Source organism: Xanthomonas rydalmerensis (assembly GCF_033170385.1).
Lineage (GTDB): Bacteria > Pseudomonadota > Gammaproteobacteria > Xanthomonadales > Xanthomonadaceae > Xanthomonas_A > Xanthomonas_A rydalmerensis.
Window position 1 is genome coordinate 3,451,876 of sequence record NZ_CP126170.1, and the last position, 113,421, is coordinate 3,565,296.

General features: G+C 70.1%; 103 protein-coding genes and 1 pseudogene (2 of these 104 cut by a window edge). 58 read left to right on the forward strand and 46 right to left on the reverse strand.

Features of this window, described 5'->3' with window-relative positions; all coding sequences use genetic code 11:
• The 3 genes from QN245_RS14430 to QN245_RS14440 form a co-directional block, all read right to left on the reverse strand.
• Positions 1-180, reverse strand: the 5' end (the start) of a protein-coding gene (locus QN245_RS14430) for an LPS-assembly lipoprotein LptE (protein WP_160968286.1). Its footprint begins 420 nt before the window's first position; the window shows 180 of its 600 coding nt (coding positions 1-180); it begins with the start codon at positions 178-180; its stop codon lies off the left edge, out of view.
• 124 nt (positions 181-304) lie between these two features.
• Positions 305-2,947 carry a leucine--tRNA ligase gene (gene leuS, locus QN245_RS14435; RefSeq protein ID WP_317843493.1) on the reverse strand — a complete coding sequence of 881 codons (2,643 nt, stop codon included), beginning with the start codon at positions 2,945-2,947 and terminating at the stop codon, positions 305-307.
• 222 nt (positions 2,948-3,169) lie between these two features.
• Positions 3,170-3,793, reverse strand: coding sequence for a DUF998 domain-containing protein (locus tag QN245_RS14440; protein ID WP_317843494.1), 624 nt, complete (start codon positions 3,791-3,793; stop codon positions 3,170-3,172).
• Between the two features lie 154 nt (positions 3,794-3,947).
• Here QN245_RS14440 and trxA point away from each other — a divergent pair, with 154 nt between their 5' ends.
• From trxA to QN245_RS14475, 7 genes are all read left to right on the forward strand, one after another.
• Positions 3,948-4,808: a thioredoxin gene (trxA, locus tag QN245_RS14445; RefSeq protein ID WP_317843495.1), complete on the forward strand. Its 861-nt coding sequence runs from the start codon at positions 3,948-3,950 to the stop codon at positions 4,806-4,808.
• A 155-nt stretch (positions 4,809-4,963) separates the two neighbouring features.
• Complete coding sequence (locus tag QN245_RS14450) at positions 4,964-6,640, forward strand: FecR family protein (protein WP_317843496.1); 1,677 nt, start codon at positions 4,964-4,966, stop codon at positions 6,638-6,640.
• Positions 6,637-8,307, forward strand: coding sequence for a CHASE2 domain-containing protein (locus tag QN245_RS14455; RefSeq protein WP_317843497.1), 1,671 nt, complete (start codon positions 6,637-6,639; stop codon positions 8,305-8,307). Before QN245_RS14450 ends, QN245_RS14455 begins: the two co-directional genes overlap by 4 nt.
• Positions 8,304-8,753: a DUF4442 domain-containing protein gene (locus QN245_RS14460; protein WP_184643777.1), complete on the forward strand. Its 450-nt coding sequence runs from the start codon at positions 8,304-8,306 to the stop codon at positions 8,751-8,753. The genes QN245_RS14455 and QN245_RS14460 overlap by 4 nt, the downstream gene beginning before the upstream one ends.
• A gap of 210 nt (positions 8,754-8,963) precedes the next feature.
• Positions 8,964-9,641: a DUF502 domain-containing protein gene (locus QN245_RS14465; protein ID WP_317843498.1), complete on the forward strand. Its 678-nt coding sequence runs from the start codon at positions 8,964-8,966 to the stop codon at positions 9,639-9,641.
• Between the two features lie 5 nt (positions 9,642-9,646).
• Positions 9,647-10,420, forward strand: a complete 774-nt coding sequence (locus tag QN245_RS14470; protein WP_160968274.1) for a queuosine precursor transporter — start codon at positions 9,647-9,649, stop codon at positions 10,418-10,420.
• A gap of 200 nt (positions 10,421-10,620) precedes the next feature.
• Positions 10,621-12,495, forward strand: coding sequence for a DUF885 domain-containing protein (locus QN245_RS14475; protein WP_160968272.1), 1,875 nt, complete (start codon positions 10,621-10,623; stop codon positions 12,493-12,495).
• Between the two features lie 536 nt (positions 12,496-13,031).
• Here the strand turns inward: QN245_RS14475 and mmuM are convergent.
• Positions 13,032-13,970: a homocysteine S-methyltransferase gene (gene mmuM, locus QN245_RS14480; protein WP_160968270.1), complete on the reverse strand. Its 939-nt coding sequence runs from the start codon at positions 13,968-13,970 to the stop codon at positions 13,032-13,034.
• 115 nt (positions 13,971-14,085) lie between these two features.
• Between mmuM and QN245_RS14485 the strand changes: the two genes are divergently transcribed.
• The 18 genes from QN245_RS14485 to QN245_RS14570 all read left to right on the forward strand — a co-directional run bounded on the left by QN245_RS14485 (position 14,086) and on the right by QN245_RS14570 (position 29,563).
• Positions 14,086-14,451, forward strand: coding sequence for a bleomycin resistance protein (locus QN245_RS14485; RefSeq protein WP_184449213.1), 366 nt, complete (start codon positions 14,086-14,088; stop codon positions 14,449-14,451).
• The gene (gloA2, locus tag QN245_RS14490) at positions 14,448-14,843 is read left to right on the forward strand and encodes an SMU1112c/YaeR family gloxylase I-like metalloprotein (RefSeq protein WP_160968266.1); all 396 of its coding nucleotides are present in this window, start codon (positions 14,448-14,450) and stop codon (positions 14,841-14,843) included. The genes QN245_RS14485 and gloA2 overlap by 4 nt, the downstream gene beginning before the upstream one ends.
• A 127-nt stretch (positions 14,844-14,970) precedes the next feature.
• A complete protein-coding gene (locus QN245_RS14495) occupies positions 14,971-15,423 on the forward strand; it encodes a DUF2147 domain-containing protein (RefSeq protein ID WP_017910211.1) in 453 nt (150 codons plus the stop codon).
• A gap of 221 nt (positions 15,424-15,644) precedes the next feature.
• The gene (gene metG, locus QN245_RS14500) at positions 15,645-17,693 is read left to right on the forward strand and encodes a methionine--tRNA ligase (protein ID WP_317843499.1); all 2,049 of its coding nucleotides are present in this window, start codon (positions 15,645-15,647) and stop codon (positions 17,691-17,693) included.
• A gap of 96 nt (positions 17,694-17,789) precedes the next feature.
• Entirely contained in the window at positions 17,790-18,392 is a 603-nt protein-coding gene (locus tag QN245_RS14505; RefSeq protein ID WP_317843500.1) for an HAD family hydrolase, read from the forward strand.
• A 4-nt stretch (positions 18,393-18,396) separates the two neighbouring features.
• Positions 18,397-18,993, forward strand: coding sequence for an HlyD family secretion protein (locus tag QN245_RS14510; RefSeq protein WP_317843501.1), 597 nt, complete (start codon positions 18,397-18,399; stop codon positions 18,991-18,993).
• 105 nt (positions 18,994-19,098) lie between these two features.
• Positions 19,099-19,509, forward strand: a complete 411-nt coding sequence (gene rnfB / locus QN245_RS14515) for an Rnf electron transport complex subunit RnfB (protein ID WP_160968258.1) — start codon at positions 19,099-19,101, stop codon at positions 19,507-19,509.
• 91 nt (positions 19,510-19,600) lie between these two features.
• Positions 19,601-20,389, forward strand: coding sequence for a hypothetical protein (locus QN245_RS14520; RefSeq protein WP_160968256.1), 789 nt, complete (start codon positions 19,601-19,603; stop codon positions 20,387-20,389).
• 88 nt (positions 20,390-20,477) lie between these two features.
• On the forward strand, positions 20,478-20,849 hold the full coding sequence (locus QN245_RS14525) for a DUF4345 domain-containing protein (protein ID WP_160968254.1): 372 nt from the start codon (positions 20,478-20,480) through the stop codon (positions 20,847-20,849).
• Between the two features lie 58 nt (positions 20,850-20,907).
• Positions 20,908-21,465, forward strand: coding sequence for a sigma-70 family RNA polymerase sigma factor (locus tag QN245_RS14530; RefSeq protein ID WP_317843502.1), 558 nt, complete (start codon positions 20,908-20,910; stop codon positions 21,463-21,465).
• Positions 21,462-22,250, forward strand: coding sequence for an anti-sigma factor (locus QN245_RS14535; protein WP_317843503.1), 789 nt, complete (start codon positions 21,462-21,464; stop codon positions 22,248-22,250). The genes QN245_RS14530 and QN245_RS14535 overlap by 4 nt, the downstream gene beginning before the upstream one ends.
• A gap of 490 nt (positions 22,251-22,740) precedes the next feature.
• A complete protein-coding gene (locus tag QN245_RS14540; protein WP_425612870.1) occupies positions 22,741-23,718 on the forward strand; it encodes an acyl-CoA desaturase in 978 nt (325 codons plus the stop codon).
• On the forward strand, positions 23,715-24,968 hold the full coding sequence (locus tag QN245_RS14545; RefSeq protein ID WP_317843504.1) for an NAD(P)/FAD-dependent oxidoreductase: 1,254 nt from the start codon (positions 23,715-23,717) through the stop codon (positions 24,966-24,968). Before QN245_RS14540 ends, QN245_RS14545 begins: the two co-directional genes overlap by 4 nt.
• On the forward strand, positions 24,965-25,834 hold the full coding sequence (locus QN245_RS14550; protein WP_184449200.1) for a DUF1365 domain-containing protein: 870 nt from the start codon (positions 24,965-24,967) through the stop codon (positions 25,832-25,834). Before QN245_RS14545 ends, QN245_RS14550 begins: the two co-directional genes overlap by 4 nt.
• Positions 25,831-27,144 carry a class I SAM-dependent methyltransferase gene (locus QN245_RS14555; protein ID WP_425612871.1) on the forward strand — a complete coding sequence of 438 codons (1,314 nt, stop codon included), beginning with the start codon at positions 25,831-25,833 and terminating at the stop codon, positions 27,142-27,144. The genes QN245_RS14550 and QN245_RS14555 overlap by 4 nt, the downstream gene beginning before the upstream one ends.
• The gene (locus QN245_RS14560) at positions 27,141-27,686 is read left to right on the forward strand and encodes a DUF2878 domain-containing protein (RefSeq protein WP_317843505.1); all 546 of its coding nucleotides are present in this window, start codon (positions 27,141-27,143) and stop codon (positions 27,684-27,686) included. The genes QN245_RS14555 and QN245_RS14560 overlap by 4 nt, the downstream gene beginning before the upstream one ends.
• The gene (locus QN245_RS14565; protein WP_317843506.1) at positions 27,683-28,465 is read left to right on the forward strand and encodes a DUF1295 domain-containing protein; all 783 of its coding nucleotides are present in this window, start codon (positions 27,683-27,685) and stop codon (positions 28,463-28,465) included. Before QN245_RS14560 ends, QN245_RS14565 begins: the two co-directional genes overlap by 4 nt.
• Positions 28,466-28,486: 21 nt before the next feature.
• Entirely contained in the window at positions 28,487-29,563 is a 1,077-nt protein-coding gene (locus QN245_RS14570) for an SAM-dependent methyltransferase (RefSeq protein ID WP_167087518.1), read from the forward strand.
• Between the two features lie 209 nt (positions 29,564-29,772).
• On the opposite strand, the gene QN245_RS14575 is transcribed toward QN245_RS14570, so the two are convergent.
• Positions 29,773-30,117 (reverse strand): RidA family protein, encoded by a 345-nt coding sequence (locus QN245_RS14575; protein ID WP_010342343.1) that lies wholly within the window; start codon positions 30,115-30,117, stop codon positions 29,773-29,775.
• Positions 30,114-30,806, reverse strand: coding sequence for a DUF998 domain-containing protein (locus tag QN245_RS14580; RefSeq protein WP_317843507.1), 693 nt, complete (start codon positions 30,804-30,806; stop codon positions 30,114-30,116). The genes QN245_RS14575 and QN245_RS14580 overlap by 4 nt, the downstream gene beginning before the upstream one ends.
• Before the next feature lie 494 nt (positions 30,807-31,300).
• Here QN245_RS14580 and mprF point away from each other — a divergent pair, with 494 nt between their 5' ends.
• Positions 31,301-33,865, forward strand: coding sequence for a bifunctional lysylphosphatidylglycerol flippase/synthetase MprF (gene mprF, locus QN245_RS14585; RefSeq protein ID WP_317843508.1), 2,565 nt, complete (start codon positions 31,301-31,303; stop codon positions 33,863-33,865).
• Positions 33,866-34,206: 341 nt separating this feature from the next.
• On the opposite strand, the gene QN245_RS14590 is transcribed toward mprF, so the two are convergent.
• The 5 genes from QN245_RS14590 to QN245_RS14610 form a co-directional block, all read right to left on the reverse strand.
• Complete coding sequence (locus QN245_RS14590) at positions 34,207-35,607, reverse strand: virulence factor family protein (RefSeq protein WP_425612960.1); 1,401 nt, start codon at positions 35,605-35,607, stop codon at positions 34,207-34,209.
• Positions 35,608-35,753: 146 nt separating this feature from the next.
• Positions 35,754-35,939, reverse strand: a complete 186-nt coding sequence (locus QN245_RS14595) for an oxidoreductase-like domain-containing protein (RefSeq protein WP_017908246.1) — start codon at positions 35,937-35,939, stop codon at positions 35,754-35,756.
• A gap of 78 nt (positions 35,940-36,017) precedes the next feature.
• Complete coding sequence (locus QN245_RS14600) at positions 36,018-36,617, reverse strand: HD domain-containing protein (protein ID WP_317843509.1); 600 nt, start codon at positions 36,615-36,617, stop codon at positions 36,018-36,020.
• Complete coding sequence (locus QN245_RS14605) at positions 36,614-37,285, reverse strand: 2'-5' RNA ligase family protein (RefSeq protein WP_317843510.1); 672 nt, start codon at positions 37,283-37,285, stop codon at positions 36,614-36,616. The genes QN245_RS14600 and QN245_RS14605 overlap by 4 nt, the downstream gene beginning before the upstream one ends.
• A 92-nt stretch (positions 37,286-37,377) precedes the next feature.
• Positions 37,378-37,833, reverse strand: coding sequence for a PA2169 family four-helix-bundle protein (locus QN245_RS14610; protein ID WP_167087508.1), 456 nt, complete (start codon positions 37,831-37,833; stop codon positions 37,378-37,380).
• A 448-nt stretch (positions 37,834-38,281) separates the two neighbouring features.
• Between QN245_RS14610 and QN245_RS14615 the strand changes: the two genes are divergently transcribed.
• Positions 38,282-39,457: a tetratricopeptide repeat protein gene (locus QN245_RS14615; RefSeq protein WP_317843511.1), complete on the forward strand. Its 1,176-nt coding sequence runs from the start codon at positions 38,282-38,284 to the stop codon at positions 39,455-39,457.
• Positions 39,458-39,463: 6 nt separating this feature from the next.
• Here QN245_RS14615 and QN245_RS14620 read toward each other — a convergent pair whose 3' ends face one another.
• Complete coding sequence (locus QN245_RS14620) at positions 39,464-40,666, reverse strand: MFS transporter (RefSeq protein WP_317843512.1); 1,203 nt, start codon at positions 40,664-40,666, stop codon at positions 39,464-39,466.
• A gap of 267 nt (positions 40,667-40,933) precedes the next feature.
• On the opposite strand from QN245_RS14620, the gene QN245_RS14625 reads away from it, so the two are divergent.
• Positions 40,934-42,022, forward strand: coding sequence for an alkene reductase (locus tag QN245_RS14625; RefSeq protein ID WP_184643815.1), 1,089 nt, complete (start codon positions 40,934-40,936; stop codon positions 42,020-42,022).
• 131 nt (positions 42,023-42,153) lie between these two features.
• On the opposite strand, the gene QN245_RS14630 is transcribed toward QN245_RS14625, so the two are convergent.
• Complete coding sequence (locus tag QN245_RS14630; protein ID WP_167087500.1) at positions 42,154-43,032, reverse strand: LysR family transcriptional regulator; 879 nt, start codon at positions 43,030-43,032, stop codon at positions 42,154-42,156.
• A 119-nt stretch (positions 43,033-43,151) separates the two neighbouring features.
• Here QN245_RS14630 and QN245_RS14635 point away from each other — a divergent pair, with 119 nt between their 5' ends.
• Both QN245_RS14635 and QN245_RS14640 read left to right on the forward strand, forming a co-directional pair.
• Positions 43,152-44,342: a serine hydrolase domain-containing protein gene (locus QN245_RS14635; protein ID WP_425612872.1), complete on the forward strand. Its 1,191-nt coding sequence runs from the start codon at positions 43,152-43,154 to the stop codon at positions 44,340-44,342.
• Positions 44,339-45,514: an MFS transporter gene (locus QN245_RS14640; protein ID WP_317843513.1), complete on the forward strand. Its 1,176-nt coding sequence runs from the start codon at positions 44,339-44,341 to the stop codon at positions 45,512-45,514. The genes QN245_RS14635 and QN245_RS14640 overlap by 4 nt, the downstream gene beginning before the upstream one ends.
• Before the next feature lie 67 nt (positions 45,515-45,581).
• On the opposite strand, the gene QN245_RS14645 is transcribed toward QN245_RS14640, so the two are convergent.
• Complete coding sequence (locus tag QN245_RS14645) at positions 45,582-45,923, reverse strand: zinc ribbon domain-containing protein YjdM (protein WP_048490980.1); 342 nt, start codon at positions 45,921-45,923, stop codon at positions 45,582-45,584.
• 90 nt (positions 45,924-46,013) lie between these two features.
• On the opposite strand from QN245_RS14645, the gene QN245_RS14650 reads away from it, so the two are divergent.
• The 8 genes from QN245_RS14650 to QN245_RS14685 all read left to right on the forward strand — a co-directional run bounded on the left by QN245_RS14650 (position 46,014) and on the right by QN245_RS14685 (position 52,000).
• Positions 46,014-46,970: a cation diffusion facilitator family transporter gene (locus QN245_RS14650; RefSeq protein WP_317843514.1), complete on the forward strand. Its 957-nt coding sequence runs from the start codon at positions 46,014-46,016 to the stop codon at positions 46,968-46,970.
• A 124-nt stretch (positions 46,971-47,094) separates the two neighbouring features.
• The gene (locus tag QN245_RS14655) at positions 47,095-47,565 is read left to right on the forward strand and encodes an FKBP-type peptidyl-prolyl cis-trans isomerase (RefSeq protein ID WP_167087492.1); all 471 of its coding nucleotides are present in this window, start codon (positions 47,095-47,097) and stop codon (positions 47,563-47,565) included.
• Between the two features lie 121 nt (positions 47,566-47,686).
• Positions 47,687-49,045: an Hsp70 family protein gene (locus tag QN245_RS14660; RefSeq protein ID WP_317843515.1), complete on the forward strand. Its 1,359-nt coding sequence runs from the start codon at positions 47,687-47,689 to the stop codon at positions 49,043-49,045.
• Between the two features lie 327 nt (positions 49,046-49,372).
• The gene (locus QN245_RS14665; protein ID WP_167087488.1) at positions 49,373-49,699 is read left to right on the forward strand and encodes a YkgJ family cysteine cluster protein; all 327 of its coding nucleotides are present in this window, start codon (positions 49,373-49,375) and stop codon (positions 49,697-49,699) included.
• A 16-nt stretch (positions 49,700-49,715) separates the two neighbouring features.
• Positions 49,716-49,916 carry a hypothetical protein gene (locus tag QN245_RS14670; protein ID WP_184449164.1) on the forward strand — a complete coding sequence of 67 codons (201 nt, stop codon included), beginning with the start codon at positions 49,716-49,718 and terminating at the stop codon, positions 49,914-49,916.
• A 252-nt stretch (positions 49,917-50,168) separates the two neighbouring features.
• Entirely contained in the window at positions 50,169-50,963 is a 795-nt protein-coding gene (locus tag QN245_RS14675; protein WP_184449162.1) for an EAL domain-containing protein, read from the forward strand.
• 93 nt (positions 50,964-51,056) lie between these two features.
• On the forward strand, positions 51,057-51,635 hold the full coding sequence (locus QN245_RS14680) for a mechanosensitive ion channel family protein (RefSeq protein WP_317843516.1): 579 nt from the start codon (positions 51,057-51,059) through the stop codon (positions 51,633-51,635).
• 101 nt (positions 51,636-51,736) lie between these two features.
• Positions 51,737-52,000, forward strand: a complete 264-nt coding sequence (locus QN245_RS14685; protein WP_184449160.1) for a DUF2789 domain-containing protein — start codon at positions 51,737-51,739, stop codon at positions 51,998-52,000.
• A gap of 3 nt (positions 52,001-52,003) precedes the next feature.
• Here QN245_RS14685 and QN245_RS14690 read toward each other — a convergent pair whose 3' ends face one another.
• Both QN245_RS14690 and QN245_RS14695 read right to left on the reverse strand, forming a co-directional pair.
• Complete coding sequence (locus QN245_RS14690) at positions 52,004-52,270, reverse strand: DksA/TraR family C4-type zinc finger protein (protein ID WP_048490972.1); 267 nt, start codon at positions 52,268-52,270, stop codon at positions 52,004-52,006.
• Positions 52,271-52,382: 112 nt separating this feature from the next.
• Complete coding sequence (locus QN245_RS14695; protein WP_317843517.1) at positions 52,383-52,916, reverse strand: DUF2058 domain-containing protein; 534 nt, start codon at positions 52,914-52,916, stop codon at positions 52,383-52,385.
• Between the two features lie 116 nt (positions 52,917-53,032).
• Here QN245_RS14695 and QN245_RS14700 point away from each other — a divergent pair, with 116 nt between their 5' ends.
• Both QN245_RS14700 and QN245_RS14705 read left to right on the forward strand, forming a co-directional pair.
• A complete protein-coding gene (locus QN245_RS14700) occupies positions 53,033-53,539 on the forward strand; it encodes a YgjP-like metallopeptidase domain-containing protein (RefSeq protein WP_184449158.1) in 507 nt (168 codons plus the stop codon).
• 70 nt (positions 53,540-53,609) lie between these two features.
• On the forward strand, positions 53,610-54,320 hold the full coding sequence (locus tag QN245_RS14705; RefSeq protein ID WP_317843518.1) for an rRNA pseudouridine synthase: 711 nt from the start codon (positions 53,610-53,612) through the stop codon (positions 54,318-54,320).
• Between the two features lie 102 nt (positions 54,321-54,422).
• Here the strand turns inward: QN245_RS14705 and QN245_RS14710 are convergent, their stop codons facing one another.
• Positions 54,423-55,229 carry an SGNH/GDSL hydrolase family protein gene (locus QN245_RS14710; protein ID WP_317843519.1) on the reverse strand — a complete coding sequence of 269 codons (807 nt, stop codon included), beginning with the start codon at positions 55,227-55,229 and terminating at the stop codon, positions 54,423-54,425.
• A gap of 505 nt (positions 55,230-55,734) precedes the next feature.
• Between QN245_RS14710 and QN245_RS14715 the strand changes: the two genes are divergently transcribed.
• Positions 55,735-57,336 carry an outer membrane protein assembly factor BamB family protein gene (locus QN245_RS14715; RefSeq protein WP_260302832.1) on the forward strand — a complete coding sequence of 534 codons (1,602 nt, stop codon included), beginning with the start codon at positions 55,735-55,737 and terminating at the stop codon, positions 57,334-57,336.
• 241 nt (positions 57,337-57,577) lie between these two features.
• On the opposite strand, the gene QN245_RS14720 is transcribed toward QN245_RS14715, so the two are convergent.
• The gene (locus QN245_RS14720; RefSeq protein ID WP_317843520.1) at positions 57,578-60,490 is read right to left on the reverse strand and encodes a TonB-dependent receptor domain-containing protein; all 2,913 of its coding nucleotides are present in this window, start codon (positions 60,488-60,490) and stop codon (positions 57,578-57,580) included.
• A 722-nt stretch (positions 60,491-61,212) separates the two neighbouring features.
• Here QN245_RS14720 and QN245_RS14725 point away from each other — a divergent pair.
• Together QN245_RS14725 and QN245_RS14730 are read left to right on the forward strand one after the other, a co-directional pair.
• Complete coding sequence (locus QN245_RS14725) at positions 61,213-62,613, forward strand: trypsin-like serine peptidase (protein ID WP_184449150.1); 1,401 nt, start codon at positions 61,213-61,215, stop codon at positions 62,611-62,613.
• A gap of 135 nt (positions 62,614-62,748) precedes the next feature.
• A complete protein-coding gene (locus QN245_RS14730; RefSeq protein WP_167087466.1) occupies positions 62,749-62,919 on the forward strand; it encodes a hypothetical protein in 171 nt (56 codons plus the stop codon).
• Between the two features lie 106 nt (positions 62,920-63,025).
• Here QN245_RS14730 and QN245_RS14735 read toward each other — a convergent pair whose 3' ends face one another.
• The 3 genes from QN245_RS14735 to QN245_RS14745 all read right to left on the reverse strand — a co-directional run bounded on the left by QN245_RS14735 (position 63,026) and on the right by QN245_RS14745 (position 65,016).
• Complete coding sequence (locus QN245_RS14735; protein WP_160948036.1) at positions 63,026-63,199, reverse strand: DUF1328 family protein; 174 nt, start codon at positions 63,197-63,199, stop codon at positions 63,026-63,028.
• 163 nt (positions 63,200-63,362) lie between these two features.
• Entirely contained in the window at positions 63,363-63,938 is a 576-nt protein-coding gene (locus tag QN245_RS14740) for a glycoside hydrolase family 108 protein (RefSeq protein WP_184449149.1), read from the reverse strand.
• 106 nt (positions 63,939-64,044) lie between these two features.
• A complete protein-coding gene (locus tag QN245_RS14745) occupies positions 64,045-65,016 on the reverse strand; it encodes a lipase family protein (protein ID WP_167087462.1) in 972 nt (323 codons plus the stop codon).
• A gap of 328 nt (positions 65,017-65,344) precedes the next feature.
• Here QN245_RS14745 and QN245_RS14750 point away from each other — a divergent pair, with 328 nt between their 5' ends.
• Entirely contained in the window at positions 65,345-65,833 is a 489-nt protein-coding gene (locus tag QN245_RS14750; protein ID WP_167087460.1) for a pyridoxamine 5'-phosphate oxidase family protein, read from the forward strand.
• Between the two features lie 55 nt (positions 65,834-65,888).
• Here QN245_RS14750 and QN245_RS14755 read toward each other — a convergent pair whose 3' ends face one another.
• The 3 genes from QN245_RS14755 to QN245_RS14765 all read right to left on the reverse strand — a co-directional run bounded on the left by QN245_RS14755 (position 65,889) and on the right by QN245_RS14765 (position 72,077).
• Positions 65,889-67,184: a M50 family metallopeptidase gene (locus QN245_RS14755; protein ID WP_317843521.1), complete on the reverse strand. Its 1,296-nt coding sequence runs from the start codon at positions 67,182-67,184 to the stop codon at positions 65,889-65,891.
• A gap of 9 nt (positions 67,185-67,193) precedes the next feature.
• Positions 67,194-68,222, reverse strand: a complete 1,029-nt coding sequence (locus tag QN245_RS14760) for an HDOD domain-containing protein (protein ID WP_317843522.1) — start codon at positions 68,220-68,222, stop codon at positions 67,194-67,196.
• A gap of 261 nt (positions 68,223-68,483) precedes the next feature.
• The gene (locus QN245_RS14765; protein WP_317843523.1) at positions 68,484-72,077 is read right to left on the reverse strand and encodes a methylmalonyl-CoA mutase family protein; all 3,594 of its coding nucleotides are present in this window, start codon (positions 72,075-72,077) and stop codon (positions 68,484-68,486) included.
• A gap of 207 nt (positions 72,078-72,284) precedes the next feature.
• Between QN245_RS14765 and QN245_RS14770 the strand changes: the two genes are divergently transcribed.
• A complete protein-coding gene (locus QN245_RS14770) occupies positions 72,285-72,602 on the forward strand; it encodes a hypothetical protein (RefSeq protein ID WP_317843524.1) in 318 nt (105 codons plus the stop codon).
• A gap of 545 nt (positions 72,603-73,147) precedes the next feature.
• Positions 73,148-74,248: a Glu/Leu/Phe/Val dehydrogenase gene (locus QN245_RS14775; protein WP_167087452.1), complete on the forward strand. Its 1,101-nt coding sequence runs from the start codon at positions 73,148-73,150 to the stop codon at positions 74,246-74,248.
• Between the two features lie 119 nt (positions 74,249-74,367).
• On the opposite strand, the gene QN245_RS14780 is transcribed toward QN245_RS14775, so the two are convergent.
• Positions 74,368-77,190, reverse strand: a complete 2,823-nt coding sequence (locus QN245_RS14780; RefSeq protein WP_317843525.1) for a S8 family serine peptidase — start codon at positions 77,188-77,190, stop codon at positions 74,368-74,370.
• A 201-nt stretch (positions 77,191-77,391) separates the two neighbouring features.
• Here QN245_RS14780 and QN245_RS14785 point away from each other — a divergent pair, with 201 nt between their 5' ends.
• The 6 genes from QN245_RS14785 (at position 77,392) to QN245_RS14810 (ending at position 82,832) form a co-directional block, all read left to right on the forward strand.
• Entirely contained in the window at positions 77,392-78,567 is a 1,176-nt protein-coding gene (locus tag QN245_RS14785; protein ID WP_317843526.1) for a thiolase family protein, read from the forward strand.
• Positions 78,568-78,689: 122 nt separating this feature from the next.
• A complete protein-coding gene (locus QN245_RS14790) occupies positions 78,690-79,031 on the forward strand; it encodes a hypothetical protein (RefSeq protein ID WP_167087446.1) in 342 nt (113 codons plus the stop codon).
• A gap of 598 nt (positions 79,032-79,629) precedes the next feature.
• Positions 79,630-79,983 carry a hypothetical protein gene (locus QN245_RS14795; RefSeq protein WP_317843527.1) on the forward strand — a complete coding sequence of 118 codons (354 nt, stop codon included), beginning with the start codon at positions 79,630-79,632 and terminating at the stop codon, positions 79,981-79,983.
• Positions 79,984-80,112: 129 nt separating this feature from the next.
• Entirely contained in the window at positions 80,113-81,822 is a 1,710-nt protein-coding gene (locus tag QN245_RS14800) for a diguanylate cyclase (protein ID WP_317843528.1), read from the forward strand.
• Between the two features lie 105 nt (positions 81,823-81,927).
• Positions 81,928-82,473 (forward strand): bactofilin family protein, encoded by a 546-nt coding sequence (locus QN245_RS14805; protein WP_152246412.1) that lies wholly within the window; start codon positions 81,928-81,930, stop codon positions 82,471-82,473.
• The gene (locus QN245_RS14810; RefSeq protein ID WP_317843529.1) at positions 82,470-82,832 is read left to right on the forward strand and encodes a hypothetical protein; all 363 of its coding nucleotides are present in this window, start codon (positions 82,470-82,472) and stop codon (positions 82,830-82,832) included. The genes QN245_RS14805 and QN245_RS14810 overlap by 4 nt, the downstream gene beginning before the upstream one ends.
• Positions 82,833-83,498: 666 nt before the next feature.
• Here QN245_RS14810 and QN245_RS14815 read toward each other — a convergent pair.
• Positions 83,499-85,154, reverse strand: a complete 1,656-nt coding sequence (locus QN245_RS14815) for an acyl-CoA dehydrogenase family protein (protein WP_425612961.1) — start codon at positions 85,152-85,154, stop codon at positions 83,499-83,501.
• Between the two features lie 96 nt (positions 85,155-85,250).
• Between QN245_RS14815 and QN245_RS14820 the strand changes: the two genes are divergently transcribed.
• Genes QN245_RS14820 through pdeM form a run of 4 tightly spaced genes read left to right on the forward strand, consistent with a single transcriptional unit; the run spans position 85,251 to position 91,027 of the window.
• Positions 85,251-86,255: a ligase-associated DNA damage response exonuclease gene (locus QN245_RS14820; protein WP_167087440.1), complete on the forward strand. Its 1,005-nt coding sequence runs from the start codon at positions 85,251-85,253 to the stop codon at positions 86,253-86,255.
• Entirely contained in the window at positions 86,252-87,844 is a 1,593-nt protein-coding gene (locus QN245_RS14825; RefSeq protein WP_317843531.1) for an ATP-dependent DNA ligase, read from the forward strand. Before QN245_RS14820 ends, QN245_RS14825 begins: the two co-directional genes overlap by 4 nt.
• Positions 87,841-90,387, forward strand: coding sequence for a ligase-associated DNA damage response DEXH box helicase (locus QN245_RS14830; RefSeq protein ID WP_317843532.1), 2,547 nt, complete (start codon positions 87,841-87,843; stop codon positions 90,385-90,387). Before QN245_RS14825 ends, QN245_RS14830 begins: the two co-directional genes overlap by 4 nt.
• On the forward strand, positions 90,377-91,027 hold the full coding sequence (gene pdeM, locus QN245_RS14835) for a ligase-associated DNA damage response endonuclease PdeM (RefSeq protein WP_317843533.1): 651 nt from the start codon (positions 90,377-90,379) through the stop codon (positions 91,025-91,027). The genes QN245_RS14830 and pdeM overlap by 11 nt, the downstream gene beginning before the upstream one ends.
• 337 nt (positions 91,028-91,364) lie before the next feature.
• Here the strand turns inward: pdeM and QN245_RS14840 are convergent.
• The 9 genes and pseudogenes from QN245_RS14840 to rlmD form a co-directional block, all read right to left on the reverse strand.
• Positions 91,365-91,478 (reverse strand): annotated as a pseudogene (locus QN245_RS14840) (RNA polymerase factor sigma-54); the annotation flags it as partial.
• Positions 91,479-91,488: 10 nt separating this feature from the next.
• On the reverse strand, positions 91,489-92,739 hold the full coding sequence (locus QN245_RS14845; RefSeq protein WP_317843534.1) for an FAD-dependent oxidoreductase: 1,251 nt from the start codon (positions 92,737-92,739) through the stop codon (positions 91,489-91,491).
• 95 nt (positions 92,740-92,834) lie between these two features.
• Complete coding sequence (cspE, locus tag QN245_RS14850) at positions 92,835-93,041, reverse strand: transcription antiterminator/RNA stability regulator CspE (protein WP_003488188.1); 207 nt, start codon at positions 93,039-93,041, stop codon at positions 92,835-92,837.
• 88 nt (positions 93,042-93,129) lie between these two features.
• Entirely contained in the window at positions 93,130-93,876 is a 747-nt protein-coding gene (locus QN245_RS14855) for an S-methyl-5'-thioinosine phosphorylase (protein ID WP_010342285.1), read from the reverse strand.
• Between the two features lie 87 nt (positions 93,877-93,963).
• Positions 93,964-94,518: a hypoxanthine-guanine phosphoribosyltransferase gene (locus QN245_RS14860; RefSeq protein ID WP_317843535.1), complete on the reverse strand. Its 555-nt coding sequence runs from the start codon at positions 94,516-94,518 to the stop codon at positions 93,964-93,966.
• Positions 94,518-95,525 carry a beta-N-acetylhexosaminidase gene (nagZ, locus tag QN245_RS14865; protein ID WP_317843536.1) on the reverse strand — a complete coding sequence of 336 codons (1,008 nt, stop codon included), beginning with the start codon at positions 95,523-95,525 and terminating at the stop codon, positions 94,518-94,520. The genes QN245_RS14860 and nagZ overlap by 1 nt, the downstream gene beginning before the upstream one ends.
• Positions 95,526-95,905: 380 nt before the next feature.
• Complete coding sequence (locus QN245_RS14870) at positions 95,906-96,580, reverse strand: DsbA family oxidoreductase (RefSeq protein WP_317843537.1); 675 nt, start codon at positions 96,578-96,580, stop codon at positions 95,906-95,908.
• Positions 96,581-96,715: 135 nt separating this feature from the next.
• Positions 96,716-97,249, reverse strand: coding sequence for a CYTH domain-containing protein (locus QN245_RS14875; RefSeq protein ID WP_317843538.1), 534 nt, complete (start codon positions 97,247-97,249; stop codon positions 96,716-96,718).
• A gap of 66 nt (positions 97,250-97,315) precedes the next feature.
• Complete coding sequence (gene rlmD / locus QN245_RS14880; RefSeq protein WP_317843539.1) at positions 97,316-98,662, reverse strand: 23S rRNA (uracil(1939)-C(5))-methyltransferase RlmD; 1,347 nt, start codon at positions 98,660-98,662, stop codon at positions 97,316-97,318.
• Positions 98,663-98,812: 150 nt separating this feature from the next.
• Here rlmD and QN245_RS14885 point away from each other — a divergent pair, with 150 nt between their 5' ends.
• On the forward strand, positions 98,813-99,523 hold the full coding sequence (locus QN245_RS14885) for an Hpt domain-containing response regulator (RefSeq protein WP_317843540.1): 711 nt from the start codon (positions 98,813-98,815) through the stop codon (positions 99,521-99,523).
• A gap of 296 nt (positions 99,524-99,819) precedes the next feature.
• On the opposite strand, the gene recO is transcribed toward QN245_RS14885, so the two are convergent.
• The 9 genes from recO to rpoE form a co-directional block, all read right to left on the reverse strand.
• Positions 99,820-100,680 (reverse strand): DNA repair protein RecO, encoded by an 861-nt coding sequence (recO, locus tag QN245_RS14890; protein ID WP_317845376.1) that lies wholly within the window; start codon positions 100,678-100,680, stop codon positions 99,820-99,822.
• 347 nt (positions 100,681-101,027) lie between these two features.
• On the reverse strand, positions 101,028-101,933 hold the full coding sequence (era, locus tag QN245_RS14895) for a GTPase Era (RefSeq protein WP_184449110.1): 906 nt from the start codon (positions 101,931-101,933) through the stop codon (positions 101,028-101,030).
• Complete coding sequence (gene rnc, locus QN245_RS14900) at positions 101,930-102,610, reverse strand: ribonuclease III (RefSeq protein WP_167087414.1); 681 nt, start codon at positions 102,608-102,610, stop codon at positions 101,930-101,932. Before rnc ends, era begins: the two co-directional genes overlap by 4 nt.
• Positions 102,600-102,977: a DUF4845 domain-containing protein gene (locus QN245_RS14905; RefSeq protein ID WP_167087412.1), complete on the reverse strand. Its 378-nt coding sequence runs from the start codon at positions 102,975-102,977 to the stop codon at positions 102,600-102,602. Before QN245_RS14905 ends, rnc begins: the two co-directional genes overlap by 11 nt.
• A 20-nt stretch (positions 102,978-102,997) precedes the next feature.
• Complete coding sequence (gene lepB / locus QN245_RS14910; RefSeq protein WP_167087410.1) at positions 102,998-103,798, reverse strand: signal peptidase I; 801 nt, start codon at positions 103,796-103,798, stop codon at positions 102,998-103,000.
• Between the two features lie 112 nt (positions 103,799-103,910).
• Positions 103,911-105,701 carry a translation elongation factor 4 gene (gene lepA / locus QN245_RS14915; RefSeq protein ID WP_184449366.1) on the reverse strand — a complete coding sequence of 597 codons (1,791 nt, stop codon included), beginning with the start codon at positions 105,699-105,701 and terminating at the stop codon, positions 103,911-103,913.
• A 172-nt stretch (positions 105,702-105,873) separates the two neighbouring features.
• A complete protein-coding gene (locus QN245_RS14920) occupies positions 105,874-107,409 on the reverse strand; it encodes a DegQ family serine endoprotease (RefSeq protein ID WP_184449108.1) in 1,536 nt (511 codons plus the stop codon).
• Positions 107,410-107,508: 99 nt separating this feature from the next.
• Complete coding sequence (locus tag QN245_RS14925) at positions 107,509-108,468, reverse strand: sigma-E factor negative regulatory protein (RefSeq protein WP_317843541.1); 960 nt, start codon at positions 108,466-108,468, stop codon at positions 107,509-107,511.
• Positions 108,465-109,085, reverse strand: a complete 621-nt coding sequence (rpoE, locus tag QN245_RS14930; protein ID WP_167087404.1) for an RNA polymerase sigma factor RpoE — start codon at positions 109,083-109,085, stop codon at positions 108,465-108,467. Before rpoE ends, QN245_RS14925 begins: the two co-directional genes overlap by 4 nt.
• Before the next feature lie 238 nt (positions 109,086-109,323).
• Between rpoE and QN245_RS14935 the strand changes: the two genes are divergently transcribed.
• Positions 109,324-111,387 (forward strand): 3-hydroxyacyl-CoA dehydrogenase NAD-binding domain-containing protein, encoded by a 2,064-nt coding sequence (locus QN245_RS14935; protein WP_317843542.1) that lies wholly within the window; start codon positions 109,324-109,326, stop codon positions 111,385-111,387.
• A gap of 279 nt (positions 111,388-111,666) precedes the next feature.
• Here QN245_RS14935 and QN245_RS14940 read toward each other — a convergent pair whose 3' ends face one another.
• Positions 111,667-112,680: a cation diffusion facilitator family transporter gene (locus tag QN245_RS14940; protein WP_317843543.1), complete on the reverse strand. Its 1,014-nt coding sequence runs from the start codon at positions 112,678-112,680 to the stop codon at positions 111,667-111,669.
• Positions 112,681-112,861: 181 nt separating this feature from the next.
• On the reverse strand, positions 112,862-113,421 hold the 3' portion of the coding sequence (locus tag QN245_RS14945; RefSeq protein WP_317843544.1) for a DUF4142 domain-containing protein. The gene runs 79 nt beyond the window's last position; 560 of the gene's 639 nt are visible here — the last part of the coding sequence; its start codon lies off the right edge, out of view — the gene reads right to left on this strand; the stop codon is at positions 112,862-112,864.

Genomic DNA, 113,421 nt, shown 5'->3' on the forward strand with positions numbered 1-113,421 from the left:
GATCTCGGCGCCGGCCGCGCGCAGGCCGCGCTCGAGCAGCTTGGCCAGCTCGCTGTACGGTGCCGAGGACACCACCTTCACCGACGGCGTGTCGGCCGGCAGGGTCAGCTTGTTGCGCAGGTGGAAACCGCAGGCGGTCAGGGACGCCGCGAGGACGAAAGCGAGCAGGAGTCGGGTCATGGACACAGTCTGGAGGAGCCGGCTGGGCGCGGCAACAGGCGGCTAGCCTGCCGCACGCTGCGTGAACGCGGGTTGAGACCTGCCGCACCGCGCGGCCGCGGCGCGACCGGAGCGGCGCGCCGGCTCACGCCGCCACCAGGTTCACGATCTTGCCGGGCACGATGATGATCTTGCGGATGCTCAGCCCTTCCAGGAACTTGGCCGCATTCGGCTCGGCCTGGGCCAGCGCCTCGATCTGCTCGCGGGGGGTGTCGGCACCGACCTCGATGGTGCCGCGCAGCTTGCCATTGACCTGCACCGCCAGGGTCACCGCATCGCGCACCAGCGCGGCCGGGTCCGGCTGCGGGAACGGCACGTCCTCCAGCAGCGTCGGCGCATGGCCCAGCGCCTGCCACAGCGCGTGGCTGGCGTGCGGGGTGATCGGGTTGAGCAGCAGCACCGCCGCTTCCAGCGCTTCCTGGCGCACCGCGCGGCCCTGCGCGCTGGTGTCGTCGAACTTGGCCAGCGCATTGGTCAGCTCCATCACCGCGGCGATCGCGGTGTTGAAGCTGTGGCGGCGGCCGTAGTCGTCGGCGACCTTGCCGATGGTCTCGTGGGTCTTGCGCCGCAGCGCCTTGTGCTCGGCGTCCAGCGCGGCCGGGTCCAGCGCCGGGGCGGCGCCGTCGGCGACGTGCTTGTGCACCTGCGCCCACAACCGGCGCAGGAACCGCGCCATGCCGTCCACGCCGGCCTCGTTCCACTCCAGCGACTGCTCCGGCGGCGCGGCGAACATCGAGAACAGGCGCACCGTGTCGGCGCCGTACTTGCCGACCATCGCCTGCGGATCGACGCCGTTGTTCTTGGACTTGGACATCTTCTCGGTGCCGCCGATCAGCACCGGCTGACCGTCGCCCCTGTGCACCGCGCCGATCACCCGCGCCTTATCGTCGCGCTGCACGTCCACGTCGGCCGGGTTGATCCAGTCCTTGGAGCCGTCCGGGTTCTGCCGGTAGAAGGTCTCGGCGATCACCATGCCCTGGGTCAGCAGGTTGGTGGCCGGCTCGTCGCTGTCCACCAGGCGCGCGTCGCGCAGCAGTTTGTGGAAGAAGCGGAAGTACATCAGGTGCAGGATCGCGTGCTCGATGCCGCCGATGTACTGGTCCACCGGCAGCCAATAATTGCCGCGCTTGTCGACCATGTCCTTGGCGCCGGGCGATGTATAGCGCGCGTAGTACCAGCTCGACTCCATGAAGGTGTCGAAGGTGTCGGTCTCGCGCTCGGCCGCCGCGCCGCACTGCGGGCAGGTGGTCTTGCGCCATTCCGGGTCGGTCTTCAGCGGCGAGCCGGTGCCGCTCAGGGCCACGTTCTCCGGCAGCAGCACCGGCAACTGGTCTTCCGGCACCGGCACCGCGCCACAGCTTTGGCAGTAGATCACCGGGATCGGGCAGCCCCAGTAGCGCTGGCGGCTGACGCCCCAGTCGCGCAGGCGATAGTTGACCCGGCGCTGGCCCTGGCCCTTGCGCTCGAAGCGCTCGGCCAGCGCCTCGAACGCGCCCTGGAAGTCCAGCCCGTCGAACTCGGCGGAATTGACCAGCTCCAGCTCGCGGGTCTTGTCGCCGTACCAGTCCTGCCAGCGGGTCGGGTCGTAGCTGCGCTCGTCGTCGTTCTTCGGCGCCTTCAGCGCGATCACCTGGCGGATCGGCAGGGCGTACTTGCTGGCGAATTCGAAATCGCGCTGGTCGTGGCCGGGCACCGCCATCACCGCGCCGGTGCCGTAGCCCATCAGCACGAAGTTGGCGACCCACACCGGCACTTGCTCGCCGCTGATCGGGTGCACCGCGGTCAGGCCGGTCGCCATGCCGCGCTTTTCCTGGGTTTCCAGTTCGGCCTCGGAGACGCCGCCCTGCTTCAACTCGGCCAGCAGTGCGGCCAGCTCGGGATTGGACTTGGCCGCATGCAGCGCCAGCGGATGCTCGCTGGCGATGGACACGAAGGTCACGCCCATCAGCGTGTCCGGGCGCGTGGTGAACACGCGCAGCGGATCCAGCGCGCTGCCGTCGGCGTCGCGCACGTCGAACTGGATCTCCAGGCCCTCGGATCGGCCGATCCAGTTGCGCTGCATGGTCTTGACCGACTCCGGCCAGCCCGGCAGCTGATCCAGGCCGTCCAGCAGTTCCTGCGCGTAGTCGGTGATGCGCAGGAACCACTGCGGGATCTCGCGCTTTTCCACCAGCGCGCCGGAGCGCCAGCCGCGGCCGTCGATGACCTGCTCGTTGGCCAGCACGGTCTGGTCGATCGGGTCCCAGTTCACCACCGCGTTGCGGCGGTAGGCCAGGCCCTTGCGCATCAGCCGGGTGAACATGCGCTGCTCGTGCACGTAGTACTCGGGCCGGCAGGTGGCGAACTCGCGCGACCAGTCGATGGCGTAGCCCAGCGACTTGAGCTGGCTGCGCATGTGGTCGATGTTGGCGTAGGTCCACTTCGCCGGCGCGGTCTTGTTCTTGATCGCGGCGTTCTCGGCCGGCAGGCCGAACGCGTCCCAGCCCATCGGCTGCAGCACGTTCTTGCCGATCATGCGCTGGTAGCGGCTGATCACGTCGCCGATGGTGTAGTTGCGCACGTGGCCCATGTGCAGCGCCCCGGACGGGTACGGCAGCATCGACAGGCAGTAGAACTTGGGCTTGTCGGAGGTCTCGTCGACCTCGAAGGCGCGGGTGGCGTCCCAGAACTGCTGGGCGGACGATTCGACCTGCTGCGGGTCGTAGGCGGTGGGCTCGACGGCGGACATGGAAACGGGCAAGGGCCAGGCGGCAACAAAGCGGGCAAGGGTACCGCAGCGCAGCAGGCGGCTCCAATCGTGGCGACGGACGGCAGCGGCGCGCAGCCCCGTGGCGCCCCCGGGCAGGCGCGGGAACCGCGGCTGCAGCGCCATCGGCGCCATGGACGGACGCAGCGGATCTCAGCTGCGCCGCAGCCCGCCGCGCCGGCCGACTGCGCAAGCCCGGCAGGGTCAACCGCGCTGCGGCACCGCCTGCGGCCCCGGCCAGCAGGCCAGCAACGCCAGCCAGCCCCACCACAGCAGGAACACCAGCCGCTGCGCCAGCGCCGGCGACAGCAACCGGTCCAGCGCGAACGCGCCCAGCGCCACCAGCAGCGCCATCGCCAACGCCAACGCGGCCCAGCCGCGCGCGGCGGGATCGCGGCGCGCGCCCAGCCCCAGCAGGGCCGCGGCCGCCACCAGCGCCACCACCCACAGCAACCAGGCGCTGGCATGCAACTGGGTCGCGCGCGCCTCCAGGTCGGTCGGGTCCAGCGGCAGCAGGCCCATGCCGGCGAAGGCCAGGCCGGCCAACAGCAGCAGTTGCCCACCGACCCGCAGCGACCAGGGCGCGTGGCGGCCGGCGCGGCGCAACAGCCGCAGCGCCAGCGCCATCGCCAGGCACCCCGGCAGCACGAACGCCAGCAGATTGAACGCCCAGGCATGCGGGATGCCGCGCGCGCCGAGCAGGGCCAGCGGATGCGACCACGGCAGATAGCCCGGCAGGACCGCGCCGAAACCCAGCATCGCCGCCACCGCGGCCAACGCCAGCAGCGGTCCGACCCAGCGCACCACCCGTTCGCTCACTTCGCCCATCCGCTGCCCTCCTTTCGCGCCGCCATGGCGCCTCCAGCCGGGCATTGTCGCCGCTGCGGCCACGGCCGGCACGCGTGGCGCGGCGCCGCCACCCTTGCATCGGCGGCGCGGTGCCTCCATACAGAGCGTCCTCTCGCCTGCGATGACGCCGCCCATGTCCGATACGCCCCACGTTTTCGACGCCAAGACCGAGACCTTCGAAGCCGAGGTGCTGCAGCGCTCGCTGCAGACCCCGGTGCTGGTGGACTTCTGGGCGCCCTGGTGCGGCCCGTGCAAGACCCTGAGCCCGATCCTGGAAAAGCTGGCGGCCGAGTACAACGGCGGCTTCGTGCTGGCCAAGGTCGACGTGGACCAGGAGCAGCAGATCGCCGCGGCGTTCCAGATCCGCTCGGTGCCGACGGTGTTCCTGGTCCAGGGTGGGCAACTGGTCGACGGCTTCCCCGGCGCCCTGCCCGAGGGCCAGTTGCGCGAGTTCCTGACCCAGCACGGGATCACCCCGCTGGCGGCGCAGGAACCGGCCGAGGACGTGCCGGCGGCGCCGCTGGATCCGCACGCCGAGGTGCAGCGCCTGCGCGAGGCGGTGGCGGCCGAGCCGGACAAGGACGAGCTGAAACTGGATCTGGCCTTGGCCCTGGTCAAGATCGGCGCCGCCGCCGAGGCCGAGTCCCTGATCGACGCGCTGCCGGCCAACCTGGCCACCGACGAGCGCGCGGTGCGCGCCCGGGCGCGACTGGGCTTCGTCGGCGCGCTGCAGGCCGCGCCGCCGCTGGAAACGCTGCAGACCACGCTGGCGCAGGATCCGGCCGACCTGAAGGCACGCTACCTGCTGGGCGTGCGCCACCTGGTCGGCGGCGACGACGCGGCCGCGCTGGAGCAGTTCCTGGAGATGCTGCGCCAGGACCGCACGTTCGAGGATGGCCTGCCGAAGAAGGCGTTGATCGACGCGTTCCGGGTGATCGAGGACGAGGACCTGGTGGGGCAATACCGCCGCAAGATGTCCGCCCTGTTGTTCTGAGATTACAATCTCAGGTCCAGCGGCTGACCACGGCGTCTCCAGCCACTGCGACGGACGGACGCGCCCCGGCCTGACCCCAGGATGCCGCGATCAGGGACGAACGCTGCCTGCCGCCCCGCAGGAGCGCCGGCCTGATCTTTTGCCGGATGTATGCCGTGAACCAGTTCGATCGCCGTATGGCCTTGCCCACCCGCACATCGTGGGCAGGCGCGCGCAGGCTGGGCGGCCTGCTGTGCTGGGTCGGCCTGCTGCTCGCCCCCACCGCGCTGGCGCAGGACTGGCACTACCGGGTGCGCCCCGGCGACACGCTCTGGGATCTCGGCAGGCTGTACCTGCGTCCGGGCATGGACTGGGCGCGGTTGGGCCAGCACAACCAGGTCGCCGATCCGCAGCGGCTGGTACCGGGATCGCGCCTGCGTTTTCCGATCGCCTGGTTGCGCGTGCAACCGGCGCCGGCGCGGCTGGTCGCCCTGCGTGGACAGATCAGCGTGCAGACCGCCGACCAGGCGACGCTCTCGGCGCAGCAAGGCATGCCGCTGCCGATCGGCAGCGCCCTGCAGACCGGCGCCGATGCCAGCGCGACCGTGCAGTTCGCCGACGGCTCGCGCATGCAGGTGCGCGAGAACAGCCTGGTGCGCTTCGACCAGCTCGTCCGCTACGGCGCCACCGGCATGGTCGATACCCGGGTGCGGCTGGAGAAGGGCCGCACCAGCAACGACGTCATCCCCGCCACCGGCCCCGCCTCGCGCTACATCATCCAGACCCCGAGCAGCACCAGCAGCGTGCGCGGCACCCGCTTCCGGGTCGGCGCCGGCAGCGGCAGCGCGTTCGCCAGCACCGAGGTGCTGCAGGGCGCGGTGCGCGTCGGCGGCCACGGCGGCCAGCGCCTGCTGCAGCCAGGCGAGGCGGCGCGGGTCGCCACCGGATCGGCGCCGCAGCAGGAAGCGCTGCTGCCGGCGCCGATCCTGGACCTGGCGCACAGCCATCTGAAACGCCCGCCCTATCTGCTGGCCTGGGCGCCGCTGGCCGGCGCCAGCCGCTACCGCCTCGAGGCGGTGGACGCGCAGCAACGCGAGGTGCTGCGCTTCGCCCAGGAAACAGAGGCCACCGCACTGGCGCTGGACGCGCTGCCGGCCGGCGACCTGCGGCTGCTGCTGCGCGGCATCACCGCCACCGGCGTGGAAGGCGAGGACGCCGAGCAGCCGCTGCAGGTCTCGGCCACGCCGCTGCCGCCGCTGACCGTGCAACCGCTGCACGAGCAACAGCTACGTATCGCGCGGCCGCGCTTTGCCTGGACCCGCAACCCGGAGGCAAGCAGCAGCGTGCTGCAACTGGCGCGCGATGCGCGGTTCCAGGACCTGCTGCTGGAGCAGGAGACCGACGCGACCCATCTGCGCGCGCCGCAGCCACTGCCGCCCGGCACCTACTTCTGGCGCCTCGCCTCGCGCGATGCGCAAGGCCGGCAAGGCCCGTTCGGGCAGGCGCTGACGCTGCATCTGAGCGATACGCCGGTCGATCCCGGCCTGGCGCCGGCGCAGGCCGAGCGCGGCACGCTGACCCTGCGCTGGCAGCCGGATCCGGACGCGCGCCATTACCGGGTGCAGTTGGCGCGCGATCCCGCGTTCCGCCGCGGCCTGCTCGAACGCACCGTGACGCAGCCACAGGTCGCGCTGCCGCGGCCGCGCCGCGGCACCTGGTACGTGCGCATCCAGACCCTGGACGCGGAGGGCGAGGCCGCGCCGTTCTCGACGCCGCAGACGCTGGACCTGCCCTGCCGCTACTGCAAGCTCGGCACGGCCGGCGGCGCGCTGCTGCTATGGCTGGCGTTGTGAACGCCGGGCCGCTGCGGGGCGTGCTGGTGGCGCTCGCCGCAGCCGCACTGGCCGCGGCACTGAGCCTGGGCGACTTCACCGGACGACTGGACAACGCGTTGTACGACGCGGCGATCGCGCAGGCGCCGCGTCCGGCCGATCCGCGCCTGCTGCTGATCGCGATCGACGACCGCAGCCTGCAGATGCTGGGCCAGTGGCCATGGCGGCGCGACCTGCACGCGCGCCTGCTCGACCGGCTCAGCGCAGCGGGCACCGAGCGGGTGGCGCTGGACCTGCTGTTCAGCGAACCCGACCAGCAACACCCGGACGACGATGCGCGCCTGGCCGCGGCACTGCGGCGCAACGGCCGCACCGTGCTGCCGGTGATCGGCAGCGCCAGCGACGCGGACATGCCGCAAGAGCTGCTGCCGATCCCCGCCATCGCCACCGCCGCGGCGGCGCTGGCGCACACCGACATCGCGATCGATGCCGACGGCGTCGCGCGCGGCGTCTACCTGCGCGCCGGGCTCGGCGGTGCGCACTGGCCGGCATTGGCCGCGGCCCTCACCGGCCGCGCGCTGCCGCCGGCGCCGGCCACCACCGACGCACCCTATGCCTGGCATCGCGCCGACTACGTCGGCCTGCGTTTCGCCGCGCCGTCGGCACCGTTCGCGCAGGTGTCCTATGTCGACGTCGTACAGGGCCGGATTCCGCTGCAGTCGCTGGGCGGACGCCTGGCGATCGTCGGCGTCACCGCCACCGGCCTGGGCCAGCGGGTGATGACGCCGATGTCCGATGCGCGCTGGATGAGCGCGCCCGAATACCAGGCCAACGTCGCGGCGATGCTGTTGCGCGGCGACCCGATCCTGCCGTCGTCGCGCACTGCCCAGGTGGCCGGGTCCGCGCTGCTGGTGCTGCTGGCCTGCCTGGGCACGCACTGCGCGGGCGGGCACCGATGGCGCTGGCTGGCACCCCTGGCGAGCATGGCGGTGGTCGCCGGCGGCAGCCTGCTGTGGCTGCTGCTCAGCAGCCGCTGGTTCGCGCCAGGAGCGGCCCTGCTCGCCCTGGCCGTCGTCGCGGCCGGCCAGTTGTGCCTGCACGCGGCGCACTGGCGCCGTCAGGCCCATCGCGATGCCCTGACAGGGCTGGTCAACCGCCACGGCTTCGAACATGCCTTCGCCCAGGCGCTGGACGAGGCGCGGCGCAGCGGGCGGCCGCTGACGCTGATCATCGTCGATGTGGATCATTTCAAGCGCTACAACGACACCCTGGGCCATCGCACCGGCGACCGCGCGCTGAAGCTGGTGGCCGCCGCGGTGGCGCGGCATGCGCGGCATCCGCGCGAGGTCGCCGTGCGCTTCGGCGGCGACGAGTTCGCCATGATCCTGCCCGCCACCGATGCCGCCGATGCCGGCCGCATCGCCGCGGCGCTGGTCGAGGAGATCCGCGGGCTGTCGCTGCGCGCGCCCAACGGCAGCCTCGCCATCACCGCCAGCCTCGGCGTGCACAGCGCCTGCGTCGCCGCGGACACCCGCGAGCGCGACTTCTTCGAGCTGGCCGACACCGCGCTGTACCGCGCCAAGCGCGCCGGACGCGACGGTTATGCGCTGAGCGACGACCCGGCGGAGCACCATACGCATGCGTCTGGTAACCTGCCGCCCACCGTTCCGCCCACCGCCGCACCATGAAGCCATCGCTGTTCCGCCTCGGCCTGAACCTGTGGCCGCCGTTCCTGTGCGCTGGCATCCATGTGACCGCGCTGAGCGCGGACTATCGCCACGCGCGGGTCGAACTGCGCATGCGCCCGTGGAACCGCAACTACGTGGGCACCCATTTCGGCGGCAGCCTGTTCGCCATGACCGATCCGTTCTGGATGCTGCTGACCATGCAGAACCTGGGCCGCGACTACTACGTCTGGGACAAGGCCGGCAGCATCGAGTTCGTGCGCCCGGGCCGCGGCACGGTCAGCGCGCAGTTCGACCTGGACCAGGCGCTGCTGGACGACCTGCGCGCCGCCACCGCCGGCGGCGACAAGCATCTGCGCTGGTTCGAGACAGACGTCGTCGACGCGCAGGGCGAGGTGGTGGCGCGGGTGCGCAAGCAGCTGTACGTCAAGCGCAAGCCGCCGCGCTAGCGCGCCTGCCGCCCGCGGGTTCGCCAAGGCCGGCGCCGCATCTGCGCAGGCGGACACATAGCGCATGCGACACCGACCGCGCCGTCAGTGTGCGCGGCGCCGCGACGCGGGCCGCATGGGCGGGCCCCGGCCCAATCGCAGCTGCACGGCCGCGCCGCGAGACCATGCGGCGCCGCACCAACGGCCATCACGCGCCGCTACACTACGCGGATGTCGCCCGATCTCTCCGCTCCCGCTCCGCGCCCGTCCCTGCAACGGCTGTTCTTCACCGGCCTGCTGACCCTGTTGCCGATCTGGCTGACCTGGGTCGTGGTCAAGTTCGTGTTCGTGCTGCTCTCGGGCATCAGCAGCCCCTGGGTGGTGCCGCTGTCGGTCCGCATCGCCGCCTCGTTCCCGCGCGAACTGGGCTGGGCCACCGCACAATGGGTGCAGAACACCATCGCCCTGATCGCCACCCTGGCGGTGATCCTGCTGGTCGGCATCCTCAGCCGGCGCATGATCGGCCAGCGCCTGCTGCGCTGGTTCGAGGCGGTGATGCGCCGCATCCCGCTGGCCAGCGTGGTCTACGACAGCGTGCGCAAACTGGTGGACATCCTGCAGACCCAGCCCGGCAGCACCCAGCGCGTGGTGCTGATCGACTTCCCGCACCGGGACATGAAGTCGGTGGGCCTGGTGACGCGGGTGATCAAGGAACAGGGCACCGGCCGCGAACTGGCCGCGGTGTACGTGCCGACCACGCCCAACCCGACCTCCGGCTATCTGGAGATTGTGCCGGTGGAACTGCTCACGCCCACCGACTGGAGCGTGGACCAGGCCATGAGCTTCATCATCTCCGGCGGTGCGGTGGCGCCGGAGAGCGTGCCCTTCACCCGGACCATGGACCGCTGACGCCCATGCGCCGCGGCACGCTCGACGATCGCGCCGTCCGCCTGTTCATCGCCCTGGCGGCGTTCTTCTGCGTCAATGCCGCGCTGGCCGAGTTCATCGGGGTCAAGATCTTCGCCTTCGAAGACACCCTGGGCATCGCGCCGCTGAACTGGAACCTGTTCGGGCAGACCGGCTCGATGAACTTCACCGCCGGCACCCTGCTGTGGCCGCTGGTGTTCATCCTCACCGACACCATCAACGAGTTCTTCGGCCGCCGCGGCGTGCGCTTCATCTCCTGGCTGGCGGTGGCGCTGATCGGCTATGGCTTTCTGTTCGCGTTCGCTGCGATCGCGCTGGCCCCGGCCGGTTTCTGGGTCACCGCCGCGCAGAACCAGGGCGTGCCCGACTACCAGGCCGCATTCGCCGCGGTGTTCGGCCAGGGCATGTGGACCATCGCCGGCTCGCTGGTCGCGTTCATGGCCGGCCAGTTGATCGACGTGGCGGTGTTCCACCGCATCCGCAGCGTGACCGGCGAAAAACACGTGTGGCTGCGCGCCACCGGCTCCACCGCGGTCTCGCAGCTGATCGACAGCTTCGTGGTGATCTACATCGCCTTCGTGCTCGGCCCGCAGCACTGGTCGATGCAGCTGTTCCTGGCGGTGAGCACGCTGAACTACATCTGCAAGATGCTGCTGGCCGTACTGCTGATCCCGCTGCTGTACCTGATGCGCCGGCTGATCACCGACTACCTGACCCCCGAGCGCGCCGAGCAATTGCGCGAGGAAGCCGCCGCCGACTGAACGCCGGCACATGCGCGAGCGCGCAGCACGGCGTTGCGCGTCGGCGTCGTGCAATGCCGCAGAGGCCGGCGCTGCCTGGCCCTCCCCTCCACGGCGCAGGCTGGCGGCAGGGGCAGCAGGAGCCCGCCGAGACCGGCCACGGGTGGCCTCCGCGGTGCGGATCGGGCAAGCTCCCCGCTCGCTTGTCGTTGGAGCCCGCAATGCCGCCCCGCTTTTCCCGCCTGCTGTCCCTCGCCATCGCTACCGCCCTGAGCCTGTCGCTGGCGGCCCCGGCGGACGCGGCCAAGAAGAAGACCACCAAGCAGACCACCGCGCAGACCCGCGCCAAGGCGAGCAAGGCCCGCAAGGCGCGGCCGGCACCGGCACCGGTGGTGCTGACCAAGGCGCAGCAGTTGAACCGGCTGTACGACGATTACTGGGAAGCCTCGCTCAAGCTCAATCCGCTGCAGGCCACCTTCCAGGGCGACAGCCGCTACAACGACCAGTTGCCGAACTTCCTCTCGGCCGCGTTCCGCCAGCAATCGCACGACTTCACCGTGGAGTGGCTGGGCAAGGCCGAGGCGATCGGCAAGGACGGCCTCAGCGGCCAGGACCTGCTCAGCTACGAGATCTTCGTCGGCGACGCGCGCAACGCGCTGGAGGCGGAGAAGTACCCGAGCTGGATGCAGCCGGTGAACCAGTTCTACAACGTCGGCAGCATCATGGTGATGCTCGGCTCGGGCACCGGCGCGCAGCCGTTCCGCACGGTCAAGGACTACGACAACTGGTCGCGGCGCGCGCTCGGCATCCCGGCACTGTTCGACCAGGCCATCGCCAACATGCGCGAAGGCATGAAGGCCGGCGTGGTGCAGCCGCGCGCGCTGATGGAGAAGGTGCTGCCGCAGCTGGATGCGATCATCAAGCCGACCGCCGAGGAGAGCCTGTTCTGGGGTCCGGTGCGCAACCTGCCGGCGGACATCCCCGAGGCCGAGAAGCAGCGCATCACCGCCGAGTACAAGCGCCTGATCGAATACCGGATCATGCCCGCCTACCGCTCCCTGCGCGGCTTCATCGCCACCGAGTACCTGCCGGCCACGCGCACCACCGCCGGTGTCGGCGCCCTGCCCGGCGGCGATGCCTGGTACGCCTGGAACGTGCGCCAAAGCACCACCACCGACCTGACCCCCGCGCAGATCCACCAGATCGGCCTGGACGAGGTGGCGCGCATCCAGGGCCAGATCCAGGCGGTGATGAAGCAGGTGCGCTTCCGCGGCTCGATGCAGAAGTTCTTCAAGTTCATGCAGACCGACAAGCGCTTCGCCTTCAAGAGCGAAGACGAGCTGCTGACCTATTATCGCGGCCTGGAAGGCCGGGTCGACGCGGCGGTGCCGCGCATGTTCTCGCTCAAGCCCAAGGCCGCGTTCGAGATCCGCCCGGTCGAACCGTACCGCGCGCAGTCGGCCGCCAGCGGCTCGTACATGCGCTCCAGCGAGGACGGCCGCCCCGGCATCTTCTACGTCAACACCTACGACCTGCCCAGCCGCAAGACCTGGGATGCGGAAGACCTGTACCTGCACGAGGCCATTCCCGGCCACCACTTCCAGCTCGGCCTGCAGCAGGAGCTGACCAACCTGCCCAAGTTCCGCCGCTTCGGCGGCGAGACCGCCTTCATCGAAGGCTGGGGCCTGTATGCCGAATCGCTGGGCAAGGACCTGGGCCTGTACCAGGATCCGTACAACTATTTCGGCTACCTGCAGAACGAGCTGTGGCGCGCGATCCGCCTGGTGGTGGACACCGGCGTACACAGCAAGGGCTGGACCCGCGAGCAGGTGATCGATTACATGCTGCAGAACTCGGCCACCAGCCGCACCGATGCCGAAGCCGAGGCCGAGCGCTACATGGCCATCCCCGGCCAGGCGCTGTCCTACAAGATCGGCGAGATGAAGATCATGCAGCTGCGCGACTACGCCCGCGCGCAACTCGGCGCCAAGTTCGACATCCGCGAATTCCATGCCGAAGTGCTGAAGGACGGCTCGGTGCCGCTGAACGTCCTGCAGGAAAAGATCGAGCGCTGGGTGGCGAGCAAGAAGGGGTGAGCGGGAGGCCGCTCCTCCCGCGGAACATGCGACCTGAAACGTCGCGGGATTTTTGTAGGAGCGGCTTCAGCCGCGACCGGGCACGCGGTCATGCCTGGTCGCGGTTGACCCACACAACACGCCAATTTCATCACACCGGCGACGGTGCATACCCCATTGTGGGAGGGGCTTCAGCCCCGGCGACGTTGAGTACCACGCGTCGGGACTGAAGTCCCTTCCACAGTGCAATCCCCGGCATGCCGAGCCGCTGAAATCGCACCGCGACAGCGGCAGGAACTGCAACGACGTTCGTTTAGTGCTATCGCCCTCCCGTTGCTCCCATCCCACTCGGTGCGGACAGCACGCCAGTTCCATCAGGGCATTGGGCGCGCATGAACCCACTTGTGGGAGGGACTTCAGTCCCGACGCCTTTCACTGCAACGCGTCAGTACTGAAGTCCCTCCTACAAAAGCCGGAGGCGACTGACCAGCCCCGACATCCGCTGAACCACCAGCGAAGACGTCGTGCGGTCAAGTACGAGATAACCGGCCTCATCGCTACACCGATGCCAAACCCCGCGCCAGCTGCGCGATGTCCTGCGGCGTAGTGCGACAACAACCACCGATCAGGCGAGCGCCAGCCACACGCCAGTCGGAGAGGTGGTCGGCCAGGGTGCCGGCATCGGCACTGTCGGCCTGCCAGCATTTACGCTCGGCGTCGTAGTGTTCGCCCGCGTTCGGATACACCACCAGCGGCAACCGCGCCAGCGTCCCCAGCTGGCGCAACGCTGCGGTGGCGAGCGATGGCGCGACGCAATTGACGCCGAGCGCGACCACCTGCGGGTGCCCGTCGAGCAACGCCACCGCCTCGCGCAAGGGCGTGCCATCGCTGAGATGCGCAGCATCGCGCAAGGTGCCGGCGAACCAGGCGACAATCTGTGGAAATTCTTCCAGCACCTGCAGCAACGCTGCCATTTCCGCCAGCGACGGTTGCGTTTCGCAGGCCAGCAGATCCACGCCGGCCGCAACCAGGGCGGCGATGCGCGGGCGGTGGAACTCACGCATCCGCGCCGGCGCCAGCACGTAGTCGCCGCGATACTCCGCGCCGTTGGCCAGGAAGGCGCCGTACGGACCGACCGAGCCGGCGATCAGCAAGGTGCCCGCCTGCGGATGCCGCGCGAGATGCGCCTGCCGCGCCTGCTGTGCCAGTTCCACGCTGCGCGCGATCAGGCGCTGCGATTGCGCGAGGTCGATCCCGCGCGCGGCGAAGCCCTGCGGCGTGGCCTGGTAGCTGGCGGTGATCGCGCACTGCGCGCCGGCGGCGAAATAGTCCTGATGCACCTGGCGGATCAGGTCCGGCTGTTCCAATAGGATCTTCGCCGACCACAGCGGATCGCGCAGATCGCAGCCGCGCCGTTCCAGTTCGGTGGCCAACGCGCCATCGAGCACCAGGCACCGGTCCTCGGCCAGCAGCGCGGCGAGCGGGTTGTGCGGCATGGCGCGGCCTCGCAGCGACGGAATGCGCAGTGTCGCAGACGACAGCGATGCGGTCGCGACGCTGCGCTATCCTCCGCAGATGGATCGCTCGATTTCGCTCGCACCGGCTCAAGCCATGACCTTCACTGCACTGACCCCGATGTTGCGCTGCGCCGACCTGGCTACGGCGCTGGCGTTCTATACCGATACGCTGGCGTTTCGCCTCGACGGTGGCGCGGTGGCGACGGGCTGGGTGTCGCTGCGGCACGGCCCGCTGGCACTGATGCTGGCCGCGCAACACACCGAGGCCGACACCACCGCTGCCAGCACTGCCTCCTCGCTGTACTTCCGCACCGACGAGGTCGATGCCTGGTGGCAGCGGCTGCAGCCACATGGGCGCATCGTCTATCCGCTGCAAGACTTCGCCTACGGCATGCGCGAGTTCGCGCTCCGCGATCCGGACGGCCATCTGCTGCAGTTCGGCCAGGCGCTGTGCCGATGAGCCTGACCCTGGACGGCCTGCACCACGTGGCGATCATCGCCTCCGACTACGCGCGCTCCAAGGACTTCTATAGCCGCATCCTGGGCCTGCCGGTGATCGCCGAGGTCTACCGCGACGCGCGCGACTCCTGGAAGCTGGACCTGGCCCTGCCCGATGGCAGCCAACTCGAACTGTTCTCCTTCCCTGCGCCACCACCGCGACCCAGCCGTCCGGAGGCCTGCGGGCTGCGCCACCTGGCGCTGCGCGTGCGCGACCTGGATGCGGCCGTCGCGCACCTGCACACACACGGCGTGGAGGTCGAACCGATCCGCATGGACGCGTACACCGGCCGCCGCTTCACCTTCTTCGCCGACCCCGACGACCTGCCACTGGAACTGTACGAGCGCGGCTGAACGCCTGCCGCCGGCCACGCTGAACCGCATGCCGCAGTGCGGATTCCCAGCACCATACGCTTGGGTATACAGTCGGATCAGGCTGGCTATCGCGCCGGCCGCACCGAACATCCCTCGGGAGGGGAACATGCGCACGACCTTCAAGACCCTGATGCTGGCCCTGCCGCTGAGCGCGGCGGCATTCATGGCGCACGCCGCCGACACCTCGCCGGTCGGCCGCTGGCAGACCATCGACGACGAAACCGGCAAGCCCAAGTCGATCGTGCAGATCGAACAGGCCGCCAACGGCACGCTGAGCGGCAAGGTGGTCGAGATCCTGCAGTCCAACCACGGCCCGAACCCGATGTGCGACAAGTGCGACGGCGAGCGCAAGGGCAAGCCGATCAAGGGCATGACCATCCTGTGGGGCCTCAAGCCCGACGGCACGGCGGTGTGGGACGGCGGCTCGGTGCTGGACCCGGCCAAGGGCAAGACCTACAAGGCCAAGGTCACCCTCACCGACGGCGGCAAGAAGCTGCAGATGCGCGGCTACATCGGCATCGAAGCGCTGGGCCGGACGCAGACCTGGATCAGGGAGTGACAGAAGCCGGGATTCGGAAGTCGGGATTGGGGATTCGCAGAAGGGGTGCCGCTGCCTGATTTCCGTTCTGCAAGCACTCTATTGAAGGCGCCTGCACAGGCGCCTTTTTACTGGGCGCGCGGATTTGCAGGCGCCGACCAAGCGCTTGACCAATCCCGACTCCCCAATCCCCAATCCCGGCTCCATGCAATAATCCCCGGCCCCCAGCATCGCCGGCCGCCATGACCACCGCTCTCGTCACCACCGCCCTGCCCTATGCCAACGGACCGCTGCATCTGGGGCATCTGGTCGGCTACATCCAGGCCGATATCTGGGTGCGCGCGCGGCGGCTGCGCGGCGACCGTACCTGGTTCGTGTGCGCCGACGACACGCACGGCACGCCGATCATGCTGGCCGCGGAGAAGGCCGGGGTCACCCCGGAAAGCTTCATCGCCGCCATCCAGGCCAGCCACGAGCGCGACTTCGCCGCGTTCGGCGTGGCCTTCGACCACTACGACTCGACCAACTCGGCCGCCAACCGCGCCCTGACCGAGGCGTTCTACGCCAAGCTCGAGGCCGGCGGCCACATCGCGCGGCGCTCGGTGGCGCAGTTCTACGACCCGGCCAAGGGCATGTTCCTGCCCGACCGCTACATCAAGGGCATCTGCCCGAACTGCGGCAGCGCCGACCAGTACGGCGACAACTGCGAGGTCTGCGGCGCCACCTATTCCCCGACCGAACTGAAGGAACCGAAGTCGGTGATCTCGGGCGCCACGCCGGAGCTGCGCGATTCGGAGCACTTCTTCTTCGAGGTCGGCCGCTTCGACGGCTTCCTGCGGCAGTGGCTGGCCGGCGACGTCGCCCTGCCCGGGGTCAAGGCCAAGTTGATGGAATGGCTGGACAGCGAAGGCGGCCTGCGCGCCTGGGACATCTCCCGCGATGCGCCGTACTTCGGCTTCCAGATTCCCGGCCAGCCGGGCAAGTATTTCTACGTGTGGCTGGACGCGCCGATCGGCTATCTGAGCAGCTTCCAGACCCTGTGCGCGAGCCTGGGCGAAGCGTTCGAGCCGCACCTGGCCGCCGGCACCGCCACCGAGCTGCACCACTTCATCGGCAAGGACATCGTCAACTTCCACGGCCTGTTCTGGCCGGCGGTGCTGCACGGCACCGGCCACCGCGCGCCGACCCGGCTGCACGTCAACGGCTACCTGACCGTCGACGGCGCCAAGATGTCCAAGTCGCGCGGCACCTTCGTCATGGCCCGCACCTACCTGGACGTGGGCCTGGAGCCGGAAGCGCTGCGCTATTACTTCGCGGCCAAGTCCTCCGGCGGCGTCGACGATCTCGACCTGAACCTGGGCGACTTCGTGGCGCGGGTCAATGCGGACCTGGTCGGCAAGTTCGTCAACCTGGCCAGCCGCTGCGCCGGCTTCATCGACAAGCGCTTCGCCGGCAAGCTCGCCGACGCGCTGCCGGACCCGGCGCAGTACACGCGCTTCGTCGCCGCGCTGGCGCCGATCCGCGACGCCTACGAGCGCAACGACCCGGCCAGCGCGATCCGCCAGACCATGGCCCTGGCCGACGAGGCCAACAAGTACATCGACGAACACAAACCCTGGGTGCTGGCCAAGCAGGACGGCGCCGGGGCGCACCTGCAGGCGGTGTGCACGCAGGGGCTGAACCTGTTCCGGGTACTGGCCGCCGCGCTCAAGCCAGTGCTGCCGCGCACCTGCGCCGAAGCCGAAGCGTTCCTGTCGGCCCCGCTCGGCGCCTGGGACGACCTGCAGGCGCCGCTGCTGGCGCATGTGATCCAGCCCTACACCCCCTTGTTCACCCGTATCGACCCGAAACTGCTCGACGCCATGACCGACGCCTCCAAGGACACCCTCGCCCCCGCCCCGGCCGCCAAACAGGAAGCGAAGGCCGCCACCAATCCCGAATCCCCACTCCCGAATCCCGGCGTCATCGGCATCGACGACTTCGCCAAGCTCGACCTGCGCATCGGCAAGGTGCTGGTCTGCGAATTCGTCGAAGGCTCGGACAAGCTGCTGCGCTTCGAACTGGATGCCGGCGAACTGGGCAAGCGCCAGATCTTCTCCGGCATCCGTGGCAGCTACGGCGAGCCGGACAAGCTGGTCGGCCGCAACGTGGTGTTCATCGCCAACCTGGCCCCGCGCAAGATGCGCTTCGGCCTCAGCGAGGGCATGATCCTGTCGGCGGGCTTCGACGGCGGCGCCCTGGCCCTGCTCGACGCCGACAGCGGCGCGCAACCGGGCATGCCGGTGCGTTGACGGCCAGGATTCGGGAGTCGGGATTGGGGATTGGTTGAGCGCACACCCTCGGCCCAGTCGAGCCCATGAACTGCTGTTGCGAATCCCTAATCCCAAATGCCGAATCCCAGCGCCCTCGCGCTCTTCGACTTCGACCACACGGTCACCACCGCCGATACCTATTCGGGGTTCCTGCGCCGTGTGGCCACGCCGGCGCAGCAGGCGCGGGCGCGCTGGACGGTCGGGCCGTGGCTGGCCGGCTATCGGCTGGGCCTGGTGTCGGCGGCGGCGTTGCGCACGCGGGTCACCCGGCTGGTGTTCGCCGGACGCGACGCGGACGACATCGCCCGCGAGGCCGAGCACTACGCGCGGGAGGCGCTGCCGTCGCTGTTGCGGCCGGAGATGATGCAGCGGATCGCCTGGCACCAGGACCAGGGGCACGCCGTGGCGCTGGTCTCGGGTTCGCTGGATCTGTATCTGCAGCCCTGGTGCAAGCAGCATGGGCTGCACCTGATCTGCAATCGCCTGGAAGTGCAGGACGGGCGCCTGACCGGCCGCTATCGCCACGGCGACTGCGGGCCGCGCAAGGCCGCGCTGATCCGCGTGCAATACGACCTGAGCACCTATCGGCGCATCTACGCGTATGGCGACAGCCGCGAGGATCGGCCCATGCTGGCACTGGCGCACGAGCGCTGGTACCGCGGGCGCCGGATCGCCTGAGCCGATGACGCTGCGCCAGACACCGCCGCCCCTGCCGCCCGCGACGCAGCGCGTGGCCGCCTCCGCGGCACGCAGCGACGCCGAGGCGACGCCACCGCGCGACCGCAGCGCGGTCGTCGCCTTGTCGATCGTGGCGCTGGCGATCCCGCTCGGCATCGCATTCGCCGTCAGCGTGTGGGGGTGGCGCATCCACCCCGCGGCGCGCAGCGACGACGCCTGGGTGGCGATGCCGGCGCCGCGCCCCGGTGGCGCCATGCCCGGCGCGCCGGCCGCCGTCTCCACGCGTGCGCCCACGAACGACCCGACCGTAGTGATCGCCCGGTTCCGCGAGGACGTGCTGCCGGCGATCCGGGTCGGCCAGGCCGCGCAGGTGCGCCTGGCCGACGCTGCCGACATCGCCTGGATTGGCCACGTGCAGGCGATCGGTGCCGGCGCGGACGCGGACACCGCGATCGACACGGCCGCGCAGGCCGGCAACCATGTCCAGCGCGTGCGGCGGCAGCCGGTGCGAATCGTGCTGGACCGTGCGCAGGCCGCGCCCGCCACGTTGGAACCGGGCACCGCGGTCCAGGTCGTGATCAACACCAGCAGCGCGCGCTAGGGTCGGGCCGCGACGAGGCCGCGCTACACTGTGCCGGCCAGCCACGCCGGCGTTTCCGCTTCTTCGCCCCTGCTCCACGCCGTGCGCTGCCGCGCCGCCTCCGTCATGACGCCCGCCCACGACACCCTGCTCGAACGCCTCGATCGCCTGCTGCCGCAGACCCAATGCGGCCAGTGCGGGTTCGACGGCTGCCGTCCCTACGCCGAGGCGATGGCAGCCGGCACGGCGCAGGTGGACCGCTGCCCGCCCGGCGGCGATGCCGGCGCGCGCGCCCTGGCGCGGGTGCTCGGGGTCCCCGCCCTGCCCTATGACCGCAGCCGCGGCACGCACGCGCCGCCGCAGGTGGCGTGGGTGGTCGAGGCCGACTGCATCGGCTGCACCAAGTGCATCCAGGCTTGCCCGGTCGACGCCATCGTTGGCGGCGCCAAGCACATGCACACGGTACTGGCGCCCTTGTGCACCGGTTGCGCGCTGTGCCTGCCGGCCTGCCCGGTGGACTGCATCGTCCTGCGCTGAGACTGCCGCTGCAGCGCGGCCGCCACGGCGGGCGCATCCGGATCGGCACCGGCCGCGTATGTCCTGGTGTCATCCCACCGGAGCGCCGTGCATGCCGACGTCGACCGCCGCCTTCCCGTTCACCCGACCGTCCCTGCCGCTGGCCCTGGCTCTGGGCAGCGCCGCCCTGGTCGCCGCCACGCCGGCGCGGGCGATGCTGCACTACGAGGGCATCGCCTATGCCGCAGACGGCAAACAGGTGCTGTACCGCGAAAGCCACTGGGTGCGCGAGGATGGCGCGCGCCTGGTGCTGTACCAGTGCGCGGACGGCGCCGCGTTCGCGCGCAAGCGCGTGGACGACGGCAGCGCCGCGCCGGACTTCGAACTGGTCGATGCGCGCAGCGGCTACCGCGAGGGCGTGCGCCGCAGCGGCAGCGGGCGCGAGATGTTCAGCCAGGCCAAGGGCCAGGCCGAACGCCGCGCGCCGCTGCCGAAGAGCGCCCAGGCGCAGGTGATCGACGCCGGCTTCGACGCCTACCTGCGCCAGCGCTGGGACAGCCTGGGCAGCGGCGCGCCGCAGCGCATCGCCTTCGTGCTGCCCAGCGAACTGCGCACGCTCGACTTCCGCATCACCCCCGGCCCGGCCGATGCCGAGGTGCAGCGCTACACGCTGAGCCTGGCCGCCTGGTACGGCACGCTGCTGCCCGACCTCAGCGTCGCCTACACGCGCAAGGACCGGCGCCTGCTGGAGTTCCGCGGCGTCGGCAACATCCGCGACGCACGCGGCCGCTACCCGAGCGTGCGCATCGAGTTTCCCGAACGCCTGCGCGGCCAGGCCGACGCCGGCGCGTGGGAGCAGGCGCTGCAGCAACCCCTGGTCGCGCAATGCAGCGCGCGCTGAGCCGCGCCACCAGCGCATTCACGCCGGCCCCTGCCGCACCCGCTACAACCATGCCTGCGCATCGCCCGCGCATCGACGAGGACACCTCATGGCCAAGGCCTACCTGTGGTTCAACGCTGCGCTGTACGCGCTGCTGGCAGTCTGGTGCACGCTGCTGCCGGCGCAAACCGCCGCGGCGGTGGGCTATGTCGGCCTGGACCGCTCCGGCCAGTCCGAATACCTGGTCATCTACGGCGGCCTGCAACTGGGCATGGCCTTCCTGTTCGGCTACTTCGCCCGCACCGGGCAACTGCGCACCGGCTTGCTCCTGGCGCTGGCCTTCTACGTCCCCATCGTGCTCTACCGCAGTGCCAGCCTGTTGCGGCTGTGGCCGGTGGGCCCGACCACGACCGGGCTGGCCGCGTTCGAGATCGTCCTGCTGCTCGCCGCAGTCGTCCTGTGGCGACGCCAGCGCGCCTGAGCGACGCCCGCGGCGAAAGCCTGTAGCATCGCGCCGACCTTCGCCACCGTCTCCAGGCATGACCGAGTCGCCCGATCACGACGAAGCAGGACAATTGCTGGTCGCCACCGCCACCGGCGACAGCGCTGCGTTCGAACGCCTGTACCGCACCACCTCCTCGCGCCTGTTCGGCGTGTGCCTGCGCATCGTGCCGCAGCGCGGCGAAGCCGAGGACGTGTTGCAGGAGGTGTTCTCCGCGGTCTGGCGCAAGGCCGCGCAATTCGATCCGCAGCGCGCACGCGGCCTCACCTGGCTCACCATGATCGCCCGCAACAAGGCCATCGATTATCTGCGCGCACGCGCGCCTGCGCGGCAGTCGGTGGCGCTGGACGACGCCGGCGAGCTGCAGGACGAAGGCCGCGATCCGCTCGCCGACACCGAGTGGCGGGTGGCCGGCCGACGCCTGGACGTGTGCATGGGCGAACTGGAGCCGCCGCGCGGCGAGCTGATCCGCACCGCGTTCTTCGAAGGCATCACCTATGAGGAACTGGCCCAGCGCAGCGGCACGCCGCTGGGTACGGTCAAGAGCTGGATCCGCCGCAGCCTGGCCAAACTGAAAGCGTGCCTGGAACGATGAACGCCTCCGTGCCCGATCCGCAGGAAACCCCGCCGCCGCGCGACGTGCTGGCCGGCGAGTACGTGCTCGGCGTGCTCGACGCGCAGGAGCGCCGTGCCGCCGAGGCGCGCATCGACAGCGACCACGAGTTCGCCGCAGCGGTGCTGCAGTGGCAACAGCACCTGATGCCACTGGCCGACGAGATCGCCCCGGTGGAGGTACCCGAACGCGTGTGGGTGCGCATCCGCGCCTCGCTGGGCCTGGATGCGCTGGCGCCGCGCGCGCGCCCTGCCGCACCCGGGTTCTGGGACAGCGTGCGGACCTGGCGCTGGCTCAGCGCCGGCGGCTTCGCCACCGCCACCGCCTGCCTGCTGGCGCTGCTGCTGGCGCGCGCGCCGGTGCCGCCGCCGGCTACGCAGCCGCCGCCGGTCGCCACCACCACGCCCAAGCCCAGCGGCATCGCGATGACCTCCACGCTGATGCAGGACGACGGCAAGCCCGGCTATGTGGCGCTGATGGACGCCGACAAGCGCAGCATCACCCTCACCCCGCTGGGCGGCAACCGCGACAACGCCCGCGTGCCTGAGCTGTGGCTGATCCCGGCCGACGGCAAGGCGCGCTCGATGGGCGTGTTCGACGAGGCCAAGGCGCGCGTGGCACGCATTCCCGATGCGTTGATGCCCTTGCTCAGCGACGGCGCCGTGCTGGCAGTGACCATGGAACCGCCCGGCGGCGCGCCCGGCGGTGTGGCCACCGGCCCGGTCGTGGCCAAGGGCGGCATCAGCACCTTGCAACTGGCGCCGTAGACAATTCCCCTTCTCCCATCGGGGCATGGATTTCCCTTCTCCCCTCGGGACCATGGCCCCCTTTTCGGGGGAAGGTGCCCCGAAGGGGCGGATGAGGGTACGGGCGAAGCCTCGTGGACCTGATTCCGCGAGCGCTTCGCTCCGTACCCTCACCCCAACCCCTCTCCCGATGGGAGAGGGGCAATAACGCCTCGGCGCTCCAGGCGCCTTGCATCGCCGCGGAGAAGCCGTGCCACGCGTAGGCTGTGCCGTTCTCACCTGAAAGAACACGGCGCGCATTCACCCGCTCACCACTCGTCTGCCGTCAGCATCGACGCCGCCATCGCGCATCCGCACGACAGCCGAGATCTTCCGATTCGCGCAACGCCTGCGCTGCGCTGTCGTGGCCGCAATGCCTCGCAAGCAGCTGTGCAGGGGAAATGCGACGCGGGTGCATCCGTCTTCCGGTTTCGCTCGTATCGCTCCCCAAGTCCCCCAATGAGACGCGCTTGTGCCGAGTCCCGTTCCGGAACCCCGCCCTGCCTCAACCCCGCCTGCGCCGCCTGGCCGCATCCTGCGCACCTTGCGGCGCTGGTTCGACACCAGCGCCGAGATCGAGCTGGACCCGGCGCGCGCCGACCGCATCGACTGGCTGCGCGCCGCGCCCTACATCGGCCTGCACCTGGCGTGCCTGGGCGTGTTCTGGGTCGGCGTGTCGTGGTTCGCCGTCGGCATGGCCGTGGCGATGTACGCGGTGCGCATGTTCGCGCTCACCGGCTTCTACCACCGCTATTTCGCCCACCGCGCGTTCAAGACCTCGCGCCCGGTGCAGTTCCTGTTCGCCGCGATCGGCGCCACCTGCGTGCAACGCGGGCCGCTGTGGTGGGCGGCGCACCACCGCAACCATCATCGCCACACCGACACGCCGGCCGATCCGCATTCGCCGCGCCAGCACGGCTTCTGGTGGAGCCATAGCGGCTGGTTCCTGACCCCGCGCGGTTTCCGCACCGATTGGGAAGCGATCCCGGACCTGCGCCGCTTCCCCGAACTGCGCTTCCTCGACCGCTTCGACCTGCTGCTGCCGGTGCTGCTGGCGCTGGCGCTGTTCCTGCTCGGCGGGTGGCTGCAGCAGCACGTGCCGCAGCTCGGCACCGATGGCCCGCAGTTGTTGGTGTGGGGCTTCTTCGTCTCCACCGTGGCGCTGTTCCATGCCACCTTCACCATCAACTCGCTGGCGCACCGCTTCGGCAGCCGCCGCTTCGACACCCGCGACGACAGCCGCAACAACCTGTGGCTGGCGCTGCTGACCTTCGGCGAAGGCTGGCACAACAACCATCATTTCTTCCCCGGTGCCGCACGCCAGGGTTTCCGCTGGTGGGAACTGGACCTGACCTGGTATGGGCTGAAGGCGCTGTCGTGGACCCGCGTGATCCGCGAGCTCAAGCCGGTGCCGGCCGGGCTGGTGCGCGCACAGGCGCGGACTCGATGAGCCGGATCGCGGTGGTGGGCTCGGGGATCGCCGGCCTCGGCGCGGCGTGGCTGCTGTCGCAGCGTCACGAGGTGACGCTGTACGAAGCGGCCGATTATCTCGGCGGCCATACCCATACCCATGCGATCGAACTGGACGGCGTGGAGTACGCGGTGGACAGCGGCTTCATCGTGTTCAATCCACAGCACTACCCGCTGCTGAGCGCGCTGTTCGCGCGGCTCGGGGTGGCGTCGCAGCCGACCACGATGAGTTTCTCGGTGCACGAGGAACGCACCGGACTGGAGTACAACGCCGGCACGCTCGATGGGCTGTTTAGCCAGCGCCGCAACCTGCTGTCGCCGCGCTTCTGGCGCATGCTGCGCGACCTCCGGCGGTTCTACCGGGAGGCGCCGCAGGCGCTGCACGACGCCACCCTGGCGCAACTGACCCTCGGCGAGTTCCTGCAGCGCCACGGCTACTCCGAGGTATTCCGCGACGCGCACCTGGTGCCGATGGCCTCGGCGCTATGGTCCTCGCCCTCGCGGCAGATCCTCGACTTCCCGATGCGCCAGCTGATCGGCTTCATGGCCAACCACCACATGCTGCAGGTCAGCGGCCGTCCGCAGTGGCAGGTGGTGCGTGGCGGCTCGAACAGCTATGTGCGTGCGCTGCGCAGCCGCTGGCGCGTGCGCGAGCGGCTGGGCACGCCGGTGCGCGCGCTGCAGCGGACCGCGCACGGCAGCGTCGCGATCGCCTGCGATGCCGACACCCAGCAATACGACCATGCGGTGCTGGCCTGCCACGCCGACGACGCGCTGCGCCTGCTCACCGATCCCAGCGAGGACGAAACCGAGATCCTCGGCGCGATCGGCTACCAGGACAACGAGACCGTGCTGCACACCGACGCGCGCGTGCTGCCGCGCGACCGCCGCGCCTGGGCCGCCTGGAACGCGCACGTGCCGGCCGATCCGGACGCGCCGTGCACGGTCAGCTACTGGATGAACGCCCTGCAGTCGCTGCAGGCGCCGCAGCCGTTCATCGTCAGCCTCAACCGCAGCGACGCGATCGATCCGGCCAAGGTGCTGCGGCGCATGCGCTACCGCCATCCGCTGCAGACCCAGGCGTCGGTGGCGGCGCAGGCACGCAAGGGCGAGATCCAGGGCCAGCGCAACACCTGGTTCGCCGGTGCCGGCTGGGGCTTCGGCTTCCACGAGGACGGCCTGCGCAGCGCGGTCGACGTGGCCGCGGCACTGGGGGTACCCTGGTCATGACGCTGATGCGCCGCGCTGCCGTGCCCGCCCCGCCGGCTGGCGCCGTCTCGACAACGTCGGCGGCGGCGGGCACGACCTTGCATGGTCTGCACAGCGCGGTGTACACCGGCTGGGTGCGGCATCGCCGCTATGCGCCCAAGGCGCTGGCGTTCCGTTATCCGCTGTTCCTGCTGTACCTGGACCTGGACGAACTGGAGCAGGTGTTCGCGCGGCGCTGGCTGTGGTCGGTGAACCGGCGCAACGTGGCCGAGTTCCGCCGCAGCGACTATCTGGGCGACCCCGCGCAGCCGCTGGACGAGGCGGTGCGCGACCGCGTGCAGCAGCACACCGGCGAGCGCCCGCTGGGCCCGGTGCGCATGCTCACCCACCTGCGCTACTTCGGCCACTGCTTCAATCCGGTCACGTTCTACTACTGCCACGATGCGCAGCAGCGGCTGCACAGCATCGTCGCCGAGATCACCAACACGCCATGGCGGCAACGCCACGCCTACGTGCTGCCGATGGCAGAAGCGCGTAGTCACGGCGCCACGCACGCCTGGCGCTTCGCCAAGCGCTTCCACGTCTCGCCGTTCATGGCGATGGCGCACACCTACGCCTGGCGCTTCAGCGAGCCCGGCGCGCAACTGCGCGTGCACATGGACGTGCTCGATCCCACGCCGGCGACGACGCGGCGGCGCTTCGACGCCACCCTGGTGCTCGAGCGCCGCGCCCTCGACGGCGCCAGCCTGGCGCAGGCGCTGCTGCGCTATCCGGCGATGACCCTGCAGGTCATGGCCAAGATCCACTGGCAGGCGCTGCGGCTGTGGCTGCGTGGCAACCCGGTGCACGACCATCCCGACCATTCCCTTCCGCGAGAACGCCGATGAACGCTCCGCATGCGCCCTCTTCCGCCGCCGCGCTGACCCCGGCCGCCGCCCCGATGCGCGGTCTCGATCGCCTGCTGCGGCAACGCCTGCTCGCCACGCTGGACGGCCTGCGCGAGGGCCAGTTGCGCATCGAGGAGGCCGGCACGCTGACCACGCTGGGCGATGCCAGCGCCGGCGCCGACGCGCTGCAGGCGCACCTGCGCATCCACGACCCGCGCTTCTACCGCCAGGCCGCGCTCAACGGCAGCGTCGGCGTCGGCGAGGCGTACATGGACGGGCTGTGGGACTGCGACGACCTGGTCGCGCTGGTGCGCCTGCTGGTACGCAACCGCGACCGCCTGGACGCGATGGAAACCGGTCTGGCCCGGCTCGGCGGCCTGGCGATGCGTGGCCTGCACGCGTTCGCGCGCAACACCCGCGCCGGCAGCCGCCGCAACATCGCCGCGCACTACGACCTGGGCAACCAGCTGTTCGAACTGTTCCTGGATCGCAACCTGATGTACTCCTCGGCGATCTTTCGCGAGGCCGACGCCGCCTTGGGCGAGGCTGCGCTGGAGCGCGCGGCCGAACGCAAGCTGCAGCGCATCTGCGCCAAGCTCGACCTGCAGCCGCACCACCACCTGGTCGAGATCGGCACCGGTTGGGGTGGCTTCGCGCTATATGCCGCCAAGCACCACGGCTGCCGCGTCACCACCACCACCATCTCGCGCGAGCAGTACGAACTGGCCCGACAGCGCATCGCCGTCGCCGGGCTGTCGGACCGGGTCGAGGTGCTGCTGCGCGACTACCGCGATCTCGACGGCCGCTACGACCGCCTGGTCTCGATCGAGATGATCGAGGCGATCGGCCACCAGTACCTGGACACCTACTTCGGCAAGGTCGGCAGCCTGCTCAAGGACGACGGCCAGGCGCTGATCCAGGCCATCACCATCGAGGATCATCGCTACGCGCAGGCGCTCAAGTCGGTGGACTTCATCAAGCGCCACATCTTCCCGGGCAGCTTCATTCCCTCGGTGGCGGCGATGACCGGCGCGATCGGCCGCGCCAGCGACCTGCGCCTGTTCAACCTGGAAGACATCGGCCCCAGCTACGCGTTGACCCTGCGCGCCTGGCGCGAGCGCTTCATGGCCAAGTTGCCGCAGGTGCGCGCGCTCGGCTACGACGAACGTTTCATCCGCATGTGGGAGTTCTACCTGGCGTACTGCGAAGGCGGCTTCCTGGAGCGTTCGATCGGCGACGTGCACCTGTGGCTGAGCAAGCCGCGCGCGCGGCCGGCGCAGTTCGCGCCGGCGCTGGCGGACGACGCATGAGCAACCTGATCAACTACCTCGCCCTGCAGGGGCTGTGGCTGGCCGCAGTGGTCGGCGCCGCGCACGGGCTGGCCTGGGCCGGCCCGGCGGCGCTGGCGCTGTTCGCGCTGTACCAGTTGTGGCCGCGCCGCCGTGCCCGCGGCGACGCCGCGCTGATCGCACTGGCGCTGCCGCTGGGCGCCGGTGTCGATGCCGCCATGCGCGCCGGCGACTGGGTGCGCTACGCCGCCGCGCCGCCATCGCCGTGGCCGCCGCTGTGGATCCTGGCGCTGTGGGCCGGCTTCGCGCTGACCTTCCAGCATTCGCTGGCCTGGGTGATGCGCCATCCCTGGCGCGCGGCGCTGTTCGGCGCCACTGCCGGCCCGTTGGGCTATGTGCTGGCCGCACGCGGCTGGCAAGCGGTGACGCTGGTGCAGCCATTGCCGCAGGCGCTGCTGGCGCTGGCCCTGGGCTGGGCCGCGGCACTGACCCTGCTGAGCCTGGCCACGCGGCGCCTGAGCGCCGCCGCGCCGGTGCTGTCGGCAACCGGAGCGGCGCGATGAACGCCTGGCCGTTGTTGCATGTGGGCGTGTTCACCGTGCTGGTCATGCTCGCCGGCTGGGCCTGGCAGCGGCAGACCCGCAACGCCGGCGTGGTCGACGTGCTGTGGTCGGCGTGCATGGCGCTGACCGCGGTGTACTGCGCCTGGCGCGTCGACGGCGCGCTGCTGCCGCGCGTGCTGACCGCGGTGCTGGGTGGACTATGGGGCGCGCGCCTGGCCTGGCACCTGGGCGTGCGCGTGTTCGGCGATGCCCACGAGGATGGCCGCTATCGCGCCCTGCGCGAGCACTGGCACGGCGACCAGCGCAAGTTCCTGGCGTTCTTCCTCGGCCAGGCGCTGGTGGTGCTGGCATTCGCGGTGCCGCTGTCGGTGGCCGCGCACAATCCGCAGCCGCAGTGGAGCGTGTGGACCACCCTGGCGGTGGCGACCTGGCTGATCGCGGTGGGCGGGGAAAGCCTGGCCGACCGGCAACTGGCCGCGTTCCGCGCCGACCCGGCGAACAAGGGCAAGACCTGTCGCCAAGGCCTGTGGCGCTATTCGCGGCATCCGAACTACTTCTTCGAATTCGTGCACTGGTTCGCCTATGTGTTCCTTGCGGTGGGCAGCGGCGCGCTGTGGGTCGGCGTTGCCGCGCTGGGGCCGGCGCTGATGTTCGCCTTCCTGTACCGGGTCACCGGGATTCCCTACACCGAACAGCAGGCCCTGCGCTCGCGCGGCCGCGACTACGCCGACTACCAGCGCAGCACCAGCGCCTTCTTCCCCATGCCGCCGCGGCACTGAGCCGCGCCAGGAGATCCGCCGATGTCCAGCACCTTCGCCACCTCTTCCCCGCCCGCCGCGCCAGCCGAGCCGCTGGCCACGCGCCTGGCCGAATCCGGCCTGCTGCCCGACGCCGTGCTGCGCGCGGCGATGCGCCGGCTGTGCACGCAGCGCCTGCGCGACGAGCGCGACGGCGGCGCCGACGCGGCCTGGGAACGCCAGCGCCTGCTGATCGAATCGCTGCGCGAGAGCGCCATCGCGATCGAGACCGACGCGGCCAACCGCCAGCACTACGAAGTGCCGCCGCGTTTCTTCGAGCTATGCCTGGGCAAGCGCCTGAAGTACAGCAGTTGCTACTGGGATGCGAGCACGCCGGACCTGGACGCGGCGGAAGAGCGCATGCTGCAGCTGTACGCCGAACGCGCGCAGCTGCGCGATCGCCAGCGCATCCTCGAACTGGGCTGCGGCTGGGGCTCGCTGACCTTGTGGATGGCCGAGCATTTCCCCGGCGCGCGCATCACCGCGGTGTCCAACTCGCGGCCGCAGCGCGAACACATCGAAGCGCAGTGCCGCGCACGCGGGCTGAGCAACGTCAAGGTCATCACCCACGATGCCAACACACTGACCCTGCCCACCGAGAGCTACGACCGCGTGGTCTCGATCGAGATGTTCGAGCACATGCGCAACTACCGCGAACTGCTCAAGCGGGTCAGCCACTGGCTGGTGCCGGGCGGACGGCTGTTCGTGCACATCTTCTGCCATCGCGACCTGGCCTACCCGTTCGAGGTGCAGGGCGAGGACAACTGGATGGGCCGGCACTTCTTCACCGGCGGCTTGATGCCGGCGGCCGACACCCTGCTGCAGTTCCAGGACGACCTGGCGATCGAACGCCGCTGGCTCCTGTCCGGCCAGCACTACGAGAAGACCGCCAACGCCTGGCTGCACAACCAGGACCGCCATCGCGATGCGCTGATGCCGGTGCTGCAGGCCACCTACGGCGCCGACGCCAAGATCTGGTGGCAACGCTGGCGCATGTTCTGGATGGCCTGCGCGGAACTGTTCGGCTACGAACAGGGCCAGCAGTGGGGCGTGGCGCATTACCGGTTTGTGAGGCGCTGAGGCGCCGGGATTGGGGAGTGGGGATTGGGGATTGGCAAGGCGGCTTGCTGCCGCCTGATCGTCTACGCGTAGGAGCGGCTTCAGCCGCGAGGGGCGTTACCGGTGATGCCTGTCGCGGCTGAAGCCGCTCCTACCAAGATCAAGGGATACGCGAGCGACGTCGTGGCGGCAAGACGAATCCCCAATCCCCAATCACCACTCCCGGCCGCTCAAGCGGCCGCCGTAATGACGATCTCGATCTTCCAGGCCGGGTCGGCCAGCTTGGCCTGCACGGTGGCGCGGGCCGGGGTGTTGCCCGGGCTGACCCATTCTTCCCAGACCTTGTTCATTTCGGCGAACTCGGCCAGGTCGGTCATGTAGATCTCGGCGCGCAGGATCCGGCTCTTGTCGGTGGCGGCGAGCGCCAGCAGCCGGTCGATCGCCGCCAGCACCTCGCGGGTCTGGCCGGCGATGTCGGCGCTGGTGTCCTCGGCGATTTGCCCGGCCAGGTAGGCCACGCCGTTGTGCACGGTCATTTCCGACATCCGCGGGCCGGTATCGAAACGCTGGATCATGATGCGCTGTCCTGTAGTGGGAAGACCGCGCCATTGTCGCGCGATTGCGCCGCGGCTGCAGGCGCCGGCCGCCACAGGCGATACGCCACCGGCAGCAGCCAGGCCAGGATCAGCACGATCGCCAGCTTCTGGGTCAGCCCGCGCGGCGGCGCGCGCCACAGCACATGTACCCACAGCGCCACGAATCCCAGCACCGCCAGCAGCAACAACGGCCCGGCACGGCGCTGCCACGCCTGCTGCCGGCGCAGCCAGGCACTTTGCAACAGCATCGCCGTGGTCACGCACAGGAACGCGGTCTGCGCGGATAGCCCGTGCACCAGCGGCGCCAGCAGCGGCGCGCGCTGCGGCAGGTAGCTGTCACCGACTGCGACCCCGCATAACCCCAGCGCCGCACAGCCGAACAGCAGTACGGGCGCGCCGCTGCGCGCGCGTGGCGGCGCCTGCGCATACAAGCCGGCGGCCAACGCCATCACGCCGGCGGCCAGCAAAACGTAGACGGTGCGCAGCACCAAGCCGCCAGGGCCATGCAGGTACTGGCTGAGCGTGGCCTGCTGCCAATGCAGATCGGCGCGCACGACCTGCAACGCCATCGCCACGCCGAGGAACAGCAGCGCCAGCAGCAGCGCCGCGGCACCGGCCAGGCGCGTCCAGCGCGGCGGCGCGGGAAAGGGAGATGCGGACAACGGCATGACAGGCTCCGGAACCCAACACAGACCATCGCCGCAAGCGCCGGCCATGGCCCCTGCCGCGGCCCCGACGCCGTGGCGACGTACGATTCCACTATCATGCGCGTCGCCGGCGTGGCCGGTATAGCCTAGAGCGCGTGATGCACGGTGAGAGGAGCGGCATGGTGATGGAGGGATCGGCATGCGCTGCGACGCGCGGCCAGGGATGGCACCAAGCCAACCCGCGCAGGGCCGGCTTCGCTCCGCTGTCGGGACGTGGCACGTTGCGTGCATCGAGGGGTTGCGCGACAGGCTGGGGCAACCCGCCTTGCTCCGGCACCTCACACACCGCGTCGTAACCACCTGTCCATAGCCTTCTCCATGTTCCTTACACGCTCTCACCCAACCGGTATCGCGATGGCCTCTCTTCGTTCCGCTCTTCGTTCCGCCTGCAGTTCCGCTCCGACTCCGTCGCGCACCGCGCGCCGCGCGTCGTGGTGCCTGGCCGCCCGTCTGCAATGACCGACGCCACGCCCTCCGCTCCCGCGTCCACCCCCGGCTGGCGCCGTGCGCTGCCGGTGCTGGCCAGCCTGGCGATCCTGGCCCTGGCGCTGCATGCGCTGGCCACGGAGTTCAGTACCCACGGCTACAGTGCGATCCGTCACGCCTTCAACCAGCTGAGCCTCAGCCAGATCGTGCTGACCCTGTTGCTGGGCCTGAGCAGCTATGCCTGCCTGATCGGCTTCGATGCCGTCGGCCTGCGCCGCAGCGGGCGCAAGCTGCACCCGATGCGGATCAGCATCACCGCGTTCCTGGCGCATGCGGTCGGGCAGACCCTGGGCTTCGCCGCGCTGACCGGCGGCGCGGTGCGCCTGCGCGGCTACGGCCGGGTCGGGCTGAGCCTGGCCGAGATCGGCCAGGTGGTGCTGATGAGCACGCTCGGCTTCGTGTTCGGCGCCTGGCTGCTGCTGGCGCTGGCCCTGACCCTGGAGCCGGCCGCGGCGGCGCTGGCGCTGCCGGTCGGCGCCACCGCGGTGCGCGCGATCGGCATCGCGCTGTTGGTCGGCTTCGCCACGATGCTGCTGCTGGCCGGCCGCGACGGCCGCACCTTGCGTTGGCGCAACCATGAGCTGTGGCTGCCGGACCGACGCACCACCCTGGGCGTGACCGCGTTGAGCGTGGTCGAGTTGGGTCTGGCCAGCGCCGCGTTCTACGTGCTGTTGCCCAACGAATCGGGGATCGAATACATCGGTTTCGTCGGCCTGTACCTGGTCGCGGTGGTGGCGGGCCTGGTGTCGACCGTGCCGGCCGGCCTGGGTGTGTTCGAATGGAGCCTGCTCAAGCTGCTGCCCGGCGTGGCGCCGGCGGCGGTGCTGGCGGCGGCGCTCATCTACCGCATCACCTACTACGTGGTGCCGCTGCTGCTGTCGGTGCTGATGGCCTCGCTGTCCGGCCTGCGCCGGCCGCTGGTCGCCAGTGCCGGCGGGGTGCGCGTGGCCTGGCGCACGCTGCGCCCGTGGCTGCCACAGATCATCGCGTTGGCGGTGTTCGCGGTCGGCGCGGCGCTGGTCATCGACGGCACCCTGCCCACCCCCAAGCGCCGCCAGGACATGGCGCCGCTGTCGATCATGGAAACCTCGCACCTGCTGGCCAGCCTCGGCGGCGTGGTGCTGCTGCTGATCGGCCAGGGCCTGCAGCGGCGCAGCCACGCGGCCTGGGTGCTGGCGATCGGCATCTGCGTGCTGCTGCCGTTGCCGGCCTGGCTGCGCGGCGGTCATGTCTCGGTGGCGTTGTCCTCGCTGGTGGTGGCGGTCGGCCTGTGGGGCGCGCGCCGCGAGTTCTATCGCGAAGGCGCGCTGCTCGACGAGGCCTGGTCGTGGCCGTGGCTGCGCAACCTCGGCCTGGTACTGATCGCCACGATCTGGCTGCTGTTCTTCGTCTACAGCCACGTCGAATACCAGAACGAGCTGTGGTGGGAGTTCGCCACTTCGGCCAATGCGCCGCGCGCGCTGCGCGCGGTGCTGCTGGTCAGCGTGGCGGTGGTGGTGTTCGGGCTGGCGCGGTTGCTGCACAGCACCCGCTCGCCGTTGCCGCCGGCCGATGGCGCGCAGCTGGACGCGCTGGCGCCGGTGCTGGCCGAGGCCACCGACACCCAGGCCTGCCTGGTGCTGACCGGCGACAAGGCCCTGCTGCAGGCCGAGGATGGCCCCGGTTTCGTGATGATGCAGCGCTATGGCGGCTCGCTGGTGGCAATGGGCGATCCGGTCGGCGCGCCGGAAGTGGCCCGCGCGCTGATCTGGCGCTTCCGCGAGGAAGCCGACCGCATGGGCCTGCGCCCGGTGTTCTACCAGGTCGGCGAGCAGCACTGGCAGACCTACCTGGACCTGGGCCTGACCCTGGTCAAGCTCGGCGAGGAAGCGATGGTGTCGCTGGAGGGTTTCCACCTGGAGGGCCGCGACCGCGCCGACCTGCGCCAGGCCTGGAACCGCGGCAAGCGCAGCGGGCTGAGCTTCCGCATCGTCGAAACCGAGGCGGTGGACGCGCTGATGCCGGTGCTGGCCGAAGTCTCGCAGCAGTGGCTTGAGGACAAGGCCGGCGCCGAGAAGGGCTTCTCGCTGGGCAGCTTCGACCCGGCCTACCTGCGCCGCTTCCCGATCGCGGTGGTGGAGTTCGAGGGCAAGGTCGTGGCCTTCGCCAACCTGTGGCAGGCCCCGGCCGGCCACGAGCTGTCGGTGGACCTGATGCGGCACATCGCCGATGCGCCGAAGGGCACCATGGATTTCCTGTTCATCGAGCTGTTCCTGTGGGGCCGCGACCAGGGCTACAAGCGCTTCTCGCTGGGCATGGCGCCGCTGTCGGGCCTGGCCCAGCACCGCCTGGCCGGCCGCTGGAACCGCTTCGGCAACCTGATCGTGCGCCACGGCGAACGCTTCTACGGCTTCACCGGCCTGCGCCGCTTCAAGTCCAAGTTCGCCCCCACCTGGCGCACCCGCTACCTCGCCGCGCCCGGCGGCATGCACCTGCCTGCTGCTCTGTTGGATGTGACCCGGTTGATCTCGCTGGATCCGCGCAAGCCGGAGTGAGCCGGGATTGGGGAGTCGGGATTGGGGATTGGCGCGGCGCCCCCGTTTGCCGGGGCATTGCGAGGCTGCGCGCCGCACCCTCATCCGCCCCTGCGGGGCACATTCTCCCACAGGGAAAACGATTAGCCCCTCTCCCCCCGGGAGAGGGGTTGGGGTGAGGGTACGACCGCCATGGAGCGCCCGGCGGCGGCCAGCCACGCTCGCCGCCTTGCAGGACCGATGTTTCAGTGGTCCGCGTCGCGGCTGAAGCCGCTCCTACGACGACGCTAGCAGGCAAGTCCGCACCGGCGAACCAGCCCACCAATCCCCAACCCCCAATCCCGCCCCCCCAATCCCGGCTTCTACTGAATCCGCTGCAGGATCTGCTTGGCCAGCGTCGCGTAATCACCCTGGAAATGATGGTCGCCGGGCAGCTTGACCAGTTGCGGCCCGCCCTTGGGCAGGTCCGGGCACAGCGCGTCGTCATCGTCCTCGCCGTAGATGCACAGGGTCTGCGCCGGCGGCATCTTCGCCACTTCCGGGGCGATCGGCAGGCCGTCGTCGCCGGAACTGATCCAGTTGGACACGTGGAACTCGTAGTCGGCGGTCTTGCCGACCGACAGCAAGGCGGTGAGCTGCACCTGGTCGCGCATCGCTTCCGGCAATTGGTTGTAGGCCGCCGGCAGCACGTCGGCGCCCTGCGAGAAGCCGATCAGCACCACGCGCCCGCGCTGCCACAGGTGGCTGTAGTGGCGGTAGATGCGGTCCAGGTCGGTAGCGAAGCCCTGCGGCGTGCGCTCGCTCCAGAAGTAGCGCAGCGAATCCACGCCCACCACCGGGATGCCGGCCTTGGCCAGGGCGCCGGCGACCTGCTGGTCGAGCCCGGCCCAGCCGCCGTCGCCGGAGACGAAGATCGCGAACACGTTGCCGTTGTCGGCATCGCCCGCGCCCGCGGCGGCCGGCACGTCGACCACCGGCAGCCCGGCCAGGTCGGCCGGCGTCGGCGGCAGGCTGACGCCGGGCCGATCGCCCAGCGAACGCACCGCCGCGCGCAGCCCAGGCAACGCATCGCCGCTGGCGCTGCGGCGGAACTGCCGCGCCTGCGCCACCTTCTGCACGAACGCGTCGCTCTGCTGGGTGCAGCGGTCGCGGCGGCTCTTGGCGTCGAGCGCCGCCAGCCACGGCACCGGCAGCGCGGTCGGCTTCAACGCACGCGCCGGCGCGGTGATGCCGGCGCCGCAGATCTGGTCGTCCAGCACCTGCACCGGGCAGAAATCCTCGGTCAGCAGGCCCGCCAGCAGATGCTTGGGCGCCTGCGCGGCGACCGCGTAGGCCAGCGCGGCGCCATCGCCATCGCCGACCAGCAACGGCAGGTGGTAGGTCGGCACGTGGAAATAGGCCTGCACGTAGCGCGAGAAGTTCTCCACGTCGCCGGCGGAGAAGCCGCAGGTGCCGTCGATCTTGGCCAGTACCGCCTGCAGGTGCGCGCTGTCGATCACCGCGACCATCGCGCCATCGTCGCGCAGCGCCTCGATCTGGCGCGTGCGCTCGGCGTCGGCGTGCTTGCCGCCGGCGAACCACAGCACCACGCGCTGTGCGTTGCCCTTGGGCAACAGCACCGGCACCTGCTCGAAGCGGCCGTGGCTGAGCTTTTCCGGCGCCGCGGCCGGTGCGCCGGCACGCGGTGCGGCAGCGGCCGCAGCGCCAGGTGCTGCGCCGGCGACGCCGGCCGCGAGCAGTCCGCCCAATGCACATCCCCACATCCAACCGCCACGCTTCTGCATCATCCAGCCATCCTGAAAAGGCGCGTTAAAGATAATCCCGAACGGCGGCGACGCGAAGCGCGGCGCGCCCTGCGGTTCATGCCAGGTACGCCGGACCTGGGCCATCGCCCTGCATCGGCGGGCCGTCAGGCGTCCGCGTCGGCACCGGGATGACGCAGCCGCCAGGCCGCCAGTGCCTGCCGATAGCGCTCCAGTTCCTCGTGGTAGAGGTCGTAGACGCACAACGGGCAGCCGCTATCGCAGCAGTCGCTGGGACCGGGCGGCAGCGGCGCCTGCGGGCGGGGATCGGCGTTGGCGGCAGGGTCGGACATGAGGCTCCGTGGCAGCGGCCGGGGCGGACCGGCGCGGCAGTGTAGAAGAAGGCGGTGCTGGCCGCGGTCACTACTCCGTCAGCCGACGGCCTGGCGCAGGTTGGCGCGCGCGGCCGCGTCGTAGCGCGTGTGGAACCGCTCGCTGAGGAAGATGCGCGGCTGCGCCAGCACGGTACGCAGGAAGGCGCGGCGCTTGCGCCGGTACAACCAGCCCGGCACTACCCCGCGGTACTCCTCGGCAATGGCGCGGTCGTAGGCGGCAAAGGCCTCGGGCGTAGCGCCGAGGATCGCCATGTCGCAATCCAGGAACAGCGCCGCGTCCGCATCCACCGACGCCGTGGTCAATTGCCCATGACGCGCGGTGAGTTCGATCAGCGCAGCCACCCGCGCCACATCTACGCCGGCGTCCGGCAGCCACTGCGCGATCGCCGCCTCGGCCAGGCGCGCGGACTGCGCTTCGTTGTCGCCGCGGCCAGCGCGGTACACCGCATCGTGATAGAGCACGGCCAGGTAGACCTCGCGCGGCTGCTGCCAGCCGCTGTCGACAGCGACCTCGGCGTAATGCGCCAGCACTGCCTCGACGTGGCCGAAATGGTGATACGCCCGCGGCGGCTCGGCGTAGGCGGCCCGCAGTTGCGTCCATTGCGCATCGGGCAGCGCGAGCGGCGCCGCGTTCATGCGTTGCGCTGCGCAGGGTCGGCGCGCAAAGGCCAGTGGGCTTCGTGCAGATAGCGTCCCTGGCCCTGCACGCTGCGGATCAGACTCAGCGACCCCGCCTGCCAGGGCAACGCCGACACGCGCTGCGGCGCCAGCGTCTGGTCGACATAGGCCAGGGTCATGTGCGGCAGATAGGCGCCGTCGGCGCGCGGCGCCACACCGTGTCGAACCAACAGCTGTTGCAGCGCTTGGCGCAGGGCCAGCAGCGGCGCGGGCTCGCCGTCACCGCGCAGCACCAGCGGTCGGCTGCGCGCGCGGCTATCGAAGGTCGCCGCCTGATCGAACGCCATTGCGAATGGTGCGGCCGCAAGCGCCTGTCCCGCAGCGCAGGCCTGCTCTAGCAAGCGTGGCGGGATCCCGGCGTACTCGCCGAGATAGTGCAAGGTCACATGCAGCCGCTCCGGCGGCAGCGCGCGTCCCTGCAATCCGTGCTCGTGGCAAAGCTGCCGACCAAGGCGATGCACCGCCTGCGCCGTCTGCGCGTCCGGCAACAAGGCGAAGAACAGGCTTTCGCGCGCGGCGGGCGCGTCGAAACCGAGCGAGAACTGGGCGCCGGCAGGCGCGGCATCGGGATACATGGCGGAAGCGGCAAACGCCGCAATCGGGTCGGGCAGCGGTCGAGCGTGCATGGTAGCAAGCACGCCCTACCGCTGCAGACCATCGGCACGCCGACCCGGCCAGCGCCGCGATGGCGGCGCTCCGGGTCGGCGGCAGGCGGCGATTACGCCGCGTTCTTCATCGCGTGCTTGCGGGTGCGCATCACGTCGTGGCAGGCGCGCACTTCCGGCAGCAGGCGGGTGGCGGCGTCGCGCGCGGCGACCGGGGTATCGGCATCGGCAATGGTCTCGTTGAAGGCCTTCAGCAGGCGATCCTCGGACTCTTCCAGCTCGGCGACGTAGCCGTACTTGGTGTCGCCCAGCGCGGCACGGACCTTACCGTACATCTGCTGCATGCTGCCGACCATGGTGCCGTGGTCTTCCGGCTTGCCGCCGACCGACTGCACCACCGCACTCAGGCTGCTGACGATGTCCGCCTTGACGCCGGCGATGCGCAGGAACAGCGCGGAGAGCTCGGCGTCGCCCACCTTCTTCGCGGCTTCTTCGTAGAAGTCCTTGCCGTCGCGGGAAATGGCGATGAGGTCGTTGAGGCTGTGGGTGGTCTTGCTCTGAATGCTCATGGAGAACTCCTGTGGCGAGGCCAGCGATATCGCGCAACGGGCACACGGGGGTGAACCTGGATATCGCACGGCGCGTTCGAAAGGATTGCCGCGTTGCGTAGTGGTAGCGATGCTGGGCACAGGCGCATAAAGCGCACGTGAGCCATCGGCATTCGCTCGTCACGCCGCATTGCCGGTGGTGAACACGCGTTCATTGGCCGCACTGCGCAGTCAGGCATGTGCTGAAGTTTTCACCATCCTGTCTTCGCGCATTGCAGCGCTTGGTATGCCGCGACTTATCCACATGGTTGCCCCACGGTCGTCCACAGCGATTGTGGATGACGGCCGCCGCCGATCGCGTCGGCCCGCGACCGTTCGTCGGCGCCGCCGCAACGTCCTCCGCGCCCCGCCAGCAAGCGCCTATAGTGCAGGCAAGCCCTCGCCACTGCAGGGCACCGCGAGGTGCGTCATGTTCGCCTGGACCGCGTTCGCCCTGCTCGCCGCCGCTGCTGCGGCCACCACGTCGCCGCCCACGTTGCCAGTGCCGCCAGCGCACCCGGCAGCGGCGATGCAGGCAGACGCGACGCCGCCACCCCCTGCGACGTCCCCCGCGCCGACGCCGACGCCGACGCCGACGCCTGAGCAGATCATGCAGCTACCGCCCGCGCTGCACGCGCTGCTGCAGCAGCGCATCGACCCGCACGCCGACCCCGAGCACCGCCTGCAGCAACTGGTAGCGCTGGCCTTCGATGCCAAGGGCCTGAACCTGCAGTACGACCCCAAGGCCACCCACAGCGTCGCTGAGAGCTACGCCACTCGCCACGTCAACTGCCTGTCCTTCACCCTGCTGTTCGTGGCGATGGCGCGCGACGTCGGGCTGCAGGCGCAGGTCCAGGAAGTGCGCCGCGTGCTGACTTGGTACGAAGACGGCGATGCGCTGTACAACGTCGGCCACGTCAACGCCGGCGTGCGCGTGGACAGCGGGCGCGGCAGCATCGACCTGGACCGCAGCGTGCTGATGGACCGGCGCGGGCCGCAACCCATCTCCGACCGCCGCGCCCTCGCCCACTACTACAACAACCGCGGCGCCGAGCTGATGGTCGACGGCGACCTGGACGGCGCCCGCGCGCATCTGGCGATGGCGCTGCAGATGGACCCGCGCTTCGCCGGGGCCTGGAACAACCAGGGCGTGCTGGCGATGCGCGATGGCGACAGCGGCGCCGCCGCACGCGACTACGCCAAGGCGCTGGAGATCGATCCGGAGCATCTGCCGGCGCTGTCCAACGCCGTCGGCCTGGCCCGGCGCCTGGGCGACAGCGCGCGCGCGGCCGCACTGCAGCGGCAGATGGAACACGTGCGCCAGCGCGATCCGTTCCAGCAATATCTGCTCGGCACCGAGGCCGAGCGGCGCCAGGACTACACCGCGGCGATCGCCTACTACCGGCATGCGCTGCACCTGTACGACGGCGCCCACCTGCTGTACTTCGCCCTGGCCCGCGCCTACCTGCACAGCGGCGACACCCGCCGCGCCAGCGTGGCGCTGCGCGAGGCCATGGCGCACGCCGATCCGGCCACCCAACCGCGCTACCAGGGCAAGCTGGACGCGCTGCGGCGGCTGTCCTCGACCGCGCGGCCGCTGCGCTAACGCGCGCTAGCCTGCCGCGTGCGCGCAGGCGCCGCGCCGTGCCGCCTGGCGCGCCCACAGGTAGATCAACAGGCCGCCCACGGCCATCGCCGCGCCGACATAGCCGGTGGAGGTCCAGCCCAGGCCGGCACCGATCGCGATCCCACCCAGCCACGGCCCCAGCGCGTTGGCCAGGTTGAATGCCGCGTGGTTGGACGCCGCGGCCAGGGTCTGCGCGTCGCTGGCCACATCCATCAAGCGGGTCTGCAGCACCGGCGCCAGCGCGCCCATGCTGCCCACCGCGACCACCGCCGGCAGCACCGCCCACGGCGAGGTCGCCGCCAGCGGGAACACCAGCAGCACCGCCAGCGACCACAGCAGCACCAGCGGCACCGCGCGGAACTGCATGCGGTCGAACAGCCAGCCGCCGGCCAGATTGCCGAGCAATCCGCCCAGCCCGAAGGCGGCCATCGCCACCGGGATCCAGTGTTCGGACACGCCGGTGACCTCCATCAGGGTCGGCGCCAGATAGCTGAAGACGCAGAACATGCCGGCGAAGCCGATCGCGCCGATGCCCAGCGCCAGCCACACCTGCGTGCGGTTGAAGGCGCGCAGTTCGCGCAGCGGCGAGGGCCGCGCCTCCTGCGGATCGGCCGGCAGCAGACGCCACACCAGCACCACGGTCAACACCGCGATCGCCGCGACCAGGGCGTAGGCGTAGCGCCATTCCGCCACCTGGCCGAGCCAGGTCGCCAGCGGGTTGCCGACCAGCACCGCCAGGTTCAGGCCCAGCAGCACCCGGCTGACCGCCGCGCCACGCTGGTCGGGCGGGCCGATGGACGCGGCCACCAGGGTCGCCACACCGAAATAGGCGCCATGCGGCAGGCCGGCGACGAAGCGCGCCAGCAGCATGCTGTGATAGTCCGGCGCCAGCGCGCTGGCGAGATTGCCGAACGCATAGAAGCCCATCAGCGCCAGCAGCAGATGCCGGCGCGACCAGCGCGCGCCGAGGATCGCCAGCAGCGGCGCGCCCACCACCACCCCCAGCGCATAGGCGCTGATCAGATGCCCGACCTGTGGCGCATCGATGTCCAGGCCACGGCCGATGTACGGCATCAGGCCCATGGTGGAGAACTCGCTGGTGCCGATCGCGAAACCACCCATCGCCAGCGCGAACAGGATCAGCACGTAGCCGCGCCGCGACAGCGGCGCCGTAGCGGATGAGGTCATGCGCACATCCCACAAGAGGAAGGGCTGCCCATTGTTGTGCATTGCAGCAAATATTGCAGCCCCACGCGCGCAACGCCGCGTTGCGGTACGCCGGTCGCGGCGTCTCAGGCGGCGACACCCTCCTGAAGAAGATGCCGCGGCAGCAACGCACTGTCCCATCGCACCGCCGCGAAACCGCCGGGTGCGTCCCCATGTCTTGCACGCATGCTTCCGTGCAGCGCCGCGCTGCAGGGTTGCCCGCCCCACCCCACACCGAGAGATCCACCGATGACCGATACCGCTTCCCCGCTGTTCACGCCGCTGCGCCTGGGTGCGATCGCACTGGCCAACCGCATCGTGATGGCACCCCTGACCCGCAACCGCGCAGAAGGCGAAGGCCGCATCCCCTCGCCGCTGGCCGCCGAGTACTACGGCCAGCGCGCCAGCGCCGGCCTGCTCATCGCCGAGGCGACCCAGATCAGCCCGATGGGCCAGGGCTACAAGGACACCCCGGGGATCTACAGCGACGCGCAGGTCGCGGCCTGGAAGACAGTCACCGACGAAGTGCATCGACGCGGCGGCAAGATCGTGCTGCAGCTGTGGCACGTCGGCCGCATCTCGCACGTCAGCCTGCTGCCGGACGGCGCCGCGCCGGTGGCGCCCAGCGCGCTGCGCGCCGACGCCAAGACCTTCACCGCCGAGGGCTTCACCGATGTCTCCGCGCCGCGCGCGCTGCGCCTGGACGAAATCCCCGGGCTGATCGAGGACTTCCGCCGCGCCGCCCGCAACGCCATCGCCGCCGGCTTCGACGGCGTGGAAGTGCACGCCGCCAACGGCTACCTGATCGACCAGTTCCTGCGCGACGGCAGCAACCACCGCGACGACGCCTACGGCGGCAGCATCGAGAACCGCACCCGCCTGCTGTTCGAAGTGGTGCAGGCGGTGGCGCAGGAAATCGGCGCCGACCGCACCGGCGTGCGCCTGTCGCCGGTGACCCCGGCCAACGATGCCCGCGACAGCGACCCGCAGCCGCTGTTCGAGCGCGCGGTGGAACGCCTGGATCCGCTGGGCCTGGCCTTCGTGCACGTGATCGAAGGCGCCACCGGCGGCCCGCGCGACAACATCGCCTTCGACTACGCGGCGCTGCGCGCCAAGTTCCATGGCCCGTGGCTGGTCAACAACGGCTACGACAAGGCGCTGGCCGAAAAGACCGTGGCCTCCGGCCGCGCCGACGCGGTGGCGTTCGGCCGCCCGTTCATCGCCAACCCGGACCTGGTGGAACGGCTGCGCCGCGACGCGCCCTTGAACCAGGTGGACGCCGACACGCTCTACGGCGGCGGCGCCAAGGGCTACACCGACTACCCGACGCTGGACTGATTGCCCTGGGCTGGCGGCACCGCGCAGTGCCGCCAGCCTTGCGTCCAGGCAGCGCCGTCTTCTGCGGCGCGCGCTCAGGCGCGATGCGCATCGAGCACGGGCCGCGGCGCATCCGGCGCAGAGAGCTCGCCCTAGAACGTCAACCGCTCGCCGAGGAAATCGACGAACACGCGCAGCTTCGGCAGCATGTGCCGGCTCGACGGCCACAACAGATGGAAGGTGCCGGTGGAGTCGACATAGTCGTCGAGCAGCGTGCGCAGCGTGCCGGCCGCCAGTTCCGCGCGTACCGAGTGCTCCGGCAGGAAGGCGATGCCACAGCCGCGCAAGGCGAAGCTGAGCCGCGTCTCGATGTTGTTGCACACCATCGACACCGGCAACGGCAGGCCAGCCGCCGCCGCACCCAGCGGCCAGGCTTCCAGGCGCCCGCTGCTGCGGAAACGGTAGTGCAGACACTGATGGGCCAGCAGGTCCTGCGGCTGGAGCGGCGTGCCGCAGCGCTGCAGGTAATCGGGCGAGGCCACCAGGCAGCGGCGGAAACTGCCCAGGCGGCGCGAGGCCAGCCGCGAATCGTCCGGCTCGGCCACGCGCAACACGGCATCGAAACCTTCTTCGATCACGTCCACCAGGCGATCGTCGAAATCCAGGTCCAGCTGGACCTGCGGATAGGCGCGCATGAAGTCGCCCAGCACCGGCAACAGCACGTTGTTGTTCATCGGCAGACTGATCCGCAGCCGCCCCTTCGGCGTCGCCGCCAGGCTACCCAGCTCGCCGCGCGCCGCTTCGACCTCGGCCAGGATGCGCCGGCAGCGCGGCAGGAACAGCTGGCCTTCGGCGGTCAGGGTCAGGCTGCGGGTGCTGCGATGGAATAGGCGCACGCCCAGCGACTGTTCCAGCCGCGCCACGCTCTTGGCCATCGCCGAAGCGGACAGGCCCAGCACCCGCCCGGCCTCGGCGAAGCCGCCGCTCTCCATCACCTGCACGAAGCCACGCAGGCTCCCCAGACTGTCCATCGCAGCGCCACCGATTGCGGACATTTCCGTCCTCGCAGCGAGGAACTTTACCCGTCTTTTTCCGCAATCGGCAGGCGTCCACGCTGCACCTCCCTCCTCCATGCACAGCGCCGATGCCCATGCCCACCTCCATCCCCGATCCTGCACCGATGCGCTCGCCGCGCCAGGCTGCTCCGCTCGATGCCGCGATCGACCGCGCGTTGCACGAACGCCGGCTCGTCGGCGCAGTGGTGCTGGTCGCCCATCGCGGCGCCTGTATCTATCGCCGCGCCGCCGGCTGGGCCGACCGCGAAGCGCAACGGCCGATGCGCCAGGAGACGACGTTCCGCCTGGCCTCGGTCAGCAAACCGATCGTGGCGACCGCGGCGCTGGCGCTGGTCGCGCAGGGCCGCCTGGCGCTGGATGCGCCGATCGCCGGCTGGCTGCCGTGGTTCCGGCCGGCCCTGCCCGACGGACGCGTGCCGGACATCAGCCTGCGCCAGTTGCTCAGCCATAGCGCCGGGCTCGGCTACCGCTTCCTCGAACCCGAAGACGGTGCGCATGCGCGCGCCGGCGTCTCCGACGGCATGGACCGCAGCGGCCTGAGCCTGGAAGAAAACCTGCGCCGGCTGGCGCAGGTGCCACTGCAGTACCCGCCGGGCACCGGTTGGGGCTACTCGCTGGCGATCGACGTCGCCGGCGCGGTGCTGGAGGCCGCCAGCGGGCAGCCGCTGCCGCAGTTGGTCCACGATCTGGTCACCGCGCCGCTGGGGATGCAGGCCACCGCGTTCCATGCCGAGGATGCCGCCAACCTGGCAGTGCCCTACGTCGGCGACGTGCCGATGCCGCACCGGCTGGGCGAAGGCGAGGTGGTCGCGCCGTTCGCCGACGGCGCCGGCATCGTCTTCCATCCCTCGCGCGCGCTGGATCGCACCGCGTTTCCCTCCGCCGGCGCCGGCATGGTCGGCAGCGCCGGCGACGTGCTGCGCCTGCTGGAGACGCTGCGCGGCGGCGGCGCGCCGCTGTTGCCGGCCGATCTGGTCGCCGAGATGGGGCGCGCGCAGACCGGCGACTTCGGCCCACCGGACGGACCGGGCTGGAGCTACGGCCTGGGCTTTGCGGTGCTGCGCGACCCGGCGCCGACCGCGACGCCGGAGGCGCCCGGCACCTGGCGCTGGGGTGGCGCCTACGGGCACAGCTGGTTCGTCGATCCGGCGCATCAACTGAGCGTGGTGGCGCTGACCAACACGCTGTACGAAGGCATGTCCGGCGCGTTCGTGGTCGAACTGCGCGACGCGGTCTACGCCAGCCTGCGCGAACGGGCGGCATGAGCGGCCAGGGCCTGGAGTGCGGCGCGCCGTCGCGCCCGCCCGAGGCGCGACGCCTGCCCTGGAGCGGATTGCTGGCACTGGCCTGCGCCGGCTTCGTCACCATCCTCACCGAGACGCTGCCGGCCGGGCTGCTGCCGGCAATGGCGGACCGGCTGGGCGTCGGCGAGGCCTGGATCGGCCAGTTGGTCAGCGTGTACGCACTGGGCTCGCTGCTGGCGGCCATCCCGCTCACCGCCGCCACCCGGCGCCAGCGCCGGCGCCGGTTGCTGCTGCTCGCCATCGCCGGCTTCGCCGTCGCCAACACGGTCACCGCGGTGTCCAGCCGCTATGCGCCGATCCTGGTCGCGCGCCTGCTCGCCGGGGTCAGCGCCGGGTTGCTGTGGGCGCTGCTGGCCGGCTACGCGAGCCGGATGGTGGCGCCGGCCCAGCAGGGCCGCGCCATCGCGGTGGCGATGGTCGGCACGCCGTTGGCACTGGCGCTGGGCGTGCCGGCGGGTACATGGCTCGGGCAGCAGGTGGGCTGGCGCTGGAGTTTCGGCGCGATGTCCCTGCTGAGCCTCGGCCTGCTCGGCTGGGCCCGCGCCGCACTGCCGGATTTCGCCGGCCAGGCGGCGCATGCGGCGCTGCCGCTGCGCCGCGTGCTGCGCCTGCCCGGCATCGCCCGGGTGCTGGCGGTGATGCTGCTGTTCGTGCTCGCGCACAACCTGCTCTACACCTACGTCGCGCCGCTGCTGGCGCGGTCCGGCGCCGCGGTGGCGGTGGATCGCGCTCTGCTGCTGTTCGGCGTGGCCGCGCTGCTGGGCATCGTCGTGGTCGGGACGTGGATCGATCGCTGGCTGCGGCCCCTGTTGCTGGCCAGCATCGCCTTGTTCGCGCTGGCGGCGCTGACGCTGGCGCTGTGGCCGCGCTCGCCGACGCTGCTGGCGGTGGCCCTGGCGCTGTGGGGATTGGCGTTCGGCGGCTGCGCGACGCTGTTCCAGACCGCGATCGCCCGCCGTGCCGGCGACGCCGCCGATCTGGCGCAGTCGCTGGTGGTCACCGGCTGGAACCTGGCCATCGCCAGCGCCGGCCTGCTCGGCGGCGCACTGCTGCAACGGCATGGCGCCGCCGCGCTGCCCTGGACCGCGCTGGGGCTGCTGTTGCCGGCGTGGGCCTGCGCGCATCGCCACTAGAACGTCGACACCTGCGCAGCGTCGGCGCTCGCACGACCGCAGCGTGCCGCCGGCCCCGCGGCGCGGCTCAGGCCTTGCGCAGGAAGCAGGTCTTCAGCACCAGGCCCTTGATCTTGTCCGAGTTGCCTTCGATGTGTTCGGCATCGTCCTCGACCAGGCGGATGCCGCGGATCACCGTGCCCTGCTTCAGCGGGATCGACGAGCCCTTGACCTTCAGGTCCTTGATCACGACCACCGTATCGCCGGCCTGCAGCACGTTGCCGTTGCTGTCGCGTACCACCGTCGCCGCGTCGTTGGCGGCCTCGGCCGCGGCCGGCCACTCGTGGCCGCAGTCCGCGCACACCCAGTTGGCGCCGTCGACATAAGTGTTTTCCAGGGTGCATTGCGGGCAGGCGGGTGCGGCGGGCATGGGAGTCCTTGATACGGCGACGACGGCGAGCCGCCTATTGTAGCCGCCCGCCCCGTGCCGCCGTGCGGCCACGCCAGCCGCAGGAATCCTATGTCCGCTTCGTCCGGGTCCCGCCTCGCGATCTACGCCGCGCTCGCCGGCAATCTGGCCATCGCCATCGCCAAGTTCGTCGCCGCGGCGCTCTCCGGCAGTTCGGCGATGCTCAGCGAAGGCGTGCATTCGCTGGTGGACACGGTCAACGAGCTGTTGTTGCTGTACGGCCTGCGCCGCGCCGCGCGCCCGGCCGACGCCACCCATCCGTTCGGCCACGGGCGCGAGCTGTACTTCTGGAGCTTCATCGTCGCCCTGCTGGTGTTCGCGCTCGGCGCGGGGGTGTCGCTGTACGAGGGCATCGCCCATATCCGCCATCCGCAGCCGGCCAGCGACCACACCCTCAACTACATCGTGCTGGGGCTGTCGCTGTTGTTCGAAGGCGGCTCGTGGTGGATCTCGCTGCGCGAGTTCCGCGCGCGCAAGGGCCGCCTGAGCTACGTGCAGGCGTTCCGCGAGAGCAAGGATCCGAGCCTGTTCACCGTGCTGGTGGAAGACAGCGCGGCGTTGATCGGCCTGTTGATCGCACTCACTGGGCTGCTCGCTGCGCAATGGCTGGACATGCCGGAACTGGATGGCGTCGCCTCCATCGGCATCGCCGCGGTGCTGGCCTGCTCGGCGTTCGTGCTGGCGCGCGAGACCAAGGGCCTGCTGATCGGCGAGCCGGCGGCGCGCCCGCTCGGCGACGCGCTGCGGCGCATCGCCGCGGCCGATCCGGATGTGCGCGCGGTCAACGGCGTGCTCAGCATGCAGATGGGGCCGGACCAGGTGGTCGCCGCGCTCAGCGCCGAGTTCGAGGACCAGCGCAGCACCGCGCAGATCGAAGCGTGCATCGAGCGCATCGAGGCCGCCGCACGCGCCGAGCATCCGGAACTGCAGGCGCTGTTCGTCAAACCGCAGACCCCGGAGACCTGGCTGGCCCGGCGCACCGCGCTGCGCCAGCCGCAGGCGCCCTGAATGGCAGTACGCCGGCGCGACTTGCGGCCCTGCGCCGCTTTTCGTTAGGGTAGCCGGGTAGCACCCTCTCATCGCGCTGTGACTGTGCCGGCGTATCCCCCTTACTCACTGAACGAGGTTTCCCATGGAGATCGCCAACGGGCTTGTCGCCACCATCCACTACACCCTCACCGACGATGCCGGTGAAGTGATCGACCAGTCCTCGCCGGACAATCCGCTGAGCTACCTGCACGGCGCCGGCAACATCGTGCCGGGCCTGGAAAAGGCGCTGACCGGCAAGCGCACCGGCGAATCGGTCAAGGCCGACGTGATCCCGGCCGAAGGCTACGGCCCGCGCCACGAACAGCTGGTGCAGCAGGTGCCGCGCGGTTCGTTCCCGGATGCCGGGTCGCTGGCGCCGGGCATGCAGTTCCAGGCGCAGACCGACCAGGGTCCGCTGCTGGTCACGGTCACCGACGTCGGCGACGAGTTGGTGACCATCGACGGCAACCATCCGCTGGCCGGGCAGGTGCTGCATTTCGCAGTGGAAGTGGCCGGCGTGCGCGAGGCCACCGAGCAGGAAAAGAACCAGGGCCACGCCGGCGCCGCCCTGTAAGCGGCCCGGTTTCGCGTCCCCCACGAGGCCCGCCGATGCGGGCCTCGTGCGTATTGCGCCGCGCTTGCGTCGCGCTGCGGCTTGCCCCACAGTGCGCGGCCCTCCCGCCCCCGGCACCGTCATGCGCCTCGGTATCGACTTCGGCACCAGCAACTCCGCCGCCGCCGCGGTGATCGACGGCCGCGTGGTGCCGATCGACTTCGGCGCGCAGCAGCAGTTCCGCACCACGGTGTACTTCCCCGAGGTGATGCGCGACCCGGCCGAGTTCGATCTGACCCCGGCGCTGGAACGGCAGGTGGACGAGCTGATCGACTCCGGCCGCCGCGATGCGCTCGCCGCCGGGCGCGAACGCAGCCACGAGGCGCTGCGCCGCGACGCGATCCGGGTGGTGCGCCGGCAATGGATGGAAACGCAGATGCGCGAGCCGCGCAGTTCCGCGGCGCTGCTGCAGAACGCCGTGTACGGCGATGCCGCGCTGGATGCCTATTTCGTCGAGGGCGAAGGCAACCTGGTGCAGAGCCCCAAGTCGATGCTGGGCTACAACCTGCATCCGCGCGCACGCCAGACCATCACCGGCATCGCCGCGCACATTCTCGAACACATCCGCCTGACCGCCTCGCAGCAACTGGGCGTGCAGGTACGCCGCGCCCTGCTCGGGCGCCCGGTGCAGTTCCGCAGCTCGATCGGCGAGGCCGGCAACGCGCAGGCGCTGGAGATCCTGCACAGCGCCGCGATCACCGCCGGCTTCGACGACGTCGCCTTCCTGGAGGAACCGGCCGCCGCGGCGATGCATTACCACGCGGTCAGCCGCGAGCGCCACGCCGCGGTGGTGGTGGACATCGGCGGCGGCACCACCGACATCGCCCATGCCAGCGTCGGTGGCGACGCCGCGCCGCAGGTGCACCGCGCCTGGGGCATCCCGCGCGGCGGCACCGACATCGACCTGGCGCTGAGCCTGGCCGGCTTCATGCCGCAGTTCGGCCGCGGCATCACCCGCGTGCCCGCGCATCACTACGTCGAGGCGGCGATGGTGCAGGACACCACCCGCCAGCGCGATTTCCGCCAGCACCGCTACGACGCGGTGCCGGCGCCGTACGAGGCGCGTCTGCAAGCGCTGCAGGAACCCGGCAACACCGCGCGCCTGTACCGCGCGGTCGAGCGCAGCAAGATCCGCCTCAGCGACGCCGAGCGGCACGAAGAAACGCTGGACTACATCGAGGCCGGGCTGCAGGTGCAGGTGCAGGCCGAGGAACTGGTGCAGGCCGCACGCAGCTATTTGGAGGCCCTGCAGGAACTGCTGGCGCAGGTGCGCCAGGACATCGGCGGCGATCCGGCCGCAGTGTTCCTGACCGGCGGCATGTCGCGCGCCGGCTACCTGCAGCGTCTGGTCGCTGCCGCCTTCCCGCAAGCGCGCCTGGTCCATGGCGACCCCTCGTTCGGCGTGGTGCAGGGCCTGGCGCTGGCCGCCGCGCAGGACTAGCACGGCACAGGCAGCACAAGCGTCGGTGGCCTCCGCCGCCTGGCGGCGTCCTGCCGAGGCGCTGCCTTCGGCCTGCGTTGTTCATACTGTGAAGGCGCGACTCGCGTAGCATAGGTGCACGCTTCAGCGTCACGTCTCTATGCGCGTCTCGTCCGGCCGTTCCTGTCGCCCGACGCGCTCCCTTCTCGCCCCACCCTCCGTCCCGCTTCGGGCCGGACCCACCGGGAGCGCCATGTCCCCCGCCCCTGCCACGCTTCAGGCCGAGCGCCTGGCGTCGCCGCTCCATCCTCCGTACCGACCGACAGGTCGCGATCGCGGCGGCGACGCATGAGCGAGACCGCGAGGGAAGCCGCCGACTCCGGCATCGCCTGCGACCGCTGCGACGCGATCTGCTGCCGCCTGACCGTGCTGGTGATGCCGGACGACAACGTCCCCGAACATCTCACCGAGTACACCCGCGAGGGGCTGCACGTGATGGCGCGCGACGAGGACGGCTGGTGCGTGGCGGTGGACGGCGCGCGCATGTGCTGCTCGATCTATACGCAGCGCCCGGCGATCTGCCGCAAGTTCGCGATGGCCGGCCCGTACTGCCGCGAGATCCGCCGCACCCACCACGAGCAACTGACCCGTGGCATTCCACTGACGATGTACTGACTGCAGGAGTTCCAGCATGGCACGACCCACCAGCAACACCGCTTCGCCCAGCGCCAGGAACGCACGCGGCGCCAGCGCCAACGACAAGGCGCAAAAGGGCCTCAGCCGCGAGCGCATCGAGGCCGACCTGGCCGCCTTCCACCAGGCCGGCGGCCGCGTCGAGGTGCTCGGCACCACCCGCGTGCTGAAGAAGGTCGACGTCGCCGACGCGGGCTGACGCCCGCCCGCGCTTCCCGCGCGCCCATCGCAGTTCCTTGCGGCAGGCAATCAGCGAGGACGTGGACGCCCGTCCACGCCCGAGCGATGACGCGGCGCCAGGCATCCAACGACGGCGCCTTGGGTTCGGCTCGATCGCCGCACCGACCAAGCCCAATACGGCGTCCTCGGATGCCAGCGCAGGCCCGGAAGCACGCCGCCGTCTTCACGCCGAAAGCGCATACTGCGATCTCGTCCACGGTCTCGCTTCGGCATGCTCCTGCGCTCCCTTTCCGCCGAACTCGGCCAGCCCGCCTGCGGCAACTGTCGCGATGGCGAGCCACTGGATTTCGCCGTGCGCATGGCGTTCCAGCCCATCGTCGATGCCGCCAACCGCTCGATCTATGCCTACGAAGCGCTGGTGCGCGGCGAGGACGGCAGCGGCGCGGCGGCGGTACTGGCGCGGGTGCGCCCGCAGCAGATGTACCGTTTCGACCAGACCTGCCGGGTGCAGGCGATCGCCACCGCCGCACAGCTTGGCCTGCGCACGCGGCTGTCGATCAACTTCATTCCCAACGCGGTGTACGAGCCGGCGACCTGCATCCGCCTGACCCTGAAGGCGGCCGAGCACTTCGGCGTGCCCACCGGCGCCCTGATCTTCGAGTTGAGCGAGTCCGAACGCATCGCCGACCTGCCCAAGGTCGTGCGCATCCTGCGCGACTACGCGCAGCGCGGCTTCCTCACCGCGATCGACGACTTCGGCGCCGGCCACTCCGGCCTGAACCTGCTCGCCGATTTCCAGCCGCACCTGCTCAAGCTGGACATGGCGCTGATCCGCGGCATCGACGGCAGCGCCGCGCGTCGCCATATCGTCGGCGGCATCGTCGCGATGGCCGCACAACTGGGCTGCCGCATCCTCGCCGAGGGCGTGGAGACACCCGCCGAGTACCGCGCATTGCGCGCGCTGGGCATCGATCTCTACCAAGGCTATCTGTTCGCCAAGCCGGCGCTGGAGGCGCTGCCGGAGATCACCGCGGCGCAGTGGGACGCGCTGGAGCACGCCGGCTGAGCGATGCGCTGCCGCAGCGCACGGCAGCCGCACGACTTGCCCACAGCGGTCACGCTTGCGACCATCGCCTTTCCCCTGCGTTTCCGATGTGCAATGCCCTCGCTCCATACCCTGCTGCCGCCGTGGACGCACCGCTGGCTCGACGTGATCGTGCCCGGTGCGCAGATTGTGCTGATCGTGCTCGGCGCGTGGCTGCTGCGGACCTTGCTGCGGCGGCTGATCCGGCGCCTGGGCGAGCACCATGCGCTGCCGCCGGAACTGGTGCTGATGGCACGTCGCGGCAGCGGCTTCGTGATCTACGCGGCGGCGCTGCTGTTGATCCTGGACCGCTTCGGCGTGTCCGGCACCGTGCTGTGGACCGCCTTCACCGGATTCGCCGCGGTCGCGGCGGTGGCGTTCTTCGCCGCCTGGAGCGTGCTGTCCAACATCTTCTGCACGCTGCTGATCTTCACTACGCGCCCGTTCCGCCTGCACGACCACATCGAATTGCTGGAGAACGGCGAGAAGCCGGGCCTGAAGGGCCAGGTGATCGACATCAACCTGATCTACACCACGCTGCGCGAGGAGCACGACGGTGACCGCGACAGCGTGCTGCAGATCCCCAACAGCCTGTTCTTCCAGCGCAGCACGCGCCGCTGGCGCGGCCATCCGGTGCCACCCGGCCTGGGCTGAGCGCCGCGACGCCGACGCTGACGCCATGCACATGGCGCAGCCGCTATGGTCGACGCCAGCCGCCCTCGTGCGGCGCCCCTTTCTTCCCGACCAGGTACTGCATGGAACCCGTCATCCCCCCGTTCGCCGACCTTTTCGCCCAGCTCGGCCTGCCCAACAGCGAAAGCGAAATCCGCCAGTTCATCGCCCGGCACGCGCCGCTGCCCGATGACATGCGCCTGGAAGAAGCCCCGTTCTGGACGCCGGCGCAGGCGCAGCTGCTGCGCGAGGAACGTCTGGAAGACGCCGACTGGGCGATCGTGGTCGATCAGCTCAACATCGCGCTGCACGCGAAGCCCGTGCTGGATGCCGATCGCGCCGGCTAAGCCTCAACGCAGCTGACTGTCCTTGCTGCCGCGGCGGTTGTAGCCGCTGTGCTCGTGCTGCGCGCGGTCCTGCGCCTCCTGGCAGGCCACGCACAGGCGCACGCCCGGCACCGCCTTGCGCCGCGCTTCGGGGATCGGCGCGTCGCAGTCCTCGCAGTGGCTCAACCCCGGGCCCTGCGGCAATTGGCTGCGCGCCCGCTTGATCGCATCCTCGACGGTCGCATCGATCTGGTCCTGCACCGCGCCGTCGCCTGCCCACCCAGTGGCCATGGTCGTCTCCGCACTGTTGCCTTGCCTGGATGATGCGGCCGGCACCGGCGAATGCAATGCACGCCGGCTTCACCTTCCCGCGATGTTCATGGGCCCTGCGCGGCGCCGACCGTCACCAGATCAGATCGTCCGGCACCTGGAACTGGCTGTAGTAGGGATCGTCCTCGCCGCTGGCCGGCGTTGCCGCCAGCGCATCGAACACGATGGTCTCCGGGTCCCGGGCGACGATCCTTTCCACGACCGCGCGCGGCACCGGCACATAGCCGGCATCCAGCCGCGCGATCACCACACTGCCGGCGATCAGTTGCGCGCGCAAGGCCGCATCCACCCGCAGCCGCTGGATCTTGCCGGCATCGGTGAAGTGGTAGTCGATCTCGCCGTCGGCCTTGAGCTTGTGGCTCTCGACCAGTTGCCGCGCCTGTGCGCGCAGCTCCTGCGCACGGGCCTGGGCGTTGCGCTCGGCGGACAGCGCGCGGTCGCGCTCCACCCGCTCCTGCCGCAGCCGCTCGCTCTCGCGCTGCTCGGCGCTGGGCGGCGGCGGGGTCTTGCCCTGGCGCGCCTTGGCCTGCTCGCGCGCGACCTGCGCCACCTGGCTCTTCTTCACCAGGCCGGCCTTGAGCAGTTGCTCCTGCAGGGGATTGCGCATCGGAAGCGTCCACGGACTCGAAATCGGGAGGCGCATGATACCCGCAGCACCAGCGCCCGCCCGCGAAAGCCGTCACCGCGGATGCCCCGCGGCGCGCGGCACGCTAAGGTGGCGGGATGGACACCCTGCGCTATCTCGTCGGCTACCCGCCCCAGGTCCTGGACCAGGTGCGCGAGCTGATCGCGCGCGAACGCCTGGGCGACTGGCTGCGCAGCCGCTACCCCGAGGCCAACGCAGTACGCACCGACCGCCAGTTGTACGACTACACGCAAGCACTGAAGGACCGCTGCATGCGCAGCGCCGAGCCGCTGCACAAGGTGATCTACGACAACCGCCTGCAGGCGGTGAAGCACGCGCTGGGCACCCACACCACGGTGTCGCGCGTGCAGGGCGGCAAGCTCAAGGCCAGCCGCGAGATCCGCATCGCCGGCGTGTTCCGGGATGCGCCGGCGGCGTTCCTGCCGATGATCGTCGCCCACGAGCTGGCGCACCTGAAGGAAAGCGCGCACAACAAGGCGTTCTACCAGCTGTGCGCGCACATGACGCCGGAGTATCACCGCCTGGAGTTCGACCTGCGCCTGTACCTGACCCAGCTGGAATTGTCCGGCGGCAGCGACCGCTGAGCGGCGCCGCGCGTGGCAGCGCAGCGGCGGCAGCACGTACACTGCGCTGCCCTGATCGCCGAGCGTTTCGATGTCCGCCCCCACCCGCCTCGACAAATACGTGGCCGCCATGCTGCCGTGCTCGCGCAGTGAAGCGCAGCAATACATCGAGGGCGGCTGGGTCAGCGTGGACGGCGTGGTGGTCGAGGAGCCGCAAGCCGCGGTGACGACGCAGCAGGTGACCCTGGCCGCCGACGCGCAACTGGGGGCGGTCGAACCGGCCACGCTGCTGCTGCACAAGCCGGCCGGCCTGGATCTGGACGCGGCGCTGGCGCTGGTCAGGCCGGACACGCGCAGCGCCCTGGACACGAGCGAGGTGCGCGTGCTGAAACGCCACTTCCTGCGCCTGAACGCGCCGCTGCCGTTGGAGCCAGCGGCCAGCGGCCTGCTGGTGCTGAGCCAGGACGGCCGCGTGCTGCGCCGCCTGACCGAGGACGCGAGTTCGATCGAACAGGAATTCGTGGTGGAAGTGCGCGGCGAACTGCGGCCCTACGGCATGCTGCGGCTGGCGCACGGCCTGGTCTACCAGCAGCGCAGCCTGCCGCCGTGCAAGGTGAGCTGGCAGAACGAGGACCGCCTGCGCTTTGCGATCAAGCACGTGCAGCCCGGCCAGCTGCAGGCCATGTGCGCCGAGGTGGGACTGGAGGCGATCAGCCTGCGCCGCCTGCGCATCGGCCGCATCCCGCTGGGCAAACTGGCGCCGGGCGAGTGGCGTTACCTGCCGGGTGGCGAGCGCTTCTGAGAGGGTTGCGCCGCTGCGGCGATGATCGTTGTTGCCAGCGCGCCGTACCCTCACCCCAACCCCTCTCCTGGGGGGGAAGAGGGGCTATGCGCGCGCGGCGGCTCAGGGCTTTGCGAGCGCGCGCTGGATCGCCTGCTCGGCCAGCGGCGCCATCACTGCATAGCCAGCGTTGTTGGGATGCACGCCGTCGATGGCCACGGTCTTGTCCATGCCGCCGTCGCGGTTGCTCAGCTTGCTGTAGTAATCCAGGTACACGGCACCCTGCTGCTGCGCGTACTGCTGCATCCACGCATTGAGCGCACGCACCTTCTGCGCCGGCTGCAGGCCCGGGCGCCACGGATAGTCGGTCACCGGCAGCACCGAAGCCAGCACCACCTTGATGTGGTGGGCCTGCGCCAGTTCGGTCATCGAACGCAGGTTGTCCTCGATCATGTCCAGCGTGGACAGCCCGGTGTTGCCGGCCAGATCGTTGGTGCCGGCCAGGATCACCACCACCGCCGGCTTCAGGTCGATCACGTCCTGGCGGAAGCGCACCAGCATCTGCGCGGTGGTCTGCCCGGAAATGCCGCGATTGACGTAGGCGGACTTGCCGGGGAAGAAGGTGGTGCCTTCGCGGCGGCCCCAGGCGTCGGTGATGGAGTCGCCGTAGAACACCACGCGCGGCGCGTCCGCGGCCGGCGCCGGCAGCGCGGCGTTGTCGGCGCGGTAGCGCTGCAGTTGCGCCCAGTCCAGCAGCCGCTGCTGCATCGCCTTCACTTCGTCGGGCTTGAGCGTGTCCGGCGCCCGCGTGTACAGCGCATCGACCTTGCCCTCCAGCGCCCCGGTGGACGCGGGCGTTGCCGCCTGCACGGCGCCTGCGGCAGTGGCGCACAGCGCGATGGCAAGGGACAACAGCGAGGGGCATTTCATCGAGGCATTCCTTGTGCGGACAACGGTGATCGCACAGTGTAACCAACCGCTCGCATCGCCCATGCCGCATCGCCGCAGCGGCACGGCCACCCCGTCGGACGGCATCGCGATTCAGCCCGCGCTCACGCTGGAAATCCTGCGGTCGGGATCGACAACGCATATCGCCACGCGCCCTCTCCGCCTGCCTCGCCGCGCGGTGTCGATGCTCGGCAACACGCGGACGCGACCGCCATCGCACCCGGCACCGGCATGCGTCACGCGCGTGCCGGCACGATGACAGCGCGATGCCGCCGCCATCGTTTTTCGCTATCGCGGCAACCTTTTGCGAACGCCCTAACTTTTTCGTAAGTACATGACACGCAAGGATTTTCACTTCTAGGATGGCCGCGGACGTGACGGGGGGATCCTCACCCAAGCCCGAAGGACATCCATGAAAACGCGTGATGCACACCAGAACCTCTCCCGCCTGCGGCTGGCGTTGATTCCCGGCTTGATGTTCAGCGCAATGGCGATGGCGCAGTCCGCAGGCACCGCAGCGGCGACGACCGACACCAGCGCCGCCAGCGCACAATGGCGCAGCACCTTCTCCGGCGGCACGCCGTTCGCCACGCACAGCCTCTGGGACAGCGCTGGCGGCGGCTTCCTCAACACCCGCTTCGCGCCCGGCGAATGGCAGATCACCCCGTTCAACGCCGCGCGCCTGAAGACCGCGTGGACCTTCACCACGCAAGGCGACGTCTCGGCCACGCCGACCGTGCAGGGCACGGCGCTGTACGTGCCGGACTGGGGCGGCCAGCTGTATCGCATCGACACCGATCTGGGCAAGGCGGTGTGGCAGGTGAAGCTGGCCGACTACACCGGCATCGCCGGTTCGCTGTCGCGCAACAGCCCGGCGATCGCGCGCGACAGCATCCTGGTCGGCGACCAGGCCAGCGGCACCGTGCTGGCGATCGACAAGACCACCGGTAAGCTGCTGTGGAAAACCCTGGTCGAGTCCAACCCGCAGGCGCGCATCACCGCCTCGCCGGTGATCTACGGCGACCGCGTCTACGTCGGCGTGTCCTCCGGCGACTGGGGTGGCCTGACGCCGGGCTACAAATATTCCTTCCGCGGCAGCGTCGCCGCGCTGGACCTGAAGACCGGCAAGCTGCTGTGGAGCTTCCGCACCGCGCCGGAGGGCTACACCGGTGCGTCGGTGTGGGGCACGCTGGCGATCGATCCGCTGCGTCAGCGCGTCTACGCCACCACCGGCAACAACTACTCGGTGCCGGTCGACGTGGCTACCTGCGTCAAGAACGCCAACGGCGACAAGACCGCGCAACTGGCCTGCATGGCACCGGACAACTACGTCGATTCGGTGCTGGCGCTGGACATGCGCAGCGGCAAGCCGGTGTGGACGCGTCGCCTGCAGGGCGCCGATGCCTGGTCGCTGTCGTGCCTGGTCGCGCCGACCAATGGCCTGTGCCAGGACCCGCAGGGACCCGACTACGACTTCAGCGGCGGCGGCGCCAACCTGTTCACGGTGATCCGCAACGGCAAGCCGCAGGCGCTGGTCGGTGCCGGCCAGAAGAGCGGCGTGTACTGGGCGTTCGATGCCGACACCGGACAGACCGTATGGTCGACCCAGGTCGGCCCGGGCGGCACCGCCGGCGGCATCGAATGGGGCTCGTCGGTGGATCCGTTCGCCGCGCGCGTGTACGTGGCCATCAACAACAACGAGCACACGCCGTACACGCTGGCGCCGGGCAACACCGAGACCTGGAACGCCGGCTCGTGGGCCGCGCTGGATGCGACCAGCGGCAAGATCCTCTGGCAGGTCAAGGTGCCGGGCACCGACCCGGTGCAGACCGCATTCGGCGCCGGCGGCCGCGGCCCGCTCGCGTCGTCGCCGGGCCTGGTCTATGCCGGTTCGATGTCCGGCGCGATGACCGTGCTCGATGCCAAGACCGGCGCCACGCTGTGGAGCTTCGACGCCGGCGGCTCGGTGTCCAGCGCACCGGCGATCGTCGATGGTGCGGTGTACTGGGGCGCGGGCTACAGCCGCTTCAACTTCGGCACCGGCGTCAACAAGCTGTACAAGTTCGTACCGTCGAACCGGCGCCGCTGAGCGCAGCTCAAGACCACCTCTTCGGTCGTAATGCCTCTCCTGCGCAAGCGGGAGAGGCTGTTGCGCGGTGCTCGAGGGCATCGCATCGCGAAGCACCAGGCATCAGACGAGAACGACCTGGCGCCCGTACGCGTCGCACAGCACGCGCTGCGACGAGAGAGGGCACGACGCAACGCCAGGCCCATGAAAAATCCGGCGGGCTCCGCTTCCCGCGGCGCCCGCCGATCTATCGGCTGACCGCTCAGTTGAACGTGTAGTCCAGCGTCAGGAACATTTCCCGGCCGTTGTACTCGCTCGCGGTCTGCCCGGTGGGGACGAACTCGAAGCCGCCGGCGTAGTACGGAATCGCGCCGACCTTGTCGAAGATGTTCGACACCGCGAGCTTTGCGTGCAGATCCGGCGTGATCTGCAGGCCGACCGAGCCGTTCCAGGTGATCCACGCCGGCACGTGGCCCCGGTAGGTCGTGTCGGGCACGGTGACCTGGTTGCCGTCCTGGGTGACCTGGCAGACGCCGGTGGAGACGGACTCGCCGCCATTAGGCACCGTGACCATGCCGGGCTGGATGCCGTTGGGCAGCACGTCGCAGCCGGCGTAGTTAGGGGCGCGCATGCGGCCGTTGCGCACGCCGGAGATCGACACGTTCCAGCGGCCCTTGGTCCAGTCGGCGATCCAGGTCATGCGACTGGCCACGTTCTGGTAGCGGGTGTTCTGCAGCGGATCCGAGGCCAGCACGCGCTGCTTGTACGCCAGGTTGTTGGTGTAGTTGATGCCCGCGCGGAAGTCGCCGTAGCCGTCGGTGTGGAACTTGTAGTCCAGCGACGCGTCGACACCGGCCACGTACAGCGAGGCTTCGTTGATCGGGCCCGATTGCACCGAGACGATCTGGCCGTTGGCGTCGCGCTTCACCATCTGCGTGACCATCTGGCAGTACTCCGATCCGGCCACGTGCGCCGTGTACGGCGACAGGCCCGAGGTCCCGTTCGGCTTCACGCCGGTCAGGCAGCCCGCTTCGTCGGCCAGCACGGTGTCCTGGCCGAGGTACTGGATGGCGTTGTCCACGCCCATGTTCCAGTAATCGGCCGACACCGACAGCCCCTGCACGCCCGGCACCTGCCAGACGAAGCCGTAGGTCCAGGAGTGTCCGGTCTGCGGCAGCAACAGGCGGCTGCCGTTGGTGTAGAGCGTGTAGTACTGCGACCCGGGACGCTGCACGCTGTTGCACCAGGTGTTGTTGTTCTGACCGGCCTTGATCGCGTTTACGCACTGCAGCGGGTCGGCGTAGAAGCCCACCGGCGAGGTCGAACCGGTCAGGTAGATGGCCTGCATGTCCGGCGCCTTGAAGTTGGTGCCGTAGCTGCCGCGCAGCAGCAGACCGTCGTACGGGCGCCACTCCAGGCCCGAGCCCCAGGTGCGGGCGATGTCGGCGCGACTGGCGTCGTTGTACTTGTCCAGGCGACCGGAGAGCGTCCAGGTCACCGACTCCAGCACCGGCACGCGGAACTCCGTGCCCAGCGAGAAGCGCTGCCGGGTGCCGGCACCGGTGAGATAGGCACCGAACGGGTTCTGGAACGTGGATGGATCCGCCGCGCGCGGGTCCGGCGACAGCTTGAAGCCGTTGTGCGCGGCTTCGAGCACCGCGGCCCAGCCCACCGACCGATCGGCCCACGGCAACTTGAACAGGTCGCCGTTGACGCGCAGCTGCGCCTGGTCGAGCCAGGACGAAGCGGTGTTCACGCCGGTCACCGCGAACTGGTCGTACTGCTGCGGCGTGATCGGGTTCCAGAACTGCTGCCAGTTGAACGCGTAGATCGGCAGGCCGTCCGCGGTGGTGCCCTGCTGCTGGCCGAGGAAGAAGGTGTTGGTGGCCTGGGCGTTGTAGCCGGTGAATTCCTCGCGGACGATGTACTTCTGGGTGTTGAGGTTGAGGTCCCAGTTGAAACGGCCGTCGAACACGGTGCCGCGCAGGCCCGCCTGCAGGTTCCAGTTGAGTTCGCGATCGTAGGTGTTGGCGCTGACGCCGATCTCGTTCTGGGTCAACTGGCGGATGACCTGTTTGACCGTCTGTCCGGTGGTCTGGTCGTAGAACGGACCGGCGCTGAACACGTTGAGCTGCGTGTTGGAGATGCCCACGGTCTGGTACAGGGCGGCCGAGCCGTAGAACTGCAGGCCGTTCTGGAAGTCGTATTCGCCCGACAGATAACCGTTGTTGCTGCGGCTGCCCGGGGTCAGCACCCAGTTCTGGAACAGCGCCGGCTGCGCGCAGTAGAAGCCGTTGTCGGTGACGCCGGTGATCTGGGCGCCATTGGTGGTCACCGAGTGCGACTGCGCCAGGCGCGAATTGGTGAACTTGTCGCAGGTGCCGGAGGGCGGCGTGATGTAGTGGCCGTTGGCGTCGGTGGCCGACAGCGCGATCGCGCCGGCGGCATCGTACTGGTAGCCGAACATGCGCGAGGCCGGGCCCCATGCGCCGTAGCCCGCATCGGCCACGGAATCCTGGTAGGACCGATCCATGCCCCACAGCGCGCTGCGGTTGGAGTGCTCCAGGTTGTAGGTCACGTGCCAGTTGCTGCCGGCACTGCCACCGAAGTAGTTGATGTCGCCGTACTCGCGGCCGCCACGCGTCGCGCCGCCCGCGGTGACCTGCAGTTGGTTGCCCTCGTAGTTCTTCTTGAGGATCACGTTGACCACGCCGGCAACCGCGTCTGAGCCGTAGATCGACGACGCGCCGGAGGCCAGCACTTCGATGTGATCGATCATCCCGGTGGGGATGTTGTTGAAGTTCTGGAAGTTGCTCTGCTTGTTGAGCGGCTGCGGGTAATCGACCACGCGATGGCCATCGATCATCAGCAGGCTGAAACCGGGGCCGAGCCCGCGCAGGTTCACCGACCGCGCATTGACTGAACTGGAGCCCCACGAGGCCGGGTCGGACACCTGCTGGCCCACCTGCGGCAGCGAATCGAGGAATTCCCACAGCGTGGTGTAGCCCTGCTTCTTGATCTCTTCGCCGGTGATGGTGACCACCGGTGCGGGACCTTCGACCTCCACGCGCGGGATCATCGACCCGGTGACCGTCACCGCCTTGAGTTCGACCGGCTTGTCGGCCTTGCCGGGGCCGGTTGGCGGCGGCGGGCTGTCGGGCGCGGATTGCGCCATGAGAGAAGGCGCCCACAGCACGAGCGCAACGGAACTGGCGATGAGTCCACGCCGGAAAGCGGTTCTGTTCATTGGTCTCCCCCCTCAGGAGCGATCGATGTTCGAAGTGGTGCAAGCCCCCCGATTCCCCTGGCCTTGCGCGGGCCATCCGCAAGGCGGTGCATACAAGAACGAGAAGTTCATATATGTAACGCCAGCGTTATAGGCCGAATTTGAATCGATGCAAGCTGCGCTGCAGCACCCCAGGTTCGATTTAAGTAATTGAATCTACTGAAATTTGTCGGAAAGCCTGCAGAAAGGTAGCCACGCGTCGAAACCGTCTTGGGCAGGCACATCCGGGCCTGTTTCATACGGCTTGGCCGGACGTCTCAGCGGCGGGTGACCGGACCGAAACAACATCGCCGGGCAGCGGTGTCGACGCGTCGATCAGGCCGCCCACGCACCCTGCGTTGATGTCACGCCTAGCCGATGTGCAGCGCCGTGCGCCCGCTCTGCAGCGCCCATGAGCCATGCCGATGCAGCACGGCGACCCCGTAGTTCTCTCGCGCCATCACACGCAATGTGAGCAGCTGTCTACGAAACCGGCCGCCCGAGCGTGACGTCTGGCACGCAATCATCGTGGCGTCGCCCGTAGCCTCGGCAGGCACCCTGAACTCGGGTGCAATGAATGGCATCCGGTCCCCTGCCGGATGGTCTCGTCCCTCTTCGCAGAAGGAAGATCGATGAATCGCAAGCACGCGTTGTATGTGGCGTTGCTCGCCGGCATTGCCGGCATGTCCCCCGTCGCCATGGCTGCCACTCCCCCAGCAGCCGAGATGGACTCCGCCCCGGTCGAAGCACGCCCGGATGCCGCCGCGCTCGGTGGCGCGGAACTGCGCAGCCTTCCCCCGGGCAGTGCGCATGCACCGCGCCTGATCGAACTGGCCGCGCCCGACAGCAGCAAGGCCGCAGCGATGAAGCAGGCGCGCGGACAGCAGGTCAAGAACGGCCAGCCGCTGCAGATCGGCTTTTCCCGCGACGTCGCCAAGCCCGACATCAACCTGCGCCGGCTGAAGTGGCAGACCCTTCCCAACGGCGCGCAGGTCACCAGTTTCGAAATCGCCTCGACCAATGCGCAGGCGCTGCGCGCGGCGCTGCAACTCAGCGGCAGCGGCGCCCAGCCCGGCGATCCGCGCAAGGCGACGCTGCGCTTCGCTGGCGAGGACGGCCGCGTGTTCCAGCAGAGCGGCGCCGATTTCGCCGGCAGCCAGCCCGGCTGGTCGGCGGTGATCGCCGGCGCGCGCATGGTGGTGGAGATCGAACTGCCGGCGGGCCAGTATCCGCAGGGCTTCGCGCTGAAGATCCCGCAGCTGTCGCACCTGGACATCAGCCCGGTCGCCAGCGACACGATGATGCGGCCGATGATCGGCGAGAGCGATTCATGCGAGCGCGACATCGTCTGCCGCGCCAATCCGAGCTCGGGCTTCACCTCGGCGGCCAAGTCGGTGGCGCGCATGACCTTCACCAGTGGCGGCAGCACCTACCTGTGCACCGGCACTCTGCTCAACAACAGCAACTCGCCGAAGAAAGCGATGTTCTGGACCGCGGCGCACTGCATCAGCACCCAGACCGTGGCCAACACGCTGCAGACCTACTGGTTCTACGACGCCACCACCTGCGGCGGCTCCACGGTCAATTCCAACTACACCACGCTCGGCGGCGGTGCCTACCTGCGCTACGCCAACACCACCCGCGACACCTCGTTGCTTGAGCTCAAGAGCGCCCCGCCCAGCGGCGCCTTCTATGCGGGCTGGAGCAGTTCGGCGATCGGCTCGACCGGCACCGCGATCGAAGGCATCCACCACCCGGCCGGCGACGTCAAGAAGTACTCGCTGGGCAAGGTCACCGCCCTGTCCACCTCCACCGACGGCAAGTCGCCGCTGTACCGCGTGCAGTGGAGCACCGGCGTCACCGAGGGCGGCTCGTCCGGCTCCGGCCTGTTCACCGTCAGCAGCAACGGCACCTACCAGTTGCGCGGTGGCCTGTATGGCGGCACCTCGTACTGCAGCGCGCCCAGCGATCCCGACTACTACTCGCGCTTCGCCGACGTGTACTCGTCGATCCAGCAGTATCTGAGCCCGTAAGCCAAGGTCCGGGAGGGCCGTACTCCCGCACCTGCGCCTAGGACAGGCCGTCTCACACGGGCGGCCTGTCCGTTTCGCACGCCGATGGCGTACACCGGCTACACTCGACGCATTCCCCTCACCGGCAGATGCGCATTGGCCAAGCCCAACTACTCCTTCGAAAAACGTCAGCGCGAGCTGGCCAAGAAGAAACAGCAGGAAGAAAAGGAAGCACGCAAGCGCGAAGCGCGCGCCGCGGCGGCCAAGCCTGCCTCCGACGACGACACCGCTGCTCCGAACGCGACAGACACCGCCAGCGACGCCTAGGCCTAAAGCGGCGCAGCAGGCTCCTGCTGACCGCCGGAGCACCGACGTCTACCGGCACCCTGTCTCGCGACGCACCCGCCTCGACGCGACATGCCCGGTGCTGCGCTCAGCTGACCTTCTTGGCCAGCATGGTGCCCAGCACGAACAGCACCAGGGCGATGGCGATGCCGGCCCAGAACAGGAACTTGGCGACGCCCATCGCCGCGCCCGCCACGCCGCTGAAGCCGAGCGCGCCGGCGATGAGTCCGATGATGGCGATGATGATGGCCCACTTGATCATGATGCGGTCTTCCCGAAACGAGGACAGGTGCACGCCGTGACGGCGTGCGGTGACGCCGGCCCAGGGCCGACGCTCGTCCGGGAGACTAGCCAGCGCGACATGCGCAGGCGGTGAAACGCGGATACACGCGCCGTGCACGCATGGCACGGCGCGGGACCGACGCTCAGGCGGTGCCGGTCTGCGCCGGCGCCGCCCCATCCGCCGGCAGGTTCGCCGGGAACCATTCCGCGCGGCGCAGCCAGCCGGCGAGGAACTTGGCGTCGACCGGACGCTCTGCCACCACGCGCTGGTAGTAGTCGATGCGCTGCTGCCGATACTGCGCATACACCTGCGCCGTATCGGCGCTGGCCAGGGCCGCCAGGGTGGTCGGCCCCATCTCCCCATCGATCACCAAGTCCGTCGCGCCCAGTTGCTGCAGGATGCGCTGCAACAGCTTGATCGCCACGTCGCCGGCGTTGACGTAGAAATCGAACACGAGTTCGGCCAGGGGTTGCGAGGCGATCTGGTCGGCGCCGATCCTGTCCCAGTATTCGTGCTGGTAGATCGTCGCAGCCTGCTCGACGGTCAGCGCGCGCAACGCCTGCAGGGTCGGCGCCTCGCCGAGCAGTGTCTGCGCGCAGCGCTGGAACGTGGCCAGGGTGATGCCGTAATTGGTGGCACCGCCCGGATCGTCAGGATCGTCGACGAAGCCGCCTTCGAACCGCAGCAGCTGCGGGAGATACAGGTCGAACGAGGCCATGGCCAACTCCTTGCGATCGATGGGCATTCCCGGCAGCGTGGCACACCCGACGGCGCCATGCAGTGCGCTGAGGCACGCGGGGCGCGCCGCCAGGCGGCGCAGGCGCTCATGGCGTGGCTGCCTGTGGCGTCGGCGCGCCGTCCGGAAAGCCCAGCGCCTGCTCGGCCGCACGCGCGGTCAGCGCCATGTCCGCCCAGGCCGGATGCGGCGTGGTGGGCGGGATCTGGCTGCGCATCAGCCGCTGCGGATCGGTCTGGTCGGCAAAGGTGCCGCTCCAGGCCTGCGGCGTCTGCCACAGCGCATGCTGCAACACGACCTGCATGTTGGCGATGGAGTGCCGTGGCAACAGATGCGGGAACCAGGCGCCGTTGACGTCGTAGGCGGTCCGGAACGCCTGCCCCACCGGCGCATAGCCGAACGTGGACGGCGGCAGCGACGGCACGTAGTCCCAGTAGTTGTAGCAGCGCGTGCTGTCGGCTGCAGGAATATGCGCGGCATAGACCTGCTCCCAGCTCGCGTCGCCGACCATCGGGCTGCAGAAATTGATGTTGCGACTGGGCAGCGCCGGCCGGCTCAGCGCCAGGTCCAGCGAGAACAACTGGCTCAACGCGCCGCCCAGGCTGTGCCCGGTGACGTAGACCTGGGTCGGCGCGAAGTGCTCCAGCAGGGCGAACAACTGCTCGCGCATCGAGGCGCGCATGGCGCCGCCCCTGGCGTTGTAGATGCCGTAGAACCCGGCCGACACCTGCGGCGCCGGCGTGGCCGTGCCAGCGGCGGGGACGAAGGCGGTAGTGGAGAAGTCCAGGTCCTCGTAGATGTCCAGGTCCGAATCGGTGCCGCGGAACGCGAACAGATAGGTGCCGGCGGCGACCGTGGAGCGAAACAACAGGCCGAACAGCTCCTCGCTACCGCCCAGCGGATCGCCGTCCCAGCCGGACCAGCGGGCGACCAAGCGGTAGTCGGACGGCGCCGACACCGGCTTGCCTTCGTAGGCCGCGTAGGCGGCGATGCTGGCGGCGGCCATCGCCAGGGTCAGTTGCGGCGGCAACAGCGGTTGCGTCGCGGGAATCGCACTCATCGGCAAACATCCTGTCGGGCGGCGCGGCGTGCGCCGCGGAAGCCGGCACACGCTTTCCCTGCGGAACCGTGGTCCGTCCGCCACGCGGCGGCGGCCATCGGGCGATGACCGCATCGGGCGGAGCGTGCGGTTTGATAGCACTGCCGATCACGGTGGTGCCTGGATGCGCATCGCAGCGCGCATCGCCACCGCTGTATTTGTCTACAGTGCTCTGCATGCGGGCGTGCACGCACCGCCTGTGCACGCCGCTTGCACCCTTCCGTCACGGACCGCGCGCGCGCCTCCCGGCACAGTGCACGCGGGCACTGTCGCCCGCTCGGAGATCCGCATGGCCAGCCCGCAGGAACTGGAAGAGAAATTCTGGAAGGCATTGAAGTCCGACCGCACCGTGATGCTGGGCCTGGACGGCGTCGAGGATGGCCACGCCCGCCCGATGACCGCACAGTTCGAGGGCGACAGCGGCGGCCCGATCTGGTTCTTCACCTCCAAGGACAACGCGCTGGTGCAGAAGCTGGCGCAGAGCCAGCGGGTGATCGCCGCGTTCAGCGCCAAGGGCCACGATCTGTTCGCCAGCATCAGCGGCACGCTCAGTGTCGACAACGACCAGGCCGTGATCGAGCGCCTGTGGAACGGCTATGTCGCAGCGTGGTACGAAGAGGGCAAGGAAGATCCCAAGCTGGCATTGCTGCGCCTGGATCCGGATCACGCGCAGATCTGGCTCAACGGCTCCAGCCTGATGGCCGGCATCAAGGTGTTGTTCGGCATCGACCCCAAGCGCGACTACCAGGACAAGGTCGCCGACGTGCCGCTGCGCTGAGCGGCACGCTGGGCACTGCACGCCAGCCGGCCGCATGCCGGCTGGCCATGCACGATCAGGGACGCGAGGTCGGCGGCAGCCGCTGACGGATCGCCTCGCGCAGCACGCGTTCGCATTGCCGGGTGGCGGCATCCACGTCGTTCTCGGCCAATGCCTCCGCGCGCGCCAATGCCGCCAACGCGGCGCCCGCGTCGCCACGCTGCGCCGCCATCAGCGCCTGGCAGCGCGGACGCAACGCCGGACTCGTCCAATCGATCTCTGCATTCAGTGACGCATCCAGGGGATCGGCCTGGTCGGCGCCGGCCATGGCACGCGAGAACGCGAGTTCGCAGCGCAACAGCGCGACCAGGGTGTGCCAGGCTTCGGCGACCGGCGCAGGCAGCGTCGCGACCTGCTCTTCGAAAACCGGCTGCAGCGCAGCGATCTGCGCCCACTCGCCACGGATCTGCATGGCTTTCAGCGTGAACCAGACATAGAAAAACCAGCCGTCGCCGTCCGCGAGCAGAGCCAGGCGGTGTGCCGGCAGCTTGTCCGCGGTGACGCCGCGCAGCGAGAGGCCATTGAGTTCGGCCAGCACCTCGGCCAGGGCGTCCGGATCGCGCCGCCGTGCATGCTTCAGCAACTTCAGGCCGTCGCTGCCGCCGAGCGCGCTCTGCAACGGCACCAGATTGCCCAACCCGACTGCCAGATTGAACACGGCTGCGCCGATGCAGAACGCGCCACTGCTGCTGCCCAGCCCCAGGCGCCATGCCAGGAATCCGCATCCGGCCGCCACCAGCAGGTTGGCCAGCGGACCTCCGGCGATCAGCACCAGATACTGCCGGCGCACTGCCGCATACGGGTTCGGCACCGCCAGCACGACACCCGTGTTGTCGCCTTGCCGCGTGCGTTGCCAGCGGACCCGCCAGCCGCGGCGCCGCGCAAGCAGGTGCAGTGGGCCGACCCGCACCATGGACACGGTCATGCCGACCGCGCGCGCCGCCAACGCGTGTCCGCCTTCGTGGATCGCAATCGTGGCGAACACCGCCAGCGGGAAGATCAGCAGCATCGCCAGAAAGGGCGCCAGCGCCGACGTGACCACGTGCGCCAGGGCCATGCAGCCGGCGACCATCGCCAGGTTGCCGACAATGATCAGGACAAGGCGCACACCTTTGAGCACGGCGTCGAGCCAGGGCGGTGCGGCCCATGCGGTGCGCGTTTGGTCGATGGCGCTCATCCGCGTCCACCCCGTTGGAGCGCGCCTCGCCCCGCCTCGCGCAGCACCCCACTGCGATCGCGCCCTGCCCCGCACCGCTGCTGGCGCGATCTGCCAAGTCCTTGCACGGTTCGCCGGCGCCGTCCGATCGCCCACGCGCCGCGACTAGCGGTGATAGCGCACCGCCAACTGCGCGGCCGCCGCGGCGCGCTGCCGGCGCAGGGCAAGGCCGAGCGGACTCATGGTCGCCACCTCGGCATCGCCCGCCTGCTCTTCCAAGGCCCGCTGCACCCGCGGCGACAGCCCCCAGTCCGCAGAGATGGCCTTGGCGCAGTGCGCCGACCAGGCTTCCAGCATCTCGGTCATCGCCGCCGGTGTGGGCGTTGCCTCGGCGTGGCGCGCGTGGACATCGCGCAGCACCTGCACCACCGAGACCGCGCCCAGCCCGCACAGCAGCGCCAGCAACTGCGCGGCGTTCGCATCGTCGCGATCGGGCACCTGGGCGGCGGCGTGCGCCGACAGCAGGGTGTGTTCCCACAGCACCGCCGCACAGCGGCCGAAGACGCTGCCGTCGTCGACGATCACCGGCTGCAGCAGCGCCGCCAGCACGATCTGGCGCAGGCCCTCGGTGCCGAGCAGGGCCACCGCCCGCTCCAGGTTCTCGATCGGCTCGGGATGGCGGCGGTAGACGACGCTGTTGGCGATGCGCAGCAGGTTGCCGGCCAGCGCCGGGTCCTGGCCCAGGATCGTGGCGATGGAATGCGCGCCGGCGGCCGGATCGTTGATCGCACGGGTGAGCTGCGGCAGCAGGTGCGGACGCCGTGGCGTGTAGCGCGGATGCGCGTCGATGCGCGCCAGCACCACGGCGGCATCGGCCATGACCGCCGGCGCGGCCGCCGCCGCTGCGTGCACCGGCCGGCCAGCGAACGCCAGCTCGCACAGGCTCGCCAGGATCGCGGCGTCCGGCACCGGATCCAGGCCGATCAGCGCCGGGTCGGCGAAGGGGTCGAGGCCCGGTTCCGCTGCGGCATCAGGCGCGGCCGGCGCGGCGCGTGCAGGCGCTGCCGGCGCCTCGGGCAGGTCGGCATCCTCGGCGACGGCATCCGCCTCCGCCGCATCGCCACGGCCACGGCGCCACCACCACCAGAGTCCCGCCCCCAGCACCAGCGCACCCGCGCTGATGGCAATCCACATGATCGGCACGATCGTCGTCATCCGCAAAACATCGCCAGGTCCCCGCGCCCAGCCACCGGTGCGCACCCACGTGGCACGCAACGCCATTCAAGCATGCCGCGCCGATTCGTGCGCGGCGGTACCGACCTGCGGCCGCAGGCACCCGCTGTGCGGGTGTCCTGCGCCGATCCGCGCGCGCGCATCGACACGCCGCGTCGCGGCGCCCATGTCACCCATCGCACCATGCAAGCGCCATGCCGGCAGCGCCCGACGCCGCGACGGCTACATGTTGCGCCGATACTCGCCGCCGACCTCGTACAGCGCGTGGCTGATCTGACCCAGGCTATGGGTCTTCACCGCCTCCATCAGCGCCGCGAACACGTTGCGGCGCTCGCGCGCGGTGCGTTGCAGCGCGCCCAGGCCGGCGCCGTCCGCGGCCAGCGCCAGCGCGTTGCGGCGCTGCTGCCAGTCGCGCACGTTGCCGATCTGCTGGTCCTTTTCCTGTTCGGTGGAGCGGATCAGCTCGATCTCGGTGGCGGTCTCGCCGGCGCGCTCCTTGGGCAGGAACGTGTTGACCCCGACCAACGGCAGGCTGCCGTCATGCTTCTTGTGTTCGTAGTACAGGCTCTCTTCCTGGATCTTGCCGCGCTGGTACATGGTGTCCATCGCGCCGAGCACGCCGCCGCGCTCGCTGATCGCCTCGAACTCCTTGTACACCGCCTCTTCGACCAGGTCGGTAAGCTGCTCGACGATGAAGCTGCCCTGCCAGGGGTTCTCACAGAAGTTCAGCCCCAGCTCCTTGTTGATGATCATCTGGATCGCCACCGCACGGCGCACGCTCTCCTCGGTCGGCGTGGTGATCGCCTCGTCGTAGGCGTTGGTGTGCAGGCTGTTGCAATTGTCGAACAGCGCGTACAGCGCCTGCAGCGTGGTGCGGATGTCGTTGAACTGGATCTCCTGCGCGTGCAGCGAGCGGCCCGAGGTCTGGATGTGGTACTTCATCATCTGGCTGCGCTCGTTGCCGCCGTAGCGCTCGCGCATCGCCCGCGCCCAGATCCGCCGTGCCACCCGGCCGATCACCGTGTATTCCGGGTCCATGCCGTTGCTGAAGAAGAAGCTCAGGTTCGGCGCGAAATCGTCGATGTGCATGCCGCGCGCCAGGTAGTACTCGACGATGGTGAAGCCATTGCTGAGGGTGAAGGCGAGCTGGCTGATCGGGTTCGCCCCGGCCTCGGCGATGTGATAGCCGGAGATCGACACCGAGTAGAAATTACGCACCTTCTGCTCGACGAAGTACTGCTGGATGTCGCCCATCATGCGCAGTGCGAATTCGGTGCTGAAGATGCAGGTGTTCTGCGCCTGGTCCTCCTTGAGGATGTCGGCCTGCACCGTGCCGCGCACGCTGGACAGGGTCTGCGCCTTGATCTGCGCATAGGTCGGCGCATCCACCAACTGCTCGCCGCTGACCCCGAGCAGGGCCAGGCCGAGGCCGTCGTTGCCCGGCGGCAGCTCGCCGTGATAGCGCGGGCGTTCGCGGCCTTCGAACAGCCGCGCCAGGGTCTGCTCGGCCTGCGCCCAGCGCTGCGCGTCGGCCTTGAGGTACTTCTCCACCTGCTGGTCGATGGCGGTGTTCATGAACATCGCCAGGATCATCGGCGCCGGGCCGTTGATGGTCATCGACACGCTGGTGGTCGGCGCGCACAGGTCGAAGCCGGAGTAGAGCTTCTTCATATCGTCCAGGGTCGGGATATTGACCCCGGAGTTGCCGATCTTGCCGTAGATGTCCGGACGCGGCGCCGGGTCCTCGCCGTACAGGGTGACGCTGTCGAAGGCGGTGGACAGGCGCGCGGCCGGCTGGCCGACGCTCAGATAGTGGAAGCGCCGGTTGGTGCGCTCGGGCGTGCCCTCGCCGGCGAACATGCGAATCGGATCCTCGCCGGTGCGCCGGTACGGGTACACGCCGCCGGTGTACGGATAGCTGCCGGGCAGGTTCTCCTTGCCGAGGAAGGTCAGCAGTTCGCCCCAGCTCTTGTAGCGCGGCGCGGCGATCTTCGGAATGGACTGATGGCTCAGCGACTGCCGGTAGTTCTCCACCCGGATCGGCTTGCCGCGCACCGCGTACTCGGTGACCGGATCGGTGATCGACTTCAGCCGTTGCGGCCACTCGCGCAGCAGCTTCAGCGACTCGTTGGACAGCGACTGCAAGGCATCGTTGTAGCGCTGGCGCAGCAACAGCAGGCTGGCGTCGACGGCGGCAGCGGAGGCCTCGGCGGACGTGCGCGGCGCCGGCAGCAGGTCCTGCGCCGCGTACAGTTCCAGTTGCGCCGGCAACTGCGGATCCTGCAGTTCGTGCAAAGCCTGCCAGAACGCCTGCGCACGGTCGGCCGCTTCGGCCTGGCGCAGCACGCCGGCATTGAGGGCGCGACCCTGCTCGGCGATCTCGGCCAGGTAGCGCACGCGCGCACCGGGAATCAGCACGGTGGCGCGCGGCTCCTTCAGCGTGGTGTCGAGCTGCGGGCGGAAATCGCAGTGCGCCTGCGCACCGGGCGAGCCTGCAGCGGCCTCGGTCTGCGCATCGAGCTTCTCGCGCAACAGGCGGCACAGATTGACGAACATCCAGCTCACGCCCGGATCGTTGAACTGGCTGGCGATGGTGGGATATACCGGGACCGCCTCGTCCTCCAGCTGGAACGCCGCGCGGTTGCGCCGCCACTGCTTGCGCACGTCGCGCAACGCATCCTCGGCGCCACGCCGGTCGTACTTGTTCAGCACCACCAGTTCGGCGAAGTCGAGCATGTCGATCTTCTCCAGCTGGCTCGGCGCACCATAGTCGCTGGTCATCACGTACACCGGGAAATCGACCAGATCGACGATCTCCGAATCGCTCTGGCCGATGCCGGCGGTCTCCACGATCACCAGGTCGTAGCCGATACCCTTCAGCAGCGCGATGCAGTCCTTCAGCACGCGATTGGTGGCGGCGTGCTGGCGCCGCGTGGCCATCGAGCGCATGTACACGCGCGGGCTGCGCAGCGCGTTCATGCGGATGCGGTCGCCGAGCAGCGCGCCGCCGGTGCGGCGTCGGCTCGGGTCCACCGACACCACCGCGATGCGCATCTGCGGGAAGCTGGCCAGGAAGCGGTTGAGCAGTTCGTCGGTGACCGAGGACTTGCCGGCGCCACCGGTGCCGGTCAGGCCGAGTACGGGCGCTGCGCGCCCGCTGCGGGACCCGGGACCCGGGACCCGGGACTCGGAAGGGCGAGGCAGGCCGGCTTGCCACTGCTTGCGCAGCAGAGCCAGTTCGGCCTCGGAGAACACGCCGTCTTCAATGGCCGACAGCATCCTGCCGATGCCGATCTCGTCGTCGATGCTGGGAATCGAGGTGCCGGCTTGTTCCGGGTCCCGGGTCCCGGGTCCCGCGTCCCGTGCGCGCCCGGCGCGCGCCACCACGTCCTCGATCATCTCCACCAGGCCCATCTTCATGCCGTCGTTGGGGTGGTAGATGCGCTCCACGCCGTAGGCCTGCAGCTCGGCGATTTCCTCGGGGGTGATGGTGCCGCCACCGCCGCCGAACACCCGCACATGGCCGGCGCCGCGCTCGCGCAGCATGTCCACCATGTACTTGAAGTACTCCACGTGGCCGCCCTGGTAGGACGACAGCGCGATCGCATCGGCATCCTCGTGCAGCGCCGCGCGCACCACGTCCTCGACGCTGCGGTTGTGGCCGAGATGGATCACCTCGGCGCCCTGCGCCTGGATCAGGCGGCGCATGATGTTGATCGCCGCATCGTGGCCGTCGAACAGGCTGGCGGCGGTGACGAAACGCAAGGGACTGGCGTCCGTCTGCGGCAACGGAACGCGGGACGCGGGAAGGCTCATCGTGCGCACATCGAAAAGAGAATGCCGCGATTCTAGGCGCGCAGCGCGACACGGGCAGGTTGCGCTGCAGCATGCGCGTCCACGCCGCGTGCCGCCGCGCCCGCCTATCCGGCGGATGAATAGGCTCTCCCGAGCGCGTCAACACCTCCCCGGGCCGCGGCGTTTCCTCCCGCGTCGGCACCCCGCCGATGCCTTCGGAGAAATCGCATGTTCGCTCGTCCCTTGTTGCTGGCCTCCCTGCTCGGCGGCGCGCTCGCCGGCGGCATGGCCGTCGCGCCCGCGCAGGCGCGCGAGGTGGTGGAACTGTCGGTCCGCGCCGCGCCGCCGCCGCCGCGGGTGGAACGGGTGGTGGTGCGTCCCGGCTATGTCTGGATGCCCGGCTACTGGCAGTGGAACGGGTACCACCACGTCTGGGTCGCCGGCCGCTATGTGGTGGAACGGCCGGGCTACGTCTACGTCGGCCCGCGCTGGGAGCACTACGGCCCCGCCTATCGCTTCCACGCCGGGTACTGGGTCCGCCGCTGATGCATCGCCCCACAGCGCCGCGCGTGACCGCCATGCTGGCGGCGCGCGCGGCTGCGTGCCCACCGATGCATGGCCGCCGGCCCGCATGGCGTACCGCGACACACGCGGTGCCGGCGTTCGGCCGCTGCCCGCTGCGCAGCTGCGAAGAGACTTCAGCCCCGGCGCCGACTGTCAGACGTCGGGGCTGAAGCCCCTCCCACAATGCAATCGCATTGTCGGCGGCCGCCACGGGACTGACCGCCGCCGCTCGCCCGCTCTTCCCCGTCCGCCGGGCACCGCCTCCACCGAGAGCCGCCCTGGTCCGCGATCTCAGCATCGGCCCGGGCAAACGGGCACGCTGCCGTCCCTTGCGTCGCACAGCACGGCGAGATGCCCGCACCGCGGGGCCATGGCGTCATCGCGCGGGCAGCCGGCAATTGCTTTAAAATGCCGGCATCGCGACGCTCAGGGCCTGTTCCGGAACCGTCGCGTTTTTGTTTTGCGCCACCCACCAGGCACGTTCCTGGACCATGGTGCCTGACACCTGCAACGCCAGCGGAGCCCCCATGCTTTTCGAAACGCTAGCCAACACCGGCCACGAACAGGTCGTCTTCTGCCACAACCGCGACGTGGGACTGCAGGCGATCATCGCCATCCACAACACCGTGCTCGGCCCGGCGCTAGGCGGCGTGCGCATGCGCCCCTACGCCAACACCGAGTCCGCCCTGCAGGACGCGCTGCGGCTCAGCCGCACCATGACCTACAAGAACGCGCTGGCCGGGCTCAACATCGGCGGCGGCAAGGCGGTGATCATCGGCGATCCGAAGAGCGACAAGTCCGAAGCGCTGTTCCGCGCCTTCGGCCGCTACGTCGATTCGCTGGGCGGCCGCTACATCACCGCCGAGGACGTCGGCACCGACGTCAACGACATGGAGCAGATCTACCTGGAAACCGAGTACGTCACCGGCGTGCACCAGGTGCACGGCGGCTCCGGCGACCCGGCCCCGTTCACCGCCTACGGCGCGCTGCAGGCGCTGATGGCCTCGCTGCAACGCAAGTTCGGCCACGAGGAGATCGGCAAGACCAGCATCGCCGTGCAGGGCCTGGGCCACATCGGCATGGAGCTGGTGAAGCTGCTCAAGGAACGCGGCGCCAAGCTGTACGTGACCGACCTGGACCCCGCGCTGGTCGCGCGCGCTGTGGCCGAATACGGCGCAGAATCGGTCGACCCGGACGACATCTACGACGTCGCCGCCGACGTGCTGGCGCCGTGCGCCATGGAGAGCGCGCTCGACGAGGCCAAGCTGCCGCGGCTCAAGGTCAAGATCGTCTGCGGCACCGCCAACAACCAGTTGGCCAATCCCGCCGTCGGCGAGGAATTGCACCGCCGCGGCATCCTCTACGCGCCCGACTACGCGGTCAACGCCGGCGGGGTGATGAACGTGTCGCTGGAGATCGACGGCTACAACCGCGAACGTGCGATGCGACTGATCCGCAGCATGTACCACAACCTCGGCAAGATCTTCGACCTGTCCGAGCGCGAGAACATTCCGCCGCAACAGGCCGCCGACCGCATCGCCGAGGCGCGCATGCAGGCGATCGGCAAGCTCAAGCTGCCGCTGGGCCGCACCGCACCGCGCTCGATGGGCCATCTGCGCGGCGAGTGACGCCGCGCGCCGCCTGCGCCGCAGGCGGAAGAGCTACAGATCGCAGGGCCGGGACGCCCCGGCCCTGCCTGACTGATCGACCCCGAGCCGGCGCAGGACGCGCCGGACGGATACGGGACTCAGAAGCCCAGGCGATAGTTCAGCGACACCGCGCGGTCGTCGCCGCGCGGCCCGAAGCGCTGGTCGTAGCCCAGGCCGAGCAGCGCGCCGTTCCAGCGCGTCTGCAGGCTGGCGCCGAACAGCCCGCCCGAGCGCGCCGGCTGCAGGTCCACCAGCGGCGCCCACGCGTTCACGCCGACGAAGCTGGCCTGCCGCTCCAAGCCCTGCGTGGCCAGCGTCTGCTGCCACTCGGCATAGCCCTGCAGCGACCAGCCGCGCCCGCCGAATCCGCCCCGCAGGCCGGCCAGCGCCTGGCTGCGCGAGGAACTGGCCGCGCCGGCCATCAGCCCGAAGCCATCGCCGCCCTGTTCGCGGAAGCCATCGCTGTCGATGCGGCTGTAGTCAGCGCCGGCATACGGGGTCAGCCACGCCGGGCCGCGCCCGAACCGATAGCCGACCTCGACGCTGGAGGACAGGAAGCGCCCGGCATAGCGGCTGGAGGCGTCGGCGACGGTGTCGCCAAGCAGCAGGCTGCGGTCGAGCTGGCGCTGATACTGGCCGCTGCCCAGTTGCGCCAGCGCGTAGGCATTGCCGGCCATCGCACCGAGATAGGCCTGGCCCTGCACCTGGCGGTTGCGGCTGCGGTCCAGGCTGCCGGCATCGCTGGCGCGGCTCTCGCCGAAAGCGACGCCGGCGACGAGGTGGTCGTTCAGGCGCAGGTCCTGGCCCATCAGCCAGCCATCGAGTTGGAACTCGCTGCCGGCGAAGCTGCCCTGCCCGGTCTCGCCCAGGCGCTGGCTCCAGGCGCCGACCGCGCGCGGTCGTTCGACCAACGTGTCGAAGCGGCTGGACAGCGCGCGCCGCTGCAGGTCCATGGTGTCGAAGGTCATCGCGGTGGCCGCGGCGTGCGCCTCGCCGGACAGGCTGCGCAGCGTCGCCGACGCCGCCGCCACGCTCGGCGACTGCTGCACTGCGCCGGCCGCCTTAAGCAGGGCGCCGTCGACCGTGGCCGGGTCGTGGCTCAGCTGCGTGTTGAGCTGCGCGAACGCCGCATCCACGCGCGTCGCCGACGCCAGAGTGGCCGCAGTGATGTTGCCGAAACTGGCCGCGGCGGCGGTGACGCTCAGCGACTGCACGGTGATCGAGGCGCTGGTGGCGTCGTAGGACAGGAACGAGGTCAGGAACACGTTCGACGGCGTGGTCACCGAGGCGAACGTGCCGGTGAGCCCGCCGTTGGCCTCCAGCACCCTGTACGCGGTGTTGTTGACCACGTAGTCGCGCTTGCCCAGCACGTACAGCGAACCGCCCTGCAGGACGGCGCTGCCGCCGACCGAGAGCTTGTCGCCGACCAGCAGGGCCAGCCGGCCGTTGCTGCTCTGCACGTAGTTGCCGCTCAGGCTCAGGGTGGCCGCGCCGACCTGGAAGGTGCCGGCATTGGCGACGCTGCCGCCGAGCGCGCCGGTGCCGACGAAGGTGGCGCCATTGCTGATCGCCACGTTCGAGCTGCCCAGGCTGGCCGCGCTGAGCGTGCCGCCCTGCACCTGGGTGTCGCCGCTGTAAGTATTCTGGGTGCCGCTCAGGGTCAGCGTGCCGCTGCCCTGCTTGATCAGGCCACCGCTGCCGGCGATGTCGTTGGCCCAGGTCGAACTGCCGGTGAACCCCACGGTCACGTCGCCCCAGTCGAAGCGGCCAGGTCCCTGCACCGCCTTGCCGACGTTGAGCAGGCCGTAGCCGAAGGTCGCGTCCACGCCCGGCGTGCCCAGGTCGGTGGCGGTGCCGAGCAGGGTCTGCCGGACCAGGTCGTTGGTGAAATACGGGAAGGCCTGCCAGACCAGCGCCGCCGCACCGGACACCAGCGGCGCCGCGAACGAGGTGCCGCTGCCGTAGTAGTAGTCGGGGTTGCTGGCGGAGGTGGCCTTGGGATCGACGAACACCTCGGTGCCGGGCGCGACCAGGCAGTAGCGCATCGCCGCGCCGCAGGCGTTGGAATACGAGGCCAGTTGCGTGCCGGTGCTCGAATCCGTCGCCGCCACCACCAGCCAGCCACGCTCCAGGTCCGCCGCCGGCAGGGTGCCGTTGGGGCCGGACTTGCTGGGCAGCGAAGCGATGTCCGAGGGCGTGGACTTGGATTCGTTGCCGGCGGCGAACACCACCAGGCCACCGTTGCCGATCACGAACGGGCGGTACTCGGCGGCGATGGCGTTGGTCGAGTTCAGGTCGGTCCAGTAGATGCCGCCCCAGGAGTTGTTCATCACCTTGACGCCGGCATTGATCAGGTCCTGGTGGACCTGGGTCAGGCCCAGCCCGCCACTGACCTGGTTGCCGCTGCCGCTGCCGTCGTCCTTGGGCGGGGTATCGGCAATGATGCGTGCGGACACGATCTGCGCGCCCGGCGCGATGCCGCCCGGCCACTGCCCGACCGACTTGCCCGCCGCCAGTTGCGCCACGGTGGTGCCGTGGCCGTCGACGTCGTCGACCTTGGTGTTGTTCTGGCTCGGATCGACGTAGATCAGGTTCGACACCACCCGCCCGGCCAGCGCCGGATGGTTGCGGTTGACGCCGGTGTCGACCACGCCGATGCGGTAGCCGCTGCCGTCGTAGCCGGCGCTGTGCGCGGCCAGCGTATTGGTCAGGGTCAGATGCGCGTCGAACGCCGGCTGCGGCGGCGGTGGCGAGGTCGGAGGCGGTGACGTCGGCGGCGGAGGGGGCGGCGGCGGCGGTGGGGGCGGAGGCGGCGAGGTCGGCGGCGGACTGCCATGGACCAGATTGCCGCCACCGCCACCGCCGCCACCGCACGAGGTCAGCGCAACCGCTACCGCGGCCGCCAGCAGCGACCGTGCCATCAATGCCCGCATGTTCTTCCCCTCTACCTTGATCTGCCGCACCGACCGGTGCCATTCCATTCATCGGCCGTCGGCGACGGCGATGACCCACGCCAATCTACACCGAAACAGCGTTCGCGAAACGGCCACCCCAGGCACCTGCGATTGGCAGAACCCGCGCCGCGGCCGATAATCGGAAAACCACTTTCGTAAGGGTTTGCCATGACCGAGATCGTCATCGCCGCGGCCAAGCGCACCGCCATCGGCGCGTTCCTGGGCCAGTTCAACGGCGTACCCACGCCGACGCTGGGCGCCGCGGCCATCCGCGCCGCGCTGGAGCAGTCCGGCATCCCCGCCGCGGATGTCTCCGAAGTCATCATGGGCTGCGTGCTGCCGGCCAATCTCGGCCAAGCTCCCGCCCGCCAGGCCGCGCGCGCGGCCGGCGTGCCCGACGGCACCGGCGCCACCACCATCAACAAGGTCTGCGGCTCGGGCATGAAGGCAGTGATGCTCGGCCACGACCTGATCAAGGCCGGGTCGGCCAGCATCGTCGTCGCCGGCGGTATGGAGTCGATGAGCAACGCGCCGCACATGCTGCCGAACTCGCGCACCGGCAACCGCTACGGCAACTTCCAGGCGGTCGACCACATGGCCTGGGACGGCCTGACCAATCCCGACGACGGCCAGGCGATGGGCGTGTTCGGCGAGGCCACCGCGGAGAAGTTCGGCTTCAGCCGCAAGGACCAGGACGCGTTCGCGATCGAATCGGTGAACCGCGCGCAGGCCGCGCAGCGCGATGGCGCCTTCGCTGCGGAAATCGTCCCCGTGACCGTCGCCACCCGCAAGGGCGAGGTGCAGGTCGACAGCGACGAGCAGCCGGGCAAGTCCGACGTGACCAAGATCCCGGCGCTGAAGCCGGCGTTCAAGAAGGACGGCACGGTCACCGCGGCCAGTTCCTCGAGCATCTCCGACGGCGCCGCCGCGCTGGTGCTGCTGGGTGCCGACGAGGCCGCGCGCCGCGGCGTCGCGCCGCTGGCGCGGATCGTCGGCCACGCGACCTTCTCGCAGGCGCCGGAATGGTTCACCACCGCACCGGTCGGCGCGATCCGCAAGCTGCTCGATCAGGTGGGCTGGAGCCTGGACCAGGTCGACCTGTTCGAGATCAACGAAGCCTTCGCCGTGGTGGCCATGGTGCCGATCAAGGAACTGGGCCTGGACCATGCCAAGATCAACGTCCAAGGCGGTGCCTGTGCGCTCGGCCATCCGATCGGCGCCTCCGGTGCGCGCCTGCTGGTGACATTGCTAAATGCGTTGCGCAGCCGTGGCGGCCGCCGCGGAATCGCGACCCTGTGCATCGGGGGTGGCGAAGCGACAGCGGTCGCCATCGAATTGATTTGACTGGAATTAACCCCTGAAACACAAAAATGAATGCGCGTGCGCTTGACAGCCGACTTTGGCTTGTCATCATGTTGAGGGCGCGCATTCGCGCGTTGCCTAACTAAACGACGAGGATAGACACAATGAGCATCAACAAGCTGCTGATCGCAATGGCCCTGGGCCTGGCCCTGGCCGCGTGCTCGAAGCAGGAGCAGGCCCAGGACGCCGCGCAGTCGGCTAACGAAGCCGCCACCGACGCCCAGGCTGCTGCCGACCAGTCGGCTGCCGCCGGCGCCCCGACCGCCGACGCCTCTCAGGCTGCTGCCGACACCGCCGCGACCGCCGCCAACACCGCTGCCGACGCTTCGGCCGCTGCCGCCGCTGCCCCGACCGATGCCGCTGCCGACAAGGCTGCCGACACCGCCAAGGCTGCGGAAGACACCGCCGACAAGGCCAAGGACGCTGCTCAGGAAGCCAAGAAGTAATCACTTCTTGCTTTTTGCAGTCCTGAAAGAGCCGCTGGTCCGCCAGCGGCTTTTTCTTTGCCTGGCGATTGGCGGGTGCGACGACGAATGGGTGCGATCGGCACCGCACCGCGCTGCTGCCTCCGGGCGATCGCAATAGCGGCGCTATCACGCCGCGACGCGCGCAGACGCCACAGCGCTGCGCGCCCGGTGTCGTTGCACACGCCCCCCGCGGCACATGCCGCGCACGCACCCACGCCAACGTGAGGTTGCCGCTCCGCCGCGATGCAGGCGCCCACGCACGCACTGCGCGACACGTGGCAAATCTCCCCGCAGGCTGGGGCATGGCGGGCCCGGCTCGCCGACACTGCTATCGGGAATCGCGTACCGCCTTCGCGCCGGCGCACCAAGTACCGCGAATCGGCCGATGAAGATTTCGACCGCTCTGTCCACCCGTGAACGCATGGCGCGCGCATGACAGGACGCGCTGGGCCCGTCCCACGCCACACGTCCCTCCCTGCGCCGCCATCCTGAACACTTGCCCGCGCGCCTTGACGCAGGCTGCATGCGCGCCCGCCTAGGCTGCGCCGCGTCACCCACCCGTGGACGGAGAAGCCGCATGAACAAGACCCCGATCGTGGCCCTGCTGGGCGCCCTCGCACTGGCCGGCTGCCAGGGTCCCGAATCGCAGCAGGCGCAACGCGACGCCAAGGTCGCGGCCGAGCAGACCGGCGAAGCCGCCAAGGAGGCCGCGGGCCAGGTCGCGCAGACCGGGCGCGAGGTCGCCGCCGACGCGCGCGACGCCGCGCACCGTGCCGCCAATTCCGAGGCCGTGCAGGACGCCTCGGCGGCGGCCAAGCAAATGGCGGCCGATGCCAGCGAAGCCACCGCGAATGCGGCGCAGAAGGTCGCCGACAAGGCCCGCGAGAACGCCAACGAAGACCCGCACAACGGCGACCGCGAGCGCCATTGAGTCACCTGCCGCTCCCGCACATGCGGGGGCGGCAGCCGCCGTGCAGCGCGTGCCGTGCGCTGTTACGTTCCGGCACGCTTTTTGTGACCCCGGTCCAAGGCTGTTGCGGCGTCACAGTAGAATTTTCCGATGCCGATCCTTCTTCGCGTGCGGGCCAGAACGCGCCTCGCCCTGCTCTTCTCCGCCGCGGTCTTTGTGCTGATCGGCTTTGGCGTGTTCTCCGGGGCGCAACGCGCGATTTCCGACGCCGCGCGCGTCGCCCACACCCACGAAGTGCTGCGCAACATCGACGAGGTGCAATCCACCTTGCTGATGACCGAATCGGCGGTGCGTGGCTACGAGTTGACCGGCAACCAGGCCTATCTCACCACCTATCACGACAGCGCCGAGCGGGTGCCGCGACATCTGGCGCAACTGCGCAAGCTGGTCGCCGACAACCCCGTGCAGATCGCCAACGTGCAGGTGCTGCAGCAACTGGTGAATACGCGCCTGACGCAGATGCAACGGATGCTCGTCGTGTACCAACGCGACGGCCTGGAAGCGCTGCAGCGGGCGATGGCGCCGGACGTCTACCAGAGTTCCACCGCGGTCCGCGACCAGGTGCAGCAGATGACCGACGCGGAACTGCAGTTGTTGCAGAGCCGCGATCGCTCCAGTCAGCGCAGCGCGGACATGCTGCTGGGCCTGGCGCTGGCCGGCATCCCGTTCGGCCTGGGCAGCGTCGGCGTGGTCTATGCGTTGCTGTTCCGCGAACTGCGCAACCGCGCCAACGCCGAGCAGGCCGCCTCGATCGCCAACGAGAAGATGGAAGCGGGCATCCGCGAACTGGAGCGCACCAGTGCCGACCTCAACGCGCTCAGCCGCTACACCGGCCTGCTGCAGAGCTGCGCGGAACCGGCCGAGGCGTTGACGGTGACCGCGCGCCTGCTCGCCGCGCTGATGCCCGACACCGGCGGCAGCGTCTACCTGCTGCGCGCCTCGCGCGACCGCGCCGAGCAGATCGTCAGCTGGGGCCAGCCGCCGGTCGGCAGCGAGCCGGCCGTGGCGCCGCAGGATTGCTGGGCCTTGCGCCGCGACAAGAGCCATTTCGTGCACGCACAGGGCCACGACTCGGCCTGTGCGCACCTGCGCGAGGATCCCTACGCCGCGGGCGCCAGCACCGCCTGCATTCCCCTTTCCGCGCAGGGCACGCAGCTGGGCTTCGTGTTCCTGGCCGGGCGCGGCGCTGGCCCGCTGCCGCGCGTCGCCATCGCCGAGGCCGCCGCCGAGCAGCTGTCGCTGGCGCTGAGCAACCTGCGCCTGCGCGAGTCGCTGCGCCTGCAGTCGATCCGCGACCCGCTCACCGGCCTGTTCAACCGGCGCTACCTGGAAGAATCGCTCAACCACGAACTGGCCCGCTGCGGGCGCCGGCAGATGCCGCTGTCGCTGCTGATGCTGGACGTGGACCACTTCAAGCAGTTCAACGACCTGCACGGCCATGGCGGCGGCGACAGCCTGCTGGCCGCGGTCGGGCAGATGCTGTCGACGCGGCTGCGCGGCGAAGACATCGCCTGCCGCTACGGCGGCGAAGAGTTCACGGTGATCCTGCCGGAGACCGACACGGAACAGGCGCAGGCCATCGCCGAACAGATCCGCAGCGCCGCCCAGCAACTGAGCGCCAGCGTGGACGGCAAGGCGCTGCCGGCGGTGACCATGTCGCTCGGCGTGGCCAGCTATCCGCGCGACGGCGTGGTCGCCACCACCCTGCTGCGCAAGGCCGACGCGGCGCTGTACCGGGCCAAGCGCTGCGGCCGCAACCAGGTGCAGGCCTACGACCCGTCGCTGGACGGCATGGGCTGAACCGGCGGCCGCGACACGCCCAGCCGCCGTTTTGAAGAAAGCGTCACAAAACCGACGCGATAGAGCGGCGATAGTCGCGCTTCCCCCGACTGGAGACGACAGCCCATGTCCATCTGGAAAGACCAGGGTCCCGCGCGCAAGGATGGCCTGCCGCCCGTTCCCGGCAACGGCGCATTGCCGCCGGAGCCGCGCCCGCCGGGCGACGCCGCCCCCGGCGAACCGCTCGCCGCGGTCGCCGCCGCCGCGCCTGCGGCCCGCGCACCCGCGCCCGCCCCGGCCGCGAAGGAATCGCTGATCGCCGCCGACATCAGCATCGAAGGCAAGATCGAGGGTACCGGCCACATCCGCATCGCCGGCAAGTTCAAGGGCGACGTCAACGTGCAGGGCGATCTCACCATCGAGACCGGCGCCAAGCTCAGTGGCGGCGTGCGCGCCGACAAGGTGGTCATCGCCGGCGAGCTGGAGGGCAACATCGAATCGGCCTCGCGGGTGGAGCTGCTCGCCTCCGGCGCACTGATCGGCGACGTCAAGGCCGGCTCGCTGACCGTGGCCGCCGGCTCGCGCATGCGCGGCCAGGCCGACTTCGGCTGGGACGACGACAAGCACGCCCGCAAGGGCGGCAAGCCCGCGGAGTCCGACGCCGGCGCATGAGCAGCCCGCGTCCCGGCAGTCCGGGGACGACCCGGACCTGCCCGCACTGCAAGGCCACCATCCTCGAAAGCGCCAGCGTCTGCCCGGCGTGCAAGCACCACCTGCGCTTCGATTCGGCGGTGCTGCAGCAGTCGGCGCCGTCGGCGTTGGTGCCGCTGCGGGTGGAGGGCAGCATCCGCCATCCGGACGACGGCAGCGCCTGGGAATACACCGTGCTGGTCAGCATCCGTAACGGCCGCGGCGAGGAGATCAAGCGCCAACTGGTCGGCGTCGGCGCCATGCTCGACGGCGAGGAGCGCAGCTTCACCCTGTCGGTCGAGGCGACGCCGGTGCGGGGTGGGAAGCGCGGGAGGCATTAGCGCCTTCGGCGCTGGGATTGGGGATTGGGGATTCGCGGGAGCCTAGCCCCTCTCCCACCGGGAGAGGGGTTGGGGTGAGGGTACGGCTGCGCGCCGCCTGTGGTGCTGCACTTGCTGTGCGGTTGCGCTGGCCGTCGTACCCTCATCCGCCCCTTCGGGGCACCTTCTCCCGAGGGGAGAAGGGAGCGCCAGCCAGTCGGTTCCGAGTTGGCGAGGGCGCGATGGGCGACATGCCGCACGCCCATGGCATTGCAGACGCCTAGCCCCTCTCCCGCCGGGAGAGGGGTTGGGGTGAGGGTACGGGCGCAGCCACGTACAGTCAGAACGACATGGCGCACGGTCGCACCCTCATCCGCCCCTTCGGGGCACCTTCTCCCGGAGGGAGAAGGAGTTGCCGGCCCGTTTCCTTCCAGCGCATGAGGGCGCCATGGGCTGCCATGCCGCGCATCTAAAGCACCGTAGAAGCCTAGCCCCTCTCCCGCCGGGAGAGGGGTTGGGGTGAGGGTACGTCCGCGCGATGCCGGTGATCGCTGCACTTGCTGTGCGGTTGCGCTGGCTGTCGTACCCTCATCCGCCCCTTCGGGGCACCTTCTCCCGAGGGGAGAAGGGAGCGCCAGCCAGTCGGTTCCGAGTTGGCGAGGGCGTGATGGGCGACATGCCGCACGCCTACGGCAAGGCGCGCGCCAGCAGTTCCTCGACCGGCACACCCGTCTCCAGCGTGCCGAAGGCCAGGCCGTGCGCGCCGGCCAGGCGGCTGCGTACGAAGCTCGCGGCTGCCGGGCTGGCGCTGCGCAGCAGCACCGCCGCCTGCAGGGCCAACGTCAGGCGTTCGGCCAACTGGCGCGCGGTGTACTCGTCGGTGGACGCGGCGCCACTCAACGGCGGGCGCAATGCGTTCACCGCTGCGTCGTAGGCCGGATCGGTGCCGGCCGCCGTCTCCAGCTCCGCCAGCACCGCAGCCGCGCTGGCGGGTTCGCGCGCCAGCGCGCGCAGCACGTCCAGGCACTGGATGTTGCCGCTGCCCTCCCAGATCGAATTCAGCGGTGCCTGCCGGTACAGCCGCGGCAGGATCGACTCCTCGACATAGCCGGCGCCGCCCAGGCATTCCTGCGCCTCGTTGACGAAGGCCGGCGCGCGCTTGCACAGCCAGTACTTGCCCAGCGCGGTGGCGATGCGCGCGAACGCCGCTTCCGACGCGTCGGTGTCGGCCGCGTCCACCGCGCGCGCCACGCGCAGCGCGAACGCGGTGGCGGCTTCGGATTCGAGCGCCAGATCGGCCAGCACGTTGCGCATCAGCGGCTGCTCGACCAGGCGCTTGCCGAACGCGATGCGATGCCGCGTGTGGTGCAGCGCCTGCGCGAGGGCCATGCGCATCTGCGCGGCGGCGGCGAGCATGCAGTCGAGCCGGGTCAGCATCACCATGCCGATGATCCGCGCCACCCCGCGTCCCTCCTCGCCGACGCGCTGCGCCCAGGCACCGGCGAATTCCACTTCGCTGGACGCGTTGGACCAGTCGCCCAGTTTGTCCTTCAGCCGCATCAGCTGCAGCGCGTTGAGGCTGCCGTCGGGCAGGCGCCGCGGCAGCAGGAAGCAGGTCAGGCCACCCGGCGCCTGCGCCAGCACCAGGAAGCCGTCGGACATCGGCGCGGAGAAGAACCACTTATGCCCGACCAGGCTGTACGCGCCGGCGTCGTCCAGCGGCGTGGCGATGGTGGCGTTGCTGCGCACGTCCGAGCCGCCCTGCTTCTCGGTCATGCCCATGCCCAGGGTGATGCCGGCCTTGTCGGCGATCGGCACATCGCGCGGGTCGTAGTGCGGCGCGGCGGCCTTGTCGGCCCATTCGCGCAAGCCCGGGTCCCGGCGCAGCACCGCGACCGCGGCGTGGGTCATGGTCAGCGGGCAACTGGTGCCGGCTTCGGCCTGGTGGTGCAGATAGCTCAGCGCCGCGCGCGCCACGTGCGCACCCGGCTGCGGGGCATGCCAGGACAGCCCCGCCACGCCATGGCGCTTGGCCGCGTCCAGCAACTGGTGATAGGCCGGATGGAACTCGACCGTGTCGATGCGGTGACCGTAGCGGTCGTGCGTGCGCAGCCGCGGACGGTCGCGATTGGCGTCGAAGCCGAGCCGGTACAGCGTGTCGCCGGCGAGCGCACCGTACTGCGCCAGCGCCGCGGCAAAGGCGTCGGCGCCTTCGCGTGCGCTGGCGGCGCGCAGCACCGCGTCGTCGGCCCACAGATCGCGCGGTTCGAACGGCGGCGGCTGGTTGTCGACCGTATGCGTGGCGAACGCCGGCAGGTCCGTGTGCATGCATCTCCCTCCCAGAAGCGCTTGGCGCATTGTGGCCGATCCGTCGCGCCGCCGCGAACGCGCATGGCGGATTCTCATCTCCTGCACACCGGCTTGGACACAGTGGCGGCCATGCCGAATGCCGCTTCCCAGGACCTGGTGGTGCTGCGCCCGGAAGGGCTGTACTGCCCCGCCGGCGACTTCCATATCGATCCCTGGCGGCCGGTGCCGCGTGCGGTCATCACCCACGGCCATGGCGACCATGCGCGCTCGGGCATGGGCGAGTACCACTGCGCCGCCGCCGGCCTGCCGATCCTGCGCTGGCGACTGGGCGAGCAGGCCTATCGCGCCTACGACTACGGCACCCGCTTCACGCTGGGCCGGGCGCAGGTCTCGCTGCATCCGGCCGGGCATGTGCTCGGCTCGGCGCAGGTGCGCATCGAGGTGGATGGCGAGGTCTGGGTGGCCTCGGGCGACTACAAGCGCCAGCCCGATCCGACCTGCGCACCGTTCGAGGTGGTGCGTTGCGATACCTTCATCACCGAGGCCACGTTCGCCCTGCCGGTGTACCGCTGGCCGGACACCAGCGATGTGGCGCGCGAGATCGTCGCCTGGCGCCGCGAGTGCGGCGCGCGCGGCGAGGCCGCCGTGCTGTTCTGCTACGCGCTGGGCAAGGCGCAGCGCGTGCTCGCCGAACTGCAGCCGTGGGACGACCAGCCGGCGCTGCTGCACGGCGCGGTGGCGGCCGGCGTGGCGGTGTACCGCGAGGCTGGCGTGGCGATGCTGGACACGCGCACGGTGTCCGAGCTGGACAAGCGCGCCGACTACGCCGGGCAGTTGGTGCTGGCGCCGCCGTCGGCCGCCGGCAGCCCGTGGCTGCGCCGTTTCCGCCACGCGCAACTCGGCTTCGCCTCGGGCTGGATGCGACTGCGCGGCAACCGCCGCCGCCGCAACTACGACCGCGGCTTCGTCGTGTCCGATCATGCCGACTGGCCCGATCTGCTGCGCACCATCGACGAAACCGGCGCACGTCGCGTGATCGCCACCCACGGCAACACCGACGCGATCATCCGCGCACTCAACGAACGCGGCGTCGCCGCCGAGGCGTTCCGCACCGACTACGGTGGCGAAGAATGAAACGCTTCGCCGCGCTGTATCGGCAACTGGACCAGAGCACCGCGACGCTGGACAAGCGCGCCGCGCTGGTCGCGTATTTCGAGCAGGCGCCGCCGGCCGATGCGGCTTGGGCGATCTGGCTGCTCAGCGGCGGCAAGCTGCGACGCATCGCCAACACCCGCGAACTGCGCGAGTGGATCGCGCAGGAAAGCGGCCTGCCCGGCTGGCTGGTGGACGACAGCTACGACCACGTCGGCGATCTCGCCGAGACCCTGACCCTGCTGCTCGACGATCCGGCGGAAACGCCGGACCCGGCGCCGCTGCGCGACTGGATCGAAGACCGCCTGATGCCGGTGGCCGCGCAGGACGACGCCGCGCGCCGCGCCGCGGTCGTGGCCGGCTGGCGCAGCCTGGCCTTCGACGAACGCCTACTGTTCAATAAGCTGCTGACCGGCGCGCTGCGCGTGGGCGTGTCGCAGCGGCTGGTGCAGCAGGCGCTGGCGGCGATGTCCGGGATCGACATCGCGCGCATCGCCCAGCGCATGCTCGGCGCGTGGTCGCCGACGCCGCAGGCGTTGGAACAGTTGCTGTCCGACGAGGTGCTGCCCAGCGACCGCCAGCAGCCCTACCCGTTCTTCCTCGCCTCGCCGCTGGAAGCCGAGGCCGCCACGCTCGGCGCGCTCGACGATTGGCTGCTGGAATGGAAGTGGGACGGCATCCGCCTGCAACTGATCCGCCGCGACGGCGAGGTGGCGCTGTGGTCGCGCGGCGAGGAACGCCTGGACGGGCGTTTCCCGGAGATCGAAGCGGCCGCGGCGACGCTGCCGCGCGATGCGGTGATCGACGGCGAACTGCTAGTCTGGCGCGACGGCGACACCGCGCCGCTGCCGTTCACCGCGCTGCAGACCCGCATCCAGCGTCGCAAGCCAGGTGCCAAGACCCTGGCCGACACGCCGGCACGCGTGCTCGCCTACGATTTATTGGAACTGGACGGCCAGGACCTGCGCGAGCAGCCGCTGCAGCAGCGCCGCGCGCAGCTGCAGGCATTGCTGGAGGCGCACGCCGATCCGCGCCTGACCTTGTCGCCGCAGGTGCAGGCCGCAACCTGGGAGCAGGCAGCAGCGCTACGCGAGGATTCCCGCGAGCGCGGCGTGGAAGGATTGATGCTCAAGCGCGCCACCTCGCCCTACCAGTCCGGTCGCCGCCGTGGCGACTGGTGGAAATGGAAGGTCGCGCCGCTGACCATAGACGCGGTGCTGCTGTACGCGCAGGCCGGCCACGGCCGGCGCAGCACGCTGTACACCGACTACACCTTCGGCCTGTGGGACGGCGAGCAACTGGTGCCGGTGGCCAAGGCGTACTCCGGGCTGGACGACAGCGAGATCCTGGCGCTGGACCGCTGGATCCGCGCGCACACCACCGAGCGCTTCGGCCCGGTGCGCGCGGTGACGCCGTATCAAGTGTTCGAGCTCGGCTTCGAGGCGGTGAATCGCAGCAGCCGGCACAAGTCCGGGATCGCCGTGCGCTTCCCGCGCATCCTGCGCTGGCGCCACGACAAGCCGTTCGCCGAGGCCGACCGCTTGACCACGCTGCAGGCGCTGGCGCGATGAGCGCAGCGGCGGCGCGCCGGCGCCCGGCCGATGCGCCGCTGTACGCCTGGTTCGCGCAGCAGGGCTGGCAACCGTTGCCGTTCCAGCGCGCGCTATGGCGGCATTACCTGGACGGCGGTTCCGGGCTGCTGCACACGCCCACCGGCAGCGGCAAGACCCTGGCCGCGTTCGGCGGCCCCTTGCTGGAGGGCCTGCGTGCGCAGGCCGCGGCAGCCACCAGGAAGCCCGCACGCGGCGGCAGTAACGCCAGCGCCGCGGCCAAGGCCGCCAAAACCGCCACGTCGCCGCGCGCGCGCCGGCAGGCGCAGCGCGATCTGAAAGTGCTATGGATCACCCCCTTGCGCGCGCTCGCCGCCGACACCGTGCGCGCGCTGCGCGAACCGGCGCAGGCGCTGGGCCTGGACTGGCAGATCGGCCTGCGCACCGGCGATGCCAGCGCGCGCGACAAGCGCCTGGCGCGCAGCGGCAAGCTCGACGTGCTGGTGACCACGCCCGAATCGCTGGCGCTGCTGCTGTCCTATCCCGACACCGCGCCGCAACTGGCGACGCTGCGCTGCGTGATCGTCGACGAGTGGCACGAGCTGCTCGGCAACAAGCGCGGCGTGCTGCTGCAGCTGTGTCTGGCGCGGCTGCGCGGCTGGGCACCGGCGCTGCGCACCTGGGGCCTGTCGGCCACGCTCGGCAACCTGGACGAGGCACGCGACGTGCTGCTGCCGCATCTGCCGCAGGCGCCGATCGTAGCCGGAGTCAAGCCGCGCACGCTGACCCTGGAAACGCTGGCGCCGGCGGTCGGCGAGCGCTTCCCCTGGGCCGGTCACCTGGGTCTGGCGCAGTTGCCGCGGGTACTGGAAAAACTCTTCGCGGTGCGCACCAGCCTGCTGTTCACCAACACCCGCGCGCAGGCCGAGCTGTGGCACCAGGCGCTGACCTCGGTGTGGCCGGAAGAGGCGCACACCCTGGCCCTGCACCACGGTTCGCTGGACCCGGCGCTGCGCAGCGCTGCGGAACAAGGCCTGCGCGATGGCAGCCTGCGCTGCGTGGTGGCGACCTCGAGCCTGGACCTGGGCGTGGACTTCCCGGCCGTCGATCAGGTGCTGCAAGTCGGCAGCCCCAAGGGCGTGGCGCGGCTGCTGCAGCGCGCCGGCCGTGCCAAGCACCGCCCCGGCGAGGCAGGACACGTGCTGTGCGTGCCCTCGCACGCGCTGGAACTGGTCGAGTACGCCGCCGCGCGCCGCGCCATCGCCCACGGCCGCATCGAATCGCGGCCCTCGCCGCGGCTGTCGCTGGACGTGCTGGCCCAGCACTGCATCACCTGTGCGCTGGGCGGCGGCTTCGAGGCCGACGCGCTGTACGCCGAAGTGCGCGGGACAGCCGCCTTCGCCGCGCTGGATGCGCCGACCTGGCAGGCGGTGCTGGAGTTCGTCGTGCAGGGCGGACGCGCACTGGCGCAGTACCCCGACTACCGCAAGGTGGTGCTGGACGCGGACGGCCTGTACCGCGTGCACGACCGCCGCATCGCCCTGCGCCACCGACTGTCGATCGGCACCATCACCAGCGACGGCAGCGTCGCGGTGCGCTTCCTGCGCGGCGGCCGCCTCGGCGCGGTGGAGGAGCAGTTCGTCGGCCGCCTGCGCCGCGGCGACCGCTTCCAGTTCGCCGGGCGCCTGCTGGAACTGGTGCGGCTGGAGGACATGACCGCCTACGTGCGCCTGGCCAAGGGCGGCGACGGCAGCGTGCCGAAATGGATGGGCGGGCGCATGCCGCTGTCCTCGGAACTGGGCCGCGAGGTGGAGGCGGTGTTCGCCGATCCGCGCGGCGAGGCCGAACTGCGTGCGCTTGCCCCGCTGCTCGGCCTGCAGCGCGCACTGTCGGACCTGCCGGCGCCGCAGCGGCTGCTGGCCGAGCGCGTGCGCGCCCGCGACGGCCAGCACCTGTTCGTGTACCCGTTCGCCGGACGCCAGGTGCACGAAGGCCTGGCCGCGCTGCTGGCGCTGCGCTGGGGCCGACGGCAGCGCAATACCTTCAGCTTCGCCGCCAACGACTATGGTTTCGTACTGTCGCCGGCGGAGGACGCGCCGATCGACGCGGCGCTATTGCGTGAGCTACTGAGTCCGGCGCAGTTGTTCGAGGATCTGCGCGAGAGCCTCAACCTGGGCGAACTGGCGCGACGCCAGTTCCGCGAAATCGCCCGCGTCGCCGGCTTGTTGCCGCCCAGCCTACCCGGCCGCCTGCCGCGCAGCCTGCGCCAGTTGCAAGCCTCCAGCGGCCTGCTGTACGACGTGCTGAGCCGCTTCGATCCCGAGCATCTGCTGCTCGCGCAGGCCGAGCGCGAGGTGCTGCAGGGCCAGATGGAACTGACCCGGCTGGCCGCCACCCTGGACGATTGCGCGGCGCGCGAGCTGGCGCTGCACAACCCACGCAGCCTCACTCCACTGGCGTTCCCGCTGTGGGCCGAGAGCATCCGCGGCCAGCTCAGCACCGAGGACTGGAAGGCGCGGGTGATGCGTGCGGCGGCGCAACTGGAGCAGCGCCATGCGCCCTGAACTGGACTGGCTGCTGGCCGGCGAACCGATGCGCCTGCTCGGCGACCGCGGCCTGTACTGGCCAGCAAGGCGGCGCCTGCTGATCGCCGATCTGCACCTGGGCAAGGCCGACGTCTTCCGCCGCGCCGGCATCGGCCTGCCCAGCGGCGGCACCGCGCTCGACCTGGCGCGGCTGTCGGCTTTGCTGCAGGCGCAGGACGCGGCCGAACTGTGGATCCTCGGCGACGTGCTGCACGGCGCCGCGCCCGATGCCGACTGGCAACGCCAGTGGCATGCGTGGCGCGCGCAGCATCCGCAGTTGCGGGTGGCGGCGATCGCCGGCAACCACGACAGCGCCCTGGCCGGCGCCGGGCTGGACATCGCCCTGCTCGGCACCGAGGTGGAGGACGGCCCGTTCGTGCTACGCCACGATCCGGCCACGGATACGCAGCGCCACGTGCTGTGCGGTCACCTGCATCCGCTGGTCAAGCTGCCCGGCCTGCGGCCGCGCTGGCCGGCGTTCTGGCTGCGCGACGGCATGACGGTGCTGCCGGCGTTCTCGCACTTCACTGCCGGTGTCGCCCCAGTGCTGGCGCCGGGCGAGCGCCTGGTCGCCTGCGTCGAAGGCGCGGCGTTGGCATTGCCGGTGGCGGTGGCGTAGCTCGGGCGCGGCGGTAGCTGGTGGATCGTCGACAGCCCATCGAGGAGCATGACCTTATCCAAGAGCATCACCTTGTGGGAGGGACTTCAGTCCCGACGCGCCCGCTGCCAAGGCGTCGGGGTTGAAGCCCCTCCCACAATGCAAGCGCAATGGATTGCCATCTGTCTGTCGTAGGAGCGGCTTCAGCCGCGACCGCGCTTTGCTGGTAAAACCCGGTCGCGGCCGAAGCCGCTCCTACGGCGGGGCCGTGTGGCGGTGCAACCGCGCGCGCCGGGTCGCGCTCTGTACGCCCGCAGCCGCCGCGGCGAATCGTGGAAGCTGGCTCGCAACCTCGCCCTGCGGCTATACCGGTCGGGTCGAAGCGATGGATCTGGTGCAGCGCGGTGAGGATCTCGTCCTCCTCGGCGGCGATGTCCGTCTCTGCGATCGCGGCCAGCGGCTCGCGCAGGTAACTTCGCCGCCTACGGCACCGACGCGCGCTGCGCCAACGCCTCCTGCAACGCTGCTAGAAACTCCGGCGCCAGCGGCAGCTTGCCGAACCAGCCGTGCTGGGTGCCGCTGAGCACGCGCAGCATGTGCCCGCGGCCGCCGGGCATGCGGCCAGCCGGACGCATGCCGACGTCGCGCAGCCGCGCCGCCAGGTCGCGCTCGGACTGGAACAGCGGGGTCAGCCAGCGGCTCCAGAACTGGTACACCGCCACGTGCGCCTGGCGCTGCGCCTGATAGCGTGCCAGCGCCGTGTCGATGTCCGCGGCGGTGCGCAGGCTCTCGCTCAGCGCCCAGGCATCCATCAGCGCCATGTTGACGCCCTGCCCCAACTGCGGGCTCATCGCGTGCGCGGCATCGCCGGCCAGGACCAGGCGACCGCGGTACCAGTGCCGCTGCACCGCGTCGCGGTAGCTGGCGCGGGCCAGCTGCGCGGGTGCGTCGATCTGCGCCAGGCGTTCGCGCGCCTGCGGCCACAGCTGCGCGATCTCCTCCAGCCACGGCTGCATGCCGCGCGCCTGCCAGGCATCGAACTCGGCGGTCGGCAGGCTCCAGAAGAAACTCACCCGCGGCTCGGCATCGCCGGGGCGGGTGCCCACCGGCAGCAGGCCGATCATCTTGCGCGCGGCCACGTAGCGCTGGCGCAGCTCGTCGGCGAAGGTCCAGTCGCCGCGCGGCAGCAGGCACCACAGTGCGCCCCACGGATACATCCGGTCCAGCCGCGTCGCCTGCACCTGCGCACGCAGCGCCGAGGCCGAGCCGTCGCAGGCGATCACCAGGTCGAACGGCCCGTGCCAGCGGCCGCGCTGGTCCTGCACCCGGCGCAGCGTGTCGTCGATGGCGACGATACGCGTATCGCGCTGCAGCGTGGCGTAGCCGTCCCAGGCCTGCGCCAGCAGGGCGAACAGGGCGCCGCGCTGCAGGCCCAGCCCGAACAGGCGCGCGTCCAGGTCGCGGTAGCGCATGTCCATCACCGCGCGTCCGCACGGGGTCTCGCCATAGAGGCGGTGCACCGGCGCACCATAGGCCAACGCCTGCTCCAGCAGGCCGATCCGCCACAGCACCTGCAGGCCGGTCGGCTGCAGCAGGAAGCCGGCACCGACCGGCCCGGGTTGCGTCGCGCGCTCGAACACCTGCACGCGGTGCCCGTCGCGCGCCAGCAGCAGCGCCAGCGTCTGGCCCGCCGTGCCGTAACCGACGATCCCGATCTGCAGTCCTTGCTTCATTGCGTCCACCGCCTGCCGACGCCGACACCACGGCGTCTCCCATAAAAAACCCCGCCGAAGCGGGGTTCAAGGCACAACCGAGTCAACGCGAGCGCTTACTCGACCGGCGTGATATTCGAGGCCTGCGCGCCCTTCGGACCCTGGGTCACGTCGTAGCTGACACGCTGTCCTTCCTGCAGGCTGCGGAAGCCCTTGGAGTTGATCGCGGAGAAGTGCGCGAACACATCGGCGCTACCGTCTTCCGGAGAAATAAAACCAAATCCCTTGGCGTCGTTGAACCACTTGACGGTACCGTTCGGCATGGTGATGCGAGACCTTTTGCAGTGAATGGGTGGTGGTTGTGCGGCAGCCGCACCGGCGGAGTATGCAAAGCTTGCGCAGCGAAGACAATCACCCGCGCGCCAGTTCCCCCACCAGCTCCGGCAGCCCGACCGAGGCCGCCTCGACATTGGCCAGCACCTCGGCCAGGGTGATCTCCTCGGCGTCGCCGCAGCCGGCCGCCCAGTTGGCCACGATCGCCAGGCAGGCGTAGTCCAGGCCCAGCTCGCGTGCCAGCCCGGCTTCGGGCATGCCGGTCATGCCGACCAGGTCGCAACCGTCGCGGCGCAGCCGCGCGATCTCGGCGATGGTTTCCAGGCGCGGCCCCTGCGTGGCGGCATAGCAGCCACCGTCGACCAGGGCGGTGCCGGTGACGCGCGCGGCGGCGAGGATCTTGCTGCGCAGCAGCGGCGAATACGGATGGCCGAAATCCACGTGCAGCACCTCGCTGCCCGGCTCTTCGCACAGGGTGGAGATGCGCCCCCAGGTGTAGTCGATGAGCTGGTCCGGACAGGCCAGCACGCGCGGGCCGAAGCGTTCGGTGATGCCGCCGACGGTGTTGAGCGCCAGCACCCGGGTGGCGCCGATCTGCTGCAACGCAGCAAGGTTGGCGCGGTAGTTGATCTTGTGCGGCGGCAGCGAATGGCCTTCGCCATGGCGGGCCAGGAAGGCGACGCGGTGGCCGAGCAGCGTGCCGACCCGCACCGGGCCGGAGGGCGCGCCGTAGCGCGTTTCGACCTCGTGGGTCTGCACGTCGTCGAGCTGCGCGAGCTTGTAGACGCCGGTGCCGCCGATGACGGCCAATGCGATGTTGTCCATGCGGATCCTCGAACGAAAGGGACGCGTGCGCCGGCGGTGTGCGCCGGCAATGGGCAGCGGAGCGGCGAGACTGGCTCGCTTACCCGCTTACTCCTTCATCGCGTAGATCGCCGGCAGGTTGCGCAGGGCCTCGTTGACGTCCATGCCGAAGCCGAACACGTAGCGGTCCGGCACCTCGACGCCGATGTAGTCGGCGCTCACCCCGGGCACGCAGCGGTCGTGGCGCTTGACCGTCAGCGCGGCGATGCGCACGTCGGTGGCGCCCTGCTCCAGGCACCACTCGCGCACCGCCTTCAGGGTCAGGCCTTCGTCGAGGATGTCGTCGAGCAGCAGCACGCGGCGGCCGTACAGCGCGGTGGCCGGGCGGTGCTTCCACACCAGCTCGCCGCCGACGGTCTCACCGCGGTAGCGGGTGGCGTGCAGGTAGTCCAGCTGCAGGTCCTGGCCGCGGCTGCCCAGTTCCAGCGCCAGCTGGCCGGCGAACGGCAGCGCGCCGTGCATGATGGTCAGGTAGACCGGGATTTCGCCGCGGTAGTCGGCGGCGATGGAGTCGGCCATGTGGGCGATGGCCTGGTCGATGCGGGTGCGATCGACCAGCAGGTCGGCCTGGGCCAGGGCCTGGGCGATGGTGAGAGTGGACATCAGGCGGTTTTTCCGAAGGTGGAGAGCAGATGGGATTGGGTGTGGCCATAGCGGGCGTCGGCCAGCAGGCCGTCCCAGCCGAGGCCGCCGCGGCCGATCAGGCCGAGCAGCGCGGCGGTGTTGAGCGGGCGGTCGCGCACGGCCTGCAGCGATTCGTCGACCAGTTCCGGGTGGCAGACCAGGACCACGTCGCAGCCGGCGTCCAGGTGCGCGGTGACCCGTGCGGCGACGCCGCCGGCGGCGAACGAGGCGGCCATGCCGATGTCGTCGGAGAACACCACGCCGCGGAACCCCAGGTCGTGGCGCAGGATCTGCTGGATCCAGCGCGACGAGTAGCCGGCCGGCTCCGGCGCCACCTGCGGATAGACCACGTGCGCCATCATCACCGCATCGGCACCGGCGGCGATGCCGGCGGCGAACGGCACCAGGTCTTCCTGGCGCAGGGTCTCCAGCGGACGCGGGTCCTCGACGTTGTCGACGTGGGTGTCCTCGAGCACGGTGCCGTGGCCGGGGAAATGCTTGAGGGTGGCGCCCATGCCGACGCTGTGCATGCCGCGCACGTAGGCCGCGGCGAAGGCGGCGACCACCTGCGGATCGTCGCTGAAGGCGCGGTCGCCGATGGCGCGGTTGCCGCGGGCCAGGTCCAGCACCGGGGCGAAGCTCAGGTCGACGCCGCTGGCGCGGATCTCGCTGGCCATCAGCCAGGCATGCTGTTCGGCCAGTTCCAGTGCAGCGGCGGGATCGCGCGCGTACAACGCGCCGAAGCCCTGCAGCGGCGGCAGCGCGCTGTAGCCCTCGCGGAAGCGCTGCACGCGCCCGCCCTCCTGATCCACGCAGATCAGCAGCGGTCGCGGCGTCGCGGCGCGGATCGCCGCGCTCAGCTCGGTCACCTGCGCGCGCGAGGCGAAATTGCGTTTGAACAGGACCACGCCGGCCACCGCATCGTGCTGCAGCCAGTCGCGCTCCTGCGCGGTGAGTTCGGTACCGGCAACGCCGATCGCGAGCATGCGGGGGATTCTCCTGCCGGCGCGGTTCAGGCGCCTGTGGGCCGGCATTGTCGCAGATGCCGGCGCTGGCGGCAGGCCGCGACCCTGCCAGCTGACACGTCTCGGTAACGAACGTGCTGAAGATCGGCGCGGGTAGCGCTGCGCCGTGCAATCCGGGCCGGGCCGGGCGGCAGTTCGCCCGGTCCCCGAGCCCAGGCGGCCTTGCGGCCATGGCTGGCGTGGCCCGTGCGGGTGCAGAATGCGGGAGACGCCCCGGCGGGCCGGCATCGGCGCCGGCGGGACGCCCGCGCAACACCGCGGGCCGCCCCTTCGCCACTGGCACTTCGCTATCTAGCGCGCCGCACGCGGCGAATGGGTCCCGCTGTGCCGCACGCGCGCGCCTAGACCGCGCATCCGTCCGGGCCGCAGTCCTGGCCCGCCTGGGCGTCGGCGAGCAAACCGCGCACGGTCGCCGCGATCACCTCCGGCGGCTGCGCGCCCTGCAGCGCCTGGCGTCCATCGATGACGTAGGTGGGCACCGCACGGATGCCCATGGCCTGCGCCTGCTGCAGTTCCGCCTCGATCTCGTCCAGCCCCTCGTCGCCCTGCAGCAGCGCCTGCACCCGTGCCGCCGGCAATCCGCCCGCAGCGCCGGCATCGCACAGCGTCTGCGGGTCGGCCAGATTACGGCCCTCGGCGAAGTGCGCATGGAACAGCGCTTCGGCCACCGCGTCGACATCGCCCTCGCGCGCGGCCAGCCACAGCAGCCGGTGCGCCGGCAGCGTGGTCACCCGCACCTGGCCGCGGCCGAAGTCGAACGGCAGGCCTTCGGCACGCGCGGTGGCCTGGGTCTGCGCCAGGATCTGCTCGGTGCGCGCCGCCCCGCCGAACTTGGCCGCATAGGCCTCGCGCAACGGCACCGGCTCGGTGCCGGCGTCCGGATCCAGCTGATACGGATGCCAGTGGATCTCCAGCGCCGGCGCATCCGCGCCCAGCGACGCAAGACCTTGCTGCAAGCGGCGCTTGCCGATCCAGCACCAGGGGCAGACCACGTCGGACCAGATATCGATGCGCATGAGCGGGGATTGGGGATTGGGGATTCGCAAAAGCATAAGCCCGATTGCTGCGAGAAGCGGGGATTCGGGATTGGGGAGTGGGGATTCGCAAAAGCGGGCCGCGTGCGGCGTTTGGCTTTACGCTTTTACCAATCCCTAGCGTTCCACAACGGCCGCAGGCCGGTCATCCCCACTCCCCAATCCCTGCCACTCGCAGAATGGACAGCTTGCCAGCGCCACGTTGTAGTACCGCGGGTCGTCGGTGACTTCGGCGCCGAGCCAGTCCGGCTTGACGAACGCTTCGTCGGCGCTGTCCAGTTCGATCTCGGCGACGACCAGCCCGGCGTTGTCGCCGAGGAACTCGTCGACTTCCCACAGGTGGCCCTGGTGCTGCACGAGATGCCGGCGCTTGTCGATCAGCCCGCCCACGCACAGCGCCAGCAGCGCGCGCGCATCGTCCAGCGGAATCGGATACTCGAACTCCTGGCGGGTGTGCCCGAGCTCGCGCGACTTGAGGTTGAGGAACGCCGCCTCGCCCTGCACCCGCACCCGCACCGACGCCTTCTGCGCCCCGCTGGCCAGCGCCGCCTGGTCGTTGAGATAGCCCTGCGCCATCGGAATCACGGCATGCGCCGCCGCGCGCCAGCCGTCGCCGGTGACGAGGAATTTGCGTTCGATCTCGATGGCCATGGGAATCGGGAATGGGGAAGGAGAATGGAAAAAGCTTAAACCGCGCGCAGCCGCCGTGACGAATCCCTAATCCCGATTCCCCATTCCCGGCTTTTCAAACACCGCAATGCTCTCCACATGCGCGGTATGCGGGAACATGTCCATCGCGCCGGCGGCCTTGAGCACGAAGCCTTGATCGTTGACCAGATAGCCGGCGTCGCGCGCCAGCGAGCCGGGATGGCAACTGACGTAGACGATGCGCTGGAACTGTTTCAGCGGCAGTTGCTGCAGCACCTCCAGCGCGCCGGAGCGCGGCGGGTCGAGCAGCAGCTTGTCGAAGCCCTGGCGCATCCACGGCGCCTGGCGCTGGTCCTGGGTCAGGTCCGCGGCGAAGAACTGGGCGTTGTCCAGGCCGTTGCGCTGTGCGTTCTCCCGCGCGCGCGCCACCAGCCCGGCGTCGCCTTCCACACCGACCACCTCGCGCACGGTGCGCGCCAGCGGCAGGGTGAAGTTGCCCAGGCCGCAGAACAGGTCCAGCACCCGGTCGCCGGGTTGCGCGTCGAGCAGCGCCAGCGCGTGCGCGATCATCTTCTCGTTGAGCGCGGCATTGACCTGGATGAAGTCCAGCGGCCGGAACGCCAGTTCCACGTCCCACTGCGGCAGCCGGAACGACAGCGGCACGTCCTGCGGATATAGCGGATGCACGCTGTCCACGCCGCCGGGCTGCAGGAAGATGGCGAAGTCGTGTTCCTGGGCGAAGGCGATCAGCGCGTCCTGGTCGCGTGCGCTCAGCGGCTGCATGTGACGAAAGGTCAGCGCCACCGCCGCGTCGCCGGCGATGAACTCGATCTGCGGGATGTCGCGCTTGCCGTCCAGACTTTCGACCAGGTCGGCCAGCGCGGTCACCTTGAAGCCGATCTGCGGGATCACCGTGTGGCACACCGAAAGGTCGGCGACGAAGCGCGGGTCCTGCTCGCGGAAGCCGACCAGGGTCTTGTCCTTCTTTTCCACCCGCCGCACCGAGAAGCGGCCCTTGCGCCGGTAGCCCCAGGGCGCGCCGGTCAGCGCCGGCAGCACGGTCTGCGGGGTCACGTGGCCGATGCGCTCCAGGTTCTCGGTCAGCACCCGCTGCTTGGCGACGATCTGCTGGTCCTCGACCAGGTGCTGCAGCACGCAGCCGGCGCAGACCCCGAAATGCGGACAGCGCGGCGTCACCCGCTGCGGCGAGGCCTGCAGCACCTGCACGGTGCGGGCCTCGTCGAAATGGCGGTTGCGTGCGGTGAGTTCGGCGAGGACGGTCTCGCCGGGCAACGCGCCGGCGACGAAGGCGACCTTGTCGCCCTCGCGGCGGGCGACGCCGCGGCCGTCGTGGCTGAGGTCGGCGATGTCGGTCTGGAAGGGCGTGCGGTCGAGACGGTTTCTGGATCGGGCCACGTGGCAACAGGCTGCGGGCGGAAAAGGGCCGCCATTGTCGCAGATGGACCGGGCCGGGACCGGCTTGCGATTGCCGCGCCGGCGAGGCAAAGTGGCGCGACGCACGCGCGCCGCCGCGCGGGATGCGAACACGCCGCATGGAGGCATAGCATGGCATCGATCCAGGACCCGGTAACGCGACTGCTGCTCGTCGAAGACGACCCGATCAGCCGCGCCTTCTTCGACGCGACACTGCAGTCGCTGCCGGCCCAGGTGGACCTGGCCGACTCGGTCGCCAGCGCCCTCGCCCGCGCGCAGACGCAGGCGCACGACCTCTGGCTGATCGACGCCAACCTGCCCGACGGCAGCGGCAGCGAGCTGCTGCACCAGTTGCAGCGGCAATGCCCCGGCACCCTCGGCCTGGCGCATACCGCCGACGCCAGCGCCACGGTCCGCGCGCAGTTGCTCGACGCCGGCTTCGCCGACGTGCTGCTCAAGCCGCTCAGCACCGAACGGCTGCTGCAATCGGTGCGCCGGCTGCTCGCCCGCGGCCGCCTCGGCGGCACGCCCGGGAGCGCCGAGCCGACCCTGGACTGGGACGAGACCACCGCGCTGGCCGCACTCAACGGCGAGCGCGCGCATCTGATCGCCCTGCGCGAGCTGTTCCTGGCCGAACTGCCGGTCACCCGCGACGCGGTCGCCTCGGCCCTTCAGCTCAGCGACGAGCAGGCCGTGCGCACCCACCTGCACCGGTTGCAGGCCAGCTGCGGCTTCGTCGGCGCCGCCCGCCTGGCGCGTGCCGTGCGCCAGCTGCACGGCGACCCGGCCTCCTCGCAGGCACGCCACCAGTTCAGCGAGGCGGTGGCGGCGTTGTTGCACTGAACGCTGGGATTGGGGATTGGGGATTGGGGATTGGGGATGACGCCCGGTCTTCTGTGCAATGGGTGTGGGAACGCTTCAGCCGCGACCCGCGCGCACCCGGACGGGCCCATGGCGGCTCCCAGCCGGCCGCCCTCGCATCCCCCATTGATCCCGCGGTACGACGACGCTGACGGCGACGGCGGCACAATGGCGCTGGCGATGTCGCCACCGAGGTCATTCCTACGGGGCAAGCTGCATTCGGTCGAGGTGTGACGAACGCGGCCCACGTGCCGACTCGCGCCGCCGATCCGCCCCGATCACGACTCCGCTGAGGACGGCGACCGCGGCACTTCCGGCGTGGACGCCGACGTCGAATCGCGTTGCGCATCCAGCTCGGCGTCCGGCTCCGGCGTCGCGGGCGCTGCCGACTCCGACGCCGCGGCGGCGGCGCTGCGCTGGCGCGCCAGGTCCTCGACCATTTCCCAGGATTTCAGGCCGCGCCCGCCGAGGTGGTGCAGCAGCACCACACGCATGCCGCGGCGCAGGCCGGGCAGATCCTCGGCGACCGGTTCGGTATCGTCGGCCAGGGCCAACAAGGCGCGGCCGGTGGCCATGCCGCTGCGTTGGTCGTGGCCGCGGTCGCTCAACAGCCGCCGCGGCCCGTGTTCGGCGTCCAGCACGTAGCGCGCGGCCGGGTCGATCGGGTCGCCGTCGCCGTCATGACGCAGGTCGAAGCCCACGCCCAGCGCCTCCAGCAGGTCGCGTTCGAAGCAGCGCAGCGACCAGGCCAGCGGCGCCTCGGCGGCCAGCCGCGCGCGCACCCGCGCGTAGGCCAGGTACAGGTCCGGTGCCGGATCGTCGCGCGGCGCCAGGCGCAGGGTCAGTTCGTTGATGTAGAACCCGGCCAGCATCGCCTCACCGCTGAGCCGCGGCGCCGTGTCCACGGCCTCGGCCGCGCGCAACTGCGCCAGCTCGCCGCGCCGCTGCGCACTGAAGTGGATCGACTGCAGCGGCTGCAGCGCCGCGCGCAGGGCCTGCTTCTTCGGCCCCTGCACGCCGCGCGCCAGCACGCCGAGCCGGCCGTGGTGCACGCTCAGCACCTCCACCAGCAGGCTGGTCTCGCGCCAGGGCCGCGCATGCAGGACGAAACCGGGTTCGTGCTCGATCAAGGCGGGGATTCGGGAGTGGGGATTCGGGATTCGCAGGAGCGGCGGTCAGGGGGCGGAACGGGTGCGCGAGAAACGGGAAACGGGAAACGACTCTGTATCGAATTGAATCGGTGTCGAGCAAGGCTGGGCCTTTTGTAGGTGCGCCTCTTGTCCCCTCTTGTGGGATTAGCCGCGACAGCGGTTACCGGTGACGCCCGTCGCGGCTAAAGCCGCTCCTACAAAAAACGCCATCCTTGCCTTGATCTAGCAGAGCTTCCGAATCCCGGCTTCCAACAGCCGAAGGCTGTCATCCCGGCTTCCAACAGCCGCAGGCTGTTCATCCCGAATCCCGAATCCCCAATCCCGGCTTCCCGGCTTCACTCCCCGTAGCCGAACGCCTTCAGCGCGGCCTCGTCGTCGGACCAGCCCTCGCGCACGCGCACCCAGGTCTCCAGGAACACCTTGGCGCCGAACAGGCGCTCCATCTGCTGGCGGGCCTTGGCGCCGATGTCCTTGAGGCGGGTGCCGCCCTTGCCGATCACGATCGCCTTCTGGCCTTCGCGCTCGACCCAGATCACCGCGCCGATGCGCAGCAGCGCGCCGTCCTCGGCGAAGCGTTCGATCTCCACGGTGGTCGCGTACGGCAGTTCCTCGCCGAGCTGGCGCATCAACTGCTCGCGCACCAGTTCGCCGGCCAGGAAGCGCTGGCTGCGGTCGGTGATCTCGTCCTCGCCGAACATCGGCGGCGCTTCCGGCACCAGCGCCAGCAGGTCGCGCACCAGCGCTTCCAGGCCCTTGCGCTTGAGCGCGGAGATCGGATGCACCGCGGCGAAGCTGCGGCCCTCGCTGACCTGCTGCAGGAACGGCAGCAGCGCGGTCTTGTCCTTGAGCCGGTCGACCTTGTTGACCACCAGCACCACCGGGATGCCGGCGTCGCTGAGCACGTTGAACGCCAGCGTGTCCTCGTCGTCCCAGCGCCCGGCCTCGATCACCAGCAGGCCGGCGTCCACGCCTTCCAGCGAGCCGCGCGCGGCGCGGTTCATCACCCGGTTCATCGCGCGCTTCTGCTCGCGGTGCAGGCCGGGGGTGTCGACCAGCAGCAACTGGCCGGCCGGGAAGCTGGCAATGCCGAGCAGCCGGTGCCGGGTGGTCTGCGGCCGGTTGGAGACGATGCTGACCTTGGCGCCCACCAGGGCGTTGGTCAGGGTGGACTTGCCCACGTTGGGGCGGCCGATCACGGCCACGCTGCCGCTGCGGTAAGGGGGGGTGGCTTGTTCGTTCACTTGCTCGAATCCAATTGCTCGATGGCGGCGGCGGCGGCCTGCTGCTCGGCCAGACGCCGCGAGGTGCCCTCGCCCTCGGTGACCAGGGCGGGCTCGGCGAGTACGCAGCGTACCCGGAATACTTTGGCGTGGTCGTCGCCGGTCTCGCTGATCAGTTCGTAGGCCGGCAGGCTCCGCTGCCGGGCCTGCAGCCATTCCTGCAGGCGGGTCTTGGCGTCCTTCTCCACCTTGCCGACCGGCAGCGCCGCCAGCGCGGCCTCGAACCAGGGCAGGATCGTGGCGCGGCAGGCCTCGAAGCCGGCGTCCAGGTAGATCGCCGCGACCACGGCCTCCACCGCATCGGCCAGGATCGAGTCGCGGCGATGGCCGCCGGACTTCATCTCGCCCGGCCCCAGGGTCAGGCGTTCGCCCAGCTCCAGTTGCCGACCGATCGCGGCCAGCGAGGCCTCGCGCACCAGTTCGGCGCGGGCGCGGGTCAGCGCGCCCTCGTCGGCCTTGGGCCAGCGCTGGTACAGCGCCTCGGCGATCAGCAGGTTGACGATGCCGTCGCCGAGGAATTCCAGGCGTTCGTTGTGCGGCGCACCGGCGCTGCGATGGGTCAGCGCCTGCGCCAGCAGCTGCGGCTCGGCGAAGCGGTGACCGATGCGGTCACCGCGCAGGATGGTCTTACTGGCCACCACGCGTCGTCAGGTCCTGGGTGGCGTCGAACTTGCCGACCACGTCCAGATTGGCGATCAGCGGGCGGCGCACTTCGTAGGCCACATGCATCTTCACGCCGGTATCGGTGCGCTCGAAGGTGACGTCACTCGGCTTGACGTTGTCCGAATTGTTGATGTCCAGGCGCCGGAACAGCGAGGCCTTGACCTGCGACGGGTCAATCTCGGCGCTTCCGGTTTCGGTCGCCAGGCCCTTCATCGCCGAGCGCACCGCGTAGAACTCCATGTACATCGGGAACAGCTTCATGCCGATGTAGACGAAGAACCCGACCACCGCCAGCACGATCACGAACGAGGTCAAGGTCATGCCACTTTGCTTGTGCTTCATCGCGCTTCCCCTCACGCCAGTCACTGGATGGCCGTTCCGATCCGCGACGGATCGAAACTGCCGCTGCAGAACCACCCTTCGCAATTGAGCCAGATCAGGAACGCCTTGCCGCGCAGGTTCTCTTCGGGCAGGAAGTGGGTCTGGGTCCAGAACCGGCTGTCCTCGCTGTTGTCGCGATTATCGCCCATCACGAAATACTTGCCCGGCGGCACCACCCAGTCGCCCTGGCCGGCCGGGTTGTTGCGGTCGATCCATTCCAGTTCGGTGTGGGTACGGCCCGGCAGGTACTCGGTAAGCAGCGTGGCGCCGGTCATTTCCGCGCCCTTGCCCTTGCCGACGTACTCGCCCATCACCTTGTACTTCATCGGCGTGCCGTTGATGTACAGGGTGTCGCCGTGGAAGCCGATGCGATCGCCCGGCAGGCCGATCACGCGCTTGATCCAGTTCTCGTCCGGCTTGTGCGGCGGCTTGAACACCACCACGTCGCCGCGCTTGGGCTCGCCCACCGGAATGATCTTCTGGTTGGTGATCGGCAGGCGGAAGCCGTAGGAGAACTTGTTGACCAGGATGAAATCGCCGACCAGCAGGTTCGGCATCATCGAGCTGGACGGGATCTTGTACGGCTCGGCGATGAAGCTGCGCAGGATCAGCACCACCGCCAGCACCGGGAAGAACGCCCGCGAGTAGTCCACCAGCACCGGCTCGGCGTCCAGCAACCCGGCCCGCGCGGCGCGGCGCTTGGCGAAGAACAGCTTGTCCAGCAGGGTGATGATGCCGGTGGCGAAGGTCAGCACCACCAGCGCGATTTCAAACCATTTCATTCGGGTTCCTTCGGAACGGGATTGGGGATTGGGGAGATGGGATTCGCAAGAACGGGATGACGACAGACGCGTCTGCCTTGGCCAATCTCCAATCCCGAATCCCCATTCCCAGTTACTTGTCCATCTGCAGCACCGCCAGGAAGGCTTCCTGCGGGATTTCCACGCGGCCGACCTGCTTCATGCGCTTCTTGCCTTCCTTCTGCTTTTCCAGAAGCTTCTTCTTGCGCGAGACGTCGCCACCATAGCACTTGGCCAGCACGTTCTTGCGCATCGCCTTGACCGTGGTGCGGGCGATGATCTGCGAGCCGATCGCGGCCTGGATGGCCACGTCGAACATCTGCCGCGGGATCAGATCCTTCATCTTCTCGCACAGCTCGCGGCCGCGGCGGTCGGCGTGGCTGCGGTGCGCGATCAGCGACAGCGCATCGACCTTGTCGCCGTTGATCAGCACGTCCACGCGCACGAACGGACCGGCGTCGAAACGCACGAAGTGGTAGTCCAGCGAGGCGTAGCCGCGGCTGACCGACTTGAGCTTGTCGAAGAAGTCCAGCACCACCTCGGCCATCGGCAGCTCGTAGCTGATCTGCACCTGGCTGCCCAGGTAGTTGATGCCGATCTGGCTGCCGCGCTTTTCCTCGCACAGCTTGATGATGTTGCCGATGTATTCCTCGGGGGTGAGGATGTTGGCGCGGATGATCGGCTCGCGGATCTCCTCGACCATGTTCAACTGCGGCAGCTTGGCCGGGTTGTCCATGCTGATGATCGAACCGTCGGTCTTCAGCACCTCGTAGACCACGGTCGGCGCGGTGCTGATCAGGTCCAGGTTGTACTCGCGCTCCAGGCGCTCCTGCACGATCTCCATGTGCAGCATGCCGAGGAAGCCGCAGCGGAAGCCGAAGCCCATCGCCTCGGAGCTTTCCGGCTCGAAGCGCAGTGCCGCATCGTTCAGGCGCAGCTTGTCCAGCGCCTCGCGCAGGTTGGTGTAGTCCTCGGCGTCCACCGGGAACAGGCCGGCGAACACGCGCGGCTGCATTTCCTGGAAGCCGGGCAGCGGCTTGGTGGCCGGATCGCCGGCCAGGGTCAGAGTGTCGCCGACCGGGGCGCCGTGCACGTCCTTGATGCTGGCGGTGACCCAGCCCACCTCGCCCGCGCGCAGCGCCGGCAGCGGCTTGCGCTTGGGCGTGAACACGCCGACGCTGTCGACCTGGTGGGTGCGGCCGGTGGACATCACCAGCAGCTTGTCGCCGGCCTTGATCTCGCCCTGCATCACCCGCACCAGCGAGACCACGCCCAGGTAGTTGTCGAACCAGGAGTCGATGATCAGCGCCTGCAGCTTGTCGGTGTCGCGCGGCACCGGCGGCGGGATGCGCTGCACGATCGCCTCCAACACGTCGCGCACGTTCAGCCCGGTCTTGGCGCTGACCGCGACCGCGTCGGTGGCGTCGATGCCGATCACCGCCTCGATCTCGGCCTTGGCGCGGTCGATGTCGGCGGTGGGCAGGTCGATCTTGTTCAGCACCGGCACCACTTCCAGGCCCTGCTCCACCGCGGTGTAGCAGTTGGCCACCGACTGCGCTTCCACGCCCTGCGCCGCATCCACCACCAGCAGCGCGCCCTCGCAGGCGGCCAGCGAGCGGCTGACCTCGTAGGAGAAGTCGACGTGGCCGGGGGTGTCGATGAAGTTCAGGTGGTAGACCTGCCCGTCCTGCGCGGTGTACGGCAGCGACACGGACTGGGCCTTGATGGTGATGCCGCGCTCGCGCTCGATCGGGTTGGAATCGAGCACCTGCGCTTCCATCTCGCGCGCCTGCAGGCCGCCACAGAGTTGGATGATGCGATCGGCCAGGGTCGATTTGCCGTGGTCGACGTGGGCGATGATGGAGAAATTGCGGATGTTCCGCATCGAATCAGAGGACATGAGGTGGGCGGCGGCCAGGACCGTCGTCAGGATAACGGGCCATTATCGCATGGCCGGCGGCCGCTGGTGACGGCCGCCGGATTCGCCCCCGTCCCGGGGCGCCGACCGCTCTGGATCGGCGCCCGGGACGGTGCCCGGCCTCGGCCGGGCGCGCGGATCAGCCGCCGGCGCGCACCGCGACGAAGCTGGTGGTGTCGCGGACGCGGATCAGCAGCATCACCACATCGCCCTTCTTGTAGGCGCTCAACTGCTGGTTCAGGGCCGCCACGCTGCCGACCGGGGTACGCCCGACCTGCAGGATCACCATGCCCGGCACCAGTTGCGCCTCGCGCGCGGCGCGGCCGGTCACCGCGGTGATGCGCACGCCCTTGCCCGGCTCCAGGCCCAGCTGCTGGCGGGTGGCCGCGTCCAGATCGGCCACGTCGATGCCGAGCAGCGCGTTGGCGCCGGTGGCCGGGGCGGCGTTGTCGCCGACCGCCGGACCGGCATTGGCCTGGGCGTCGTCGGCCAGCGCGGTCAGTTGCACGGTCAGCTCGCGCGGCTTGCCGTCGCGCAGGATGCCCAGGCGCACCTTGGCGCCCGGCTGCATCGCGCCGATCATCGGTGGCAGGTCGCTGGAGGCGCCGATCTCGGTGCCGTTGACGGTGCGGATCACGTCGCCCACTTCCAGGCCGGCCTTGGCCGCCGGGCTGCCCTGGACGAGCTGGTTGACCAGGGCGCCGCGGGTATCCGGCAGGCCCAGGCCCTGCGCCTTCAGCGAATCGATGGCGCCGACCATGACCCCGAGCTGCGCGCGGGTGACCTTGCCGGTCTTCTTGATCTGCTCGACCGCGCTCATCGCCAGGTCGATCGGGATCGCGAAGCTGATGCCCATGTAGCCGCCGGAGGCGGAGAAGATCTGCGAATTGATGCCGACCACCTCGCCACGGGTGTTGAGCAGCGGGCCGCCGGAGTTGCCCTGGTTGATCGCCACGTCGGTCTGGATGAACGGCACGTAGCGCTGGTCGGCGTAGGGGTTGCTGCGGCCGGTGGCGCTGACGATGCCGGCGGTGACCGAGTGGTCCAGGCCGAACGGCGAGCCGATCGCCACCACCCACTGGCCGGGCTTGAGCAGGTTGGAGTCGCCGATGCGCACCGTCGGCAGGTTCTTGCCGTCGATCTTCAGCAGGGCCACGTCGTACTGCTGGTCGCTGCCGACCACCTTGGCGGTGAACTCGCGGCGGTCGGTGAGCTTGACCTTGACCTCGCTGGCGCCGTCGACCACGTGGTGGTTGGTCAGCACGTAGCCGTCGGGCGAGATGATGAAGCCCGAGCCCATCGAGCGCCCGGCGGGGCCGCCATCGTCGTCCGGCGCGCCGCCGCGCGGTTGCCCGGGCATGCCCGGCATGCCTTCCGGACCGAAGAAGCGGCGGAAGAATTCGGGTATCTGGTCGTCGTCGGGCATGCCGCCGCCGGAGCGCGCGGCCGCGGCGCGGCGGCTGATGGTGGTCTCGACATTGACCACGCCCGGACCGACCTGTTCGACCAGGCGGGTGAAGTCGGGAAGATTGCCGACCAGCTGCGGCGCGGGCGCGGACTGCGCGGCCGGCGGCGTGGTGCTGGCGGCGCTGGGGCTGGGCTGCTGCGCGCAGGCGGCCAGCGGCACGGTCAGCGCCAGCAGGCCCAACAGATGGTGGCGGATACGGTGAGTCATCGGACGCGAGCCTCCGGTTCGGGAAGGGGAAGAACGAGGGAACGAAGCAACGGGGACCACGCGCCGGGACGCAGCACGGACGCCTGCCGGCGCGCGGGGTCAGCGCTGCGGATGCGGCGGCGGGTTGGCCGCGGCGTCGGCAGGCAATCGGGGTTCGAACGGATAGAACGCCGCCGGGTCCGCGCCGCTGTGCGGGAAGCTGGCGGTGAATTCGCTGCCGGCGTCGGCGGCCGGCAGGGTCGAGCGCGGCCACGGCCGGGCCTGCAGCGGCGTTGCCGGATGCCCGAACGGATCGCTGGCGTGTTGCGCGACCATCGTCGGGGGCGCGACCGGCGCCACGAACGGCGTCTGCGCCGGCGCCTTGGCGTGCGGCTTGGCGGGCGCCGCCGCCGCGTAGGCGCGCTCGGCGGGGACGCTGCGGGTGCGCGCGGCCTGTTCGCTGCGCGTGGCCTCGCGTCGCGCCGCGGCGTCCTGGCGGCGGTTGGCGGCGATCGCCATCGCCGGCGCCGCAGCAACGGCTGCGGCGAGATCGCCCTGCGGATCGGCCGGCGCCGGTGCAGGCGTCGGGACCTGCGGCGTGGTCGCCGCCGGAGTCGGCGCAGGCGCGGTGGCATCGGCGACCTGCGCCGGCGGCAGCGCCTCGGGGGTCTGCGGCAGGCGCTGGGTCACGAACAGGGCCAGCACGGCGACCGAGGCGGCCAGCGCCGCACTGCCGCCCCAGCGCCAGCTGCGGCGCTTGCCGGCCGCGCTGGCCGCCTCGGCGCGCGCGGCGTGCTGCGCTTCGGCGGCCACCGCCTGGCGCACGCGGGCACTGAAATCGCTGGGCGCCGGCACGCTGACGCGGCCGCGCAGGATGTCGCCGCACAACTGCCAGCGCTCGTGGCAGCCGGACAGTTCCTCGTCGTGCTGCAGCCGGCGCAGCACGAAACGCGCTTCGTCGGCCGGCAGTTCGCCGTCGATCAGGGCGGACAGTTGCTGCCGGTAGTGCAACTCGAACTTGTCCGGCGCGGCGCTGTCGGGCGCCGGCACTGGCTTGGGAAAGGGCGTGCTCTCAGTCATACGCGGTGTCGCTCACGGGTGGCGCTGTCGGTATCCAGCAGGGGACGGAGTTCGGCGTCGATGGCCTCGCGGGCGCGGAAGATCCGCGAACGCACGGTGCCGATCGGGCAGCCCATCTTCTGCGCGATGTCCTCGTAGCTCATGCCCTCCACCTCGCGCAGGGTGATGGCGGTACGCAATTCTTCCGGCAACGCGTTCACCGCCTTCATCACCGTCTGCTCCAGTTCCTGGCGCATCAACTCGCGCTCGGGCGTGTCGGTGTCGCGCAGGCGGGTGCCGCTGTCGAACTGCTCGGCATCGAGCACGTCGACATCGTCGGTGGGCGGCCTGCGGTTGTGCGCGACCAGGTAGTTCTTGGCGGTATTCACGGCGATCCGGTGCAACCATGTGGAGAACTGGGCGTCGCCGCGGAAGCTCCCCATCGCGCGGTAGGCGCGGATGAAGGTGTCCTGGGCCACGTCCTGACATTCGCTCCAGTCGGCGATGTAGCGCCCGATCAGGCCGACGATCCGGTGTTGGTACTTGCGCACCAGCACATCGAACGCCGCGCTTTCGCCGCGCTGCACACGCCGGACCAGTTCCAGGTCCAGCTCCTGGGGTGTTTCGACATCGGCCATAGCGGGCCGCACTCCTGTCAGCCCAACCTACGTCGGACCCTCTGACCGCCAATTCGGAAAAAAGTTCAGCGCCCCTCAGCGGATCGCCGCCCCACGACGTTAACCGGCGTTCCGTTAGGCTGGCGCAAGGCCAGCGGTCGCGGGACGCGCGTCAATTCCTTGGATTGGGATTTGACGCGACGGAAACAACCTCTGGATGATAACGATCTTCTCCATACATAAGCGGATGGTCCTCCCCATGCTTTCAGGCTTCGACGGGCTCCGATTCAGTCACTGGCAGGCGGACTTTCGCGGCGACGGCGTGATCGTGCTCAGCCTCGATCGCCAGGACGCCCCCGTCAACGCGCTGTCGCAGGACGTGCTGCTGGAGCTGGGCGACCTGCTCGAGCGCATCGCCATCGATCCGCCCAAGGGCGTGGTGATCCGCTCGGCCAAGGACAACGGCTTCATCGCCGGCGCCGACCTCAAGGAATTCCAGGAATTCGACCGCCGCGGCACCGTCAACGACGCCATCCGCCGCGGCCAGGCCACCTTCCAGAAGCTGGCGGAACTGCCCTGCCCCACGGTCGCGGCGATCCACGGCTTCTGCATGGGCGGCGGCACCGAGATCGCCCTGGCCTGCCGCTACCGCGTGGCCTCCAGCGATGCGGCCACCCGCATCGGCCTGCCCGAGACCAAGCTCGGCATCTTCCCCGGCTGGGGCGGCAGCGCGCGCCTGCCGCGGCTGATCGGCGCGCCGGCGGCGATGGACCTGATGCTCACCGGACGCACCGTGTCGGCTTCGGCGGCGCGGGCGATGGGCCTGGTCGACAAGGTCGCCGCACCGGCCGTGCTGACCGATACCGCGGTGGCGCTGGCGCTGTCCGGCAGCGCCCGTCCCTTCAAGCAGCGCGCCACCGCCTGGGCCACCAACACCTGGCCGGCGCGCAAGCTGCTGGCGCCGCAGATGCGCAAGCAGGTGGCGCGCAAGGCGCGCAAGGAACACTACCCGGCGCCGTATGCGCTGATCGGCGTGTGGGAACGCAGCGGCGGCAGCGGCATCCAGGCGCGCCTGGACGCCGAGCGCAAGGCGGTGGTCAAGCTGGCCAGCACGCCGACCGCGCGCAACCTGATCCGCATCTTCTTCCTCACCGAGCGGCTCAAGGCGCTGAGCGGCAAGGATCACGGCATCCGCCACGTGCACGTGGTCGGCGCCGGGGTGATGGGCGGCGACATCGCCGCCTGGTCGGCCTACAAGGGCTTCGAGGTGACCCTGCAGGACCGCGAGCAGCGCTTCATCGACGGTGCGCTGAGCCGCGCCGGCGAGTTGTTCGCCAAGCGGGTCAAGGACGACAGCAAGCGCCCGGCGGTGGCGGCGCGCCTGAAGGGCGACCTGGCCGGCGACGGCGTGCCGACCGCCGACCTGGTGATCGAGGCGATCATCGAGAACCCGCAGGCCAAGCGCGAGCTGTACCAGTCGCTGGAGCCGCGCATGCAGCCGAACGCACTGCTGAGCACCAACACCTCCTCGATTCCGCTGACCGAACTGCGCGAGCACATCCAGCGCCCGGCGCAGTTCGGCGGCCTGCACTACTTCAACCCGGTGGCGCAGATGCCGCTGGTGGAAATCGTCTGCCACAACGGGCTGGCGCCGGAGAACCAGAAGCGGCTGGCCGCCTTCTGCAAGGCGATCGACAAGCTGCCGGTGCCGGTCGCCGGCACGCCCGGCTTCCTGGTCAACCGCGTGCTGTTCCCGTACATGCTGGAAGCGGCCACCGCCTATGCCGAAGGCATTCCCGGCCCGGCGATCGACAAGGCCGCGGTCAAGTTCGGCATGCCGATGGGCCCGATCGAACTGATCGACACGGTGGGCCTGGACGTGGCCGCCGGCGTCGGCGCCGAACTGGCGCCGTTCCTGGGCCTGCCGATCCCGGCGGCGCTGCAGACGGTGGAGCCGGGCAAGCGCGGCAAGAAGGACGGCCAGGGCCTGTACGCCTGGGAAAACGGCCGCGCTAAGAAGCCCGAACTACCCAAGGACTATCACGCGCCGGACGATCTGGAGGACCGCCTGATCCTGCCGCTGCTCAACGAGGCGGTCGCCTGCCTGCACGAAGGCGTGGTCGCCGATGCCGACCTGCTCGATGCCGGCGTGATCTTCGGCACCGGCTTCGCCCCGTTCCGCGGCGGCCCGATCCAGCATATCCGTGCCGCCGGCGCCGACGTGCTGCTCGCCCGCCTGCGTGCCCTGCAGGCGCGCTACGGCGAGCGCTTCGCGCCGCGCCCGGGCTGGGAGTCGCCGGCGTTGCGCGAGCCGGTGGTCTGAGGCGCGCAGGCGCTCACATGTAGGCACGGTTTCAACCGCGATAGGCGCCATTGGGAAAGCGCGTCGCGGCTGAAGCCGCTCCTACGAAAGCGCCTCGCGGCGCTGGGTGAAGCGCATGCAGCTGATTCGGCATCTAGGCAACCGTCGAGGCGGACGCCCTTGTAGGATTCGCAGGAGCGGCTTCAGCCGCGACCGGCATTGCCGATAACCGCGGGTAGCCAATTCCGAACCGAAGACACGCGCTGCGCCTGCACGAACGTCATCACGCAGCAGTGTTGCCTACGAGTGCGAATGCCCATGCATGTGGCCGTGCCCATGTGTGGGATGAGCATGACCATGATCGTGGTCCTCGTGACCATGCCCATGATGATCGTGACCACCGCCCTCACCCGCCGCGGCCGGCGCGCCGCACGGGGTGGCACCGCAATGGCCGGCTTCCATCTGCAGGGTGATGTGGTCGATGTCGAACTGCGCATGCAGGCCATCGCACAGCGCAGCGCGCAGCGCATCGGCGTCGCCGCCCTCGTCCACCACCACGTGCGCGGTCAGCGCCGGCGTGCTGGAGGCCAGTGCCCACACGTGCAGGTCGTGCACGCTGGCCACGCCGGGCGCCGACTGCAGGTAGCCGCGCACCGCGTCCAGATCCACGCCCTTGGGCACGCCTTCCAGCAGCACGTTGACCGCTTCGCGCAGCAGCACCCAAGTCCGTGGCAATACCCACAGACCGATCAGCACCGCCAGGATCGGATCGATCAGCTTCCACCCGGTGACACGGATCGCCAGCGCGCCGACGATCACCGCGACCGAGCCGAGCATGTCGCTCCACACTTCCAGGTAGGCGCCCTTCATGTTGAGGCTCTCGCCGCTGCCGGCCTTGAGCAGGCGCATCGAGATCAGGTTGATCAGCAGGCCGAACGCGGCGATGCCGAGCATGCCGACGGTGGCGATCTCCTGCGGCTGGCGGAAACGCTGTACCGCCTCCCACAGGATGTAGCCGGCCACCACGAACAGCAGTGCGCCATTGACCAGCGCGCCCAGCGCCTCCAGCCGCGCATAGCCATAGCTGCGCTTGGCATCGGGCGGGCGCCGGCTCAGCCGCACCGCCACCAAGGCGATCATCAGCGCCAGCGTGTCGGTGGCCATGTGCGCGGCGTCGGACAACAGCGCCAGGCTGTTGGTGACGAAGGCGCCGGCCACTTCCACCACCAGGAACAGCGCGGTGAGGCCGAGCGCCCACCACAGGGGCTGCTCGTGACGGATTTCGGTGGGGGCGTGGCTGTGATCGTGTCCCATGGGGCGACCGATGGCGATGCGGAGGAAGATGGCCGCTACCTTAGGTCGCCGCCTGCGCGGAGACTATTACACCGCCGGTGCGACGCCCCTGGACCGCAACGAAACGCCGCGCACGCGGCCGCCGCGAGCGACGCGGTCGCGGTGCGGGTCGCGGCGGCTCGGCCGCGACCCGCAGCATGGCTCAGCGGCTGGAACCGGCCGGCGTGGCGCCAGCGCTCTGCAGCTGCTGCGCCTTGGCCAAGTGCTCGGCCACATGCGTGCGCGTGGTGCGCAGATGCGCGGCCACTTCCGGGGTCTTGGCCGCAGGGATCAGCGTGCTGTCGAGCATCTGCAGGGCGGCCTGGTGATCCTTGACCATCGCCGCCACGTAGGCCTGCTCGAAGCGATCGCCGTCCAATGCCTGCAGCTTGCCGGCTTCCGCCTTGGCCTTCTTCATCTGCTGCTGCGCAGGCGCGGCCTTGGTGTCGGGACCCCAAGGCGCGATCTTGGCGTTGTTGTCGGAATGCTCCTTCACCATCTGCATGGCGTAGTCGCGCACCGGGCCCTTGACCTGCTTCTGCAGGGCCAGATTGGCGGCGTTGACCTCGCTGGTGTTGATCGCCGACAGCACGCCGAGCGCCTGCTTTTCGTTGAGCGCAGCCGTCCGCGCGCCTTGCATGCTGGTCGACGCCGGCGAGGCAGTCGTCGACGGGGCGTTCTGCTGCATCGCGCCGGGATCGCGCGTGCCGGCCTGGCCGGAGG

Bases quoted from the DNA above. Each gene is read 5' to 3' on its own strand.
- leuS (WP_317843493.1), bottom strand. From the start codon at position 2,947: ATGTCCGCCGTCGAGCCCACCGCCTACGACCCGCAGCAGGTCGAATCG.
- QN245_RS14440 (WP_317843494.1), bottom strand. From the start codon at position 3,793: ATGGGCGAAGTGAGCGAACGGGTGGTGCGCTGGGTCGGACCGCTGCTG.
- trxA (WP_317843495.1), top strand. From the start codon at position 3,948: ATGTCCGATACGCCCCACGTTTTCGACGCCAAGACCGAGACCTTCGAA.
- QN245_RS14460 (WP_184643777.1), top strand. From the start codon at position 8,304: ATGAAGCCATCGCTGTTCCGCCTCGGCCTGAACCTGTGGCCGCCGTTC.
- QN245_RS14465 (WP_317843498.1), top strand. From the start codon at position 8,964: ATGTCGCCCGATCTCTCCGCTCCCGCTCCGCGCCCGTCCCTGCAACGG.
- QN245_RS14470 (WP_160968274.1), top strand. From the start codon at position 9,647: ATGCGCCGCGGCACGCTCGACGATCGCGCCGTCCGCCTGTTCATCGCC.
- QN245_RS14475 (WP_160968272.1), top strand. From the start codon at position 10,621: ATGCCGCCCCGCTTTTCCCGCCTGCTGTCCCTCGCCATCGCTACCGCC.
- mmuM (WP_160968270.1), bottom strand. From the start codon at position 13,970: ATGCCGCACAACCCGCTCGCCGCGCTGCTGGCCGAGGACCGGTGCCTG.
- QN245_RS14485 (WP_184449213.1), top strand. From the start codon at position 14,086: ATGACCTTCACTGCACTGACCCCGATGTTGCGCTGCGCCGACCTGGCT.
- gloA2 (WP_160968266.1), top strand. From the start codon at position 14,448: ATGAGCCTGACCCTGGACGGCCTGCACCACGTGGCGATCATCGCCTCC.
- QN245_RS14495 (WP_017910211.1), top strand. From the start codon at position 14,971: ATGCGCACGACCTTCAAGACCCTGATGCTGGCCCTGCCGCTGAGCGCG.
- metG (WP_317843499.1), top strand. From the start codon at position 15,645: ATGACCACCGCTCTCGTCACCACCGCCCTGCCCTATGCCAACGGACCG.
- QN245_RS14505 (WP_317843500.1), top strand. From the start codon at position 17,790: ATGCCGAATCCCAGCGCCCTCGCGCTCTTCGACTTCGACCACACGGTC.
- QN245_RS14510 (WP_317843501.1), top strand. From the start codon at position 18,397: ATGACGCTGCGCCAGACACCGCCGCCCCTGCCGCCCGCGACGCAGCGC.
- rnfB (WP_160968258.1), top strand. From the start codon at position 19,099: ATGACGCCCGCCCACGACACCCTGCTCGAACGCCTCGATCGCCTGCTG.
- QN245_RS14520 (WP_160968256.1), top strand. From the start codon at position 19,601: ATGCCGACGTCGACCGCCGCCTTCCCGTTCACCCGACCGTCCCTGCCG.
- QN245_RS14525 (WP_160968254.1), top strand. From the start codon at position 20,478: ATGGCCAAGGCCTACCTGTGGTTCAACGCTGCGCTGTACGCGCTGCTG.
- QN245_RS14530 (WP_317843502.1), top strand. From the start codon at position 20,908: ATGACCGAGTCGCCCGATCACGACGAAGCAGGACAATTGCTGGTCGCC.
- QN245_RS14535 (WP_317843503.1), top strand. From the start codon at position 21,462: ATGAACGCCTCCGTGCCCGATCCGCAGGAAACCCCGCCGCCGCGCGAC.
- QN245_RS14545 (WP_317843504.1), top strand. From the start codon at position 23,715: ATGAGCCGGATCGCGGTGGTGGGCTCGGGGATCGCCGGCCTCGGCGCG.
- QN245_RS14550 (WP_184449200.1), top strand. From the start codon at position 24,965: ATGACGCTGATGCGCCGCGCTGCCGTGCCCGCCCCGCCGGCTGGCGCC.
- QN245_RS14555 (WP_425612871.1), top strand. From the start codon at position 25,831: ATGAACGCTCCGCATGCGCCCTCTTCCGCCGCCGCGCTGACCCCGGCC.
- QN245_RS14560 (WP_317843505.1), top strand. From the start codon at position 27,141: ATGAGCAACCTGATCAACTACCTCGCCCTGCAGGGGCTGTGGCTGGCC.
- QN245_RS14565 (WP_317843506.1), top strand. From the start codon at position 27,683: ATGAACGCCTGGCCGTTGTTGCATGTGGGCGTGTTCACCGTGCTGGTC.
- QN245_RS14570 (WP_167087518.1), top strand. From the start codon at position 28,487: ATGTCCAGCACCTTCGCCACCTCTTCCCCGCCCGCCGCGCCAGCCGAG.
- QN245_RS14575 (WP_010342343.1), bottom strand. From the start codon at position 30,117: ATGATCCAGCGTTTCGATACCGGCCCGCGGATGTCGGAAATGACCGTG.
- QN245_RS14580 (WP_317843507.1), bottom strand. From the start codon at position 30,806: ATGCCGTTGTCCGCATCTCCCTTTCCCGCGCCGCCGCGCTGGACGCGC.
- mprF (WP_317843508.1), top strand. From the start codon at position 31,301: ATGACCGACGCCACGCCCTCCGCTCCCGCGTCCACCCCCGGCTGGCGC.
- QN245_RS14590 (WP_425612960.1), bottom strand. From the start codon at position 35,607: ATGTGGGGATGTGCATTGGGCGGACTGCTCGCGGCCGGCGTCGCCGGC.
- QN245_RS14595 (WP_017908246.1), bottom strand. From the start codon at position 35,939: ATGTCCGACCCTGCCGCCAACGCCGATCCCCGCCCGCAGGCGCCGCTG.
- QN245_RS14600 (WP_317843509.1), bottom strand. From the start codon at position 36,617: ATGAACGCGGCGCCGCTCGCGCTGCCCGATGCGCAATGGACGCAACTG.
- QN245_RS14605 (WP_317843510.1), bottom strand. From the start codon at position 37,285: ATGCACGCTCGACCGCTGCCCGACCCGATTGCGGCGTTTGCCGCTTCC.
- QN245_RS14610 (WP_167087508.1), bottom strand. From the start codon at position 37,833: ATGAGCATTCAGAGCAAGACCACCCACAGCCTCAACGACCTCATCGCC.
- QN245_RS14615 (WP_317843511.1), top strand. From the start codon at position 38,282: ATGTTCGCCTGGACCGCGTTCGCCCTGCTCGCCGCCGCTGCTGCGGCC.
- QN245_RS14620 (WP_317843512.1), bottom strand. From the start codon at position 40,666: ATGACCTCATCCGCTACGGCGCCGCTGTCGCGGCGCGGCTACGTGCTG.
- QN245_RS14625 (WP_184643815.1), top strand. From the start codon at position 40,934: ATGACCGATACCGCTTCCCCGCTGTTCACGCCGCTGCGCCTGGGTGCG.
- QN245_RS14630 (WP_167087500.1), bottom strand. From the start codon at position 43,032: ATGGACAGTCTGGGGAGCCTGCGTGGCTTCGTGCAGGTGATGGAGAGC.
- QN245_RS14635 (WP_425612872.1), top strand. From the start codon at position 43,152: ATGCCCACCTCCATCCCCGATCCTGCACCGATGCGCTCGCCGCGCCAG.
- QN245_RS14640 (WP_317843513.1), top strand. From the start codon at position 44,339: ATGAGCGGCCAGGGCCTGGAGTGCGGCGCGCCGTCGCGCCCGCCCGAG.
- QN245_RS14645 (WP_048490980.1), bottom strand. From the start codon at position 45,923: ATGCCCGCCGCACCCGCCTGCCCGCAATGCACCCTGGAAAACACTTAT.
- QN245_RS14650 (WP_317843514.1), top strand. From the start codon at position 46,014: ATGTCCGCTTCGTCCGGGTCCCGCCTCGCGATCTACGCCGCGCTCGCC.
- QN245_RS14655 (WP_167087492.1), top strand. From the start codon at position 47,095: ATGGAGATCGCCAACGGGCTTGTCGCCACCATCCACTACACCCTCACC.
- QN245_RS14660 (WP_317843515.1), top strand. From the start codon at position 47,687: ATGCGCCTCGGTATCGACTTCGGCACCAGCAACTCCGCCGCCGCCGCG.
- QN245_RS14665 (WP_167087488.1), top strand. From the start codon at position 49,373: ATGAGCGAGACCGCGAGGGAAGCCGCCGACTCCGGCATCGCCTGCGAC.
- QN245_RS14670 (WP_184449164.1), top strand. From the start codon at position 49,716: ATGGCACGACCCACCAGCAACACCGCTTCGCCCAGCGCCAGGAACGCA.
- QN245_RS14675 (WP_184449162.1), top strand. From the start codon at position 50,169: ATGCTCCTGCGCTCCCTTTCCGCCGAACTCGGCCAGCCCGCCTGCGGC.
- QN245_RS14680 (WP_317843516.1), top strand. From the start codon at position 51,057: ATGCCCTCGCTCCATACCCTGCTGCCGCCGTGGACGCACCGCTGGCTC.
- QN245_RS14685 (WP_184449160.1), top strand. From the start codon at position 51,737: ATGGAACCCGTCATCCCCCCGTTCGCCGACCTTTTCGCCCAGCTCGGC.
- QN245_RS14690 (WP_048490972.1), bottom strand. From the start codon at position 52,270: ATGGCCACTGGGTGGGCAGGCGACGGCGCGGTGCAGGACCAGATCGAT.
- QN245_RS14695 (WP_317843517.1), bottom strand. From the start codon at position 52,916: ATGCGCAATCCCCTGCAGGAGCAACTGCTCAAGGCCGGCCTGGTGAAG.
- QN245_RS14700 (WP_184449158.1), top strand. From the start codon at position 53,033: ATGGACACCCTGCGCTATCTCGTCGGCTACCCGCCCCAGGTCCTGGAC.
- QN245_RS14705 (WP_317843518.1), top strand. From the start codon at position 53,610: ATGTCCGCCCCCACCCGCCTCGACAAATACGTGGCCGCCATGCTGCCG.
- QN245_RS14710 (WP_317843519.1), bottom strand. From the start codon at position 55,229: ATGAAATGCCCCTCGCTGTTGTCCCTTGCCATCGCGCTGTGCGCCACT.
- QN245_RS14715 (WP_260302832.1), top strand. From the start codon at position 55,735: ATGGCGATGGCGCAGTCCGCAGGCACCGCAGCGGCGACGACCGACACC.
- QN245_RS14720 (WP_317843520.1), bottom strand. From the start codon at position 60,490: ATGGCGCAATCCGCGCCCGACAGCCCGCCGCCGCCAACCGGCCCCGGC.
- QN245_RS14725 (WP_184449150.1), top strand. From the start codon at position 61,213: ATGAATCGCAAGCACGCGTTGTATGTGGCGTTGCTCGCCGGCATTGCC.
- QN245_RS14735 (WP_160948036.1), bottom strand. From the start codon at position 63,199: ATGATCAAGTGGGCCATCATCATCGCCATCATCGGACTCATCGCCGGC.
- QN245_RS14740 (WP_184449149.1), bottom strand. From the start codon at position 63,938: ATGGCCTCGTTCGACCTGTATCTCCCGCAGCTGCTGCGGTTCGAAGGC.
- QN245_RS14745 (WP_167087462.1), bottom strand. From the start codon at position 65,016: ATGAGTGCGATTCCCGCGACGCAACCGCTGTTGCCGCCGCAACTGACC.
- QN245_RS14750 (WP_167087460.1), top strand. From the start codon at position 65,345: ATGGCCAGCCCGCAGGAACTGGAAGAGAAATTCTGGAAGGCATTGAAG.
- QN245_RS14760 (WP_317843522.1), bottom strand. From the start codon at position 68,222: ATGTGGATTGCCATCAGCGCGGGTGCGCTGGTGCTGGGGGCGGGACTC.
- QN245_RS14765 (WP_317843523.1), bottom strand. From the start codon at position 72,077: ATGAGCCTTCCCGCGTCCCGCGTTCCGTTGCCGCAGACGGACGCCAGT.
- QN245_RS14770 (WP_317843524.1), top strand. From the start codon at position 72,285: ATGTTCGCTCGTCCCTTGTTGCTGGCCTCCCTGCTCGGCGGCGCGCTC.
- QN245_RS14775 (WP_167087452.1), top strand. From the start codon at position 73,148: ATGCTTTTCGAAACGCTAGCCAACACCGGCCACGAACAGGTCGTCTTC.
- QN245_RS14780 (WP_317843525.1), bottom strand. From the start codon at position 77,190: ATGGCACGGTCGCTGCTGGCGGCCGCGGTAGCGGTTGCGCTGACCTCG.
- QN245_RS14785 (WP_317843526.1), top strand. From the start codon at position 77,392: ATGACCGAGATCGTCATCGCCGCGGCCAAGCGCACCGCCATCGGCGCG.
- QN245_RS14790 (WP_167087446.1), top strand. From the start codon at position 78,690: ATGAGCATCAACAAGCTGCTGATCGCAATGGCCCTGGGCCTGGCCCTG.
- QN245_RS14795 (WP_317843527.1), top strand. From the start codon at position 79,630: ATGAACAAGACCCCGATCGTGGCCCTGCTGGGCGCCCTCGCACTGGCC.
- QN245_RS14800 (WP_317843528.1), top strand. From the start codon at position 80,113: ATGCCGATCCTTCTTCGCGTGCGGGCCAGAACGCGCCTCGCCCTGCTC.
- QN245_RS14805 (WP_152246412.1), top strand. From the start codon at position 81,928: ATGTCCATCTGGAAAGACCAGGGTCCCGCGCGCAAGGATGGCCTGCCG.
- QN245_RS14810 (WP_317843529.1), top strand. From the start codon at position 82,470: ATGAGCAGCCCGCGTCCCGGCAGTCCGGGGACGACCCGGACCTGCCCG.
- QN245_RS14820 (WP_167087440.1), top strand. From the start codon at position 85,251: ATGCCGAATGCCGCTTCCCAGGACCTGGTGGTGCTGCGCCCGGAAGGG.
- QN245_RS14825 (WP_317843531.1), top strand. From the start codon at position 86,252: ATGAAACGCTTCGCCGCGCTGTATCGGCAACTGGACCAGAGCACCGCG.
- QN245_RS14830 (WP_317843532.1), top strand. From the start codon at position 87,841: ATGAGCGCAGCGGCGGCGCGCCGGCGCCCGGCCGATGCGCCGCTGTAC.
- pdeM (WP_317843533.1), top strand. From the start codon at position 90,377: ATGCGCCCTGAACTGGACTGGCTGCTGGCCGGCGAACCGATGCGCCTG.
- QN245_RS14845 (WP_317843534.1), bottom strand. From the start codon at position 92,739: ATGAAGCAAGGACTGCAGATCGGGATCGTCGGTTACGGCACGGCGGGC.
- cspE (WP_003488188.1), bottom strand. From the start codon at position 93,041: ATGCCGAACGGTACCGTCAAGTGGTTCAACGACGCCAAGGGATTTGGT.
- QN245_RS14855 (WP_010342285.1), bottom strand. From the start codon at position 93,876: ATGGACAACATCGCATTGGCCGTCATCGGCGGCACCGGCGTCTACAAG.
- QN245_RS14860 (WP_317843535.1), bottom strand. From the start codon at position 94,518: ATGTCCACTCTCACCATCGCCCAGGCCCTGGCCCAGGCCGACCTGCTG.
- nagZ (WP_317843536.1), bottom strand. From the start codon at position 95,525: ATGCTCGCGATCGGCGTTGCCGGTACCGAACTCACCGCGCAGGAGCGC.
- QN245_RS14870 (WP_317843537.1), bottom strand. From the start codon at position 96,580: ATGCGCATCGATATCTGGTCCGACGTGGTCTGCCCCTGGTGCTGGATC.
- QN245_RS14875 (WP_317843538.1), bottom strand. From the start codon at position 97,249: ATGGCCATCGAGATCGAACGCAAATTCCTCGTCACCGGCGACGGCTGG.
- QN245_RS14885 (WP_317843540.1), top strand. From the start codon at position 98,813: ATGGCATCGATCCAGGACCCGGTAACGCGACTGCTGCTCGTCGAAGAC.
- QN245_RS14905 (WP_167087412.1), bottom strand. From the start codon at position 102,977: ATGAAGCACAAGCAAAGTGGCATGACCTTGACCTCGTTCGTGATCGTG.
- lepB (WP_167087410.1), bottom strand. From the start codon at position 103,798: ATGAAATGGTTTGAAATCGCGCTGGTGGTGCTGACCTTCGCCACCGGC.
- lepA (WP_184449366.1), bottom strand. From the start codon at position 105,701: ATGCGGAACATCCGCAATTTCTCCATCATCGCCCACGTCGACCACGGC.
- QN245_RS14920 (WP_184449108.1), bottom strand. From the start codon at position 107,409: ATGACTCACCGTATCCGCCACCATCTGTTGGGCCTGCTGGCGCTGACC.
- QN245_RS14925 (WP_317843541.1), bottom strand. From the start codon at position 108,468: ATGACTGAGAGCACGCCCTTTCCCAAGCCAGTGCCGGCGCCCGACAGC.
- rpoE (WP_167087404.1), bottom strand. From the start codon at position 109,085: ATGGCCGATGTCGAAACACCCCAGGAGCTGGACCTGGAACTGGTCCGG.
- QN245_RS14935 (WP_317843542.1), top strand. From the start codon at position 109,324: ATGCTTTCAGGCTTCGACGGGCTCCGATTCAGTCACTGGCAGGCGGAC.
- QN245_RS14940 (WP_317843543.1), bottom strand. From the start codon at position 112,680: ATGGGACACGATCACAGCCACGCCCCCACCGAAATCCGTCACGAGCAG.